Origin of the sequence: Streptomyces sp. NPDC051315 (assembly GCF_044455165.1) — a bacterium.
GTDB lineage: Bacteria > Actinomycetota > Actinomycetes > Streptomycetales > Streptomycetaceae > Streptomyces.
In genome coordinates this window covers 168828-283618 of record NZ_JBITEN010000006.1, presented here as the reverse complement: position 1 = coordinate 283618, position 114791 = coordinate 168828, and the positions used below count along the sequence as shown (strand labels likewise).

At 73.3% G+C, this 114791-nt stretch carries 96 protein-coding genes, 1 tRNA gene and 1 pseudogene (1 of these 98 only partly in view); 49 read left to right on the top strand and 49 right to left on the bottom strand.

Translation table 11 applies throughout. The features are described 5' to 3' along the window. The 4 genes from ACIBBD_RS14700 to ACIBBD_RS14685 form a co-directional block, all read right to left on the bottom strand. A protein-coding gene (locus tag ACIBBD_RS14700) for an FAD-dependent monooxygenase (protein WP_399419739.1) crosses the window boundary here: on the bottom strand, positions 1-181 show its start. It extends 1058 nt beyond the left edge of the window; 181 of the gene's 1239 nt are visible here — the first part of the coding sequence; it begins with the start codon at positions 179-181; the stop codon falls past the left edge of the window. Then, positions 178-432 carry a hypothetical protein gene (locus ACIBBD_RS14695; protein ID WP_399419738.1) on the bottom strand — a complete coding sequence of 85 codons (255 nt, stop codon included), beginning with the start codon at positions 430-432 and terminating at the stop codon, positions 178-180. The genes ACIBBD_RS14700 and ACIBBD_RS14695 overlap by 4 nt, the downstream gene beginning before the upstream one ends. Next, positions 429-1049: a VOC family protein gene (locus tag ACIBBD_RS14690; protein ID WP_399419737.1), complete on the bottom strand. Its 621-nt coding sequence runs from the start codon at positions 1047-1049 to the stop codon at positions 429-431. The genes ACIBBD_RS14695 and ACIBBD_RS14690 overlap by 4 nt, the downstream gene beginning before the upstream one ends. A 71-nt stretch (positions 1050-1120) precedes the next feature. After that, positions 1121-2530, bottom strand: a complete 1410-nt coding sequence (locus ACIBBD_RS14685; protein ID WP_399419736.1) for an MFS transporter — start codon at positions 2528-2530, stop codon at positions 1121-1123. Between the two features lie 169 nt (positions 2531-2699). On the opposite strand from ACIBBD_RS14685, the gene ACIBBD_RS14680 reads away from it, so the two are divergent. After that, positions 2700-3584: a LysR family transcriptional regulator gene (locus ACIBBD_RS14680; RefSeq protein ID WP_399419735.1), complete on the top strand. Its 885-nt coding sequence runs from the start codon at positions 2700-2702 to the stop codon at positions 3582-3584. Between the two features lie 8 nt (positions 3585-3592). Here the strand turns inward: ACIBBD_RS14680 and ACIBBD_RS14675 are convergent, their stop codons facing one another. Next, the gene (locus ACIBBD_RS14675) at positions 3593-5404 is read right to left on the bottom strand and encodes an AMP-binding protein (protein ID WP_399419734.1); all 1812 of its coding nucleotides are present in this window, start codon (positions 5402-5404) and stop codon (positions 3593-3595) included. A 672-nt stretch (positions 5405-6076) separates the two neighbouring features. Here ACIBBD_RS14675 and ACIBBD_RS14670 point away from each other — a divergent pair. The 6 genes from ACIBBD_RS14670 to ACIBBD_RS14645 all read left to right on the top strand — a co-directional run bounded on the left by ACIBBD_RS14670 (position 6077) and on the right by ACIBBD_RS14645 (position 11632). Then, entirely contained in the window at positions 6077-6793 is a 717-nt protein-coding gene (locus tag ACIBBD_RS14670; protein WP_399419733.1) for a hypothetical protein, read from the top strand. 65 nt (positions 6794-6858) lie between these two features. Next, entirely contained in the window at positions 6859-7551 is a 693-nt protein-coding gene (locus ACIBBD_RS14665) for an O-methyltransferase (RefSeq protein ID WP_399419732.1), read from the top strand. A gap of 100 nt (positions 7552-7651) precedes the next feature. After that, positions 7652-8926 carry a 3-deoxy-7-phosphoheptulonate synthase gene (locus tag ACIBBD_RS14660; RefSeq protein WP_399419731.1) on the top strand — a complete coding sequence of 425 codons (1275 nt, stop codon included), beginning with the start codon at positions 7652-7654 and terminating at the stop codon, positions 8924-8926. Between the two features lie 154 nt (positions 8927-9080). Then, entirely contained in the window at positions 9081-9413 is a 333-nt protein-coding gene (locus tag ACIBBD_RS14655) for an antibiotic biosynthesis monooxygenase family protein (protein WP_399419730.1), read from the top strand. Positions 9414-9501: 88 nt separating this feature from the next. Beyond that, positions 9502-10665: a methionine adenosyltransferase gene (metK, locus tag ACIBBD_RS14650; RefSeq protein WP_399419729.1), complete on the top strand. Its 1164-nt coding sequence runs from the start codon at positions 9502-9504 to the stop codon at positions 10663-10665. A gap of 1 nt (position 10666) precedes the next feature. Further along, complete coding sequence (locus tag ACIBBD_RS14645; protein WP_399419728.1) at positions 10667-11632, top strand: carbohydrate kinase family protein; 966 nt, start codon at positions 10667-10669, stop codon at positions 11630-11632. Here the strand turns inward: ACIBBD_RS14645 and ACIBBD_RS14640 are convergent. Then, positions 11613-12041 (bottom strand): DUF6299 family protein, encoded by a 429-nt coding sequence (locus ACIBBD_RS14640; protein WP_399419819.1) that lies wholly within the window; start codon positions 12039-12041, stop codon positions 11613-11615. The two genes, ACIBBD_RS14645 and ACIBBD_RS14640, sit on opposite strands and share 20 nt — an antisense overlap. Positions 12042-12276: 235 nt before the next feature. On the opposite strand from ACIBBD_RS14640, the gene ACIBBD_RS14635 reads away from it, so the two are divergent. Beyond that, on the top strand, positions 12277-12465 hold the full coding sequence (locus ACIBBD_RS14635) for a DUF5999 family protein (protein ID WP_399419727.1): 189 nt from the start codon (positions 12277-12279) through the stop codon (positions 12463-12465). Here the strand turns inward: ACIBBD_RS14635 and ACIBBD_RS14630 are convergent, their stop codons facing one another. Together ACIBBD_RS14630 and ACIBBD_RS14625 are read right to left on the bottom strand one after the other, a co-directional pair. Continuing rightward, complete coding sequence (locus ACIBBD_RS14630; protein ID WP_399419726.1) at positions 12466-12867, bottom strand: RidA family protein; 402 nt, start codon at positions 12865-12867, stop codon at positions 12466-12468. It abuts the gene before it with no gap. Then, positions 12864-13994 carry an acyl-CoA dehydrogenase family protein gene (locus ACIBBD_RS14625; RefSeq protein ID WP_399419725.1) on the bottom strand — a complete coding sequence of 377 codons (1131 nt, stop codon included), beginning with the start codon at positions 13992-13994 and terminating at the stop codon, positions 12864-12866. The genes ACIBBD_RS14630 and ACIBBD_RS14625 overlap by 4 nt, the downstream gene beginning before the upstream one ends. A gap of 171 nt (positions 13995-14165) precedes the next feature. Between ACIBBD_RS14625 and ACIBBD_RS14620 the strand changes: the two genes are divergently transcribed. Both ACIBBD_RS14620 and ACIBBD_RS14615 read left to right on the top strand, forming a co-directional pair. Next, entirely contained in the window at positions 14166-15782 is a 1617-nt protein-coding gene (locus tag ACIBBD_RS14620) for an AMP-binding protein (RefSeq protein WP_399419724.1), read from the top strand. A gap of 15 nt (positions 15783-15797) precedes the next feature. Next, positions 15798-16607: pseudogene (locus ACIBBD_RS14615) on the top strand (PaaX family transcriptional regulator C-terminal domain-containing protein); the annotation flags it as partial. On the opposite strand, the gene ACIBBD_RS14610 reads toward ACIBBD_RS14615, so the two are convergent. Together ACIBBD_RS14610 and ACIBBD_RS14605 are read right to left on the bottom strand one after the other, a co-directional pair. Continuing rightward, positions 16500-18992: a bifunctional salicylyl-CoA 5-hydroxylase/oxidoreductase gene (locus ACIBBD_RS14610; protein ID WP_399419723.1), complete on the bottom strand. Its 2493-nt coding sequence runs from the start codon at positions 18990-18992 to the stop codon at positions 16500-16502. The pseudogene ACIBBD_RS14615 and the gene ACIBBD_RS14610 sit on opposite strands and share 108 nt — an antisense overlap. Before the next feature lie 2 nt (positions 18993-18994). Beyond that, positions 18995-19822 (bottom strand): enoyl-CoA hydratase family protein, encoded by an 828-nt coding sequence (locus ACIBBD_RS14605; protein WP_399419722.1) that lies wholly within the window; start codon positions 19820-19822, stop codon positions 18995-18997. A 315-nt stretch (positions 19823-20137) separates the two neighbouring features. Between ACIBBD_RS14605 and ACIBBD_RS14600 the strand changes: the two genes are divergently transcribed. After that, on the top strand, positions 20138-20596 hold the full coding sequence (locus ACIBBD_RS14600; protein ID WP_399419721.1) for an ATP-binding protein: 459 nt from the start codon (positions 20138-20140) through the stop codon (positions 20594-20596). Here the strand turns inward: ACIBBD_RS14600 and ACIBBD_RS14595 are convergent. The 3 genes from ACIBBD_RS14595 to ACIBBD_RS14585 form a co-directional block, all read right to left on the bottom strand. Next, on the bottom strand, positions 20550-21983 hold the full coding sequence (locus tag ACIBBD_RS14595) for an amino acid permease (protein ID WP_399419720.1): 1434 nt from the start codon (positions 21981-21983) through the stop codon (positions 20550-20552). The genes ACIBBD_RS14600 and ACIBBD_RS14595 overlap by 47 nt on opposite strands. A gap of 120 nt (positions 21984-22103) precedes the next feature. Further along, a complete protein-coding gene (argF, locus tag ACIBBD_RS14590) occupies positions 22104-23111 on the bottom strand; it encodes an ornithine carbamoyltransferase (RefSeq protein WP_399419719.1) in 1008 nt (335 codons plus the stop codon). 167 nt (positions 23112-23278) lie between these two features. Then, complete coding sequence (locus tag ACIBBD_RS14585) at positions 23279-24502, bottom strand: arginine deiminase (RefSeq protein ID WP_399419718.1); 1224 nt, start codon at positions 24500-24502, stop codon at positions 23279-23281. A gap of 137 nt (positions 24503-24639) precedes the next feature. Between ACIBBD_RS14585 and ACIBBD_RS14580 the strand changes: the two genes are divergently transcribed. The 12 genes from ACIBBD_RS14580 (at position 24640) to ACIBBD_RS14525 (ending at position 42654) form a co-directional block, all read left to right on the top strand. Beyond that, entirely contained in the window at positions 24640-25809 is a 1170-nt protein-coding gene (locus ACIBBD_RS14580) for an SPFH domain-containing protein (protein WP_399419717.1), read from the top strand. Then, a complete protein-coding gene (locus tag ACIBBD_RS14575) occupies positions 25806-26720 on the top strand; it encodes a hypothetical protein (protein ID WP_399419716.1) in 915 nt (304 codons plus the stop codon). Before ACIBBD_RS14580 ends, ACIBBD_RS14575 begins: the two co-directional genes overlap by 4 nt. A gap of 799 nt (positions 26721-27519) precedes the next feature. Next, positions 27520-28731, top strand: a complete 1212-nt coding sequence (locus ACIBBD_RS14570; protein WP_399419715.1) for an ROK family transcriptional regulator — start codon at positions 27520-27522, stop codon at positions 28729-28731. Between the two features lie 244 nt (positions 28732-28975). Then, a complete protein-coding gene (locus ACIBBD_RS14565) occupies positions 28976-30241 on the top strand; it encodes a 6-phospho-beta-glucosidase (RefSeq protein WP_399419714.1) in 1266 nt (421 codons plus the stop codon). Continuing rightward, positions 30232-31203 carry an N-acetylglucosamine kinase gene (locus tag ACIBBD_RS14560; protein ID WP_399419713.1) on the top strand — a complete coding sequence of 324 codons (972 nt, stop codon included), beginning with the start codon at positions 30232-30234 and terminating at the stop codon, positions 31201-31203. The genes ACIBBD_RS14565 and ACIBBD_RS14560 overlap by 10 nt, the downstream gene beginning before the upstream one ends. 185 nt (positions 31204-31388) lie before the next feature. Next, positions 31389-32744, top strand: coding sequence for a hypothetical protein (locus ACIBBD_RS14555; protein WP_399419712.1), 1356 nt, complete (start codon positions 31389-31391; stop codon positions 32742-32744). A gap of 32 nt (positions 32745-32776) precedes the next feature. Continuing rightward, the gene (locus ACIBBD_RS14550; protein ID WP_399419711.1) at positions 32777-33805 is read left to right on the top strand and encodes a glutamate ABC transporter substrate-binding protein; all 1029 of its coding nucleotides are present in this window, start codon (positions 32777-32779) and stop codon (positions 33803-33805) included. Positions 33806-33865: 60 nt separating this feature from the next. Next, a complete protein-coding gene (locus ACIBBD_RS14545) occupies positions 33866-35191 on the top strand; it encodes a hypothetical protein (RefSeq protein WP_399419710.1) in 1326 nt (441 codons plus the stop codon). Further along, on the top strand, positions 35188-37710 hold the full coding sequence (locus ACIBBD_RS14540) for a tetratricopeptide repeat protein (RefSeq protein WP_399419709.1): 2523 nt from the start codon (positions 35188-35190) through the stop codon (positions 37708-37710). Before ACIBBD_RS14545 ends, ACIBBD_RS14540 begins: the two co-directional genes overlap by 4 nt. Before the next feature lie 534 nt (positions 37711-38244). Beyond that, a complete protein-coding gene (locus ACIBBD_RS14535) occupies positions 38245-39534 on the top strand; it encodes a PP2C family protein-serine/threonine phosphatase (protein WP_399419818.1) in 1290 nt (429 codons plus the stop codon). Between the two features lie 129 nt (positions 39535-39663). Further along, positions 39664-41010: a VWA domain-containing protein gene (locus ACIBBD_RS14530; protein WP_399419708.1), complete on the top strand. Its 1347-nt coding sequence runs from the start codon at positions 39664-39666 to the stop codon at positions 41008-41010. Between the two features lie 48 nt (positions 41011-41058). Then, positions 41059-42654 (top strand): FHA domain-containing protein, encoded by a 1596-nt coding sequence (locus tag ACIBBD_RS14525; RefSeq protein WP_399419707.1) that lies wholly within the window; start codon positions 41059-41061, stop codon positions 42652-42654. 93 nt (positions 42655-42747) lie between these two features. Here the strand turns inward: ACIBBD_RS14525 and ACIBBD_RS14520 are convergent, their stop codons facing one another. Continuing rightward, on the bottom strand, positions 42748-43737 hold the full coding sequence (locus ACIBBD_RS14520) for a methyltransferase domain-containing protein (protein ID WP_399419706.1): 990 nt from the start codon (positions 43735-43737) through the stop codon (positions 42748-42750). A 132-nt stretch (positions 43738-43869) separates the two neighbouring features. Here ACIBBD_RS14520 and ACIBBD_RS14515 point away from each other — a divergent pair, with 132 nt between their 5' ends. Beyond that, positions 43870-44283 (top strand): globin, encoded by a 414-nt coding sequence (locus ACIBBD_RS14515; protein WP_399419705.1) that lies wholly within the window; start codon positions 43870-43872, stop codon positions 44281-44283. Between the two features lie 210 nt (positions 44284-44493). On the opposite strand, the gene ACIBBD_RS14510 is transcribed toward ACIBBD_RS14515, so the two are convergent. The 6 genes from ACIBBD_RS14510 to ACIBBD_RS14485 all read right to left on the bottom strand — a co-directional run bounded on the left by ACIBBD_RS14510 (position 44494) and on the right by ACIBBD_RS14485 (position 53104). Continuing rightward, entirely contained in the window at positions 44494-45174 is a 681-nt protein-coding gene (locus ACIBBD_RS14510) for a hypothetical protein (protein WP_399419704.1), read from the bottom strand. Continuing rightward, positions 45171-45581 (bottom strand): acyl-CoA thioesterase, encoded by a 411-nt coding sequence (locus ACIBBD_RS14505; RefSeq protein WP_399419703.1) that lies wholly within the window; start codon positions 45579-45581, stop codon positions 45171-45173. The genes ACIBBD_RS14510 and ACIBBD_RS14505 overlap by 4 nt, the downstream gene beginning before the upstream one ends. A gap of 2 nt (positions 45582-45583) precedes the next feature. Next, positions 45584-47248, bottom strand: a complete 1665-nt coding sequence (gene ettA / locus ACIBBD_RS14500) for an energy-dependent translational throttle protein EttA (RefSeq protein WP_399419702.1) — start codon at positions 47246-47248, stop codon at positions 45584-45586. 561 nt (positions 47249-47809) lie between these two features. Next, complete coding sequence (locus ACIBBD_RS14495) at positions 47810-48676, bottom strand: GNAT family N-acetyltransferase (protein WP_399419701.1); 867 nt, start codon at positions 48674-48676, stop codon at positions 47810-47812. 364 nt (positions 48677-49040) lie between these two features. Next, positions 49041-51080: a HEAT repeat domain-containing protein gene (locus ACIBBD_RS14490; RefSeq protein ID WP_399419700.1), complete on the bottom strand. Its 2040-nt coding sequence runs from the start codon at positions 51078-51080 to the stop codon at positions 49041-49043. 125 nt (positions 51081-51205) lie between these two features. Beyond that, positions 51206-53104 (bottom strand): NACHT domain-containing protein, encoded by a 1899-nt coding sequence (locus ACIBBD_RS14485; protein WP_399419699.1) that lies wholly within the window; start codon positions 53102-53104, stop codon positions 51206-51208. A 171-nt stretch (positions 53105-53275) separates the two neighbouring features. Here ACIBBD_RS14485 and ACIBBD_RS14480 point away from each other — a divergent pair, with 171 nt between their 5' ends. Next, positions 53276-53479, top strand: a complete 204-nt coding sequence (locus tag ACIBBD_RS14480) for a hypothetical protein (RefSeq protein WP_399419698.1) — start codon at positions 53276-53278, stop codon at positions 53477-53479. 225 nt (positions 53480-53704) lie between these two features. Here ACIBBD_RS14480 and ACIBBD_RS14475 read toward each other — a convergent pair whose 3' ends face one another. The 4 genes from ACIBBD_RS14475 to ACIBBD_RS14460 all read right to left on the bottom strand — a co-directional run bounded on the left by ACIBBD_RS14475 (position 53705) and on the right by ACIBBD_RS14460 (position 60146). Next, positions 53705-55114, bottom strand: a complete 1410-nt coding sequence (locus ACIBBD_RS14475) for a TQXA domain-containing protein (RefSeq protein ID WP_399419697.1) — start codon at positions 55112-55114, stop codon at positions 53705-53707. A gap of 259 nt (positions 55115-55373) precedes the next feature. Next, the gene (locus tag ACIBBD_RS14470; RefSeq protein WP_399419696.1) at positions 55374-55847 is read right to left on the bottom strand and encodes a single-stranded DNA-binding protein; all 474 of its coding nucleotides are present in this window, start codon (positions 55845-55847) and stop codon (positions 55374-55376) included. Between the two features lie 318 nt (positions 55848-56165). After that, positions 56166-58535, bottom strand: coding sequence for a GTP-binding protein (locus tag ACIBBD_RS14465; protein ID WP_399419695.1), 2370 nt, complete (start codon positions 58533-58535; stop codon positions 56166-56168). Between the two features lie 3 nt (positions 58536-58538). Beyond that, a complete protein-coding gene (locus ACIBBD_RS14460; protein ID WP_399419694.1) occupies positions 58539-60146 on the bottom strand; it encodes a dynamin family protein in 1608 nt (535 codons plus the stop codon). 320 nt (positions 60147-60466) lie between these two features. On the opposite strand from ACIBBD_RS14460, the gene ACIBBD_RS14455 reads away from it, so the two are divergent. Further along, a tRNA-Arg gene (locus ACIBBD_RS14455) sits at positions 60467-60542 on the top strand. Between the two features lie 28 nt (positions 60543-60570). On the opposite strand, the gene ACIBBD_RS14450 is transcribed toward ACIBBD_RS14455, so the two are convergent. Further along, positions 60571-61317: a 4'-phosphopantetheinyl transferase family protein gene (locus tag ACIBBD_RS14450; RefSeq protein ID WP_399419693.1), complete on the bottom strand. Its 747-nt coding sequence runs from the start codon at positions 61315-61317 to the stop codon at positions 60571-60573. Positions 61318-61474: 157 nt separating this feature from the next. Between ACIBBD_RS14450 and ACIBBD_RS14445 the strand changes: the two genes are divergently transcribed. After that, positions 61475-62299 (top strand): alpha/beta fold hydrolase, encoded by an 825-nt coding sequence (locus tag ACIBBD_RS14445; RefSeq protein ID WP_399419692.1) that lies wholly within the window; start codon positions 61475-61477, stop codon positions 62297-62299. 110 nt (positions 62300-62409) lie between these two features. Here the strand turns inward: ACIBBD_RS14445 and ACIBBD_RS14440 are convergent, their stop codons facing one another. Beyond that, positions 62410-62790, bottom strand: a complete 381-nt coding sequence (locus ACIBBD_RS14440) for an S-adenosylmethionine decarboxylase family protein (RefSeq protein WP_189942042.1) — start codon at positions 62788-62790, stop codon at positions 62410-62412. Between the two features lie 595 nt (positions 62791-63385). Between ACIBBD_RS14440 and ACIBBD_RS14435 the strand changes: the two genes are divergently transcribed. From ACIBBD_RS14435 to ACIBBD_RS14420, 4 genes are all read left to right on the top strand, one after another. Beyond that, complete coding sequence (locus ACIBBD_RS14435) at positions 63386-65197, top strand: bis-aminopropyl spermidine synthase family protein (protein WP_399419691.1); 1812 nt, start codon at positions 63386-63388, stop codon at positions 65195-65197. Next, positions 65194-66399: an HAD-IIIC family phosphatase gene (locus ACIBBD_RS14430; RefSeq protein WP_399419690.1), complete on the top strand. Its 1206-nt coding sequence runs from the start codon at positions 65194-65196 to the stop codon at positions 66397-66399. Before ACIBBD_RS14435 ends, ACIBBD_RS14430 begins: the two co-directional genes overlap by 4 nt. Continuing rightward, positions 66396-66701, top strand: a complete 306-nt coding sequence (locus ACIBBD_RS14425) for an acyl carrier protein (protein ID WP_399419689.1) — start codon at positions 66396-66398, stop codon at positions 66699-66701. Before ACIBBD_RS14430 ends, ACIBBD_RS14425 begins: the two co-directional genes overlap by 4 nt. 137 nt (positions 66702-66838) lie before the next feature. Then, the gene (locus tag ACIBBD_RS14420) at positions 66839-67189 is read left to right on the top strand and encodes a chaplin family protein (protein ID WP_399419688.1); all 351 of its coding nucleotides are present in this window, start codon (positions 66839-66841) and stop codon (positions 67187-67189) included. A gap of 85 nt (positions 67190-67274) precedes the next feature. On the opposite strand, the gene ACIBBD_RS14415 is transcribed toward ACIBBD_RS14420, so the two are convergent. From ACIBBD_RS14415 to ACIBBD_RS14380, 8 genes are all read right to left on the bottom strand, one after another. After that, complete coding sequence (locus ACIBBD_RS14415; RefSeq protein WP_399419687.1) at positions 67275-68141, bottom strand: tyrosinase family protein; 867 nt, start codon at positions 68139-68141, stop codon at positions 67275-67277. Next, on the bottom strand, positions 68125-68619 hold the full coding sequence (locus tag ACIBBD_RS14410) for a tyrosinase family oxidase copper chaperone (protein WP_399419686.1): 495 nt from the start codon (positions 68617-68619) through the stop codon (positions 68125-68127). Before ACIBBD_RS14410 ends, ACIBBD_RS14415 begins: the two co-directional genes overlap by 17 nt. Positions 68620-68733: 114 nt before the next feature. Beyond that, positions 68734-69252 (bottom strand): hypothetical protein, encoded by a 519-nt coding sequence (locus ACIBBD_RS14405; protein WP_399419685.1) that lies wholly within the window; start codon positions 69250-69252, stop codon positions 68734-68736. Between the two features lie 131 nt (positions 69253-69383). Beyond that, a complete protein-coding gene (locus ACIBBD_RS14400) occupies positions 69384-69968 on the bottom strand; it encodes a vitamin K epoxide reductase family protein (RefSeq protein WP_399419684.1) in 585 nt (194 codons plus the stop codon). After that, on the bottom strand, positions 69968-70468 hold the full coding sequence (locus ACIBBD_RS14395; protein ID WP_399419683.1) for a DUF5949 family protein: 501 nt from the start codon (positions 70466-70468) through the stop codon (positions 69968-69970). The genes ACIBBD_RS14400 and ACIBBD_RS14395 overlap by 1 nt, the downstream gene beginning before the upstream one ends. A 178-nt stretch (positions 70469-70646) precedes the next feature. Beyond that, positions 70647-70937 (bottom strand): hypothetical protein, encoded by a 291-nt coding sequence (locus tag ACIBBD_RS14390; RefSeq protein WP_399419682.1) that lies wholly within the window; start codon positions 70935-70937, stop codon positions 70647-70649. A 155-nt stretch (positions 70938-71092) separates the two neighbouring features. After that, positions 71093-71896 carry a hypothetical protein gene (locus tag ACIBBD_RS14385; protein WP_399419681.1) on the bottom strand — a complete coding sequence of 268 codons (804 nt, stop codon included), beginning with the start codon at positions 71894-71896 and terminating at the stop codon, positions 71093-71095. A gap of 247 nt (positions 71897-72143) precedes the next feature. Further along, complete coding sequence (locus tag ACIBBD_RS14380; protein ID WP_399419680.1) at positions 72144-72383, bottom strand: chaplin; 240 nt, start codon at positions 72381-72383, stop codon at positions 72144-72146. A gap of 555 nt (positions 72384-72938) precedes the next feature. Between ACIBBD_RS14380 and ACIBBD_RS14375 the strand changes: the two genes are divergently transcribed. Genes ACIBBD_RS14375 through ACIBBD_RS14340 form a run of 8 tightly spaced genes read left to right on the top strand, consistent with a single transcriptional unit; the run spans position 72939 to position 82230 of the window. After that, positions 72939-74126, top strand: coding sequence for a glycosyltransferase (locus ACIBBD_RS14375; RefSeq protein WP_399419679.1), 1188 nt, complete (start codon positions 72939-72941; stop codon positions 74124-74126). After that, the gene (locus ACIBBD_RS14370; protein ID WP_399419678.1) at positions 74123-75547 is read left to right on the top strand and encodes an exopolysaccharide biosynthesis polyprenyl glycosylphosphotransferase; all 1425 of its coding nucleotides are present in this window, start codon (positions 74123-74125) and stop codon (positions 75545-75547) included. Before ACIBBD_RS14375 ends, ACIBBD_RS14370 begins: the two co-directional genes overlap by 4 nt. 8 nt (positions 75548-75555) lie before the next feature. Beyond that, positions 75556-76869 (top strand): O-antigen ligase family protein, encoded by a 1314-nt coding sequence (locus tag ACIBBD_RS14365; protein WP_399419677.1) that lies wholly within the window; start codon positions 75556-75558, stop codon positions 76867-76869. Further along, entirely contained in the window at positions 76866-78551 is a 1686-nt protein-coding gene (gene murJ, locus ACIBBD_RS14360) for a murein biosynthesis integral membrane protein MurJ (RefSeq protein ID WP_399419676.1), read from the top strand. The genes ACIBBD_RS14365 and murJ overlap by 4 nt, the downstream gene beginning before the upstream one ends. Next, positions 78535-79275 carry a polysaccharide deacetylase family protein gene (locus tag ACIBBD_RS14355; protein ID WP_399419675.1) on the top strand — a complete coding sequence of 247 codons (741 nt, stop codon included), beginning with the start codon at positions 78535-78537 and terminating at the stop codon, positions 79273-79275. The genes murJ and ACIBBD_RS14355 overlap by 17 nt, the downstream gene beginning before the upstream one ends. Then, positions 79272-80438, top strand: a complete 1167-nt coding sequence (locus tag ACIBBD_RS14350) for a glycosyltransferase (protein WP_399419674.1) — start codon at positions 79272-79274, stop codon at positions 80436-80438. Before ACIBBD_RS14355 ends, ACIBBD_RS14350 begins: the two co-directional genes overlap by 4 nt. Then, positions 80435-81091 (top strand): lipopolysaccharide biosynthesis protein, encoded by a 657-nt coding sequence (locus ACIBBD_RS14345; RefSeq protein WP_399419673.1) that lies wholly within the window; start codon positions 80435-80437, stop codon positions 81089-81091. Before ACIBBD_RS14350 ends, ACIBBD_RS14345 begins: the two co-directional genes overlap by 4 nt. Further along, on the top strand, positions 81088-82230 hold the full coding sequence (locus ACIBBD_RS14340) for a GNAT family N-acetyltransferase (RefSeq protein ID WP_399419672.1): 1143 nt from the start codon (positions 81088-81090) through the stop codon (positions 82228-82230). The genes ACIBBD_RS14345 and ACIBBD_RS14340 overlap by 4 nt, the downstream gene beginning before the upstream one ends. 40 nt (positions 82231-82270) lie before the next feature. Here ACIBBD_RS14340 and ACIBBD_RS14335 read toward each other — a convergent pair whose 3' ends face one another. Continuing rightward, complete coding sequence (locus ACIBBD_RS14335) at positions 82271-83851, bottom strand: glycoside hydrolase family 26 protein (protein ID WP_399419671.1); 1581 nt, start codon at positions 83849-83851, stop codon at positions 82271-82273. Positions 83852-84142: 291 nt separating this feature from the next. Here ACIBBD_RS14335 and ACIBBD_RS14330 point away from each other — a divergent pair, with 291 nt between their 5' ends. Continuing rightward, the gene (locus ACIBBD_RS14330) at positions 84143-85453 is read left to right on the top strand and encodes an ATP-grasp domain-containing protein (protein WP_399419670.1); all 1311 of its coding nucleotides are present in this window, start codon (positions 84143-84145) and stop codon (positions 85451-85453) included. A 341-nt stretch (positions 85454-85794) separates the two neighbouring features. On the opposite strand, the gene ACIBBD_RS14325 is transcribed toward ACIBBD_RS14330, so the two are convergent. Together ACIBBD_RS14325 and ACIBBD_RS14320 are read right to left on the bottom strand one after the other, a co-directional pair. Next, complete coding sequence (locus ACIBBD_RS14325; protein ID WP_399419669.1) at positions 85795-86778, bottom strand: chaplin family protein; 984 nt, start codon at positions 86776-86778, stop codon at positions 85795-85797. Positions 86779-86885: 107 nt separating this feature from the next. After that, positions 86886-86987 carry a chaplin family protein gene (locus ACIBBD_RS14320; RefSeq protein WP_399419817.1) on the bottom strand — a complete coding sequence of 34 codons (102 nt, stop codon included), beginning with the start codon at positions 86985-86987 and terminating at the stop codon, positions 86886-86888. Positions 86988-87563: 576 nt separating this feature from the next. On the opposite strand from ACIBBD_RS14320, the gene ACIBBD_RS14315 reads away from it, so the two are divergent. From ACIBBD_RS14315 to ACIBBD_RS14305, 3 genes are all read left to right on the top strand, one after another. After that, positions 87564-87965 carry a rodlin gene (locus tag ACIBBD_RS14315; protein WP_399419668.1) on the top strand — a complete coding sequence of 134 codons (402 nt, stop codon included), beginning with the start codon at positions 87564-87566 and terminating at the stop codon, positions 87963-87965. 112 nt (positions 87966-88077) lie between these two features. Next, on the top strand, positions 88078-89106 hold the full coding sequence (locus tag ACIBBD_RS14310; RefSeq protein ID WP_399419816.1) for an LCP family protein: 1029 nt from the start codon (positions 88078-88080) through the stop codon (positions 89104-89106). A 127-nt stretch (positions 89107-89233) separates the two neighbouring features. Continuing rightward, positions 89234-89641 (top strand): rodlin, encoded by a 408-nt coding sequence (locus ACIBBD_RS14305; RefSeq protein ID WP_399419667.1) that lies wholly within the window; start codon positions 89234-89236, stop codon positions 89639-89641. 63 nt (positions 89642-89704) lie between these two features. Here ACIBBD_RS14305 and ACIBBD_RS14300 read toward each other — a convergent pair whose 3' ends face one another. The 5 genes from ACIBBD_RS14300 to ACIBBD_RS14280 form a co-directional block, all read right to left on the bottom strand. Next, complete coding sequence (locus tag ACIBBD_RS14300) at positions 89705-91627, bottom strand: AMP-dependent synthetase/ligase (protein ID WP_399419666.1); 1923 nt, start codon at positions 91625-91627, stop codon at positions 89705-89707. A gap of 99 nt (positions 91628-91726) precedes the next feature. Continuing rightward, positions 91727-93274 (bottom strand): von Willebrand factor type A domain-containing protein, encoded by a 1548-nt coding sequence (locus ACIBBD_RS14295; RefSeq protein ID WP_399419665.1) that lies wholly within the window; start codon positions 93272-93274, stop codon positions 91727-91729. A gap of 147 nt (positions 93275-93421) precedes the next feature. Then, positions 93422-94312 carry an ABC transporter permease gene (locus ACIBBD_RS14290; protein ID WP_399419664.1) on the bottom strand — a complete coding sequence of 297 codons (891 nt, stop codon included), beginning with the start codon at positions 94310-94312 and terminating at the stop codon, positions 93422-93424. After that, a complete protein-coding gene (locus ACIBBD_RS14285) occupies positions 94309-96945 on the bottom strand; it encodes an alpha/beta fold hydrolase (RefSeq protein WP_399419663.1) in 2637 nt (878 codons plus the stop codon). Before ACIBBD_RS14285 ends, ACIBBD_RS14290 begins: the two co-directional genes overlap by 4 nt. A 109-nt stretch (positions 96946-97054) precedes the next feature. Then, positions 97055-98452: an APC family permease gene (locus ACIBBD_RS14280; protein WP_399419662.1), complete on the bottom strand. Its 1398-nt coding sequence runs from the start codon at positions 98450-98452 to the stop codon at positions 97055-97057. Positions 98453-98788: 336 nt separating this feature from the next. Here ACIBBD_RS14280 and ACIBBD_RS14275 point away from each other — a divergent pair, with 336 nt between their 5' ends. Continuing rightward, positions 98789-99634, top strand: a complete 846-nt coding sequence (locus tag ACIBBD_RS14275; protein ID WP_399419661.1) for a hypothetical protein — start codon at positions 98789-98791, stop codon at positions 99632-99634. 54 nt (positions 99635-99688) lie between these two features. On the opposite strand, the gene mmsA is transcribed toward ACIBBD_RS14275, so the two are convergent. The 5 genes from mmsA to iolC are packed head-to-tail and all read right to left on the bottom strand — an operon-like array spanning position 99689 to position 105746. Then, positions 99689-101191 (bottom strand): CoA-acylating methylmalonate-semialdehyde dehydrogenase, encoded by a 1503-nt coding sequence (gene mmsA, locus ACIBBD_RS14270; RefSeq protein WP_399419660.1) that lies wholly within the window; start codon positions 101189-101191, stop codon positions 99689-99691. Between the two features lie 14 nt (positions 101192-101205). After that, complete coding sequence (gene iolD / locus ACIBBD_RS14265; protein ID WP_399419659.1) at positions 101206-103089, bottom strand: 3D-(3,5/4)-trihydroxycyclohexane-1,2-dione acylhydrolase (decyclizing); 1884 nt, start codon at positions 103087-103089, stop codon at positions 101206-101208. After that, the gene (gene iolB, locus ACIBBD_RS14260) at positions 103086-103910 is read right to left on the bottom strand and encodes a 5-deoxy-glucuronate isomerase (protein ID WP_399419658.1); all 825 of its coding nucleotides are present in this window, start codon (positions 103908-103910) and stop codon (positions 103086-103088) included. The genes iolD and iolB overlap by 4 nt, the downstream gene beginning before the upstream one ends. A 7-nt stretch (positions 103911-103917) precedes the next feature. Continuing rightward, positions 103918-104799: a deoxyribose-phosphate aldolase gene (locus ACIBBD_RS14255; RefSeq protein ID WP_399419657.1), complete on the bottom strand. Its 882-nt coding sequence runs from the start codon at positions 104797-104799 to the stop codon at positions 103918-103920. Beyond that, entirely contained in the window at positions 104796-105746 is a 951-nt protein-coding gene (gene iolC, locus ACIBBD_RS14250; RefSeq protein WP_399419656.1) for a 5-dehydro-2-deoxygluconokinase, read from the bottom strand. Before iolC ends, ACIBBD_RS14255 begins: the two co-directional genes overlap by 4 nt. Before the next feature lie 163 nt (positions 105747-105909). Between iolC and ACIBBD_RS14245 the strand changes: the two genes are divergently transcribed. Both ACIBBD_RS14245 and ACIBBD_RS14240 read left to right on the top strand, forming a co-directional pair. Continuing rightward, positions 105910-106836 (top strand): sugar phosphate isomerase/epimerase family protein, encoded by a 927-nt coding sequence (locus tag ACIBBD_RS14245; RefSeq protein WP_399419655.1) that lies wholly within the window; start codon positions 105910-105912, stop codon positions 106834-106836. 562 nt (positions 106837-107398) lie between these two features. Beyond that, positions 107399-107599: a helix-turn-helix transcriptional regulator gene (locus ACIBBD_RS14240; protein ID WP_399419654.1), complete on the top strand. Its 201-nt coding sequence runs from the start codon at positions 107399-107401 to the stop codon at positions 107597-107599. 15 nt (positions 107600-107614) lie between these two features. On the opposite strand, the gene ACIBBD_RS14235 is transcribed toward ACIBBD_RS14240, so the two are convergent. Together ACIBBD_RS14235 and ACIBBD_RS14230 are read right to left on the bottom strand one after the other, a co-directional pair. Further along, complete coding sequence (locus ACIBBD_RS14235) at positions 107615-108658, bottom strand: zinc-dependent alcohol dehydrogenase family protein (RefSeq protein WP_399419653.1); 1044 nt, start codon at positions 108656-108658, stop codon at positions 107615-107617. Positions 108659-108771: 113 nt separating this feature from the next. After that, positions 108772-111078, bottom strand: a complete 2307-nt coding sequence (locus ACIBBD_RS14230; RefSeq protein WP_399419652.1) for an MMPL family transporter — start codon at positions 111076-111078, stop codon at positions 108772-108774. Positions 111079-111252: 174 nt separating this feature from the next. Between ACIBBD_RS14230 and ACIBBD_RS14225 the strand changes: the two genes are divergently transcribed. The 3 genes from ACIBBD_RS14225 to ACIBBD_RS14215 all read left to right on the top strand — a co-directional run bounded on the left by ACIBBD_RS14225 (position 111253) and on the right by ACIBBD_RS14215 (position 114560). Next, a complete protein-coding gene (locus ACIBBD_RS14225) occupies positions 111253-111924 on the top strand; it encodes a TetR family transcriptional regulator (RefSeq protein ID WP_399419651.1) in 672 nt (223 codons plus the stop codon). Positions 111925-111995: 71 nt separating this feature from the next. Beyond that, positions 111996-112235 (top strand): heavy-metal-associated domain-containing protein, encoded by a 240-nt coding sequence (locus tag ACIBBD_RS14220; protein ID WP_399419650.1) that lies wholly within the window; start codon positions 111996-111998, stop codon positions 112233-112235. An 81-nt stretch (positions 112236-112316) separates the two neighbouring features. Next, on the top strand, positions 112317-114560 hold the full coding sequence (locus ACIBBD_RS14215; protein ID WP_399419649.1) for a heavy metal translocating P-type ATPase: 2244 nt from the start codon (positions 112317-112319) through the stop codon (positions 114558-114560). The last annotated feature ends 231 nt before the right edge of the window (positions 114561-114791 follow it).

Sequence of the window (114791 nt, the reverse complement as noted above, 5' to 3'; positions counted from 1 at the left end):
CGCCGTGCAGGTAGGCGGCGCGGCTGCCGGGCCGTACCGAGTCCTCCGTACGGCGTTCCAGGACGACCGCGGGCAGGCCGGCCGCGCGCAGGGCCAGGGCGGCGCTCAGGCCGGCCGGGCCGGCGCCCGCCACCAGGACCGGGTGGCGGGACGTCGTACCGGGACGGGGCTGTGCGCTCATGCCGCCTCCTTGGCGAGGTGGAGCGTGTCGGAGGTGAAGGAGACGATGCGGCCGTCGAGGCCGCCGGTGAGGGCGGCGTGCCAGAGCGCCGTACGGATCACGTCGGGGTCGCGGCGCAGCACGATCTCGTCTTCGCCGGTGCTGAGTTCGACGTAGTCGCCGGTGTGCCGGACGGCCATGCCGGCGGCCTGTGCGGTGTGGACCACGGGTTCGAACTCCGGCACGTCGAGGACGTACAGGGTCAGGCTCACCCCTCCACCTCCGTGTCCTTGCGGACGATTTCCTTCCGGATGAGTTCCGCCTTGCGCTGCCACAGCGCCTCGACCGTGGGCCGCGGGGACTCCGCCACGTCGGCGAGGGCGCGGACCGTCAGTTCCGCGTCCCGGGCGTCGATGCCGGACATCTCGCGCAGCGGGCGGGTGATCTCCAGCTGGATGCCGTTGGGGTCGTCGAAGTAGATCGACTCGATGAGCTCGTGGGCCAGGGGGCGGGTGACGCGCACGCCGTGCGCCTTGAGGCGGTCGCGCCAGGCGTGCAGTTCCTCCTCGGTGTCGACGTGGAAGGCGAGGTGCCGGGAGCGGTGCATGAGGTCGCTGGGGGCGTCCTCCTCCGGCAGGCCGAAGTAGTAGAAGAACGCGATGCGGTTGCCCGCGCCCATGTCGAAGAAGAAGTGGACGAAGTCCGGGTAGTCCTCGGTGACCCAGCCGGTCGCGGTGATCGCGTGCAGCAGGGGCATGCCGAGGGCCTGGGTGTAGAACTCGACGGTCGCGCGCGGCTTCCAGGTGACGAAGGCCAGGTGGTCGACCCCGTCGACGCGCAGGCCGGGCAGGCCGGCCCGGGGACGGGCGGACGGTGATGCGGTTGCCAATGCTCCTCCTGGGATGGGGAACTCCACGGGCAGGACGGCGGGGCGCCGCACGTCGACGGGGTCGGCGGGGGTCAGTTCGGGGAACGCCCCCGCAGCCCCGTGCCGGCGATCAGCGCTCCGAGCAGCAGGGTCACGCCGCCGACGACCAGCGCCCAGCGGGTGCCGTCGGCGTTGGTCGCGGACAGGTTGAGGATCACGCCGAGGACGGCGACACCGAGGGAGGCGCCGACCTGGCGGGCGGAGTTGAGCGCGCCGGCGCCGATGCCGGCCAGCTCGGTCGGAACGGAGCTCGCCATGCCGGCGACCAGCGCGGGCAGGGCGAAGGAGACACCGAAGCCGAAGGCCAGCAGACCGACCACGGTGGCCGTCAGCGCGAGCGCGGAGTCGTCGGTGAACGGCGCCTGGAGCAGCGCGCCGAGCCCCATGAGGACGAAACCGGTGGTCGCGGGGCGGCGCGGGCCGATCCGGCCGACCAGGCGGCCGGTGTAGATGGGGTTGAAGGCGGTGGGCAGGGTCAGCGGCAGGAACGCCAGGCCGGCGCTGAAGGAGGAGTAGCCGCGGCTCTCCTGGAAGTACAGCGACAGCACGAACAGCAGGCCGGACAGGCCGAAGTTGGCGAGCAGGCCGGCGCCGAGCGCGGCGGAGAAGCCCCGGCTGCGGAACATGCGCAGCGGCAGCATCGCCGCGTCCCCGGCCTTCGACTCGGCGACGAGGAACACGACGGCCGCGACCGCCGTCACCACGAAGGCGCCCACCACCAGTCCCCCGCCCCAGCCCTTGTCCGGGCCCTCGATCAGCGCGTAGACCAGGGCGCCCAGCGCGATCACGGCGCTGAGCTGGCCGGTGACGTCGAGGCCGCTGCGCTGCTTGCGGGCGGTCTCGGGGGCCATCCGCACGGTGATGACGAGACTGACCAGCGCCAGCGGGACGTTGATGAGGAAGATGGCGCGCCAGCCGACGCTGTCGGTGAGGGCGCCGCCGACCAGGGGTCCGGCCGCGAGCGCCGCACCGGTGATCGCCGCCCAGTTGCCGACGGCGCGGGCGCGGTCGGCGGGATCGGTGTAGGCGTTGGTGATCACGGCGAGGGAGGCGGGCAGCAGCAGCGCGCCGGCCACGCCGAGCGCGAGGCGCAGCACGACCAGGGCCTCCAGGGTCGTCGCGGCGGCCGAGACGCCGGACAGCACGCCGAAGGTCACCAGGCCCCAGAGGAAGATCCGGCGGCCGCCGTAGCGGTCGGACAGCCAGCCGGCGGTGAGCAGCAGGGCGGCGAAGGTGATGGTGTAGCCGTTGGTGACCCACTGCAGACCACTGAGCCCGACGCCGAGGTCACTGGAGATGGCGGGCAGCGCCACCGAGACGATCGTCATGTCCAGCAGGACCATGAAGTAGCCGAGCGAGAGGCCGATCAGCAAGGTCCGGGAGGGCTTGTCGGTTCGTGCCGGTGCGACGGAAGCCCGTTGCGGTTCCGCCTGCGTCGACATGTTTTCTCCTTCGTTTCAGTTTCGCGAATTCGCCGCTACGAGCGGGGTAGTTGGGAGCGGCACGAACCATTCAAGCGGACCGGAAAGGCGAATTGCCGCTGGTGACGGCGGGAATGCCCTATGGGTAACATCGGCTCAGCCGATCGTTCAGCAAGGGGGCCACGGAGTCGTGGAGTTACGGCATCTTCGGACGTTCGAGACGGTCGCCAGGACGCTCAGCGTCACGCAGGCGGCGAAGGAGTTGCACTACGCGCAGTCCAGCGTCAGCGACCAGATCCAGGCGCTGGAGCGCGACCTGGGCGTGGAGTTGCTGGACCGCTCGCAGCGGCGGGTACGGCTGACGCCGCAGGGGGTGGCGCTGGCGGAGTACACCGAGCGCATCCTCAAGCTGCTGGAGGAGGCGCGCTGGGCGGTCTCCCGGCCCGGCTCGGAGGTCGCGGTCGGCGCGCTGGAGACGGTCGGGCTGAACCTGCTGCCCGGGGTGCTCTCGCGCTACCGGTCGCTGTATCCGGAGGCGCGGGTGCGGGTGGCCCAGGACAACCGGGGGGCGCTGTACGGGGCGGTGCGCCGGGGTGACCTGGACGTGTGCCTGACCTTCGGCGAACCACCGCGGGACGCCGGCCTGCGGGCCGAGACGCTGGCGGAGGAGCCGCTGGTGGTCATCGCCCCGCCGGAGCACCCGCTGGCCGCACGCGGCCGGGCCGGTCTCGCGGAGCTGTCCGCGGAACCGTTCCTCGCCACCGAACGCGGCTGCGGGTTCCGGGAGATGTACGACGGTGTCTTCGCGGGCCCCGCCGGGTCCGCCGCGAAGGAGCCGGTCGCGGAGGTGTCCAGCATCGGCACGCTCGGGGCGTGCGTGGCGGCCGGCATGGGTCTGGCGCTGCTGCCGTCCCTCGCGGTGCGCGCCCAGGCCGAGCGGGGCGAGGTCGCGGTCGTCCGGGTCGACGACGCCGACCTCAGCACGCCGGTCACGATGACGTGGCTGGACCGCAACTCCTCCAACCCCAACCTGGTGGGGCTGCAGACGGTGCTGCGCAAGCAGCTCGGGGGCTGAGCCGGCGGTCATCGCGCGGGCTCCCCCACCGGCTCGGTCGGGCGGCGGTCCGGCCGAGGGGCGAGCGGGGGCAGCGCGATCGCCCTCAGCCGGGCGCGGGCGATCTTGCCGGTGACGGTGGTCGGCAGCCGGTCCACGAGCACGAGCTGCTCGGGCAGCTTGTACGTGGCGAGTCCCTTGCGGGACAGGTGCACGGTCACCTCGTCCAGGGTCAGGCGGGCGCCCTCGCGCAGGGCGGCGAGCAGGCAGCCGCGCTGACCGAGCCGGGGGTCGGGCCGGCCCACCACGGCGTGCTGCGCCAGCTGCGGCAGGTCGTTGAGGAGTTCCTCGACCTCCAGCGCGCTGAACTTCAGGCCGCCGCGGTTGATCAGCTCGTCGGCGCGGCCCCGGTAGACGACGGCCCCGTCCGCGTCCAGCGCGGCCAGGTCACCGGAGCGCAGCCAGCCGTCGGGGGTGAGCGCCGCGGCGGTCTGTTCGGGGGCCCGGTAGTAGGCGGTGAACATGTAGGGGCTGCGGTACTGGAGTTCGCCGGTCTCACCGGGGGCGGCGGGGTCGCCGTCCCGGTTCAGCACCCGGACCTCGGCACCGGACGCCGGCCGGCCGATGGTGAACGCGGCCTCGGGCGGGTCGTCGGGCCGGGTGTAGGTACCGGCGCCGACCTCCGTCATCCCCCACTGCACGACGAGCCGCGCGCCCAGCGTCCGCCGTACTCCGTCGGCGAGTTCACGGGGCACGGGCGCGCCGCCGGTGCGGACCTCCCGCAGGGCGGGGCGGGGCCGCTCCCGGACGTCACTGTCCTCGCCGTCCGCCCACAGGGCGAGCAGGTCGCGCAGTTGCGCGGGCACCGCGAAGGCGGCGGTGGCCCCGGCGGCGGCCAGTGTCCCGGCGAACCGCCGCGGCTCCCACCCGTCGAAGAGTCCGACGGCTCCCCCCGTCACCAGCGCGAGATGCACCGACAGCAGTCCGAAGGCGTGGCTGAGGGGACTCGCGGAGACGATCGTGTCCCCCGCCCCGAGCCCGCCGTCCCGTGCGACGGCCGCCGCGTTGCCGAGCAGCCCGCCATGGCTGTGCACGCACAGTTTCGGCCGCTGCGAGGTGGTCCCGGAGGACGCGAGCAGCACCAGAGGGGCACGGGGGTCCGCGGGCGGGGCCGGCAACTCCCCGCCCGGCTCCTCGTCGAACAGCTCGCGCAGATCGGGCAGCCCGGCGGTGGGGGTACGGGGCGTGCCGGTGGGGGCGGGCGCGAGCAGCGCGGTGGAGACGTACGGGGGCGGGGCGTCGGCGGTGGGCGCCGAGGTGGGGGTGCCGGCGATCGGCGCGGAGGCGAGGGTGCCTGTGGCGGGCGCCGAGGTGGGGGTGCCCGCAGCGGGGGTGCCCGTCGTGCTCAGCCACACGTGCCGTAGGGAAGGGCACCGCTCCCGCACCGTGAGGACCTCCCCCACGCGGTCGTGGCCGCGGCTGACGGCGCGGGCCGCCAGGCCGATGGCGCCGGACTGGTCGATCAGGGCCTGGGCCTCGCGGGTGCCGTAGGCGGAGTGCAGGGGGAGCAGGAGGACGCCGAGGCGGGCGGTGGCCGCGTGGAGCACCACCAGCTCCCAGGAGTTGGGCAGTTGCGCCGCCAGGACGTCCCCGGCCCGGAACCCGCGCCGCCACAGGGCGCCGGCGGTCCGTTCGGCCTGGTGCAGGCAGTCCTGCCAGGTCCGCCATCGGCCGCCGTCCCACAGGGCGGGCGTGGTGCGGCGGGCGGCGGCGCGTTCCAGTGCTTCGGGGAACGTGAGGAACGCCGGCGGGGATTCCGTGGAGTGTGCGGGAGCGTTCACGAGGAAACCTCCGTTTACGGCAGAGCGAAACGGTCACTGCCTTGCGACACCGGATTCTGTGCGGCCCCGGAATGGATCGTCCAGCGAACGCCGATAAGGAATCGTGATCCCGCTCCCGACGGCCGGCGCCGATAACGAATCCCTATGCAGGCCGTTCCGGAGGGGCGCGGGTGCGACTTTTCCGGCACCCCGCCTCCGCTGTTCGGTCCCCCCGATGGGTCTCATCGGCACCACCGAATTGCAACCTGGTCGCGCGATGCCCTTCCGTACGGGAAATCAGCCCCGGCAACCGGTAAGGAATATCAATAGAGAAATCCCGGACTCCGTTTCCACAAAGGCGTCGAGCGGAGGCTCCGGCACTGATCGGCTGCTCCGATGACGGTCATCGAGAAGGTCGAACGCACACCGTTTCCCCTGTTCAGCGGCGTCCAACGGATGGCCGCACGCCGTTTTGCGGCCATCCGCCGCCGCATCTCAGCAAATCGCTCTTGCCCGATCGTCGAAGACCGACACAGAATTCCGTCGGCCCTGATGCAGGAGGTGTCAATGGCCTTCGTTCATTCCTCTGGCGAAACCCAGGAAAAAACGCTGCCGTCCGACGTATCGGCCGACGGATCTCCCGATTTTTCGGCCGACGCGTTAACCGGGGGCGGCGTATTCTCCGACACCGATGTGCGCCGGCTGGACGAGACGATCCGGGAGGCCCGCTTCGCGTCCGAGGCCCCGGTCTCCTCGCTGCTCTCGCCGGTCACCCCCCACGGCACGGCGGTCTCCCTCGCGGAACGGGACTGCCTGTTCGACCACTGCGCTGTCCTGCTCTTCCCCACCACGCTCGAGGCCGGCCTGCACGAGCTGGAGCGGGCCGGCCTGGCGCCCCTGCCGGCGGTGCCGAGCACCGTGGTCCGGGGCCGGCTGAGCGCCCGCCACGGGCTCGACCCGGTCCGGTGCGAGGTCCACATCACGCGCCTGCGTCTGGATCTGCCGGACGGGCGCCGCCACCCCGCGGTCGAGGTCTTCCTCTTCCCGCGCGACAGCCACGCGTTCGACGCGCGGATCGAGGAGTCGGAGGCCGCGCACGGCTTCGAGAACCACACCGCGTTCGTCGTCCGCCGACCGACCGGCCCACTGCTGCGCCGGCTCGTCACCGCCTGGCACACCGAGGCCGGACTGCTGTGGGAGGGCGGCGGTCACAACCCGCGCGAGGGCGGCCCGGACGGCTCGACGGTCCTGTACTTCGTGCGGGACGCCGCGCGACCCGCGCACCGGCGCCGGTTCGAACTGCACTGCTCCGGCGACCTGCGCGCCGTCACCGCCGCCCTCCCCCGCCAGGACGACGCCGTACGCCGCGCCTACGCCGCCTGGCCGGCCGTCACCCGCACCACCGCCTGAGACCGGCGCGCGCCGCGCCCCGAAGAAAGCGCGCATCCGTCCCTACGACCACCGGGAGCAACCCCGTGCTGCGGAACGAAACGCTCAGGAACATCCCGCTCACCCCCGACCTCCACGACTACCTGCTCACCGTCGGCAGGATGACCCCCGACCCGCTCCTGGTGGAGCTGGCGGAGCGGACCCGGACGGCCGTTCCCGACCAGGCGCACATGGTAGTCGCCCCCGAGGAGGGCGCGCTGCTGACCTTCCTGGTGCGGCTGCTCGGCGCCCGCCGCGTCGTCGAGGTGGGCACCTTCACCGGTTCCTCCTCCCTGTGCCTGGCCCGCGGACTGGCCCCGGGCGGCTCGCTCGTCACCTGTGACGTCTCCGCCGAATGGACCTCGCTGGCACAGGAGTTCTGGGCCCGCGGCGGCGTCGACGACCGTATCGAGCTGCGGCTCGGCCCGGCCACCGAGACACTGCGCGCCCTGCCCGCCGAACCGCACCTGGACCTCGCCTTCATCGACGCGGACAAGCCCGGCTACATCGACTACTGGGAGGAGCTGGTCCCGCGCATGAAGCCGGGCGCGCTCCTGCTGGTCGACAACACGCTCTTCAGCGGCGAGGTGATCGACGACTTCCCCGGCGAGAAGGCCGCCGCCGTCCGCAAGTTCAACGAGCACGCGCGCCGGGACGAGCGGGTCCAGCTCGTGATGCTGCCGCTCGCGGACGGTCTGACGATGGCGCGGCGGCTGCCCGCCGGAGAGTCGCCGTTCTGATGACGCCCGCCCGGCACGGCGGCCCCAGGGCGGCCCGCAGGACACGCCCCGGGCCGCCGCGCCCGCCCCACGAACCGCGCCGACCGGCAGGAGGATCACCGTGACCGGGCCGACCCGCCCCGGATATCCGCTGCACACCCTCACCGCGGAGCACCCGCTCGACGGCCTCGACGGTCTCGACGGCTTCGACGAGGACTTCCCGCGCGACCTCGGCACCGCCGAACAGCAGCCGCAGTGGGACGATCCCGTCCAGGTGGCGGCCGCCCGCGCCGAACTGGCGCGGCTGCCGGGCCTGGTCGGCTGGGAGGAGGTCCGCCTGCTGCGGACCCTGCTCGCCGAGGCCGCGGCCGGCCACTGTCTGGTGATCCAGGCCGGCGACTGCGCCGAGGACCCCGCGGAGTGCGCCCCCTCGGCGGTGCTGCGCAAGGCCGGACTGCTGGACGCGCTGGCCGGGGTGATGGTCGCGGGCACCGGCCTGCCCGTGGTGCGCATCGGCCGGATCGCCGGCCAGTTCGCCAAGCCGCGCAGTGCCCCCATGGAAACCGTCGACGGCGTCGAACTGCCGGTGTACCGGGGCCACCTGGTCAACGGGCCCGACCCCACCCCGGCCGCCCGCCGCCCCGATCCCCGGCGGATGCTGGAGTGCTACTACGCCGCCCACCGCGCCGTCACGTACCTGCGGCAGCGCACCAGCGACTGGGCGCTGCCGACGGGCGCGCCGGTGTGGACCAGCCACGAGGCGCTCGTCTTCGACTACGAACTGCCGTTGCTGCGGCGGACCGCGGGCGGGGACATCCTGCTGGCCTCCACGCATCTGCCGTGGATCGGTGAGCGCACCCGGCAGCCGGACGGGCCGCACGTCATGATGCTGGCGCGGGTGACCAACCCGGTGGCCTGCAAGGTCGGTCCGACGACCCGGCCGCAGGAGCTGCTCGCCCTGTGCGCCCGGCTGGACCCGGCGCGCGAACCGGGCCGGCTCACGCTGATCGCCCGGATGGGCGCGGGGGCCGTCGGTGACGCGCTGGCGCCGCTGGTCGCCGCCGTGCGCGACGCCGGCCATCCGGTGGCGTGGCTGTGCGACCCGATGCACGGCAACACCGTCAAGTCGCCGTCGGGCGTGAAGGTCCGCTCGGTGCGCACGGTGGTCGAGGAGGTGCGCACCTTCCTGGAGGTGGTCGCGAACGCCGGCGGCACGCCCGCGGGACTGCACCTGGAGACCACGCCGTACGACGTCGCCGAGTGCGTCTGGGGGGACCCGGCGGAACTCGACGCCGCACCGCAGCGGACCGCCGGCCCCGTGTCCCACTGCGACCCCCGCCTCAACCCCGCCCAGGCGGTGGAGGTGGCCCGCGCGTGGACGACCCCCCGTCCGTGAGGCCCCTCGAGCCCGCTTCGAGAGCCCACCGACCGGCACCGCCGTGAGTCCGGACCACACCCGTGGACCGGTTCGCACCCCGCACGTCCGGACCACAGCCCCGCAGGTCCGGAACCACCCCCGTAAGAACGCCCAGTGGAAAGGGAACGACACCATGTCCGAGACCGTCATCCGCACCGACGACGGAACCTTCGCGATGATCAACGTCTTCGAGGTCGAGCCGGAGAAGCAGACGGAGCTGGCCGAGGTGCTCAGCGAGGGCGCCGAGAAGTTCATCCGGCACCGTCCCGGCTGCATCTCGGTGAACATCCTGACCAGCCTCGACGGCAAGCGGCTCGTCTACTACGCGCAGTGGGAGAGCAAGCGCGACATCAAGGCGACCATGGCCGACCCGGACGTCCAGGTCTACCGCGACCGCGCCGCCGCCCTGGCCAAGCCGGACCCGCACGCCTACACGGTCTTCTCGGTCCACCACCCCGAGAGCTGACGCCCGCCCGCTCACGAGTCCCACGGCACCGCACCGCAGCCCCGCGGTGCGGTGCCGCCCCTCCCGCCGGTAAGGAGACGTCCGCCTCATGTCCCGTCGCCTGTTCACCTCGGAGTCCGTGACCGAGGGTCACCCCGACAAGATCGCCGACCAGATCAGCGACACGATCCTCGACGCGCTGCTGAGCGAGGACCCGGCGTCGCGGGTCGCCGTCGAGACGCTGATCACGACCGGCCTGGTGCACGTGGCCGGCGAGGTCACCACCACGGCGTACGCGCCGATCGCGCGGCTGGTGCGCGAGAAGATCCTGGAGATCGGCTACGACTCCTCCAAGAAGGGCTTCGACGGCGCCTCCTGCGGTGTCTCGGTGTCGATCGGCGCGCAGTCCCCCGACATCGCGCAGGGCGTGGACACCGGCGGCGCCGGCGACCAGGGCCTGATGTTCGGCTACGCGACCGACGAGACGCCCGAGCTGATGCCGCTGCCGATCCGACTGGCCCACCGTCTCTCGCAGCGTCTGACGGCCGTCCGCAAGAACGGCACGGTCCCCTATCTGCGCCCCGACGGCAAGACCCAGGTCACCATCGAGTACGACGGTGAGCGTGCCGCCCGCCTGGACACGGTCGTCGTCTCCTCCCAGCACGCCTCCGACATCGACCTGGATTCCCTGCTGACCCCGGACATCCGCGACCACGTCGTCGAGCCCGAGCTGAACGCGCTCGTTCAGGAGGGCATCAAACTCGACGTCGAGGGCTACCGCCTGCTGGTGAACCCCACGGGCCGGTTCGAGATCGGCGGCCCGATGGGCGACGCGGGCCTGACCGGCCGGAAGATCATCATCGACACGTACGGCGGCATGGCCCGGCACGGCGGAGGCGCCTTCTCCGGCAAGGACCCGTCGAAGGTGGACCGCTCGGCGGCGTACGCGATGCGGTGGGTGGCGAAGAACGTGGTGGCGGCGGGCCTGGCGGCCCGGTGCGAGGTGCAGGTCGCGTACGCGATCGGCAGGGCCGAGCCGGTCGGCCTGTTCGTGGAGACCTTCGGCACGGAGACGGTGCCGGCCGACCGCATCCAGGCGGCCATCACCGGCGTCTTCGACCTGCGGCCGGCGGCCATCATCCGCGACCTGGACCTGCTCCGTCCGATCTACGCGCGGACCGCCGCGTACGGCCACTTCGGCCGTGAGCTGCCCGAGTTCACCTGGGAGCGCACGGACCGGGTGGCGGCGCTGCGGGCGGCGGCAGGGGTGTGACATGCGGATAGCGGTCACGGGCTCGATCGCCACCGACCACCTGATGACGTTCCCGGCCCGGATCACCGACCAGTTGCTGGCCGACCGCCTCGACCGGGTCTCCCTGTCGTTCCTCGTGGACAGCCTGGAGGTGCGGGAGGGCGGGGTCGCCGCCAACATCGCGTACGGGCTGGCCCGCCTCGGGCACCGCCCGCTGCTGGTGGGGGCGGTGGGCGCCGACTTCCACGCGTACGGTGCGCGGCTGGCCGGCCTGGGGGTGGACACCGGCGCCGTGCGGGTCTCCACGACCCGCCACACCGCCCGCTTCCTGTGCACCACCGACCCGGACGGCAACCAGCTCGCCTCGTTCTACCCGGGGGCGATGAGCGAGGCGTCCGGCATCGACCTCGGAGGGGTCCTCGACGGGGGTGTCGACCTGGTGCTGATCGGCGCCGACGACCCGGCGGCGATGGTGCGGCACACCCGGACCTGCCGGGCCCGCGGGGTGCGTTTCCTGGCCGACCCGTCCCAGCAGCTGGCCCGGCTGGACGGGGCCGAGATCCGTGAACTCGTCGAGGGCGCGGACCACCTGTTCACCAACGAGTACGAGCACGGCCTGCTGCTGGAGAAGACGGGCTGGTCCCGCGCCGACGTCCTGGCGAGGGTCGGCACCTGGGTGACGACGCTCGGCGAGAAGGGCAGCCGGATCGAGCGGGCGGGCGAGCCGCCGGTGGACGTGGCGGCGGCCGCGGCGACCGTCGTCGCCGACCCGACCGGGGTCGGCGACGCGTTCCGCGCGGGGTACCTCTCGTGTCTGGCGGCGGGCGGGGACGCGGTGCGCTGCGCGCGGACGGGCTCGGTCCTGGCGACGCTCGCCCTGGCCGCAATCGGCACCCAGTCCTACGACGTCACCGCGGACGACCTGCCCGCCCTGCTCGCGGCGGCCTACCCGCCGCCGGTCCGGCCGCTCAGCCCTCGACCAGCGTGATCTCCTGCCGCTGTGCCGCGTGGAAGCGGGGCAGCGGCAGGCCGCCCTGCGGCCGGAGCTCCATCACCATGGCCTCGATGTGGGCCGGACCGGGCTCGAGGGCGTCCGACGAGACCCTGCCGGTGTTCTCCCAGCGGTGTTCGGCACCGTCGCACACCGCCCGGGTGCCGCCGATGCCGTGCCGCACGCTCGAGGACTTCTGGGCGACGGAGGAGCTGACGAAGACGGGACCCGTGCTGTCGACGCAGCGGTAGGTGCCGGAGAGGGTGACGGTGCCGTCCGCGGCGATGCGGCCGGTCGGGTCGACGGTGACCGTCTCGGCCGGGTCGGAGGTGGCGGTCGCCGCCGGGGCGGCCAGCAGGAGCAGGGCCGCCCCGGCAGCGGCGGTCAGGACGGGGCGCAACGACAACGGCATGGAAGGACCTCCTGTGATGGGGACCTCCACAGGTACCGGTCGAGCGCGCCCGCGCCGGTGACCGTCACCCCTTCGGTGGCGAGTCCGCGCCGTGCGTCGGCGAACGGTCGTGGGGTTGTCCTGGTGCTGTCACGGTCCGCTCCGTCCTCTGGTGACGGCCGTGTGGCGGGCGCATGGTCGAAGCACGGGGCCCGCCGCGGGGCCAGCCCCACCGACGTGGAGGTGCGCCATGTGTAACCACCGGTCCCCCAGCGCTTTCGCCGACGCCGCGCACGTCGTCGCCGCCCACCCCGAGCAGGGCTGGAGCCTGTTGTGCGACGGCACGATCGTCTTCGACGACTCCGGCGAGCTGCTGCCCGACGGCCGGGTCGTGGCCCCGCACCGGGTGAGCACCGGGCAGCTGGCCGTCGCCGCCTGATCAGTCCCCCAGGACGGCGAAGCCGTCGAGTTCGACGAGGGCCCGCTCGTCCCACAGCCGTACGATCCCGACGACCGCCATCGCCGGGTAGTCCCGGCCCGCCGACTCCCGCCACACCCGGCCCAGTTCGGCGGCACAGGCCCGGTAGGCGGCGACGTCCGTGACGTACACCGTGACGCGCGCCAGGTCCGAGGGCGTGCCGCCGGCCGCCCGGAGCGCGGCCAGCAGATTGCCCAGCGCCCGCCCGAACTGCTCCGGCAGCGTCTCGCCCACCACCTTCCCGTCGCCGTCGAGCGCGGTCTGCCCGGCCAGGAACACCAGCCGGGAGCCGGTGGCGACGACCGCGTGGGAGAAGCCGGCCGGCGGGGACAGCCCGGGCGGGTTCACGCGTTCGGCGGTCACCGTCCGGCCTCCGCGTTCGCGTACAACTCCTTGGCGATGATCGCGCGTTGCACCTCGCTCGCCCCCTCGTAGATGCGTGGTGCCCGGACTTCGCGGTAGAGGTGCTCCAGCAGGTGGCCGCGCCGCAGCGCCCGCGCTCCGTGCAGCTGGACGGCCGTGTCGACGACGTACTGCGCGGTCTCGGTGGCGAGCAGCTTGGCCATGGCGGCCCGGCGGGGCACGTCCGGGGCGCCGGTGTCGTACGCCGTCGCCGCCGCGTAGACCATCAGGCGGGCCGCCTCGGTGCGCAGGGCCATCTCGGCGACCTGGTGGGCGACCGTCTGGAGATCCCTCAGCTTGCCGCCGAAGGCGTCCCGTCCGGCGGTGTGGGCGACGGTGGCGTCGAGGGCGGCCTGGGCCATGCCGACGGCGAAGGCGCCGACGCTGGGCCGGAAGAGGGTGAGGGTGCCCAGGGCGACCCGGAAGCCGCGGTCCGGCTCGCCGAGCACGTCGTCCGCGGTGACCGGGACGGCGTCGAAGCGGAGGGTTCCGACGGGGTGCGGGGAGAGCAGGTCGAGGGCGGAGCCGGTGAGGCCGGGGCGGTCGGCGGGGACCAGGAAGGCGGTGACGCCCCGGGCGCCGGCGCCCTCGGTGGTGCGGGCGAAGACGGTGTAGACGTCGGCCTCGGGGGCGTTGGAGATCCAGCACTTCTCGCCGGTCAGGCGCCAGCCGTGCGGTCCGTCCGGCTCGGCGGCCAGGGACAGTGCCGCGGCGTCCGAACCGGCGCCCGGCTCGCTGAGCGCGAAAGCGGCCACCGCGCTGCCGTCGGTGACGCGGGGCAGCCAGCGGTCCCGCTGGGCGGCGGTCCCGTGGACGTGGACCGGATGCGCGCCCAGCCCCTGCAGGGCGAGCGCGGTCTCCGCCTCGGTGCAGGCGTACGCCAGCGACTCGCGCATCAGGCAGAGGCCGACGGCGCCGGAGGTGAACAGGCGGGCCAGCAGCCCCAGGTGGCCGAGTTCGGCGACGAGCGGACGGTTGACGCGGCCCGGCTCGCCCTTGTCCGCGAGGGGGCGCAGCCGGTCGGCGGCCAGGGCGCGCAGGTCGGCACACCAGGCGGTCTGCTCCGGTTCGAGTGAGAATGCGGGCATCGCCGGGCCCCTTCCTCCGAGGGCCCCACCGGGCCCTCCCGCTGCCTCCCCCGACGGTATCGCGAACCGTTGACTGTCGTCACCAACGCGATACGCTCGGTGCGCGAGCCCACCACGACGCCCGTCACGGCGCCCGTCCCGGCGCCCACCAAGGCAAGGGGGCGACCCGCCATGACCGTCTCGGCCCATGTCGACACCTTCGCGCGCGACCACCTCCCGCCACCCGGTCAGTGGCCCGATCTCCGCTTCGACCTGCCGGAGCTGCGCTACCCCGAACGGCTGAACTGCGCCGCCGAACTCCTCACCGGCCCCGACCCGGACCGTCCCGTCTTCCACACCCCCACCGGCCCCGCCTGGACGTACGGCGAGCTGCGCGCCCGCGTCGACCGGCTGGCGCACCTGCTCACCGGCGACCTCGGGATCGTCCCGGGCAACCGGGTGCTGCTGCGCGGGCCGACCACGCCGTGGCTGGCGGCCTGCTGGCTGGCGGTGCTGAAGGCGGGCGCCATCGCCGTCACCGTGCTGGCCCAGCAGCGGCCGCACGAGCTGCGCACGATGTGCGAGATCGCCCGGGTGCGGCACGCCCTGTGCGACATCCGGACGGTCGACGACCTCGCCAAGGCCGAGGTGCCCGGCCTGCGCATCGCCACGTACGGCGGTGACGCCCCCGGCGACCTGCTGCGCCGGCCGGCGCCGGACACGCCGTACCGGGCCGTGGACACCGCCGCCGACGACGTGGCACTGATCGCCTTCACCTCCGGCACCACCGGACGGCCGAAGGGGTGCCTGCACTTCCACCGGGACGTGCTCGCCGTGGCCGACACCTTTTCCCGGCATGTGCTCGGGCCACGGCAGGACGACGTGTTCGCCGGCAGTCCTCCGCTCGGTTTCACCTTCGGCCTCGGTGGCCTGCTCGTCTTCCCGATGCGGGCCGGCGCGAGCGCGCTGCTGCTGGAACAGGCGGGCCCCAGACAGCTGTTGCCCGCCATCGCCGGGCACCGGGTGTCCGTGCTGTTCACCGCGCCGACCGCCTACCGGGCGATGCTCGACGACCTCGACGGCCACGACCTGTCGTCGCTGCGCCGGTGCGTCTCCGCCGGTGAGAACCTGCCCGCGGCCACCTGGCGGGCCTGGCACGAGCGGACCGGGCTGCGCCTGATCAACGGCATCGGCGCCACCGAGCTGCTGCACATCTTCATCTCCGCCGCCGACGAGCGGATCCGGCCCGGCACCACGGGCGTCCCCGTCCCGGGCTGGGACGCGCGCGTGCAGGACGAGCACGGTGAACCCGTCCCCGACGGCCGGCCCGGACTGCTCGCCGTGCGCGGCCCGGTCGGCTGCCGCTACCTCGCCGACCCGCGTCAACGCGCGTACGTGCGGCACGGGTGGAACCTCACCGGCGACACCTACGTCCGCGAGCCCGACGGCTACTTCCGGTACGTGGCCCGCGCCGACGACATGATCGTCTCGGCCGGGTACAACATCGCGGGCCCCGAGGTCGAGGAGGCCCTGCTGCGGCATCCGGACGTCGTCGAGGCCGCCGTCGTCGGGCGCCCCGACGAGGCGCGCGGGCAGGTCGTGGTGGCGTTCGCCGTGCTGCGCGCGGAGGCGCGGCGGGACGCGGAGGCGCTGCGCGCCTTCGTCAGGGCCGAGTTGGCGCCGTACAAGTGTCCGCGCGAGATCGTCTTCCTGGACGCCCTGCCGCGCACCGCGACCGGCAAACTCCAGCGGTTCCGGCTGCGCACCGGCGGTGAGGCCGACAGTGACACCGATGGTGACCAGCAGTGATGCCGACGACCTAAGATGATCAACGTGTCCGACCAGCCAGCACCTCGGTCTCTCATCGTCACGCTCTACGGCGCGTACGGCCGCTTCGCGCCGGGCCCGGTGCCCGTCGCCGAGTTGATCAGACTGCTCGCCGCGGTCGGCGTCGACGCGCCCTCCGTACGCTCCTCGGTGTCCCGGCTGAAACGGCGCGGACTGCTCCTGCCGGCCCGCACGGCCCAGGGCGCCGCGGGCTACGAACTGTCGTCGCAGGCACGGCAGCTGCTCGAGGACGGCGACCGGCGGATCTACGCCGCCGCGCCGCCCGAGGACGAGAGCTGGGTGCTGGCGGTCTTCTCCGTGCCGGAGTCGGAGCGGCAGAAGCGGCACGTGCTGCGCTCCCGGCTGGCCGCGCTGGGCTTCGGCACCGCCGCCCCCGGCGTGTGGATCGCGCCCGCCCGGCTGTACGAGGAGACCCGCAACTCCCTGCGACGGCTGGGCCTGGACCCCTACGTCGACTTCTTCCGCGGCGAGCACCTCGGTTTCGCGCCGACCGCCGAGTCCGTCGCCCGCTGGTGGGACCTGGCGGCCATCGCCAAGCAGCACGAGGCGTTCCTCGACCGCCACGAGGGCGTCCTGCGCGCCTGGGAGCGGCGCACGGACACCCCCGAGGAGGAGGCCTACCGCGACTACCTCCTCGCCCTGGACTCCTGGCGCCATCTCCCCTACGCCGACCCCGGTCTACCTGCCCGGCTGCTCCCCGCCGCCTGGCCGGGGGCGCGCTCGGCGGCCGTCTTCCGGGGGCTGCACGAGCGGCTGCGGGACGCCGGGGCGGAGTTCGCCGGGGTACCCGCGACCGACTGACCCGCGTCGCTTCCCGAGGGTGAGACGGGGTCTGGGCGCGTCGGTGCGTCCGGTGCGCGGCGGCCGGCTGCCCGCCCGGTACGGATCCGGCCAGACGACGCCCGGGCCGTCGTAGCCCTGTTCGGCGGCGGCGTGCAGCGTCCAGTGCGGGTCGTACAGGTGCGGGCGGCCCAGGGCGCACAGGTCCGCGCGTCCGGCCAGGATCAGCGAGTTGACGTCGTCCCAGGAGGAGATCGCGCCGACCGCGATCACCGGCACGCCCACCGCGTTGCGGATCCGGTCGGCGAACGGTGTCTGGTACGACCGCCCGAACTCCGGTGTCTCCTCGGCGACGACCTGCCCGGTGGACACGTCGATCGCGTCGGCGCCGTGCGCGGCGAACGCCCGGGCGATCTCGACGGCGTCCTCGGCCGTGGTCCCGCCCACGGCCCAGTCGGTGGCGGAGATCCGGACCGTCATGGGCCGTTCCTCCGGCCACACCGCCCGGACGGCGTCGAACACCTCGAGCGGGAAGCGCAGCCGCCGCTCGAGCGAACCACCGTAGGCGTCCGTACGGCGGTTGGTCAGGGGGGACAGGAAGCCGGACAGCAGGTAGCCGTGTGCGCAGTGCAGTTCGAGCAGATCGAAGCCGGCCCGCGCGGCCCGCGCTGCGGCGGCCGTGAACTGCTCCCGCACGTCCGTCAGTCGGGCCCGGCTCAGCTCCCGCGGCAGCCGGCCTCCCGGCTTGTACGGCAGTGCGGAGGCGGCCACCAGGGGCCAGTTGCCGTCGGGCAGCGGTTCGTCCATGCCCTCCCACATCAGCCGGGTCGAGCCCTTGCGTCCGGAGTGCCCGAGCTGGACGCCGATCGCGGTGCCCGGCGCCCGGGTGTGCACGAACCCGGTGATCCGCCGCCACGCCTCGGCCTGCCTGCCGGTGTAGAGGCCGGTGCAGCCGGGTGTGATGCGCCCCTCGGGGGACACGCACACCATCTCCGTCATCACCAGTCCGGCTCCGCCGAGGGCGCGGGCCCCCAGGTGGACGAGGTGGAAGTCGCCGGGGAGGCCGTCGGTCGCCGAGTACATGTCCATCGGGGAGACGACGACCCGGTTGCGCAGGGTCAGACCGCGCAGCCGGAAGGGGGTGAACATCGGGGGCGTGCCGGGCGGGCAGCCGAACTCGCGCTCCACGGCCTCGGTGAAGTGCGCGTCGCGCAGGCGCAGGTTGTCGTGGGTGACGCGGCGGCTGCGGGTGAGCAGGTTGAAGGCGAACCTGCGGGGTGGCTGCCCGGCGTACAGGGCGAGGTTCTCGAACCACTCCAGGCTGGCGCGGGCGGCGCGCTGGGTGGAGGCCACGACGGGCCGGCGCTCCTCCTCGTAGGCGCTCAACGCCCTCTCCAGGGTGGGCTGTTCGTCCAGACAGGCGGCCAGGGCGAGGGCGTCCTCGACGGCGAGCTTGGTGCCGGAGCCGATGGAGAAGTGGGCGGTGTGGGCGGCGTCGCCCAGCAGGACGACGTTGCCGTGCGACCAGCGCTCGTTGACCACCGTGCGGAAGGTGGTCCAGGCGGACCTGCGGGACCGCAGCGGCCGTCCGCCGAGCGCGTCGGCGAAGATCTTGGCGCAGCGGTCGACCGACTCCTGTTCTCCCAGCTCGTCGAAGCCGGCGGCGCTCCACACCTCCTCGCGCATCTCGACGATCACCGTGGAGGCGTCGGCCGCGTAGGGGTAGCCGTGCAGCTGCATCACGCCGTGCTCGGTCTCGGCGGTCTCGAAGCGGAAGGCGTCGAAGGCGAAGTCGGCGGCCAGCCAGATGTAGCGGCAGCGGTGGCTGACGACACGGGGGCGGAACACGTGCGAGTAGGCCTCGCGGGTGGTGCTGTGCACGCCGTCGGCGGCGATGACGAGGTCGTAGGCCTCGGCCAGCCGCCCCGGGTACGGCGCCTCCGTGTGGAAGCGCAGGTCGACGCCGAGGGTGCGGCAGCGGTCGTGCAGGATCTCCAGGAGGCGGTGCCTGCCGAGGGCGGCGAAGCCGTGGCCCCCGGCGGTGTGGCGGGTGTTCCGGTGGACGACGTCTATGTCGTCCCAGCGGACGAAGTCCCGTCGCAGGGCCTCGTACACCGCCGGGTCGGCGTGCTCGATCCCGCCCAGGGTCTCGTCGGAGAGGACGACACCGAAGCCGAAGGTGTCGTCGGGGGCGTTGCGTTCCCAGAGGGTGACCTCGCGGTCGGGGCCGAGGCGTTTCAGCAGGGCCGCGGCGTAGAGGCCCCCGGGGCCTCCGCCGATGACCGCCACGCGCAGGGGGTGGCCTCTCCCCTCGTGCGGCCGCGGGTCGTGGGTGGCTGGTCGCGCGGTCGCCCGCGCCCCTCCGGCCGGCATCCCCGCGTGGGCTGCCATGGTTACCGCCCCCGCCACTTCGGTGCCCGTTTCCCGGTGAACGCCGCGTGGAACTCCGCGTAGTCCTCGCCGTTCATCAGGAGGGCCTGGGTGGCCGCGTCCAGTTCGACCGCCGCCGCCAGCGGCATGTCCAGTTCGGCGGTGAGCAGGGCCTTGGTCTGGGCGTACGCCAGGGCCGGACCGTCGGCGAGGCGGCGGGCGAGCCGGTGTGCGGCCTCGTCCGCCCGGCCGTCCTCGGCCAGCTCGCTGATCAGGCCGATCCGCTCGGCCTCCGGTGCCCGGACCGGCTCCCCCAGCATGAGCAGACGGGTCGCGTGGCCGAGGCCCACGACCCTCGGGAGCAGATAGGCCGCTCCCATGTCGCCGCCGGAGAGGCCGACGCGGGTGAAGAGGAACGCGAAGCGGGCGGTGGGGTCGGCGACGCGGAAGTCCGCGGCCAGGGCGAGGACGGCGCCGGCGCCCGCGGCCACCCCGTGCACCGCCGCGATCACCGGGAACGGGCACTCCCGTAGGGCCCGGACGACCTGCCCGGTCATCCGGTTGAAGTCGAGGAGCTGGGCGGTGTCCAGGGCGAGGGTGGCGCCGATGATCTCCTCGACGTCCCCGCCGGAGCAGAAACCGCGTCCCTCGCCGGCCAGCACCAGGGCGCGCACCGAGCGCTCCCTGGACAGTTCGGCGAGCAGGTCGCGCAGGTCGGCGTAGGCGCCGAAGGTGAGCGCGTTGAGTTTCGCGGGGCGGGCGAGGGTGACGGTGGCGACGCCGTCGGCGTGGGTGACGCGGAGGTGGTGCCAGTCGGAGGTGCGGGCGGCGGAGCCGGTGAAGGGACTCATGAGGGCGGCCTCCTCGACGAGCGGTTCCCCCAAATTATCACTCTTATCTGACTGTCGTCAGGAGTGCGCGATAAACGGTGCGGGTAGGTGACGGGGGTGTACCGCGTGACCGGGTCGCGTCACATGCGTCACCGGTCGTCGATGACGCGGTAACAACGGGATCAGGGGGGCGAGCGGGCCCGTTGAGCCGGGTAAGCCGCCGGTGCGGGGCCGGAGGTCCCGACGGCGACCGCCCCGCGCCCCTGCCGGAGGCCGCCGTACCATTCCTGGAGTTGAAAGCAGGACGGCCTGATGTCGAGTACAGGAACCTGCGCCATGAACGGACTCGCCTTGCACGAACGCCCTGCCTCATCCGCCTCCTGGCGCGTCGCGCTGCCGCACTCAGCCGCGGCCGTGCCGGTGGCCCGCGCACTGGTCCGTACGGCACTGGCCGAGCTGGAGCACGGGGCGGACAGCGACACGGCGGAGCTGCTCACCGCCGAGCTGGTGGCGAACGCCGTGGAGCACACCGCGGGGGACGCTCCGATAGAGCTGGTCGTGCAGCTGCTGCCGACCGGCTGCCAGGTCGAGGTGCACGATCCCGACCCGGCGCCGCCCGGCGACCTGACCCGTCCGTCCGGCGGGGAGCCCGACCCCTGGCAGGAGCACGGGCGTGGCCTGCTGCTGATCCGCGCCCTCAGCTCGTCCTGCGGTCACCGCCCCACCGAGAAGGGCAAGGCGGTGTGGTTCAGACTGGCTGCGGTTCCGCCACAGTGGCGTCCGCGTCCCGCGTGAGCCGCGGCAGCCGGGAGTTCCGGCGCCCGTAGAGGGCGTACAGCGCGAGACCGGCCGCGAGGAACAGGGCGAACTGCAGCCAGGTCGTCCAGCCCGTCTCGTACATCAGGTACAGGCAGCAGCCGACGCCGAGCAGGGGCAGCAGGGGGACGAGCGGGACGCGGAAGGTGCGGGCCAGGCCCGGTTCACGGCGGCGCAGGGCGATCACCGCGATGTTGACGACGGCCATGACGGCGAGGGTGCCGATGGTGCACAGGTTCATCACGGCGTCCAGGGAGGCGAAGGCCGCCGGGAGCGCGAAGACGCCCGCGACGATCAGGGTGCCGGCCACGGGCGTGGCGGTGCGGGGCGAGACCTTCTCGAAGACGCGCGGGACGAGTCCGTCACGGGCCATGGACAGCAGGATGCGGGTCTGGCCGTACATCACCGCGAGGACGACGGAGGCGATGGCGACGACCGCGCCGAAGGCGACGATCCCGCCGCCGACGGAGGAGCCGGTGACCTGGTTGACCACGTACGACAGGGCGGCGGGGCGGCCGGCGACCTCGTCGCCGCCGACGGCGCCGATCGCGGCGAGCGCGACCGCGCAGTACAGCAGGGTGACCACGCCCATGCAGACGAGGATCGCGACGGGCACGTCCCGGCGGGGGTTCCTGGCCTCCTCACCGGCCGTGGTGATCGCGTCGAAGCCGATGTAGGAGAAGAAGGCGGCGGTGGTGCCGGCGCCGATGCCGCCGAGGCCGGCCGGGGTGAAGGGCGTGAGGTTGCCGTCCCGGAAGGCGCTGAAGCCGATCGCGCAGAAGGCGACGAGGATCGCGAGCTTGAGCACGGCCATGGCGGCGGTCGCCCGGGCGCTCTCGCGCACTCCGCGGACGAGGAGGACGGCGGCCATGGCGATGACGAGGACGGCCGGGAGGTTGACCACTCCGCCGTCGCCGGGGCCGTTGGAGAGGGCCGCGGGCAGCTGCCCGCCGGTGAGGCTCTCCAGGAGTTCGTTGACGTACTGGCTCCAGCCGACGGCGACGGCGCTCACCGACACGCCGTACTCGAGCAGCAGGCACCAGCCGACCAGGAAGGCGGTGGTCTCGCCCAGGCTCGCGTAGGCGAAGGAGTACGAGGAGCCGGAGACCGGGATGGCGCCGGCCAGCTCGGCGAACGCGAACGCGGTGAACACGCAGGTGATCGCGGCGAGGACGAAGGAGACGACGACGGCCGGGCCGGCCTGCGCGACCGAGTCGGACAGACCGACGAAGATGCCGGTGCCGACGATCGCGCCGACGCCGAAGCAGACCAGCTGGAAGAGGCCCATCGTGCGGCGCAGGCCGTGGCCTTCGCGGTCGGCGCCGGACTCGGCCACGAGGAGGGCCGGGGACTTGATGCGGGGCATACGGGTGGTGCTCGTTTCTGGTGGTGCGGGTGCGACGGGGTGGGTCGCGGCGACGCGGGTCACGTCGCGCGGCGGCCGCGGAAGGGGTGGCTCCGGGCCGCCGGACAGGATAAGCGCTGTTCAGGCGAGGGTGGCGACCAGCACGGCCTTGATGGTGTGCAGGCGGTTCTCGGCCTCGTCGAAGACGACCGAGTGGGCCGACTCGAAGACCTCGTCCGTCACCTCGAGGGAGTCCAGGCCGTGGGTCTCGTGAATCTCACGGCCGACCTTGGTGCCCAGGTCGTGGAAGGCCGGCAGGCAGTGCAGGAACTTCACGTCCGGGTTGCCGGTGGCGCGCAGGACGTCCATGGTCACGGCGTACGGGGCGAGGGCGGTGATCCGCTCGTCCCAGACCTCCTTGGGCTCGCCCATGGACACCCACACGTCGGTCGCGACGAAGTCGGCGCCGCGCACGCCCTCCTCCAGCGACTCGGTGAGGGTGACGCGGGCCCCGCTGGTCTCGGCGAGCTCCCGGGCGCGGTCGACGACCTCCTGGGCCGGCCAGTACGTCTTGGGGGCGACGATGCGCACGTCCATGCCGAGCAGGGCGCCGGTGACCAGGTAGGAGTTGCCCATGTTGAAGCGGGCGTCGCCGAGGTAGGCGAAGGCCATCTCCTCCAGGGGCTTGCTGCTGTGCTCGGTCATCGTGAGCACGTCGGCGAGCATCTGGGTGGGGTGCCAGTCGTCGGTGAGGCCGTTGTAGACGGGCACGCCGGCGAAGGCGGCCAGCTCCTCGACCTTCTGCTGGCTGTCCCCGCGGTACTCGATCCCGTCGTACATCCGGCCGAGCACCCGCGCGGTGTCCTTCACGGACTCCTTGTGGCCGATCTGCGAGCCGGACGGGTCGAGATAGGTGGTCGAGGCGCCCTGGTCGGCGGCGGCGACCTCGAACGCGCAGCGGGTGCGCGTCGAGGTCTTCTCGAAGATCAGCGCGATGTTCCTGCCGCTGAGGTACCGCGTCTCGGTCCCGGCCTTCTTGGCGGCCTTGAGTTCGGCGGCCAGCTCGATCAGGCCGCGGAACTCCTGCTGGGTGAAGTCCAGCTCCTTGAGGAAGTGGCGGCCGGCGAGGGCGGTCGGGACTGTCGCCATGGGGCGCTCCTGAGATGCGGTGAGGACATGCAGTGACAGGGAACCTTGGAAGTCTATACGACATTCGGCATTTCTATGCAGCCCCCGCCCCCCTGAGGCACCCGTCCGGCGCGCTGTCGCGGTGGGCGACCCTCCGGCGCTGTCTTGGTGGGCGACCGTCCGGCGCGCTATACGGCCACCCGTTCGACGGGGCAGCTCATGCAGCGCGGCCCGCCCCTCCCCCGGCCCAGCTCGCTGCCGGGGATCTCGATCACCTCGATGCCCTGCTTGCGCAGGTGGGTGTTGGTGGTGGCGTTGCGTTCGTAGGCGATGACGACGCCCGGCTCGACGGCGAGCACGTTGCAGCCGTCGTCCCACTGCTCGCGCTCGGCCGCGTGCACGTCCTGGGTGGCGGTGAGGACGCGGACCTCACTGAGGCCGAGGGCGGCGGCGATCGCGCGGTGCATGTGCTCCGGCGGATGGTCGGTGACCTTCAGCTCCTTCTCGCCCACCCCCGGCTCGATGGTGTACGAGCGGAGCATGCCGAGGCCCGCGTACTGGGTGAAGGTGTCGCCGTCGACCATCGTCATCACGGTGTCCAGGTGCATGAAGGCGCGCCGCTTCGGCATGTCGAGGGCGACGATCGTCTCGGCCGAGCCGGCGGCGAACAGCTTGTGGGCGAGCAGTTCGACCGCCTGGGGCGTGGTGCGCTCGCTCATGCCGATGAGGACCGCGCCGTTGCCGATCACCAGGACGTCCCCGCCCTCGATGGTGGAGGGGTAGTCGGCCTGCCCCTCGGACCAGACGTGGAACGTTTCCGCACGGAAGAGCGGGTGGTAGCGGTAGATCGCCTCGAAGTGCACGGTCTCGCGCTGCCGGGCCGGCCAGCGCATCGCGTTGATGGAGACGCCGTCGTAGATCCAGGCCGAGGTGTCGCGGGTGAAGAGGTGGTTGGGGAGCGGGCCGAGGAGGAAGTCGTCGAGTTCCATGACGTGGAAGCGGACCGAGGTCGGCTCCGGATGCGCCTCCAGGAACTCCCGTTTGGTGATGCCGCCGACGAGGAGCTCCGCGAGTTCCGGTGCGGGCAGGTTCTCGAAGGCGGCGCGGAGGTGGTCGGTGGCGAGCACCCCGTACTCCTTCTCGTCGAAGACCCGGTCCAGGACGAGTGATCTGGCCGCCGGGATCTCCAGGGCCTCGGTGAGCAGGTCGCCGAAGAGGTGGACGGCGACGCCGCGGTCGCGGAGCACGTCCGCGAAACCGTCGTGCTCGGCGCGCGCCCGGCGCACCCACAGCACGTCGTCGAAGAGGAGGGCCGTCTTGTTGCTGGGGGTGAGCCTTTTGAGCTCGAGATCCGGCCGGTGCAGGATGACGCGGCGCAGCCGCCCGGCCTCGGAGTCGACATGGAATCCCATGCCTCCATCCTGACCATCGACGACCGCCTTCACCCCCTGCCCGACCGATTCCGCCCACCTTGTTTTCGTCCCCTTGACGACAAGCCCGCCTTCCACTTATCGTCTCAATGACGAGAATTAGGAACGAGGGGGACCTCATGGCCGACATCACCAGGCGTCTGGGCCTGCGCCATCTGCGGGGCGCCCCGACGGCGCACATCCGGCACCACCGCTCCGGCAAGCTGGCGCACGACGGGCCGGGGCTCAGCTTCTGGTTCCGCTCGCTGACCGCCGCGCTCTCCGAAGTGCCGGTCGACGACCGCGAGTTGGCGATGACCTTCCACGCCCGTACGGCGGACTTCCAGGACGTGGCGGTGCAGGCGACGGTCACCTACCGCATCAGCGACCCGGCCCTGGCCGCCGCCCGCCTCGACTTCTCCATCGACCCCGACACCGGGGCCTGGCGGGGCGCGCCCCTGGAACAGCTCGGCACCCTGCTGACGGAGACGGCGCAGCAGCACGCGCTGGACGTGCTCGCCCGTACGCCGCTGTCGGCGGCGCTCGTCGACGGGGTGACGGCGGTCCGCGAGCGGGTGGCGGCGGGGCTGGCGGCGGAGCCGCGACTGCCGGCCACGGGGATCGAGGTGGTCGCCGTACGGGTCGTCGCGCTGCGGCCGGAGCCCGAGGTGGAGCGGGCGCTGCGCACCCCGGCCCGCGAGCAGATCCAGCAGGAGGCCGACCGGGCGACGTACGAGCGGCGGGCGGTGGCCGTCGAGCGGGAGCGGACGATCGCCGAGAACGAACTGGCCAGCAGAATCGAACTCGCCCGGCGCGAGGAACGGCTGGTCGAGCAGCGCGGGACGAACACCCGGCGTGAGGCGGAGGAGAGCGCGGCGGCGGACAAGGTACGGGCGGAGGCCGAGGCGTCCCGCACGGTCCGGCTGGCCCAGGCCGAGGCGGCCCGGTCCGTGCAGCTGGCGCAGGCGGAGGCCACGCGCGCGGTGAAGCTGGCGGAGGCCGAGGCGGACCGGCAGGTCCGGCTGGCCGAGTCCGAGGCGCGGCGCACCGAGCGGCTGGCGGAGGCGGAGTCGGCGCGCACGGTCCGACTCGCCCGCGCGGAGGCGGAGGCGGCGCGCGAGGTGGGCGAGGCACGGGCCCAGGCGCAGGCGGCCTGGCTGCGGGTGCACGCGGACGTCGATGTCGCGACCCTGCACGCCCTCACCGGCACGCGGCTCGCGGAGAACCTGCCGCACATCGACAGCGTGACCATCTCGCCGGACGTGCTGACCGGGCTGCTGGCCAGGCTCGGCGCCGGGCACCGGGAGTGAGCCTCGCCCCGCGGGCCGTGCTGGTGCGGCGCACCACCGAGTACGAGGAGTTGGTGGCCCGGCACGGCACGCACGGCCAGGCCGCCTTCTTCCTCGCCTCGCGGGGCCGGGACATCGAGGAGGTCGCCGAACGGCACCGCCGCACGCGACGGGCGCTGGCCGAGGTGACCGCGGCGATCCCCCTCACCTGGCGCCGGACCTCGGTGGAACGCTCCGACCTGGACCGGTTCCTGTTCGCGCCCGAGGACGTGGTGATCGTGGTCGGGCAGGACGGGCTGGTGGCGAACGTCGCCAAGTACCTGGCGGGACAGCCGGTGGTGGGCGTCGACACGGACCCCGGACGCAATCCGGGCGTCCTGGTCCGCCACCGGCCGGGGGATGCCGCCGCGCTCCTGCCCTCGGTGCTCGCGGCCGGCACGGGCGTGGACGAGCTGACCATGGTGGAGGCCGTCGCCGACGACACCCAGCGGCTGGTGGCCCTCAACGAGATCTACCTCGGCGCGGCCGGTCACCAGACCGCCCGGTACCGCCTGGGCCTCGAGGACGACGGGGGTGTCGTCGAGGCCCAGGCCTCCTCCGGGGTGCTCGTCGGCACGGGGACGGGGGCGACCGGGTGGATCCGGTCGGTGTGGCAGGAGCGGGGCGGAATCCGGGGCGGGGGCGGTCTGCGGCTGCCGGGACCGTCGGAGCGGCGGCTGCTGTGGTTCGTGCGGGAGGCGTGGCCGTCCCCGGCAACGGGGACCTCGCTGGTGGCGGGGGAGCTGGCGGCCGGGGGGCGGCTGACGCTCACCGTCGAGTCGGAGCGGCTCATCGCCTTCGGCGACGGGATCGAGAGCGACGCGGTGGAGCTGACGTGGGGGCAGACGGTGCGGGTGGGGGTGTGCGGGGAGCGGCTGCGGCTGGTGGGCTGAGTGCCGCCGTGCAGGTGGGCCTGAGTGCGCCGAGCAGGTGGGCTGAGTGCGGCCGTGCAGGTGGGCTGAGTGCGCCTGTGAGTGCGGTCGGCCGGCGGCGGCTTCGGGAGGTGGGTGGGGGTTGTGCCGACGAGGGCCGCGGGCCGGGGCGTGCCTGCGCCGACGCGGCGGGCACCGGTGGCCTGGGCAGTCGCGGGGGCGTGGGGAGTCGCGGGGGCTGCGGAGCGCGGGGAGCGGGCTGCGCCTGGTGGGAGTGAGCTCGCGTGAGCGGCAACAGCGGGGAGCCGGGGGGTGGGGCCGGGTGGCGCGCCCGCGCAGCGCTCCGCTCGTGCGGGCCGGGGCGTGGCGGCTGGGGGGGTGTCGGGGCGCGGGCTTGCGCGGGAGGCGGGGGGGGGGGGGGGGGGGGGGGGGGGGGGGGGGGGGGGGGGGGCGCGGGGGGCCCCGCCCCCCCGCCCCCCCCCCCCCCCCCCCCCGCCCCCCCCGCCCCCCCCCCCCGCCCCCCCCCGCCCCCCCCCCCCCCCCCCCCCCCCCCCCCCCCCCCCCCCCCCCCCCCCCCCCCCCCCCCCCCCCCCCCCCCCCACTGCCGTACTCCTCCTCGCGGATCGGTCACGACGCGCGGGACGTGAGCCCGCTCCGGGCCCCGCGGGGCCCCACGCAGCGGCCCCGCCGAGCCTTGACTGCCTCCCGCGGTGGGTCTAGGTTCCCTCCAGCAGACAGGAAACCTTCCTAACAGTGGCTCCGGACGGAGTCCCCGCCGACGCCGCTGAGGAGCCGGGCAGCCGAAAGGCAGGTGTGCACCGTGACAGGAACCGCCGGTACGCCGGGCACCCCGCGCGTCCTGCGCGCCATGAACGACCGCGCCGCCCTGGACCTCCTGCTGGCGCACGGCCCCCTGTCCCGCACCCGGATCGGCAGGCTCACCGGCCTGTCCAAGCCGACCGCCTCCCAGCTCCTGGCCCGCCTGGAGGCGGCCGGACTGGTTCTGGCTACCGGCACCACCGAGGGCCGCCCCGGCCCCAACGCCCAGCTGTACGAGGTGAACCCGGCCGCCGCCCACGCCGCCGGCCTCGACGTCACCCCCGAACGCGTCCTCGCCGCCGTCGCCGACGTCACCGGCCGGACGGTGGGCACGCACGAGGTGCCCACACCCGGCAGGAAGGGCGCCGGGGCCGTCGTACGGCAGGTCACCGAGGCGCTCGACGGCGCGGTGAAGGCGGCGGGCCTGACCCGGGACGACGTGCGGCGGCTGGTCGTCGCCACGCCGGGCGCCTTCGACCCCACCACCGGCCGGCTGCGCTACGCCTCCCACCTCCCCGGCTGGCACTCCCCCACGCTGCTCGACGACCTCGCCGCAGCGCTGCCGATGCCGGTCGAGTACGACAACGACGTCAACCTGGTCGCCGTCGCGGAACAGCGGCTCGGCGCGGCCCGCGGGCACGACGACTTCGTGCTGCTGTGGAACGAGGGCGGTCTCGGCGCCGCCCTCGTCCTCGGCGGCCGGCTGCACCGCGGCTGGACCGGAGGCGCCGGAGAGGTGGGTTTCCTGCCGGTTCCGGGCGCACCCCTCGTCCGGCAGGTGACCAAGGCCAACAGGGGCGGCTACCAGGAACTGGCCGGCTCCCAGGCCATCCCGCGGCTGGCCCGGGAGCTGGGCATGACCGACATCCCCTCGGGTCCGTACGCCGAGGTCGCCGCCGCGCTCGTCCGGCGGGCCGCCACCGAGGACACCGTCCTGCACGGGCTGCTGCTGCGCACCTACGCGACCCGGCTCGCGACCGGTCTCGCCTCCCTCGTCTCCGTCCTCGACCCCGAACTCGTCGTCCTCAGCGGCGCCTGCCTGACCGCCGGCGGCGAGGTGCTGCGCGCCCTCGTCCAGGCCGAGCTGGAGGAACTGGCCGCCTCCCGGCCGAAGCTCGTCGTCGGCGACGTCACCGAACACCCCGTGCTGCGCGGCGCGCTGGAGAGCGCGCTGGCCGCCACCCGCGACGAGGTCTTCGACACCTCGCGCTGACCCACCCCCGCGACTCCCCCACTCCTCACGTCATCACCCCCTCCGCCCGCCCCCCCCTCTTCCCCCCCCTCACCGCCTGTTCCACCCCGCGGTCCCCCCTCCTCGCCTCACCACCTCACCGCCCTGCCCCGTCCCCGGGAGGCCCGTCATGCCCATACGTACACGGTGATCCTCGTGTTCCTCCTCCCCCAGAAGGCGTTCGTCGAGGGCCCCACCCCGACCGGAGCGAAGGGTTGAACTCCCCATGAAACTCACCGTGGTCGGCGCAGGCTCGACCTACACGCCCGAACTCGTCGACGGCTTCGCGCGCCTGCGGGACACGCTCCCCGTGGAGGAGCTGGTCCTCGTCGACCCGGCGGCCGGACGCCTGGAGCTGGTCGGCGGCCTGGCCCGGCGCATCCTCGCCCGGCAGGGCCACCCCGGCCGTGTCGTCACCACCTCCGACCTGGACGCGGGCGCCGACGGCGCCGACGCGGTCCTGCTGCAACTGCGCGTCGGCGGCCAGGCGGCCCGCGAGCAGGACGAGACCTGGCCCCTGGAGTGCGGCTGCGTCGGCCAGGAGACCACCGGCGCGGGCGGCCTGGCCAAGGCGCTGCGCACCGTCCCGGTGGTCCTGGACATCGCCGAACGGGTCCGCCGGACCAACCCCCGCGCCTGGATCATCGACTTCACCAACCCGGTCGGCGTCGTCACCCGCGCCCTGCTCCGGGCCGGCCACAAGGCGGTCGGGCTGTGCAACGTGGCGATCGGCTTCCAGCGCAGGTTCGCCGGAGCGCTCGGCGTCTCCCCGTCCGCAATCCACCTCGACCACCTGGGCCTCAACCACCTCACCTGGGAGACGGGGGTGCGCCTGGGCGGCCCCGAGGGCGAGGACGTCCTGCCGAAGCTGCTCTCCGACCACGGCGACACGATCGCCTCCGACCTCCACCTGCCCCGCGCCCTCCTGGACCGCCTGTCCGTAATCCCGTCCTATTACCTGCGCTACTACTACGCGCACGACGAGGTCGTACGGGAGCTGCGCACGCAGCCGTCCCGGGCGGCGCGGGTCGCGCGGATGGAGCGGGAACTGCTGCGGATGTACGGCGACCCGGCCCTGGACGAGAAGCCCGCGCTGCTGGCCCAGCGGGGCGGCGCCTACTACTCGGAGGCGGCGGTGGACCTGGCGGCGGCGCTGCTGACCGGGTCCGGCAGCCCCTACCAGGTGGTGAACACCCTCAACCGGGGCACACTGCCCTTCCTCCCGGACGACGCGGTGATCGAGGTCCAGGCGGCGGTGGACCCGCGGGGTGCCACCCCGCTGCCGGTCGCTCCCCCGGATCCGCTGTTCGCGGGCCTGATGGCGCACGTGACGGCCTACGAGGACCTGGCGCTGGAGGCGGCCCTGCGCGGCGGCCGCGACCGCGTCTTCCGGGCCCTGCTCGCCCACCCCCTGGTCGGCCAGTACGCGTACGCCGACACCCTCACCGACCGGCTGATCGCACACAACCGGGAGCACCTCGCGTGGGCCTGACCGCGAGCGTCCTCGCCATCGACGCGGGCAACAGCAAGACCGACGTCGCGGTGGTGGCGGCCGACGGGGAGGTCCTCGCCACGGCCCGCGGCGGCGGCTTCCGCCCGCCCACGGTGGGCGTCGGCCCGGCGCTGGACGCCCTCGCCGGCACGGTCACGCGCGCGTACGCGTCCGCCGGCGTCACCTCGGCGGCCCATGTCTCGGCCTGCCTGGCCAACGCCGACCTGCCGGTCGAGGAGGAACGGCTGACGGCTGCCCTGCGCGCACGCGCGTGGGGCTCGTCCGTCGAGGTCCGCAACGACACCTTCGCGATCCTGCGGGCGGGCGTGGCCGCGCCCCGGGGCGTGGCCGTCGTCTGCGGCGCCGGCATCAACTGCGTCGGCATGCGCCCCGACGGCCGCACCGCCCGCTTCCCCGCCCTCGGCCGCGTCTCCGGCGACTGGGGCGGCGGCTGGGGCCTGGCGGAGGAGGCCCTGTGGCACGCGGCCAGGGCGGAGGACGGCCGGGGCGGCCCGACGGCACTGGCCCACACCCTGCCGGCCCGCTTCGGACTGCCGTCCATGTACGCCCTGATCGAGGCCCTCCACCTCGGACACCTCCCCCCGGCCCGCCGCCACGAGCTGCCCCCCGTCCTCTTCGCCACGGCCGCCGACGGCGACCCGGTGGCCCGCACGATCGTCGACCGCCTGGCGGAGGAGGTGGTGACCATGGCGACGGTCGCCCTGACCCGCCTGGACCTGCTGGAGGAGGAGACGCCGGTGCTGCTGGGCGGGGGTGTCCTGACGGCGGGGCATGCACAACTGGACGACAGCGTGCGGGACTTGCTGGCATCGCGCGCCCCGAAGGCGGTGGCGCGGGTGGTACGGGAGAGGCCGGTACTGGGGGCGGCGCTGCTGGGGCTGGACCGGGTGGGGGCCGACCCCGCAGCGCAGGACAAGGTACGGGCGTACTTCGCGGGTTGACCGCGCGTGCCCCCGCGCGGGCCCGCGGCTCGCGAGGCCGTCACACGGAACCGAACACACACCCGCGGCGTACTCATAGGCAGGGGCGACTGCGATCTGATCAAGATCCAGTGAAGCCCGGTGCGCGGAACCGCCCCCAGCGGCGATACTTGCGCCGACAGATGACCATGGGGGAGGTCAGACACGTGGCACACCCGGCACCGACCAGCACCGCACCGCCGCCCGGCCGCCGGACGGCCTTCGCCGAGGGCGTCGACCAGGTGCGGGCCGCCGCCACCACCGAGCCGGGCCGCCTCCGGATCATCGGCGCCCTCCTCGCCCTCCTCGTCGTCGGCTTCGGCGCCGTCACGGCCTGGCAGACGGCCGACCGGGCGGCCGCCGCCGACGACGTACTCCACAAGAGCCAGCCGCTGAGCACGGCCGCCGCCGACATCTACCGCTCCCTCGCCGACGCCAACACCGCGGCGTCCAGCGGCTTCCTGGCGGGCGGCCAGGAGACGGCCGAGTCCCGCGAGCGCTATGAGGACGGCATCGACACGGCCGCCGCCAAACTCGTCACCGCGGCCAACAACTCCGACCCCGGCTCCCCCTCCGCGGCGGCCATCACGAAGCTGAACAAGCTGCTGCCGGAGTACAAGGGCCTGGTCGAGCGCGCTCGTACGTACAACCGGCAGGGCTTCCCGGTCGGCGGCGCCTACCTGCGGTACGCCAACCAGAAGATGCAGCAGGAGATGCTCCCGGCGGCCGAGGACCTCTACAAGAAGGAGAACCAGCGCCTGCGGGACGACTACGCGGACGCCACGCCCTACCCGTGGGCGGCGATCGCGCTGGGCGTCCTCGCGCTGGCCGCGCTCGCCTGGGCCCAGCACCGCACCTACCGCCGTACGCACCGTGTGCTCAACCACGGCCTGGTCGCGGCCACCGCGGCCGCCACCGTCGTCCTCCTCTGGCTCGTCATCGGCCACAGCGTGGCCCGGGCGAGCCTGTTCGAGTCCTACGACCACGGCGTCCGCTCGCTGAACGTCCTGCACGACGCCCGCATCGCCTCCCTCAAGGCCCGCGGCAACGAGAACCTCACCCTGGTGGCCCGCGGCGCCGAGACCGTGAAGGTCGGCGCCGAGACGGTCGACGCGTACGACCACGACTTCTCCGCGGACATGGGCGCCCTCGCCAAGGGCCTCTCCGAGGCGCGGCGGCTCGCCGACGACACCGCGGGCGGCCGGCCCCTCCAGCAGGCCGAGAGCAACATGGCGGAGTGGAAGAAGCGCCACACCGCGGCCCGCGCCCAGGACGACAACGGCAACTACGAGCAGGCGCTGGCCCTGGTGATCGGCGGCGAGGGCGCGACGGGCGAGTGCTTCGACAGCGTGGACGACAACCTGGCGAGCGCGCTGACGCACGAGCAGAACGAGTTCAGGAAGGCGGCCGGCGACGGTCTGGACGCGATGGGCGGCCTGCCGCTGGGCGCGGCCGTCCTCGCCGTCCTGGGCGCGGCCGGCGCGGTCCTCGGCATCGGCCGCAGGCTGTCGGAGTACCGGTGAAAGGGGGCGTACCGGTGGGAAGGGGTGTGACGATGCTCGCGCGACGGATACGGGCCGGCCTGAAGGGCTGGGGCGGAGTCGGTGCCATGGCCGTCGTCTGCGCCCTCGCGCTGGCCTTCGCACTGCTGCTGCCGTGGACCCAGTCCCAGGGCGACGGCAGCACCGGCGTCGGCGGCCCGGGAGTCGCCGACGGCACACCGGCGGCCGACTCCACGTGCGAGGCCCCCGAGAAGCAGACGCTGTCGCCGTCGGCCGCGGACGGTCCGACGATCGCCGCGATCAAGGCCCGGCAGGGCGAGAAGCGCAAGCTGATCGTCGGCGTCGACCAGAACAGCTACCGCTGGGGCTACCGCGACCCCAACACCACCGGCGCCGCCCTGGAGGGCTTCGACATCGACCTGGTGCGCCGGATCGCCCAGGACATCCTCGGCGACCCCGACGCGGTGCAGTTCAAGGCGATCCCGACCAACCAGCGCATCCCGGCGATCCAGGAGGGCCGGGTCGACATGGTCGTGCGCACGATGACGATCACCTGCGACCGCATCAAGGACGTCGCCTTCTCCGCCCCGTACTTCAGGACGGGTCAGACGGTCCTCGCGCCCAAGTCCTCGACGATCACCGGCTACAACGGCACGCTGGCCAAGAAGAAGGTCTGCACGGCGACCGGTTCGACGGCCAACACCCAGCTGACCGGCGACCGCGAGAGCGGCAGGCTGCCCGCCACCACCGACATCTCCGCCACGGTGCCCAACCAGCTGGACTGCCTGGTGCGGTTGCAGCTCGGCGAGGCCGACGCGGTCGTCACCGACGGCGCGCTGGCGGCGAGCCAGGCCGCCCAGGATCCCACGGTGGAGCTCAAGGGCAGCCCGTTCACGACCGAGTACTACGGAGTGGCGATGAAGAAGGACGCCGACGATCTGGTACGCCGGGTCAACCAGATCCTGGTGCAGTACCGGGCCGACGGCTGGCAGGCGTCGTACGACAGGTGGCTGTCGGCGACACTGGGTGAGAACGCGGCGACCTCGACACCGCCCGCGCCGCAGTACCTGCGCACGAGGTGACGGACCGACGGACAGACGGCGGACCGCGCGAGAGACCGACACAGCAGCGAGAGGTGATCGATGGGCGTCACGGGACCCCCCGGGCCGGTAATGGACCGGGACGAGGTGGACCGTGCGCTGGCGCGGCTCGGCCAGGAACACGAGGCGATCGAGACCTCGCTGCTGGCCCTCCAGGACCACGCGGGCCGCAGGCTCCTCGAGGGTGCCGACCTCACCGGCGTCACCAGGGAACGCTGGGCGGACACGGAGGCGTCGATCACGCTGCTGTGGGCGTATTTCGACGCCTACACGGACGCGTTGCGCTCGGCCCGGGGGATCCGCTCGCGGCGCCGCTGGTCCAGCCGTGAGGACCTGGTGGAGCTGACGGAACTGCTGCGCGGCGAGTCCGTCACGGTCGCCGGTTCGGCGCTCGCGGGCGCGCCCGCGCCGCACGGCTCGGGCCGGCTCAGCCAGAGCCTCTCGCTCACCGGGCTGGTCGACCGGATGAACGAGCTGTACGCCTCGTCGCTGGACATGGTCGTCGCCGCCGACGCGGTGTGGTCGGCGCTGCCCGCCCGGATCGATTTACTCGCCGCGGAACTCCAGCGCACCCGGCAGCTCGCGCACTCCGTCGGCGTACGCCCGGGTGAGCACCCGGCGGGCGATGACCTGGAGCGCATCACGCGCACCCTGACCCGGCTGCGCGAGCAGGTGGTGTCCGACCCGCTGGCGTTCTGGGTGCCCGCGCAGGGCAGTTCGGCGCCGGGCGGCGGCCGCCCCGACACCACGGTCTACGACCGTGAGGCGCGCGCCCTGGAGGAGGTGCGCCGCGAGATCGACGCGGTCCTGACGGTCCGCCAGGACGCCGAGAAGCGCCTGGTGAGACTGCGGGACGTGCTCAGCCGCGCGGACCGCACGCTCGCCGAGGCGAGGACGGCGCGCGGCGAGGTGCTCGCGAAGATCGCGGCGACGGAGGTGCCGGTCGTCAGCGGCCCGCCCACCGCGCTCCAGGAGCAGCTGGCGACGGCCGCCGAGTACCGCCGGCAGGCCCAGTGGCACCGGCTGTCCCCGCTGCTGGAGTCCCTGGAGCAGAAGGCGGAGGACGAACTGCTGCGCGCCCGCGAGTCCTTGACCGCGGTCACCGCGCCGCTGGCGGTCCGCGCCGAGCTGCGCGGCCGCCTCGACGCCTACAAGGCGAAGGTCGCCCGGCACGGCCTCGCGGAGGACCCGCTGCTCGTCGAGCGGTACGACGCGGCCCGTCGCATGCTGTGGAGCGCGCCCTGCGACCTGCGCGTCGCCGAACAGGCCGTCCTGCGCTACCAGCAGGCGGCCGCCGAACTGCTCACCGCGCCACGGGTGTCGGAGCAGGGCGGTCCTCAGGACCACAGGGGGGAGTCGAGGTCATGAGTCAGGCAGGGCAGCCGTGCCAGCGGCCGGGCTGTGACGGGTCGTACGAGGACGTGGGCGGTGGTGAGCTGTACTGCGACACCTGTGGCCTGGCCCCGGTCGTCGCGGCTGGGGGTCCCTCCTCTGGGGGAGGGCTGGTCGGCTCGCTCCCCACCGGGGTGACCGGTGGCGGCAGGGGCTCGGCGGGCAGCGGCGGTTCACGTCCCAGCGGGCGCAGCGCCCGCAGCTCGCGCACGTCCTCGCAGTCGTCGAAGTCGCGCCGCTCGGTGTCGGGACGCCTCTCCCGCTCGCTGTCGGGCACGTCGACGGGCCGCTCGGTGTCGGTGCGCAGCTCCGGCTCGACGGCCGGCTCCTCCGGGCGCGCCCGGCTGGGCGTGGGTCTGGTCACGGTGCCGCAGGTACCGAAGCCCGACCCGCGCGCGATGGTCCTCGACAACCCCGAGGTGCCCGAGCGCAAGCGGTTCTGCTCGCGCTCCGACTGCGGTGCGCCGGTGGGCCGTTCCCGTGGTGACCGGCCGGGGCGCACGGAGGGTTTCTGCACCAAGTGCGGCCACCCGTACTCCTTCGTCCCCAAGCTGAAGACCGGCGACGTCGTCCACGGCCAGTACGAGGTCGCGGGCTGTCTGGCGCACGGCGGACTCGGCTGGATCTACCTGGCCGTGGACCGCGCGGTCTCCGACCGCTGGGTGGTCCTCAAGGGCCTCCTCGACACCGGCGACCAGGACGCGATGGCCGCGGCCATCTCCGAACGGCGTTTCCTCGCCGAGATCGAGCACGCCAACATCGTGCGGATCTACAACTTCGTCGAACACCTCGACCAGCGCACCGGCTCGCTCGACGGCTACATCGTCATGGAGTACGTCGGCGGCAAGTCCCTGAAGGAGATCGCCAACGCCCGCCGCACGCCCGAGGGCAAGCGGGACCCGCTGCCGGTGGAGCAGGCGTGCGCGTACGGCATCGAGGCCCTGGAGGCGCTCGGTCATCTGCACAGCCGCAACCTGCTGTACTGCGACTTCAAGGTCGACAACGCGATCCAGACCGAGGACCAGCTCAAGCTGATCGACATGGGCGCGGTGCGCCGGATGGACGACGACGAGTCGGCCATCTACGGCACGGTCGGCTACCAGGCGCCGGAGGTCGCGGAGGTCGGCCCGTCGGTGGCCAGCGACCTCTACACGGTCGGCCGCACCCTCGCCGTCCTCACCTTCGACTTCCAGGGCTACACCACCGCTTACGTCGATTCGCTGCCCGACCCGGACACCATCGAGGTCTTCCGCCGGTACGAGTCCTTCTACCGGCTCCTGGTCCGCGCCACCGACCCCGACCCGGCCCGCCGGTTCGCCTCCGCGCAGGAGATGGCGGAGCAGCTGACGGGCGTGCTGCGCGAGGTCGTCTCGCTGCAGAGCGGACGGGCGCGGCCCGCGCTGTCGACGCTGTTCGGGCCCGAGGTGAAGGTCACCGACACGGAGTTGTTCCCCCGGCTGGACGGGGAGGTGTCGCGGCTGGGAGCACGGCCGGTCAGGGCGCCCCGGGCGACGGCCGGCGCGGGTGTCCCCACGCCGGCCGTCGCCACCGCCGGGCTGGTCAGGCCCGTCAACGCCCCCGCCGCCGCCCTCGCGCTGCCCGTTCCGCACGTCGACCCGGGCGATCCCAACGCCGGTTTCCTGGCGGGCCTGTTGGCGTCCGCGCCGACCGAGCTGATCACCGCGCTCGCGGCCGCGCCCGCGCCCTCGGTCGAGACCCGGCTGCGGCAGGTGCGCGCCTGGCTGGAGCACGGCGACTCCGACGCCGCCCTCATGTCCCTGACCAAGCTGGAGGGCGAACGGCCCGACGACTGGCGGGTCGTGTGGTACCGGGGCGTGGCCGCGCTGGTGACCGGCGACGAGGAGGGCGCCGCGCTCGCCTTCGACGCGATCTACGACGCCTTCCCGGGTGAGCCCGCGCCCAAGCTGGCGCTCGGCCTGTGCGCGGAGGTGCTGGGCCAGTTGGACAACGCGGCCGAGTACTACCGGCTGGTGTGGTCGACCGACCCGAGCTATGTCAGCGCCGCATTCGGTCTGGCCCGCGTCCAGTTCGCGGCCGGCGACCGCAGAAGCGCCGTACGGACGCTGGAGTCGGTGCCGGAGTCGTCCATCCACTACACCGGCGCCCGGGTCGCGGCCGTCCGCGCCCGGCTCCGGCAGCGGACGGCGGCCGCCTCCGACGTACCCTTCCTGGAGGACCTCACCGCGGCCGCGGCGCAGGTCGAGGCCCTGGACGCGTACGGGCTGGACGCGACGCGACGCGAGCAACTGTCCGCGGAGGTCCTCGGCAGCGCCCTGGACTGGATACTCTCCGGTGGCCACGGCGTCGTCCCCGGCACCCGGCGGGTGCTGCTCGGCAGCGACCTGGACGAGCGGGGGCTCCGCTTCGGACTGGAGCGTTCGTACCGCACGCTGGCCCGGCTGGCGACCGGCGGTGAGGAGAGGATCGACCTGGTGGAACGTGCCAATCGTTACCGCCCCCGGACGTGGGTGTAGTTGATGTCCCAGATGCCCCGGCAGGCCGCCCTGCCGACGTGTCCGAGCTGCGCGGAGCCGCTCGACGCGGGTGACCGTTTCTGCGGAGCGTGCGGATACGACCTGTCCGCCGTCCCGCCCCACCCGCACGACCACCCGACCCTCACGATGAACGGCTCGGGCCCGACACCGGGCCCGCAGACCCGGGGTGCGCCCCCGTGGGGCCAGCACATCAGCACCGCACCGCCTCCGGGGGTGGGCATGAGCGGCGCCGTCCCGCCCGGCGCGGGCATGAGCGGCGCCACGGCGCCCGGCCCGGGCTTCGGCGGCACGCCGGCTCCGGGCGTGAGCGGTGGCCCCACGGCCGGCGCGGGCTTCGGCGGCACGCCGGTTCCGGGCGCGGGCCCGGGCGGCGCTGTCGCGCCCGGCGCGGGCATGAGCGGTGCTCCCGCACCCGGCGCGGGCTTCGGTGGTACGCCGTCAGCCGGAGCGGGCGTAAGCGGTGGCCCCGCGCCGGCCCCGGGTTTCGGCGGCACGCCGACTGCGGGTGCCGGCATGAGCGGCGCCCTCACGCCCGGTCCGGGACTCGGCGGTACGCCGTCCCCGGCGCCCGGCGGGAGCGGTGTGCCTCTTCCCCCTGCTGCTCCGCCGGTGCCGCCCGCGGCGGCGGCCCATGTTCCGCCGGGTGGCGGTTCCGTACCGCCGGGTGGTGAGCCCGTACCTCCGGGCGGTCCCGTGTCCCCCGGCGCGCCCGGGGCTCCCGTGCCTCCTGGTGGTGGGCCTGTGCCCCCCGGTACCCCGGCCGTTCCCCCTTCCCCCGCACCCCCCGCCCCCGGCGTTCGTTTCGACCGGCCGGCGGAGCCCGAGGAGTATCCGTTGCAGGCGCCCGACCCCCGGGTGGCCGCCGAGGCCGCCGCGGTATCCGAGAGCGGCAAGGTGTGCGTGGCCTGCCGCGCGGGCCGGGTCGACGACGACGGTTACTGCGAGAACTGCGGGCACGCCCAGCCCCGCGAACGCGACCACATGGAGCAGGAGTCGGGCCCCGTCGCCGCCGTCAGCGACCGCGGCCTGCGCCACCACCGCAACGAGGACGCCTTCGGCATCGGCCACACCGCGCTGCCCGACGGCTCGCCCGCGCTCGTGGCGATCGTCTGCGACGGCGTCTCCTCCGCGACCCGGCCGGACGACGCCTCGCTCGCCGCGTCCCGGGCGGCGAGCCGGTCGCTGCTGACGGCCCTGCCGCAGGGCACGCACCCGCAGCAGGCCATGCACGACGCGATCGTCGCCGCCTCGCACGCGGTGAACGCCCTCGCCGAGGAGCCGGCCACGGCCCGCGAACACGCCCCGCACCAGAACGCCCCCGCCTGCACCCTCGTCGGCGCGGTCGTCACCGCCGGCCTGCTGGTCGTCGGCTGGGTCGGCGACAGCCGCGTCTACTGGGTCCCGGCGGACCGCAGCTCACCCCCGGCCCGGCTCACCGAGGACGACTCCTGGGCCGCCCAGATGGTCGCCGCGGGCCTGATGAGCGAGGCGGAGGCCTACGCCGACGACCGCGCCCACGCGATCACCGGCTGGCTCGGCGCCGACGCCTACGAACTGGAGCCGCACACCACCTCCTTCAAGCCGGACCGCCCCGGCGCGGTGGTCGTGTGCACCGACGGCCTGTGGAACTACGCCGAGGGGGCCGAGGAGATGGCCGAGGCACTCCCCCTCGACGCCGCCGTACGCCCCCTGCACGGCGCCCGGGTGCTCGTCGGGCACGCCCTGGACGGCGGCGGGCACGACAACGTAACAGTGGCGGTCCTGCCGTTCCCCGCCCCCGCGCAGGGGGCAGGATCGGCCTGAGGCCGCGCGCAGCGCCTCGCACGCTTCGCACACGTCGTGCACGGGGAAGCAGCGGCGGACCGGAGGGGACCGGTCCGCCCACCGTCATCACCCCACGACCGTGGGGTTCCTAGGGGGATGTGAGTAGGCATGGCCAATTTCTCGAAGTCGAACGTGCCGCAGTTCTCGGTGGACGTCTACCAGAACGAGTACCTGCCGGAAGGCGGCCGCGAGGTCAACGCGATCGTGACGGTCACCGCCACCGGGGGCGGCACCGTCGGCAGCGCCGTCGCGGCACCGCACCTCTACTCGCCGGGCCAGGGCCCGTCCGCCGCCGTTGCGATCATGGTCGACTGCTCGGGTTCGATGGACTACCCGCCCACCAAGATGCGCAACGCGCGGGACGCCACGGCCGCCGCCATCGACACCCTGCGCGACGGCGTGCACTTCGCGGTGATCGGCGGCACGCACGTGGCCAAGGAGGTCTACCCGGGCGGCGGGCGCCTCGCGGTCGCCGACGCCACCACCCGCGAGCAGGCCAAGCAGGCGCTGCGCCGGCTCAGCGCGGGCGGCGGCACGGCGATCGGGACCTGGCTGCGCCTGGCCGACCGGCTGCTGGCCACCGCCGACGTCGCCATCCGGCACGGCATCCTGCTCACCGACGGCCGCAACGAGCACGAGTCGCCGCAGGACCTCAAGGCCTCCCTGGACTCCTGCGCCGGCCGTTTCACCTGTGACGCCCGCGGCGTGGGCACCGACTGGGAAGTGAAAGAAGTCACAGGGATAGCCTCCGCCCTGCTCGGCACCGCCGACATCGTCGCCGACCCGGCCGGCCTCGCCGCCGACTTCACGCAGATGATGGAGACGGCGATGGGCAAGGAGGTCGCGGACGTCGCCCTCCGGCTGTGGACCCCGGTGGGCACCAGCATCAAGTTCGTCAAGCAAGTCGCTCCGACCGTCGAGGAGTTGACCGAGCGGCGCACCGAGTCCGGGCCGCGTTCCGGGGACTACCCGACCGGCTCCTGGGGCGACGAGTCCCGCGACTACCACGTGTGCGTGGAGGTCCCGGCCGCCCACATCGGGCAGGAGATGCTGGCCGCCCGGGTCTCGCTGGTGATCCCGGAGCCCGGGGGCACGGTCCAGAACCTGGGCGCCCAGGGGCTGATACGGGCCGTGTGGACCGACGACATGGCCGCCTCCACCTCGCTCAATCCTCAGGTCGCGCACTACACAGGGCAGGCCGAACTGGCCCAGGTCATCCAACAAGGCCTCGATCTCCGCAAAGCGGGCGATATGGATGGAGCAACGGCCAAACTGGGCCGGGCCGTGCAGCTCGCGAGCGCCTCGGGAAACGCGGATACTGCGAAACTGCTTGCGAAGGTGGTGGACGTGGTCGATGCCACGACAGGTACTGTGCGATTGAAGGCCAAGGTCGCGGAGGCGGACGAGATGACCCTCGAGACCCGGTCCACAAAGACTGTTCGTGTAAAGAAGTGACCTAGTAGGACCCTAGTAGGACACCGAAGGAAAGGGGGACGCGCCGACATGCCGACCTGCCCGAACGGACACCAGTCGGGTTCCGACGACTGGTGCGAGGTCTGCGGTCACCGCATGGCCGGTGCCGTACCGCCGCCCCCTCCCCCGCCGCCGACGGCCGGCGGCGGGTACGGCTTCCCGCCGCCCCCGCCCGGCCCGGGCGGCCGTCCCGACGGCCGTCATCCGTCCGCGGCACCGAACGCCGAGCCCGAGCTGTGCCCGCAGTGCCGTACGCCCCGTGAGGGCGGTGCGCCGTTCTGCGAGGAGTGCCGGTGGAACTTCCTGACCAACACGGCGACCTCGTACACCCCGGCCGCCCCGCGCCCGGTGCCCCCGGGGCCCGGTGGTCCCGGCGCGGGTCCGGGGGGTCCCGGTGGTCCGGGTGCGGGTTCCGGTGGTCCGGGTGGCCCCGGTGCGCGGTTCCAGCCGCCCCCGTCGTTCGGCGGCAGCGACTCCTTCGACTACCAGAGCTCCCGTCCCTCCCAGGTGAACCGCCCGGCCGAGCCCATCCCGCCGGGCCCGCCCTTCGGCGGTGATCCGTCGCGGCCTTCGGGTCCGGGCGGCGCGCAGCAGCCGTTCGGGCGTGAGCCGGGCGGTCCGGGCGGTGGCCAGCCGTTCGGGCGTGAGCCCTCGGGGCCGGGTGGTCCTGGCGGTCCCGGCGCCGGCCCGTCCGGTGGTGCCTTCGGGCGTGAGCCGTCGGGTGCGCCCGGCGACCCCTTCGGGCGGGGCCCGTCCTCCGGCCCGTCCGGGGACCCCTTCCGGCGTGAGCCGTCCGGTCAGCCCGCCCCGCCCTTCGGGCACGAGCCCTCCGGTCCCGGCGGCCGGCCTCCCGGCCGGCCGGGCGCCGGTCCCTCGGGGCACGGCGGCCCGGGTGGTCCCGGTGGCCCCTCCGGTTTCGGCGCCGACCCCTCGCGTCCGGTCCCGCCGCCCGGCGGCACGGCGCCCGGCGCCCCGCAGGCCTTCCAGCCGTCCGGTCCGCCCGCCCCGCCCCGCTACCCGCAGGAGACCGGCCGCCCCCAGCCGGGCGGTCCCCCCGGCGGCTTCGGGGGCGACGACGACTGGGTGATCTCCCCGCCGTCGCACAACGCCCCCGGTGGGCCCGGCGGTCCCGGCGGCGGCCAGGGCGGCGGTTACGGCCATCCGCAGACCGGTGCCACCCAGGCGCCGCCCCCGCCCGGCCCGGCATTCCCGCAGCAGCCGGCGACCTGGACGGCGACGATCGGCCCGGACCGCGAGTACTTCATGGCGATGATGCAGCGCTCCGGTCCCGAGGCCGCGGGCCTGAACCTGCCCGCGTACTCGCCGGAGCAGCAGCGCACGCTGACCGGCAACCAGATCACCATCGGCCGCCGCCGCCACTCCACCGGCGAGACCCCCGACATCGACCTGTCGGTGCCGCCGGAGGACCCGGGCGTCTCGCACCAGCACGCCGTGCTGGTGCAGCAACCGGACGGCAGCTGGGCGGTCGTCGACCAGAACTCGACGAACGGCACGACGGTCAACGGCTCGGACGAACCGATCCAGCCCTTCGTGCCGGTCCCGCTGCGGGACGGCGACCGGGTCCACGTCGGCGCGTGGACGACGATCACGATCCGACGGGGCTGATTCCGGCGCCGTCGATCGCCATCAGGATCGGCGTCCGGACGATCGGTGGCGGCAGGACCATCGGAGTCACGGCGATCGGCGTCAGGAGGGGTGTCACGGGAGGGGCCAGGCGTACGGCCCCTCCGGCTCGTCCAGCCACGCCCACGCGTGCTCGCCGCCGACGGTGATGCCGTACCGCTCCCGTCCGGGCCGGCCCTCGCGCTCCCACAGGGCGTGCGCCTCCTGTGGCTCGAGGATCCCGCGGGTCAGGGCGAGCAGGAAACGGAACAGGTCGCTTCCCCTGGCCTCCTGCGGCACTCCGCCCAGCGCCACCGGCTCCGGCTCGTGCCGCTCCGCCCCGCGCAGCGGCACGAAGAACGCCGCGGTCTCCAGGAAGTTCCCCTCGGCGTGCCCGGCGTCGCGTACCGTCAGCGCGGCCAGGCCGGTGGCCAGCGGCGTCAGGATGCGCCCGCCCAGGCGGCACTGGGCGAGCCAGGCACGCGGGACGGACGCGAGCTGGCAGGTCGCGATGATCCGGTCGAAGGGCGCGCGCTCCGGCACCCCGCGCGCCCCGTCCCCGGTGACGACGGCGGGGTGGTACCCGGCGTCGGCGAGATGCCGTCGGGCCGCCTCGGTGATCTCCGGATCGAGGTCCACGGTGGTGACCTGCTCGTCGCCCAGCCGGTACGACAGCAGCGCCGCGTTGTAGCCGGTGCCGGCGCCGATCTCCAGGACCCGGTCGCCCTGCCGCACCCGCAGTTCGGCCAGCATCAGCGCCATCAGCGAGGGCTGGCTGCTGGAGGAGAGCAGTTCACCGTCGCGCAGCCGCGTCGCCAGCGGGGCGTCCTCGTACGCACCGCTCACCCAGCGCTCCCGCACGAGCGGGTCGGCGCTCTCCCCCCAGAGCCGCTCGTAGCCGCCGGCTCCGCTCACGTAGTAGTACGGCACGAAGAGGTGGCGCGGTACGGCGGCGAAGGCCTCCTTCCACGCCGGATCGGCGGCGAACGCCCCGCTCTCCCCGATCTCCCGCACCAGCGCCGCCCTCGCCGAGGCGGCGAGTTCCGCGAGGTCCTTGTCGTCCCGGTCGAGCTCGTGCGTGCCCATGTCTCCACTGTGCTGCGGGTCACCTCGGGAGGCGAGCGCCGCGGCTCATCCGGGGAAACCCGGGCCGGGCAGGGCCCCGGGAGCGGACCGGAGGTCCTAAGCCCGGAGTCCTCGGTCCTGCCGTCTGAGAGCATGGGGGACGTGAAAGAGATTCGGCGCGGCACGCTTCAGGAGCAGACCTTCTACGAGCAGGTCGGCGGGGAGGAGACCTTCCGCCGGCTGGTCCACCGTTTCTACGAGGGAGTCGCCGAGGACCCCATCCTGCGGCCCATGTATCCCGAGGAGGACCTGGGCCCGGCGGAGGAGCGCCTGGTCCTCTTCCTGATCCAGTACTGGGGCGGCCCCACCACGTACAGCGAGAACCGCGGCCATCCCCGGCTGCGGATGCGGCACGCCCCCTTCGTCGTGGACCGCGCGGCGCACGACGCCTGGCTGAGGCACATGCGGGCCGCGGTCGACGAGCTCGGCCTCTCGCAAGAGCACGAGCAGACGCTGTGGCACTACCTGACGTACGCGGCGGCCTCGATGGTGAACACCCCGGACTGACCGGGAGCGGGGCGTGACCCACCGCGGCGGCGGAGGCGCGGGACCGGCCTCGCGGGGGCGGAGACACGGGGCCGGGCCGCCGGGGCGGAGACGCGGGGCCGGCCGCGTGAGAAGGGGACACGGGACCGACCGCGGGCGACGCCCCCCCACACACGGGACCGACCACCGGGGGCGGAGACACGGGGCCGGCCGCCGAGGCCGGGCGCGTGCTCAGTGCACGCTGAGGCCGAGACCCCCGAGCCCCGACCGCCGCACGGCGATCGACCCGTACGGCGTCCGCAGCCGCAGCCACGCCCCGGAGGCGAACAGCCCGGCGTCCTGCGGCGCGGTGGCGGTGGGGCGCAGGAAGCCCAGCGACTGGGCCGCGTGCACGGCCCGCACCGGCAGGCCGGTGTCCCCGACCGTCCGGGACCAGATCTCGCGACCGATCCCGTCGAGTGCGGCCCGCGTACGCCGCTCGGGCGCCAGCTCCTCGGTACGGCGCCGGAACTCGGCGACCGCCGCACCCACCATCGCGCGCAGCGCGTCCGGCGCGGGCAGCCCCGCCTCCGGACGCCAGCCGCCGCGCGGCGGCAGCACCCCGGCCCACGGGGGCCCGGTCACCGCGGCGGGGACGGCGGCCGTCGCCGCCGCCTCGTCCACGTGTTCCAGCAGTTCACCGGCGGACACGGTCACGTCCAGCGTGACGTCGAGTCCGTCCTCGTAGGGCTTGGCCAGCCGGACCGCCCGGATGGCCAGGACCTCGAAGGACGGCGGCCGTCCGAAGACGGCCAGCGCGGTGCCGGCCGCCTGCAGCCGGACCGCGGCTCCACGGTCGTAGTGGAGCAGCCGGGAGAGGAAGGCCGAGAAGTCCGCCGCCTCCCCCTCGTCGGCGAGGTGGAGCACCGTCATGCGGCGACGGCCTCCTTGTCGTCGTCCCGGTACTCCTCGAGGAACTCGCGCTCCTCGTCGGTGATCCGGCGCGGTCGCTGCGCCTCGAAGTCGAACGGCACGATCACCGTCGACGCGCGGACGTAGACCTGGTCGCCGTCCTTCACCTCGTAGGCGATGGTGAAGGACGCGGCCCTGACCTCGGTGACCCACAGCTCGATGTCCACGGGCGTGTGCCGGTGGACGAGCTGCCGCTTGTAGTCGATCTCGTGGCGCGCCACCACGGACCCCTGCTTGAAGTCCTTCTCCGGGCGGAACAGGAAGTCGATGCGCGCTTCCTCCAGGTAGCGGAGGAAGACCACGTTGTTGACGTGGCCGTACGCGTCCATGTCCGCCCAGCGCAGCGGGCAGCGGTAGATGTGCCGCAAGATCAGCCCCGGGTCAGCTTCTTGTAGGTGGCACGGTGCGGACGCGCGGCGTCCGCACCCAGCCGCTCGATCTTGTTCTTCTCGTACGACTCGAAGTTGCCCTCGAACCAGAACCACTTGGACTCGCCCTCGTAGGCGAGGATGTGCGTGGCCACGCGGTCGAGGAACCACCGGTCGTGGGAGACGACGACGGCGCAGCCGGGGAACTCGAGCAGCGCGTTCTCCAGGCTGCTGAGCGTCTCGACGTCGAGGTCGTTGGTCGGCTCGTCGAGGAGCAGCAGGTTGCCGCCCTGCTTGAGGGTGAGGGCGAGGTTCAGCCGGTTGCGCTCACCGCCGGAGAGGATGCCGGCCGGCTTCTGCTGGTCGGGACCCTTGAAGCCGAAGGCGGAGACGTAGGCGCGCGAGGGCATCTCGACCTGGCCGACGTTGATGTAGTCCAGCTCGTCGCTGACCACGGCCCACAGGGTCTTCTTGGGGTCGATGTTCTCGCGACTCTGGTCGACGTAGGAGATCTTCACGGTGTCGCCGACCTTGATGGACCCGGAGTCCGGCTCCTCCAGCCCCTGGATCATCTTGAACAGGGTGGTCTTGCCGGCGCCGTTCGGGCCGATGACGCCGACGATGCCGTTGCGCGGCAGCGTGAAGGAGAGGTCGTCGATGAGGACCTTCTCGCCGAACGCCTTGCTCAGGTTGTTGACCTCGACGACCACGTTGCCCAGACGCGGGCCCGGCGGGATCTGGATCTCCTCGAAGTCCAGCTTGCGCATCTTGTCGGCCTCGGCGGCCATCTCCTCGTAGCGCGCCAGGCGCGCCTTGGACTTGGCCTGCCGCCCCTTGGCGTTGGAGCGCACCCACTCCAGCTCGTCCTTGAGCCGCTTCTGCCGCTTGGCGTCCTTCTGGCCCTCGACCTTGAGGCGGGCGGCCTTGGTCTCGAGGTACTTGGAGTAGTTGCCCTCGTAGCCGTGGAGGCGGCCGCGGTCGACCTCGCAGATCCAGCCTGCGACGTTGTCGAGGAAGTACCGGTCGTGGGTGACGGCCACGACGGTGCCCGCGTACTTGGCGAGGTGCTGCTCCAGCCAGTTCACGGACTCGGCGTCGAGGTGGTTGGTGGGCTCGTCGAGGAGCAGCAGGTCGGGCGCCTCCAGCAGCAGCTTGCAGAGCGCGACGCGGCGCTTCTCACCACCGGAGAGGTTGGTGACGGGCCAGTCGCCGGGCGGGCAGCCCAGGGCGTCCATGGCCTGCTCCAGCTGGGCGTCGAGGTCCCAGGCGTTCGCGTGGTCGAGCTCCTCCTGGAGCTTGCCCATCTCGTCGAGCAGCGCGTCCGAGTAGTCGGTCGCCATGAGCTCGGCGATCTCGTTGAACCGGTCGAGCTTGCCCTTGATCTCGGCGACACCCTCCTGGACGTTCTCCAGGACGGTCTTCTCCTCGTTCAGCGGGGGCTCCTGCAGCAGGATGCCGACGCTGTAACCCGGAGACAGGTAGGCGTCACCGTTCGACGGCTGCTCGAGCCCCGCCATGATCTTCAGAACGGTCGACTTACCGGCACCGTTCGGGCCGACGACGCCGATCTTCGCACCCGGAAGGAAGTTCAGGGTGACGTCGTCGAGGATCACCTTGTCGCCGTGCGCTTTGCGCGCCTTGCGCATGGTGTAAATGAACTCAGCCAAGAGAAACCGTCCGGCAGCTTGAAATCTGGCAGTGGGCAGATACACCCCATCTTGCCGGACGGCTACCCCTGGGGGGAAACCCGTATGGCCGGGCGGCTCTGACCTGGGGTTTCGGCGCAGGCGGTCGCGGCTCGCCCGTCACCGTCGGTCGCTGCCGAGTGGCCCCCGGCGACCCCCGAGGCGTCTGGTGCGCGCGGCCTCATACGACCGAGCCATTGCCTCTTGGTACTGCTGTACGGTCGGGCGATCCGTTCCGAAGTTGTGCACCAGCCGGTCGGAGGAGGGCGGGCGAAGCGTGAAGCAGTCCGCTTCCCTCGGCCTTCGGCCGGGACGCATACCTAGGCCGGCCCGAGCACATCCGCGCCGGCAACCGTCGGCTCGAAGACGCCGTTGCGTCGGCTCGAAGACGCCGTTGCGTCGGCTCGATGCCGCCGCCTGGTCTTCGACACGGTCTCGCCGGTCTTCGATGCGGCCGTGGACGATCGCCTGCCGGCCCGGATCGGTCGGCTGTCGGTCACCGCGGGGGCAGGTGGGCTGCGTCCGGTGCGGGCCGGGTCCGGCTCAGTAGAGGATCGAGGGCAGGTACGCGCCGTCGGGCTCGTTGTAGAGGCCGACGGTCATCAGGCTCAGCAGTTGCATCACGGTGAGGCCGCTCGCCAGGCACCAGCGCAGCAGGGGTCCGTTGCTCGCGGGCACGAGGATGCCGGGGCCGCCGAAGGCGGGCGCCGAGGCGATCAGGGCTCGGAGGTCCGGGGTGGTCTCGGCCACGGCGTGGGCGAGGAACGCCAGGTCCGTGGCGTAACCGGTCACGCGCCCCTCGCTCTCGACGACCCGGGCCGTGCCCTGCTTGACTGCGTCGGCGACCTCGCCGCCACGGTCGACGCCGTGGACCCGCCGGCACAGGTCGTTGCAGGCGTGGAGGTCCGCGTCGGTGGCTTCCCGGACGGCGTGTCCGGGCATCTCGCGCAGGATCGCCGGCCCCTGCATGCAGGCCACCGTCTCCCGGAACGCGAATCCCAGGCCGGCGTACAGCGAGAACGATCTGTTGTGATATCCGCTCTGGAGCAGCCGGATCCCGGGCACCCCGCGCCCTCTGGCCCGGTCCATCACGTCGTGCATCAGCCGGCGGCCCACACCCCGGTTCTGGACGGTCGGATCGACCGTGACGGGCCCGACCCCCACGACCGGGGAGCGTTCGTCCAGGAAGTTGCTCCCCACGATCCGCCCGTCGAGTTCGGCGACGACGCTGTAGAACCCGGGGTTGGTCAGCTCCGTCTCGATCAGCGCGACGCCCACCTCGGGACTGGGGACGTCGGGCGGGAAACCGTGCTCACGGGCGATTGCCGTGAACGCCTCGAAACAAATCCTGCCGCACTCCGCGGCATCGTCGGCAGTGCCAGGGCGCAGGACGACATCCACGAGCCCCATCTCCTTCGGTGCGCCGCACACGCAGCAGAACGGCCCCTCCCCTTCATGTTCCGCCCGCGCCGGCAGGGCCACACTCCCAGGACTGAGTCCCGGCCGGGGCTCCTAGGCCCTGTCGTCACATTCCCGTCGTCGCCCGAAGGGCGGCCCTGCGGCGTCAGGTGCGTGCTCTCGGTGTGCCGGGCCCTGACCCTCGTACTGGATGTACTCGGGTCTGGGCCCGGTGCGGCGAGAGTGCGTGCATGGCGTCGCGGGGCAGACGGGAATGTGACGACAGGGCCTAGGGCCGCGGTGGCGCCCGGCGTGCTCGTCCCTCGGCACTCAGCGGAGAGCGGGCGTCTCCCCCTCCTGCGGCCGGTTCGTCCGATCACCCGGGGGACGGGAGATCTGCCCCCTCCACGAGAGCGAGCACGCACGCCGCGTCGTGTTTGACGGGCAGGCTCGAGTCCTCCGCGGGGCGGTCGGCGTCGCTGTGAGCCATGTCGCGGATCAGCGCCCGGACATCCGCGTCCTCGTACCAGTACTCGGCGAGTACCTGCATCGCCGTCTGCCGCACGACCTCGGCGTCATCGGCGCGCGCCCGGTCGAGGAACAGGGCCCGCACGTCCTCGTCCCCCGGCCAGTACGTGTCCAGGGTGCGCAGCGCCTCGTGCCGGGCGAAGGGATCGTCGTCGGTGCGGGCCCGTTCGAGGATCAGGGCTCGCACGTCACCCACGTGCGACCAGTGTTCGGCGAGTACGTGCAGTCCCGTCTGCCGAACGTGCGGGTCGTCGTCGGTGCGGACCCGGTCGACCAGCAGCTCGCGCACGTCGCCGTCCTCCGCCCAGTGTCTGGCAAGACCTCGCAGCGCCGATCGGCGCACCCTTCCGTCGTCGTCGGTACGGACCAGGTGGACGAGCAGCCTGCGCACCTCATCGTCCGCCGGCCGGTGGTCGGCGAGTAGTTGCAGCGCCGACCGCCGAACGTAGCCGTCGCCGTCGGTGCGAGCCCGGTCGAACAGCAACGCCCGCACCTCACCGTCCACCGGCCCGTGATCGGCGAGCACCTGAAGCGCCGTCTGTCGAACATCCTCGTGGCCGTCGGTGCGCGCCCGGTCGAACAGCAACGCCCGCACCTCACCGTCCTCCGGCCGGTGTTCGGCAAGTGAATGCAGCGCTGTCCGCCGAAGGTAGGCGTCGCCGTCGGTGCGCGCCCGGTCGAACAGCAACGCCCGCACCTCACCGTCCCCCGGCCGGCGCTCGGCGAGCACCTGAAGCGCCGTCTGTCGAACATCCTCGTCGGCGTCGGTGCGAGCCCGGTCGAACAGCAACGCCCGCACCTCACCGTCCCCCGGCCGGCGCTCGGCGAGCACCTGAAGCGCCGCCTCTCGCACATCCTCGTCGGCGTCGGTGCGCGCCAGATCGAGAAGCAGCGCCCGCACCTCACCGTCCACCGGCCCATGCTCGGCGAGCGCGCGCAGGGCCTTCTCCCGCACATCCTCGGCACCGTCGGTGCGAGCCCGGTCGAAGAGCAACGCCCGCACCTCACCCTCACCCGCCCAGTGCCGCACGAGTGCTCCCAACGCCTCGCAGCGCACGTTCTCATCGCGTTCGGTGCGCGCCAGGTCGAAGAGCAACCCCCGCACCTCACCGTCCTCCGGCCCGTGATCGGCGAGCACCTGAAGCGCCGTCCGGCGCACCCCTCGGTCGGCGTCGGTACGCGCCACGTCGAACAGCAGCGCCCGCACCTCACCGTCCTCCGACCCGTGATCGGCGAGCGCACGCAGGGCCGTCTCCCGCACATCCTCGTCGGCGTCGGTGCGCGCCAGATCGAAGAGCAACCCCCGCACCTCACCGTCCACCGGCCAGTCCTCGGCGATCACCTGAAGCGCCGTCTCCCGCACGTCCTCGTCGGCGTCGGTGCGCGCCAGGTCGAAGAGCAACGCCCGCACCTCACCGTCCTCCGGCCCGTGATCGGCGAGCACCTGAAGCGCCGTCCGGCGCACCCCTCGGTCGGCGTCGGTGCGCGCCCGGTCGAACAGCAGCGCCCGCACCTCACCGTCCTCCGGCCCGTGATCGGCGAGCGCACGCAGGGCCGTCTCCCGCACATCCTCGTCGGCGTCGGTGCGCGCCAGATCGAAGAGCAACGCCCGCACCTCACCGTCCACCGGCCAGTCCTCGACGAGAGCCTCGAGGAAGACGTCCCGGTCGTAGTCGCTGAACGCATGGCGTACGAACCGGACCAGTTCGCCGAGGGACGGGTGCAGAGTGCACACGATGCGAGGGGTTTCGGCGCTGGGGGAGAATTGTCCGCGCGTACGGAACCAGGCGAGGAAAGCTTCACGGCCCACCCAGTAAGGGCCGAAAGAAGCCAGAGCGGGAAGCACCGCGTCCGCACCGAAGGAACCGCTGTCGAGCAGCCTGGTCATGGCCCGGACGGCCCGCACGCTCTGGTCGTTCAGCAGTCCGATCTTGGGAACCTCCGCGAGGACCCGAAGGGCGAGGATCAGCAGGGAGGCGTCGTCACGATTGCTCCGGACGTCGTGGAGTGTGATCAGGCAGTCGATGGCGGCTGCCGCGTCGGACGGCTCCAGCTGAGTGATGAGCAGCAGGAGGACCTCGTGCCAGGCAGGGTCGTCGGCGTGGGGAACGAGGACGTCGTCCAGGAGTTCCTCAGGCGTCCACGTCCGGGCGCGGGTGTAGCGATGGTAGATGTCGGCGGCAGCCGGTGTTCGAGGAAGGCGCGGTGGACGAAGCCGTAGACCTCGCTGCCGTAGCGGGCGAGGATGAAGTTGCGCTCCCGTAACTGGGAGACGAGGGCGCGGGCACCGATGGTGGCCGGGGCCGGCGGCAGCCCGTAGTCCTGAAGGTGGGTGCGGAGCAGATCTTCGAGGTCCCGGCCGTGGATGTGGTTGCCGGCGATCCCGGATGTGCCGGCCTGCATGGCGTGGGCCAGCATCATCAGCACTTCGCCGCGGTCGAGGACGTCCAGGACGTCTTTGATGGCCGGCGGCAGGTCGATCTCCAGGTGCTTGGCCTGCTGGTCCCATTGGGCGGTGAGGACCGTCACGGCCTGTCGGTACACACCGAGGCGGTCTTTGGGCAGCGGCTGGCGGCGGCCCACGATGGCCAGGATGGTGAGCAGCAGCGGGTTGCCCGCCAGCTCCCGGATCGGGCGGGAATCACGCACGGCGTCCTGCAGACGGCGAGCCAGCCGAGCCGCCTGTTCGGTGTCGCCGACACAGGACAGGGTGTACCAGCGGTCGGTGAAGGCGGCGATCTGCTCCCCGTCGAGATCCTGCAGCATGTAGTGGGTGAAGCCGGCACTGTCGAAGACGTGGCGCTTGTAGCCGATCACTCGTGACGTGACCACGATGCGTGCCGAGGGCCAACGGGCGGCGAAGGCCGCGATCTGCTCCGACGCGAGCTGGCGGATCTTCGGGTCGAACACCTCGTCGAGACCATCGAAGATCACCAGAGCCCGTCCCGTGCGCAGCAGGTGCCGCAGTACGGTCGGCGGCACGCAGAGACCGAGTTGGTCCTGGCGGTGGGCGAGGAAGTCCTCGTAGGTCTGTCGGCACCACTGGGGCTCGGCGTACTGCCTCAGTTCGACGATGATGCCCACCCGGTCGGCCAGCGCACCGAGATCGGCGCTCCCGGGCTGACGGCCGGCCAGGGTGAGTGCCAGGTACCTGGCCAGGGTGGACTTGCCGGCGCCGGGATCGCCCAGCAGGACGGCCTTGCGGGCGTCTTCCTCACCCAACACCTGCAGGACGCGACGGACCGGGCGCTGGTCGTAGGCGTCCTGCAACTGCTTGAGCGCGTCCAGCGCGCCGCGTGGCAGATGGTCGGGATCGGGCAGCTCGCCCGACTCCACGAGCCGTCGGACCAGTTCGCGCGGCAACTCCACGGGCGGTGGGTCGGCACGCACCCCGGGCTCGACGAAGACCTCGCGGAGCCGGATGGCGGGATGGCGGCCCTGATCGTCGAGCGGCAGCAGGACCTCGAGGTCGAGGTGCCCCCAGGTCTCGCGGACCCGCTCGGCGTAGGCGGTGACAGCAGCCCTGACTTCCTGCCGGGTGGGCTCCTTGCCGTCGGTCGGCGTGGCCTCGGCCTCCAACATCCTTACCAGCGCCGTGTGTTCGGCCTTCCACGTCGTCAGGTCGAAGAGACGGTCGGGGGCCGGAGCGCCGGTGTGACGCGCGTGCTGTCGGCACGCCTGGACGTAGGCGGCGAGGACGTCCCAGTCGGGGGCCTTCACCGCACGGCCCGCCAGCAGACGGGTCACCGTGTTCGCGGTCAACGCCCTCGCGCCCGCGGTTCTCGCCGCCGACCGCGTGGACGCCGCCACGATGTCCGCGTTCTTCGCCCCCGCCGCGTCCCGCAGTTCCCGTAGGCGGTTCGCGAACTTCTCACGTGCCGACTCGTCCGTCTTTCCGCCGTCGTTCGCCATCGACCGCCCCGTGGTCCCGTGTCCGATCGTCCCAGCAGTGCGCTCCAGGCTAGGCGGTGACCTGCGGTGACGGCAGGCGAACTCCCGATTCCTCCCGCATCCGCGTCCGCCGGACAGAGTTCAGCGCACGCTGTGCGGCATCACCTCACCGCGTCTCCCCGGGAGTTCACCGTGACCACCACGCTCACCACCGTCCTGACCGCCCTCGGTCCGTTCGGGACCCTTGCCCTGGCCGTTTTCCTGCTGTTGTTCGCGGGCGTCGTGCTGCCGGCTGTCTGGTCCCGTCACGCCTACCGCCGTACCGCGGCCCAGCAGACCCTGGCCACTCTCATCGACGTCCTCTTCCGCGCGCTGCGCCGCCTGTGGCCCCGCTGAGCGGCCCTCCGCGCTCTCCCTGCCGCACCGGTGTGACGGGGTCGCGGCGACCCTCGCGGCCGACGAAGGTGTCAGAGCCCTCGTACCCGACCAGGTGCGAGGGCTCACGCACGTGAGGGCCCATGCGCGAGGTGCCCTCCTGCTCCGGGGCCTACCCGGGGGGCGGACGGCCGGCACGGCGTGCGGGCGAGGGGAGCCGGCCGGGATCCGCAGCCACCTGGTCGACTACCCCCGCGCCCCCTCCTCCTTCCGCCCCACCAGCAGCAGTACCGCTCCGCCGATCACCACCAGGCCGATCGCCGTGCCGGCGATGAGGGGGGTGGCGTGGGAGCTGCCCGTCTGGGCGAGGTTGGTGGTGGGGGCGGTGCCGCCGACCGTGGCGGGGCTCGGCTCGGCGAGGGTCTGGGTGGTGACGCCGGTCTCGGCGGCCTGGGTCTTGCAGTCGAGGACGCCGGTGAAGCGGTTCCCGATGGTCTGGGGGCCGTCGATCGTGAAGTCGTAGGCCTGGTCTTCCTGGAGGGGGATCGTCACCGTCCGGGAGGCGCCGGCCGGGATGGTGTGCCGGGTGCCCATGAGGTCGAAGGTGAAGGCCGCGTCACCCTGGTTGGCCGCGGTGATGTCGACACCGCTCCTGGCGCAGTTCTTCGCCGCGGACAGTGCCGGGACGGCTCCCGTCGCGGCCCAGGTCGCGGTCGCCGTCGCGGACACGGTCGACTCGCTGGAGCCGGCCAGGATCTGCGTCTGGCTGCGGCTGACGGAGGTGAAGGCGCGGCCGACGGGGACGGTGGTCGAGGCCTGGACGGTCAGTTCGGCCGATCCGGGGGCGGCGTCGGCGGGCACGTCGAAGAAGAGCCGACTGCCGTCCGTCGCGGAGGTGACGTCCTTGCCGTCCTGGCCGACGATCCGCACCCCGCTGATGGCGGCGTCCAGCGGGGGCGCGACGGAGACCGCGCTCGCGTCGGTGCGGACCGTCACCGGGCCGAGCAGTTCGCCGGGGCGGCCGGAGACCGCCGACCCGTCGAGGGTGAGTGAGGGCTGGGGCTCGGCCACGCTCCGCGCGGCCTTCTGGAGGTAGTCGGCGAGCTGCTCGGCCTGCGGGTCGACGGCGTCGACGTCCGCGCCGTCGGAGTAGCGCCAGATGGCCACCTGGGTGCCGGCCGCCGCGTCCTGCTCGGTGAGGCCGCCGTCGACACCGGCCTTCTTCGCCAGGCTGGCGAGATCGTTGACCTGCGGGTAGGAGTTCTGCAGAATCCAACGGATCCTGCCCGCGTCCTTGTTGACGCCCAGTGAGGTGCCGCTCCACGGGGTCTCGTGGTACTGGGCTTCCTTCTGCGTGGGGTTGTACAGGTCGACGCAGTAGGTCTGCAGGGTGCCGCCGCCCTCGACGGACATCTCGAACAGGCCCGCCGAGACCTGCTGGTCCCCGCTGTCGTCGTGGATGACGGCGGTGCCGTACGTCTTGAGGCCGCCTATGGTCGCCGTCGCTCCGCCCTGGTTCTGTGTCGTCCCGTCGGCGACGGCCGTGCCCGCGGTGGCGACGACCGTGGCGGCGACGAGTCCGGACACCAGCGTCCCGGCGGCGAGGCGCACGGCCCCTCGCCCGCGCGTGAACGGCGCGGAGAACGAAGAAATCACGTAATTCCCCTTCGAGCAGGACCCGTTGACGTGGGGGGTACGGTCCCACCAGCAGAATCAGAAGCCTCGAGAGCCACGTCCGGCATCCTAGAGACGCGACGCACCACGCTTCCCGGTCAGGTCTTCGGAGCGGCGATCCGAATCGGAATCGTTATCCCCAAGATCGTTCGCGGACCTGGCTTATCGACAAATCCACCGGGTCGTCCGGGACGGATCCGCCGATAAGCCGTGATCCTCCCGGATCAGGCGCTTTCCGGCATCACGTCACCGCCGCCGGCTCGCGTCGCGGTGAGGAGCCGTGCGGCACGGTATCCCCGGCCGGTGTCTCCCAGTCGGGCTCGGACTGCGGCGGCGCGCCGGCCGCCGTCGGCTCGGTGCGGGCCGTGCGGCGGAAGGCCGACGTGCCCCGCGCGAGGTCGTGGCCGATCGCCACGGCGTCGATGTCGGCCGACGTCCGGTTCTGTCCCTCCCGCACCTCGGTGCGCACCTTCAGCCGGCCCTGCACCATCACCGGGTCGCCCACGTTCAGCGACGCGACCGCGTTCGCCGCGAGCTGGCGGTTGGCCCACACCGTGAAGAAGTTGGTGTGCCCGTCGGTCCAGGTGTTCTTCTCGCGGTCCCAGTAGCGCGAGGTCACCGCCAGCCGGAACCTCACCGACGCGCCCCCCGGCAGCTCCCGGTACACCGGCTGCGTCGCCACGTTCCCCACCGCGCACACCATCGTCTCGTTCATCGTCGCGAACCCCTCCCTCGCCCGGACCCGCTCGCCGGGCGGATACGCGTACGGGCCCGTCCCGTACGGCTGCGTCTGACACGACGGCCGCCGCGTGCGCCGCGATCGCCGTGCCGTCAGACTGCCGCCGTCGGGCCGGGCCCGCCGAGCGCTGTGGATCACTCCGAACCTGTGGACAACTCCCTCACCCACACGGGCGATCCGCGTCGCACCAACCGCGGACCACCTCCCCTCATGCCGCCCCGGCACCTCCCCTCATACCGTCCCCGGCACACCCCCTCGCCCCCCGCACCCCTTCGTCCCGCCCGGCACCTCACCTCACCTCGCCGCAGCCCCCACCCCCGTCACCCGCCCGTACTGCTCCCGGACCTCCCGGTACCGCAGCAGCTCGGCGGCCAGCGGATCCAGGACTCTCGCCCGGCCGCAGCCGGCCGCGGCCTCCCGCAGGCGCCGTTCCGCGTCCTGGCCGTATCTGCGCGCCGGGCCGCGGGCCGCCATCCGGCAGCTCCACTCGACGAGCGGCCCGCCGAGGATGCCGGCCACCATCAGCAGCACCGGGACGCCCAGGTTCGGTGACATGACCCCGGCGATCTGGCCGACCAGCCACAGCCCGCCGACGACCTGAAGGAGCGTCATCGCCGCCTGTGCCAGCACGGCCACCGGCCACCAGCCCGGCCGCGGCGGCCGTCCCGGCGGCAGCCCGGCCCGTACGGCCAGCTCGTCCAGCGCCTCGGGCAGCCCCTGGGCACCGCGTACGGCCGCCTCGCGCACCGCCTGGGCCCACGGCGCCGGCAGCCCCGACGAGGCCCGTTCGGACACCGTCCGCACCGCCTGTTCGACGCGCTGGCGTGCCGTGACCTCCTCGTCGGTCTGCGCACGCACCGGGAGGGAACCGGTGGGCGAGTCGCTGCGGTCCTGGCACCACCGCCACAGCCGCAGCCACGGCGTCCCGCACGCGCGGTTGGCGTTGCGCAGCCAGGCCCGTTCGGCGGCCTCGCCCGCGGCGGTGGCGCCCACCGCGTCCGCCAGCCGGGCGGCGAACTCGTCCCGTGCCTCCTCGCTCAGGCCCGTCCGCCGGCCCGTGGCGTAGACGGGCCGCAGCCGCCACGCCGCGGCGTCCACGTCGGCCGAGATGCGCCGCGCCGGCGCGCCGCGTTCCGCGACGAACTGGCTGAGCAGCTCACGCAGTTCCCCGACGCCGTCCCCGGTGAGCGCGGACAGCGCGAGCACGGTCGCGCCGGGCTCGCCGTACTCGCCGAGGGCGATGCCGTCCTCGTCGAGCAGCCGCCGCAGGTCGTCGAGGACCATCTCGGCGGCCTCGCGGGGCAGGCGGTCGACCTGGTTGAGGACGACGAACATGATCTCCGCGTGGCCGGCCATGGGCCGCAGATAGCGCTCGTGGAGGACGGCGTCGGCGTACTTCTCGGGGTCGACGACCCAGATGACGGCGTCGACGAGCGCCAGGACGCGGTCGACCTGTTCGCGGTGCTGCACGGCCGCCGAGTCGTGGTCGGGCAGGTCGATCAGGACGAGGCCGTCCAGCTGGGCCTCCGCCTCCGCGCTCTGCACCGGGCGCCGGCGCAGCCGGCCCGGGATGCCGAGCCGGTCGATGAGGCCCGAGGCGCCGTCGCTCCAACTGCACGCGATGGGCGCGGCGGTCGTCGGCCGTCGTACGCCCGTCTCCGAGATCGTCACTCCGGCGAGCGTGTTGAACAGCTGGGACTTGCCGCTGCCGGTGGCGCCCGCGATGGCGACGACGGTGTGCTGCCCGGAGAGCTTGCGCCGCGCCGACGCCTCGTCCAGGACCCGGCCGGCCTCGGCGAGGGTCTTGCTGTCGAGCCGGGTGCGGGAGAGCCCCACGAGTTCGCGCAGCGCGTCGAGACGGGAGCGCAGGGGGCCGTCGTAGGCGAGCGGGGCCGCGGTCTGCGGTCCGCCGGCACGGATCTCCGCGGCGGCGGCCTGCTCGGCGGCGTCGGTCTCGTTCACCCGGCGCGCGATGAGGCCGTCGTCCCAGGCTTCGGCGGAGTCCGGTCTTCCCGCGGGGGCATGGTCACCGCCGTCCCGTCCCCCTGGGCGCCGCTCCTCCTCGCTCACGCGCGCGTGCGGCTCCTCCGCATCCCGGCGCGCGCGACGCCCGCCGACCCACCCGCGCACCGGGCCGTCCTTCGCCCACGCCCGAGCGCGGGCATCGGCCTGCCGGGCGCGTGCGCGATCGCCGCCCTCCTCGGTCCGCGCACGCTCGTCGCCCTCCTCCGTCCGCCCGCGCACGTCGCCGTTCTCCCCACGCGTGGGGTCGTCGCCGTGGTGCACGCGCGCGTGGTCGTCGCCCGACGGGACGGGCGCCGAGGCGCCGGCTTGCGCGACCGGCGCGTGCCCACCCTCACCACGGCCCTCATCACACTGGTCACCCTGATCTCGCCGGTCACGCTGGTCCCGCGGGCCCCCTGGGCCACACGCCTGCCCCTCCCGTTCCCCCTCCGCGGTCCGCCCCCTGTCCGCGTCCTCCTGAGGCGACGCCCCCTCCTCCCTCCCCGTCCCGGCCACCCCCGGGGAGTGTCCGTCGGAGGCGCGCTCACCGGTGGGGCCGTTCTCCTCCCCGTCCGCTGCGGGTTCGGCCCCCCGGGTGGAGGCCGGGTCACCGGTGTGATCGGCGTTCTCCGTGTGGTCCTGGTTCGTGACGGCGGTCACCGGTCACCTCTCCTTCTGCAGTACGGACAGCGCGGCGATGAGCTCGGCCTGGGGCTCGGCGTGGACGTCGAGTTCGTCGAGCGGGGCGAGACGGCGCTCGCGTTCGTTGTGCATCACCCGGTCCAGGTGCTCGGCGAGCAGCCGTCCACCCCGGTCGCGCAGCCGCAGCGCGCCGTGGGCGCCGAGCCGTTCGGCGAGCCCCTCGCCCGCCGAACGCGCCCTGCGGCCGCCCAGCAGGACGGTGGCGACGAGGGCGGCGACCAGTGCGGGGTCGGGCACGGCCCCGCGTTCCAGCTCGCGCACCTCCTCCTCGGCGTACTCCTCCAGCTCGCGCCGCCAGCGCCGTACGGCCATGCCGATGCGGTGTTCGGCGGTCTCCACGGAGGGGTCGCGGTCCAGGAGGGCCGGGGTGGCCGCGGCCGGTTCGCGGCGCCAGGCCTCGTCGATGCGCTCGTCGGCCGCGGTGACCGCGCACAGCAGGAGCGCGGCCAGGCTCTCCACGAGGGCGTCGAGGAGTTCGCTCGCGGTGCAGTCCAGCGGGAAGGCACGCCAGCGTTTCAGGGCGTCCCCGGCGAGCACGGCCCCGCTGTGCAGGCGCCCCCGCACGCGCGTGTACTCGCTGTCGTACGCCAGGTCGACGGCCGAGGTGAGCCGCAGTGCGGCCGCGTACTGCGCGGCGGCTGCACCGGCCAGTTCGGGCATGCGGGACTTGAGGGAGTCAAGGACACCGTGCGCGGTACGGGCCATCGCGTGGTGGCGGGCGGCGGGGTCCTGGGCGCGGTGGAGCAGCCAGGTCCGCAGCGGCGCCACGGCGGTCGCCGGCAGCAGCCCTCCGCCCCAGGCGGACTCGGGCAGTTCGGGCACGGTGAAGCGCGGCACCTCGCCCAGTCCCGCCTTGGTGAGCAGGGCGCCGTACTGCCGGGACACCTCGGCGACGACCTGGTGGGGCACGCGGTCGAGGACGGTCACGAGGGTGGCGTCGTACTCCTTGGCGGTGCGCAGCAGGTGCCAGGGGACGGCGTCGGCGTACCGCGCGGCCGTGGTGACCATCACCCAGATGTCGGCGGCGCAGATGAGTTCGGCGGCGAGGACGCGGTTGTCGGCGACGAGGGAGTCGACGTCGGGCGCGTCGAGGAGCGCGAGACCGGGCGGGAGGGTCTCGGCGGTCTCGATGCGCAGGACCCGTCTGCCGTCCTCGCCGGGCAGCAACAGTTCGTCCGTGGGCTCCTGGTGGGGCACCCACACGCGCGTGAGGTCGGGCAGCACCCGCATGCCACTGAACCAGTGATGGTCCTCCGGATGGCACACCAGCACCGGGGTCCGTGTCGTCGGCCGCAGCACACCCGCCTCGCTGACCCGCCGCCCCACGAGGGAGTTGACGAGCGTCGACTTGCCGGCGCCGGTGGACCCGCCCACGACGGCCAGCAGGGGCGCTTCGGGCTGCCGCAGCCGGGGCACCAAGTAGTCGTCGAGCTGGGCGAGCAGTTCGTCGCGGTTGGCACGCGCGCGTGGAGCCCCCGCCAGGGGCAGCGGGAAGCGTGCGGCGGCGACACGGTCGCGCAGGGCGGAGAGTGCGTCGAGCAGCTGAGGCCGTACGTCCAAGGTCACCACATGCGAAGAATGCCCAATTTCAGGGGATTTATGAAGCATATAGGCATGCCTGCGCGCCGATAGGACACAAGGGACGGAAGGGACGAGTGGGACATGGGCACAGCCCAGGCATAACGAGTGCACAACACCCGGGGCTCAAGACGCCAAAAGCGATGCACGATTCGCACCTGCCTGCGATTATCAGGACCGCTTCACTGAACCTCCACATCGAGCCACGGAGGCGAAGCACTCAGGACAAGGAACCGGGAGCCCTATCCTTGTCCCCGGCAACGTCACGGATCAGCCCACACCCGGGCACCAGGTACGAGGCCACCACACCGGCCCCCGTAGCTCAGTGGATAGAGCAGGCGCCTTCTAAGCGCTTGGCCGCAGGTTCGAGTCCTGCCGGGGGCGCCACGACCCACTCCCACTCGTACGGCCGCCGTCACCCTCCCCCGCCGTACGCGGCCACCGCGGGCGACGCGTCCCGCCGGTCGACCCGCACGGCACCCGTCCCCACCAGCGCGACCGACGCCGGATGGACCCCGTCGACAGTCATGTCCGCCAGGCCGACGAGGGGCCGCGGACCGAGCCGTTCCGGCCAGCCGAGGACGGCCGGCGGTGCGTCCGGAGCGGACACCACGAGCCCGCGCGGCGACACGCGCAGGCCTACGCCAAGCGCCTTCAGCACGGCCTCCTTCCGCGTCCACGTCCGCAGGAAGGCCGCTTGCCGCCCGGCGGCCGGGCGCGCGTACAGAGCAGCCCGTTCCGTGTCGCTCAGGGCGCTCGGCGCCGCCGTGTCGACGTCGAGACCGACGGTGTACTCCTCGACGTCGAGACCCACCGCCGCGCCACGGCAGACGGCGACCCCGACCACCGCACCGCTGTGCGTGACGGAGAAGTCCACGTCGGCGTACTCGGACGCCGGCGGCACCGCCAGCTCCGCCTTGCCGTGGGGGCCGCCGCAGCGGGGGCAGACGCGGCGGAGCGGGACGTCGGCGGGAGGCAGGCCGAGCAGTTCGCCCAGGGCGATGCGGCTGAGCGCGCAACCGACCAGAAACCGACCCCGGTTGGCGGCGTCGGTGGTGGCGTCGTACCGGGCACGCTCCACCGGATCGAGCAGCGCGAGCAGCCCCGCGTGCCCGTCACCCAGGCGCGCCCACCACACCTGCACCGCCGCCGGTCCCGTCACCTGCCCTCACCTGATCCGATGATCGCCGACGACCCACGGCCGACGCTCACGCCCTACACTCCTGCTCGCCCGCACGACGACCGCCGACCCGACGACCGCCGACCCGACGACCGCCTTCACGACGACCGACCGTACGACGACGAAGGAAAGCAGCCGGATGCGCCTGCACACACAGGAGTGGGGAACGGGTGAGCGTCTCGCCGTCCTCGTTCACGGCATCATGGCCGACCATCGCACCTGGCACGAACTGGTGCCGGTCCTGACGAGCCAGGGGTACCGCGTCGTCGCCGTGGACCTGCGCGGCCACGGGGCCAGCGCCCGCGGCGCGTACGCGCCGCAGCTCTTCGCCGAGGACCTGCTGGAGACGCTCCCGCGCGGTCCGGAACTGGCGCTGGGCCATTCGCTGGGCGCGCTGGCCCTGGCCCTCGCGGTCGAGGAGCTGGCGCCGGAACGCGCGGTCTACTCGGAACCGGCCTGGCGGCTGTCCGGGTCCTACGGCACGCTGGACCCGGCCGCCTTCACGCTCTTCAAGCGCTCCCGCCGGCTCCTCACCAGCTTCTCCCGTCCGGGAGCGAACGACCGCGCCGCGAACGACCCGGGCGCGAACGACCCGGGCACCAACGACCGCGCCACGAACGGCGGAAACACGAACGGCGGAAGCACGAACGCCAAAAGCGTGTACGCCGGGAAAGCGAGCGATCACAGCACCGGGCGCATCGTGCTGGAACAGCAGGCTCTCGACTCCTGGGACGAGACCACCGCTCTCGCCCTCTCCTCCTACCGGCTCGTCGACCACACGCCGGAAAAGGCGTTGGTGCGGTCCCTGGTCCAGGTGTCGGACCCGAGCATGCTCGTCAGCGCGGAGATGAGGGCGGACCTGGTGCGACGCGGCTTCGAGGTGCGTACGGTGCCGCGCGCGCCGCACGCCATCCACCGGGACCGTTTCGACGCGTTCGTCGAGTCCCTGTCGGGGTGGCTGTGACGAAGCGGCGAAACACCGACGCGCGCTTCGGTGAAGCGCGCGTCGGTGAACCGCTCTGTGAACCGCTCGGTGAACCGCGCCTCGGAGAACCGTGCGCGGTGATTCGTCCGTCAGTGAACCGCGCGCAGCATGCGCGTCACGTTGATTTTCGTCGGCGACAGCCCGAGCTCCACGCTCTGCATCATCCGCTCGCCGTTCAGCCGGCCGTACGCGAGCAGGTCGACGTTGGCGAGGCTGAATTCCGGCCAGGTGTGAATGCTCAGATGCGAGGCGGAAAGGAGCAGAATGGCGGTGACGGCACCATTGGGGAAAACGTGCGAGGCCTCACCGAGAACCTGGGCGTTCCCCTTTTCGGCGGCCGTGCGCAGCACCTGGAGGAGGCGCTGTTCGTCGGTCAGGATGCTGTGATCGCTTACCCACACGTCGACGGCGTAGGAGCACAAATCGTCGACGTTTATGCCCTCGGTGGCGAGGCTGGCGGAGTTGGTCATGGGGAACCGGGGGTCGCGAACCGCTGCCCCCGTCTCCTTTCACATAGATCTGCGCTGGTCCGCGCGGCCGAAGCGGAAGGTGGCGAGGCCGATAACCGGCGCTCGGTCGTGCCCAGCGTAGCATCCGGGCCGCTCCACGGCCCGCGCGCGCACGGCGTCCCACCCCGCGTCAAGCGGGGCGGCACCAGCCCCTTCCCCGCCCTCCGGCCCGACCGGAAACACCCCGCCGGACATCCCCGGAAGGCGCCTTCCGGACATCCCGGCAGGTTTCCGTGGGACACCCCGTGAACGCGCCGTCGGGCATCCCGTCGACGTGCCGTCGGAGATCCCGTGGACTCGCCGTCGGGCAATGCGGAGACATAGCGAAGGCATTCCGGAGGCATTGTGCGGGACATCCCGTAATGATATCGACCGAAATCAGGTTGAAGTTTTCCACCATTCCCCCTTTCCACTCCCGAATTCCCCACCCGGGCACCGGTCGGGGTCGACACCCCACCAGCCCGTATACTCGATAGTCCTGGATTCCATACAGCCCGCCCGGAGCAGCATTGTGAAAAACGCGCCTCGACACCGCCGGAGTACCACCCCCGATCACGTGCTCACGGAAGTCGCGGACGCCGTCCGGCTCCAGGAGGGCCCGCCGGGAGTGCGGTCCGTCCTTCGCGCCCTGCGCCGCCTGGCTCCCGCCTCCACGAAGGACATCAGCCGTGCCACCGGCCTGCCCGTCCCGATCGTGGCCGCCGTGGGGAACGAGCTGCGCCGCCGTGACCTGCTCACCAAGGAGCGCCCCTCCCGGCTGACCCCGGCCGGTCTCGACCTCGTGGGCCGGCTCGGCATGGACCTCACCCTCGACGCCACCTGCACCACCTGCGACGGCCGTGAGCTGGTCATCCCCGCCGTCCTGGACGAGGCCGTGGAGCGGCTGCGCGCCGTCATGGAGACGGGCCCCGCCGCCGACATGGCGATCGACCAGTCCCACTGCACGCCCGAGACCAAGGTGCGCCGGGTCCTGGCACTGCTCGCGGCGGGCGCGCTGCCGGGCGGTTCGCTGCTGCTGATCGGTGACGACGACCTGGTCTCCCTGGCCGTCGCCGTCGTGGGTGACGTCCTCGGCTCGCCGATCGTCGAGCGGGTGACCGTCGTCGACATCTCCCCCGAGATCCTCGCCTACGTCAAGAAGGTGTCGGCGGGCCTCGGCACCCGGATCGAGACGGTCGAGCACGACCTGCGCCAGCCGCTCCCCGCCGAGCTGCACAACGGCTTCGACGTCGCGATGACGGACCCGCCGTACACCCCGGAGGGCGCCCGGCTGTTCCTGTCGCGCGCCGTGGAGGGCCTGCGGCCCGGCCCCGCGCACAGCGTCTTCTTCTCCTTCGGCGGCAAGAGCCCCGACGAGATGCTGGAGGTCCAGCGCGAGATCATGGCCCTCGGCCTGGTCACCAACGGCTACATCCGCAACTTCAACGAGTACGAGGGCAGCGGCATCCTCGGCGGGGTCGGCTTCTTCCAGCACCTCCTCACCACCAGCTCGACCTCCTCCCGGCAGGGCGACTACAGCGGCCCCCTCTATACCGGCGACAAGCGCACCCGGCAGCGGGAGTACGAGTGCGTGGCCTGCGGCACCCAAGTGCGCGTCGGCCCCGGCGCCCGCTGGACCTCGGTCGCCGCCCTGCGCGCCGACGGCTGCCCCGCCTGCGGCAAGGGCCCCTTCCGCCCGGGCCGCCTGGTCGCGGCGGAGGAGCCCCCGGCACCCCAGGCCCCGGTCCCGTCCACACCGGCGCCGGCACCCGCCTCCGCAACGGCACCGGCACCCGCAGCGGCACCCGCGCCCGCCTCCACCCCCGCGGCACCAGCAGCGGCCCCCCGGCAGGCCCAACAACCCGGCTGGCACCCCCCGGCCCCCGACGACCGTGCGGCCCTGGAGAAGCGGGCGGAGCCCTACGTCACCCGTCAGGCCGACGAACGCGACCTGCCGGCCATCGGCGAGTTCGAGGCCGAGATCGCCCGCGTCTCCTTCGGCGAGGACGCCGTCGACGACCCCGCCCGCCACGCGTCCCGGGTGGGCCGTGCCATGGAAAAGTCGAGGGAGGGCATGATCGTCGCCCACCGTCCGGGTGAGGAGGCGACGGCCGGCTGGCTCTGGGTGAGCATCAACCAGAACCAGATGACGGGCGACCGCTACGCCAACTTCCGCTCCCTCGCCGTCGCCGAGCTGGACAACCGCAGTGACGTGGCCGAACTGCTGCTCACCGCGGGCCTGGAGTTCTGCGTGGCGAACGGCATCACGGAGGTGGTCGGCCGCGTCCACGTCGGCAACGTCCCGATGCGCACGGTGTACCGCAAGTTCGGCTTCGACCCCGCCACCCTGACGATGAAGCTGCGCCTCCCGGAGGAGGACACCCGATGACCGGAGCCACCGGAGCCACCGGAGCCACGGAAGCCACCGGAGCCGCCGTGGCCACCGGCGCCTCCGGCGCGACCGCAACGCCCGGCCACGACCCCGACCGGATCAAGTGCGTCGTCTGGGACCTGGACGGCACGCTGTGGGACGAGATCGCGGTGGAGTCGCCCACCGACGAGCTGCCCGTACCCCGTCCCGAGATGCTGGCCGCGATCGACGCCCTGGCGGCCCGCGGGGTGCTCAGCAGCCTCGCGAGCCGCAGCGCGCCCGCGGTGCTGGAGCGGCTGAACGCCGTACCGGAGCTGCGGGAGCGCTTCCTCGCGCCGCAGGTGTCCTGGCAGGACAAGAGCGAGTCCCTGCGCAGGATCGCCAAGGATCTCGGGATCGCCGTGGAAGCGCTGGTCCTGGTCGACGACTCGCCGTACGAGCGCGCGGAGGTGGAGGCCCTGCTGCCGGGCGTGCGCACGCTCGATCCGCTGGAGGTGCCCGCGCTGCTGGCGGCGTTCGAGGGCCGGGAGGTCACCCCGGAGTCACGGGAGCGGGTGCGCCGCTACCGCACCGAGGAGACCCGCCGGGCCGAGGGGGAGCGCTTCCAGGGCACCCGGGAGGAGTTCCTGCGCTGGTGCGAGATGCGGCTCACCGTCGGCGCGGCCGGACCGCGGGAGGTCCCCCGCGCCCTGGAGCTGGCCGCCCGTACCCACCGTCTGAACTCCTCCGGCCTGAGCCCGGAGCGGCTGCGGGCGCTGGCCGCCTCGGACGGGTACGAGCTGTACACCGCGGCGATGGCCGACCGCTTCGGGGAGTACGGGATCATCGGGGCCGCGCTGGTCGACCGGAGCACGCCGGGCACCTGGTCGGTTCCGCTGCTTGCGCTCTCCTGCCGGGTCGCCGGCCGGGGCGCCGCCGCGGCCTTCCTGTTCTGGCTGATGGAGCAGGCCCGCGCGGCGGACGCCGAGGAGTTCAGGGTGACCCTGCGCCCCACCGACGCCAACCTGGAGATGCGGATCCTGCTCCGCCAGGCGGGCATGCGCCGCACCGAAGCCCCCGAGGCAACCCGGACCACGCAAGCCCACGGAGCCACGCGAGCCGCCCCGGCCGCGGAAGCCACCCCGGCGGAGTCCGCCGTTCTGGCGCGGAGCCTCCAGGGCGACCTCCCAACACCCCCCGCCTGGCTGCACGTCTCCACCCGAAAGGACGCCGAAGCGTGACGGACTCCCCCGCCTCCCCGCCCGCCCCCGCACCCGCAGAACGGGCGACGGTGGAGCGGGAACTCCGCTCGATGATCGCCGAGGCCGCCCGTCTGGACGCCGCCGTGGTCGCGGAGCTCCCCGCCGACACCGACCTGTTCGGCCCTGAGATCGGCCTCAGCTCCCTCGCCGGGGTGACCCTGCTGGGCGCGATCGACCGGCGGTACGGCGTCGACGTGGCCGCCCTGGACCTGAGCCTGGACAGCCTCCAGTCCGTCGCCACGCTCACCGACTTCGTCTCGGCCCACCTGGGAGCCCGCTGACCAGCGACGCAACTCGCCCGTGTCGAAAGGGGTGATATGCACGGTGTCGCCGTGACCTGCCCGGTGGCGTGACGTTGAACGGGGAGTGCGGCGGCGCGTCCTGCTGTCGCGCGAACCGAGTCACTAAGGAGTACGTGATGTCTCGCATCGCGAAGGCAGCCTCTGTCGCCCTCGGTACGGGCGCCATGGTGGTCAGCGGAGCCGGCCTGGCCATGGCCGACGCGGGTGCCAACGGCGCGGCCATCGGCTCGCCGGGTTTCCTGTCCGGCAACGTCGTGCAGGCGCCGGTCCACATCCCGGTCAACATCTGCGGCAACACCGTGAACGGGGCCGGCTTCCTGAACCCGGCCTTCGGCAACACCTGCATCAACAACGGTGGTGACGAGAAGGGCAAGGACGGCCAGGACGGCAAGAACGGGGAAGACGGCAAGGACGGCGAGGACGGCAAGAACGGCGGCCACTCGGGCGACGACGGCTACGGCGGCTGAGCTTCCGTACCGAACCCCCTGTGGCAGGGCCCCGGCACCTCGAGCGCCGGGGCTCTCCCCATGTGCGGCCCCGCCCCGGTGCGGCTCAGGCGTACCGGTAGATCCGTCCGACGTCCTCCAACTGGTCCGGCGTCACGTCCCACGGCGGCAGCTTCTCGTGCCGGGCGACGACCCGGCGGTACTGCGAGCTGCCCGGTCCCGGCGGCTCGGCGGGCAGGTAGCGGTGGTCGCGGTGGCGCCGCTGCCAGCGCGTCCACAGCAGGTCGATGAAGGCGTGGTGCAGCCAGAAGACCGGGTCGTTGACGGAGGCGCCGCCGACCATGACCCCGCCGACCCACCGGTGCACCCGGTTGTGGTTGCGCCACGCGGCGCTGCCCCGGCCGCTCCCCCACCCCTCCAGCCTGTTGCGGAAGCCCTTCGCCGACGTGGAGTTCCAGGGCGGGACGTCGTAGACCGGGTCCTTCAGCGCCCCCTCCACGTCGCTCCTGGTGGGCAGCTCGATCGGGTCGCGGGCGCGGCCGAGGTCCCGGGTCAGGAACTCCCCGTCGGTCACGCCTGCCTTGAGGGTCCAGTTCCCGGTGGCGTAGGCGAACGGCCCGGTCGTCACCTGGCGGTCGGAGGGCCGCCCGTTGCCACCGAGGAGGTCCTTCGTCCAGGGCGCGGAGGTGGCGGTGCGGTCCCGGGTCCAGTCCCAGTACGGCAGCGTCACCGAGGGGTCGACCCGGCGCAGCGCCTCCTCCAGGTCCAGCAGGAACCTGCGGTGCCAGGGCAGGAACGAGGGCGCCATGTGGGCCGTCCGCAGGCCGCCCTCGCCGTCGGAGACGTAGTACTCGATGTGGATGCGTACGAACTCGTCGTACTCGCCCCGCCGTTTCACCTCCAGCAGCGCCTTGACGAACCGGCGACGCTCGGCGCCGGTGAGCGTGCTGACGTCCTTACGGGTGTAGACCACGGTGTCCCCCCACGTGCGCGTCCCCCGTGTGCCCGTGCCCTCCGTGCGGGTGACCGCCCGTGGAACCGGTGTCGCGCGGCAGCTCGCCCGGGCCCAGCTCGTCGACGGCGGCGCGGGCCGCCTCGAGCGGGGTGTCGTACGAGCGGTAGTGGTCGATCATGCTCAGCCAGGTGCCGTCGGCGCGGCGCATGAGGTGCAGCGGGCGGCCGTCGACCGTGACCTGCCAGCGGTCGGTTTCGGCCGCGCGCACGGCCGGGAGGAGGACGCCGCGGAGGCGCCGGCCGCGGTAGGTCTCGTCGAAGGCGGTGTCCGCCGGGCCGTCCTGGCGGCGCGTGGGCCGGGAGGCGGCGACGACCGGGGCGAGCGCCAGCGCGGCGGCCGCCCCGAGCAGCCCGCGCAGGACGTCGCGCCGGATTCTGCGTCTCGGTGCGGCCTCCGGTACCGCGCTCACGGCTGTTGCGTCGACGCTGACGACCATGGTGTGCTCCTCGTCCGGTTCGGTTCTCCACAGCGGTAACCGGCCGACGGCCTCCCTGGTCACGAAAGGCGACAGGCCCGGACCGCCGTCCGGGCCTGTGGTCGTGGGCTCGCGCTACCGTCCCTGGCCCAGCCCGAGGGTCGCGCCCGGTACCGCATGGTGGATGGAGGTGACCACGCCGGCCCGCGGCGGCTTCGGGTGGGGCAGGCCGAAGTCGTCGGCGTCGGGCGGGGTGAGCGGGGCGTCTAGGGCCAGGCCGGGGCCGAGGGTGCGCAGGTCGGAGGCCGGGGCGTCGAGGTCGACGCGGTCGAGGTCGTCGCCGAGGACCTCCGGCAGCGGCGCGCGCAGGTCCGCGCCGGGCAGCCCCGCGCTGACCGGGAGCTGCGGGACGACCCGCTCCGGGAGGAGCCGGCCCTCGACGTACCGCGGGCCGTCGGGCACGCCCGGCGTCGGCAGGGGGATCTCGCCGCCGACCTCGGGCAGTTCGACGGCGAGGGACTTCTCGACGCCGTCCAGCGGTACGGGGACGGGGACCGTGCCGGTCGCGGAGGCGGGGGTCGCGGCGGCGGCGCCGGCGGCGGCCGCCACGCACGTGAGCCAGGCGGCGAGGGTCCCTCGGGTGATCGGCTTCATCTCGGGTACGGGCCCTTTCGGAGTGCGGAGAGGGGCGATGCGTGCGTACCGAGTAACGAGCCGGGAAACGCCATCAGACCGCGTCGGTGTCCAATTCGCCCGGGTGCAGCAGTCGTACGACGGTCGCATGGTCAGCCTGTCCAGAAATCCCACCAACGGGTGAGGATCAGCATGCCGACCACTCCGAGGTGCAGCACGGGCAGCACCCAGGTGAACTCGGCGAACAGCACCCGCAGTGCGGGCGGTGCCGGCAGGAAGCGGTGGCGTACGACGAAGGAGACGACGTACCAGAACAGGGGGATCGTGGCGATCCAGGCCAGGCAGCACCACAGGCACAGCGCGTTGATCCGGTAGAGCGACTCGAACTGCAGCCAGGACACGAACGCCACACCGAAGAGGCATCCGGCCGCGAAGGTGAGCCAGTACCAGCGGGGGAAGGCCGCTCCGGCCAGCAGACTCACGCCGACGCAGACGACGATGCCGTAGGCCACCAGGCCCAGCATCGGGTTGGGGAACCCGAACGCCGAAGCCTGGGCGCTCTCCATGACGCTGCCGCAGGTCAGCACCGGGTTCAGGCTGCATCCCGGGGTGAAGTCCGGGTCCTGGAGCAGCTTGGACCTGTCGAGGGTGATGACCCAGGAGGCCAGCAGTCCGGCCGCCCCCGTCAGGACGAGCAGCAGGGCGAACCCGCGGCCGGCGCCCGCGGCAGGCGCCATCAGCCGCGCAGGCGGCGCGCGGGCAGGACGACGTGCGCGGCGGCCGTGAGCGTCTCTTCGGCGCCCGCGAACGCGGCCAGCGCCTCGGGCTCGACGGGCTTGCCGGGGGCGGCCTCGGGCCACGCGCGGGTGGTGAAGACGAGGTAGGCGTAGCCGCGCTCCCGGGCGGCGGCGATCCACTCGGCCGGCGGCACGCACTGAGCACTGAGCCCCGCCAGGGTCAGGACGGCCTGGCCGGCCTCGACGAGGAGGGTGACCGGCAGGTTCGGCCGCTCGGTGCCGTCGACCAGGTCGCCGCCGACGGGCAGGCCGTTGGCGGTCAGCAGGCGCTCGACGGCGGCGGCCGAGGCCTCGGGGCCGTCCGCGGCGTCGCCGAGGGAGTAGGCGAGGAGGTAGGGCATGTCGCTGCCGTCGGGGGCCTCGCCGCTCCACGGCATCACGACGAGGGTGCCCAGGTCGGCCATGCTGAAGGGGCGGGTTGCGCTTGAGGTTGAGGTCACCGCGCGACCTTATCCGCGTGCCCGGGGCCGTCCGGCCGGCTCCTCACCCGGGCGGAGGACGCCACGCCGGTGCTCCACACGAACGAGGGACGCGCCCGGTGACGCCGCCTCGAACAGCGCCGAGGGCCGGTCCCGTGCGGTACGGGGCCGGCCCTCCGGGAAGCGTCCGAACGGGGCGTCAGCCCCGCAGGGGCAGCCCGCCGAGGAGCGGGGCGTGGGCCTCGTTGAGAGTGCCGGTCGCTTCCTTGACGGTGCTGAGCACGGAGTCCTTGTTCTCGGTGTCGAGCGCGTTCGACTGGTGCTGGAGCGGCATCACGTCGAGGGCGTAGCCGCCCTTGGCGAGCGTGTTCACGGCGCCGTTGAGGCTGGTGGGCGTGAGGTCGGCGGTGCTCTGGGCGAACGCGGGTGCGGCGGCACCGGCGATCACCACGGATCCGGCAACGACAGCGGCAGCCTTCAGGGACTTCATCGGGTTCCTTTCCCGGGGGATCTCTGACGCCGTGCCTAACGATCCCCGTCGGATGCGGAAACCCCGTGGCGGGAAATTCCCGCACCCCGGCGCGGCCCGTCCGAAGGGGAAGGCCGAGCGCGCCGGGCGGGGGCGGAAGGGCCCGGGCGTCCGCGTCAGGAGGCGGGCAGCAGTGCGCCGCTCGGCAGCTCCGGGGTGGTCGCGAGGGCGGGCGTGGCCGGCCAGGTGGTCAGCGCGGCGAGCAGGTCGTCCACCGCGGTGTCGACGGCCGTGATCGCCAGGGAGAAGGTGCCTTCCTCGTCGGAGGTGACGGCCTCCTGCAACTGGTGGACCGCGTCTTTGAGGGCGGCGAGCGCGTCGTCGAGGTCGACGGCGGAGGACCGGACCCGGGTGTCGTCGCCGCTCCTCGTCGGGGAGGGCGGCGTACCGGCGGGGAGGGTCGCGGTGCCGGCCGTGTCCGTCGCCGTCGTCGCCGTGCCGGTCGTGGCGGTGTCCGCCACCGCGTCGCTCGTGGCCGTGCCCGTCGCCGTCGTCGCGGTCGTGCCCGTCGAGGTCGTGACGGTGTTCGTCGCGCTCGTGCCCGGCGACGAGGTCGTGACGGTGTTGGTCACGGCCGTGCCCGACGAGGTCGCGGAGGCCGAGCACACGATCTTGGCGACGGCCGCCGCGACGGCGTCGCCGACCTGCTTCGCCTGGTCGGCGCCCAGTGGGCCGTTGTCCGCCTGCACCGCGGTGTCGAGGAGATCGGCGACGGGGGCGAGTACCGCCCCCAGGCCGCCCAGGCCCTCCAGCTGCGTGAGGAGCGCGTCCGCGCCGGGGACGGGCGCTCGGGGCGCCGCACGCGTGCGCTCACCGACGGCGTCGCCGTCGGCCGCGAGGGCGGTGGGAGCGGCGATGCCGAGGACGAGGGTGGCGCAGAGCGCGGTGGAAGCGGTACGCCGGACGGGCAGGCCACGCATGAGGGGGTTCCTTTCGCAGTGCGTCGGGTCGCAGCACCACCGTGGAAGCGCACCTCACCAGGCGCAACCGAGAGACCGCGAGGCGTGACGCCCCCACCTGGCCCATCGTCACGGGTGAGAGCCCTGCCGAGCCCTCGTCGGCCGGGCGGGCGCCCCTCCCCCCATCCGTGACGACGCGACGGCCGCCCTCCCGGCGGGAGGGCGGCCGTTCGACGGCGTCCGCGTCGCGACCTCGGTCGAGGTGGCGTCAGTCGTTGACGCAGGTGTTGCCGAAGGCCGGGTTCAGCAGGCCGCCCACGTTCACGGTGTTGCCACAGGCGTTGACCGGGGCGTGGACGGGAGCCTGGACGACGTTGCCCGACAGCACGCCCGGGGAGTGCTTGGCGATACCGTTCGCGCCGCTGTCGGCGGCGGCGACGCCGGAAGCGCCGGCGACAGCGGCGGCGGCGACAGAGGTCAGGGCAAGGCCCTTCGCGATACGCGACATGGAGAGGTGCTCCTCGAAGTTCTGACACACAACACCCGGGCGGGGATGCCCGGCGCTGTGTCAACGCGTCACGCGGCGCGGGGGTGTGCCGCCAATGGGGTGACGCGCCGATGGGCCAGGCGAACGATTTCTTCCCTTTCATCCGGATGGTCGCGTTTTGCTCCGCCACGGCCGCGACGGCTGTTCCGGGTCACGGGCGACAGCGGCCGTTCGGGTGATTCGCTCACGCTCTCGACCGGCCCCCGACCGGCCCCGGGCCGTCCGCACCCGCACCGGGGGTGTCCCTCCGGCGGGTGACGCGGAGAACTCCACGATCAGCGAGCCGGGGCGGCTCCGGAGGCGCGCGTTCCGGCGTGCGCGCGGGCAGTCGGCCATCACCGCTCCGTGTTCGATCTCGGCACGGGTTTGCGGTCGGGCGGTGACCAGCGGGGGTTCCGGCTCGTTTCCCAGCGGGACGCGGCGTGGGCCGGCGCGCTCTTCGTCGCCGTCGACTCACCGAAGCAGTAGGCGCGTTCCCGCCCGTCCGAGTGACACCGTGAGCGAGGAAAACGCGCGATGCACCAGCCAGAACCCGACGTCGGAACCCGGGTCCTGCACCTCAGCCAGCCCGTGGACGGCGGGGTCGCCCGCGTGGTGACCGACCTGGCGCGGGCCCAGCTCGCCGCCGGGCTGCACGTCACCGTGGCCTGCCCCGACAGCGCACTCGCCGGGGACCTGCGGTCCCTGGGCGCGGACGTGAGGCGGTGGGAGGCGGCGCGGGCGCCGGGGCCCTCGCTCCCGGGCGAGGTGCGGCGGCTGGCACGGGTGCTCGCGGAGGCGCGGCCCGACCTGGTGCACGCGCACAGCGCGAAGGCCGGGCTGGCCGGGCGGCTCGCCGTGCGGGGACGGATCCCGACCGTCTTCCAGCCCCACGCCTGGTCCTTCGAGGCGGTCGGCGGGTCCACCGCCGCCCTGGCCCTCACCTGGGAGCGGTTCGGGGCGCGTTGGGCCGACCGGCTGGTGTGCGTGAGCGAGGCGGAGCGCTCGACCGGGGTGCGCGCCGGGATCGACGGGCGGTGGAGCGTCATCCCCAACGGAATCGATCCCGAGCGCTTCCGCCCGGCCCCCGCCGACAGCGTGCGCGCCACGCTCCTGCCGGACGCCGATCCGGCCGCCCCGCTGGTGGTGTGCGTGGGGCGGCTGTGCCGGCAGAAGGGTCAGGACGTGCTGCTGCGGGCCTGGGCAGCCGTCGCGGGCCGGGTGCCCGGCGCGCGGCTGGCGCTCGTCGGGGACGGCCCCGACCACGCGCGGCTGCGGGCCCGCGCCCCGCGGTCCGTGGTGTTCGCGGGGGCCGTCGACGATGTCGTCCCCTGGTACCAGGCCGCCGATCTGGTGGTGCTGCCCTCGCGCTGGGAGGGCATGGCCCTGGCCCCCCTGGAGGCGCTGGCCTGTGGGCGGCCCGTGGTGGTGACCGACGTGGACGGCGCCCGGGAGAGCCTGCCGGCCCCGCTCGCGTCCCGCTGCCTGGTGCCCCCGGAGGACCCGGCGGCCCTGGCGGCGGCCGTCGCCGGTCTGCTGCTCGACCCGGCGCTGCGCGCGTCGCTCGGCCCTCAGGGGCGCCGTCACGTCCTGTCCACGCACGACGTGCGGCGTACGGCCGAGGCGGTCGCGGGCGTGTACCGCGACCTGCTCGGCGCTCAGCCGCACGCGGCCGGAGCGAAGGCATCCGTCGTGCCCACCGAGAGGGAGTCCATCCACTCGTGACTGCGGAAAGCACCGTCCCCTCCCCCGGCACTCAGCCCGGGTTCTCACCGGTCTCGGTGATGCCGCGGCGCGAGAGCGGAGCGGGATTCCTGTTCCCGGCCCGGCGGCCCCCGGCGCGGCTCGCCTCGCCGCTTCCCCTGCTGTTCGCCGACGGTCTCGCCGCCCTCGCGGGCGCGCCGGCACTCACCGGGGCGCAGCACCTCCCGCTGCTGGTGGCCCTGCTGGTGGCGGCGACCTTACTGCTGCACCCGCGCCGCTCACTGCCGGTGCACGGGGTGCTGGACGAACTGCCCGTCGTCTGCGGCCGGATCGCGGTGGCCTGGCTGACCCTGGGGGCGCTCGCCGCGGCGTACGCGCCGACGCACGCGCTCTCGGCGCGCACGCTGCTCCTCGGGTTCGCGGCGCAGACCGCGGCGTGCTGCTCCGGTCGCGCGGCCGTCCACCTGCGGCGGCGCCGGGCACTGCTGCGCCGCCCGCGCGCCGCGCTCGTCTTCGGCCCGGCGGCCACCGCACAGCGGGTGGCCGCCGCCGTCCTGCGCCACCCCCGGTACGGGGTGCGGCCGGTGGGTGTGGTCGCCGAGCGCCCCGACCATCTGGCCGCGCCCGACGGGCTGCCCGTGCTCACCACGGGCGAGGAGGTGCAGCGCGCGCTCATCCAGAACGGCGTCCGGGACGTCCTGTGCGTCCACCCCTCGGTGCGCACCGTGCAGGGGCCGCTGCTGCGGGCGCTCGCGGAGTCGGGGTGCACGGTGTGGGAGGTCGACGCCGACAGCCCGTCGTACGCGAGCCCTGAGCAGCTCGCCGGGTTCTCCTGCCGGCGGCTGGACTGGGGGCCGCGGCGCCGGGGCAGCCTCGCCAAACGGCTGTTGGACATCACGGTCTCCGGCACGCTGCTGCTGCTGCTCAGCCCGTTGCTGCTGGTGTGCGCGGCGGTGCTGCGGCTGACCAGCGGGCCGGGAGTGGTGTTCCGGCAGGAGCGCATCGGCAAGGACGGGCGGCCGTTCACGCTGCTGAAGTTCCGCACCCACCGCCCGGTCGACGCGCACGAGTCCGCGACCCGGTGGAGCGTGGCCGGCGAGCAGCAGATGAGCCGCTTCTGCCGTTTCCTGCGCCAGACCTCACTGGACGAGCTGCTCCAGTTGTGGAACGTCCTGTGCGGCGACATGAGCCTCGTCGGGCCCCGGCCGGAGCGCCCGTACTTCGTCAGCCAGTTCAGCCAGACCTATCCCGGCTACGCGGCCCGCCACCGGATGCGGACCGGGATCACCGGCCTCGCCCAGGTGCACGGGCTGCGCGGTGACACCTCGATCGAGGACCGGGCCCGCTTCGACAACGCGTACATCGACAACTGGTCGTTGTGGCAGGACGTCTGCATCCTGCTGCGCACCGCGGCCGCCCTCGTGCGACCGACCGGGAGCTGAACCGTCCGATGAGCCTCGCCCTGCCCCTGCCCCGCGCCCGGACGCTGTCACCGGTGCTGCCCGTCGTCGCCGTGGTCGCCCTGCTCGCGCTGCCGGTCTCCCCCGGTGGCGAGGGCGGCGCCGGCCCGGCCGACGCGCTCTCCGCGCTGGTGGTCCTGTACTGCGCGGTCCGGCTGCTGCGGCAGCGGCGGCGCCCCCTGTCCCGTACGGCCGCCGTGATCCTCGGGCTGCCCGTCGCGGGACTCGCGCTCGCGGCGATGAGCGCGTCCTCGCCGGGCGCCGGGATCACCGGCCTGGGCCGTTACCTCCAGGTCTTCGTCCTGGTCCCGGCGGCGGTGCTGCTGTTGATCCGGGACCGGTCCGACCTGCGGCTGCTGGCCTGGTCCTTCGTGGGGCTCGCGGGGTGGCAGGGCGCGGTCGGCGTCCACCAGTACGTCACCGGGACCGGCGCCTCCTACCAGGGCGAGACGATCCGGGCGGTCGGCACCTTCGGACCGCAGGACGTGATGGGCATGGCGACGGTCGTGTCCCTCGGCCTGGTCTGCGCGGTGGGGCTGGCGCTCGGCCGGACCTCCCTGCGGCAGCGGGCGATCGCCACCGCCTGCGCCCTCGCCCTGCTGCTGCCGCTCGCGCTGTCCTTCAGCCGGGGGGCGTGGATCGCGACCGTGGTGACCTGCTCGGCTCAGCTCGCGCTGGCCGGGATGCGACGGGCGCTGAGGGTGGGCGCGGTCGTGGCCGCCGTCGGGGTGATCCTGGTGGGCGGCTTCGGGGTGGGCACGGCGATGCTCCAGGAACGCATCAGCAGCATCACGCGGGTCACGGACGCCCCCGACCAGTCGGTCACCGACCGGTACACGATGTGGGCGGCAGCGGTCGGCATGTGGCGCGAACAGCCGCTCACGGGCGTGGGGCTGAAGGGCTTCCCCGAGCACCGGGACACGCACGCCTCGCTGGCGCTGTCCGCGGGCAGCGACACCGACGGCGCCGGCGCCGGGTTCCGCAGGCAGCCGCTGCTGTCCCCGCACAACATGTACCTGCTGATCCTGGGCGAACAGGGCCTCGTCGGACTGCTCGCGCTGGTGGGCAGCTGGCTGGCGCTGCTGGTGTGCGCGCTGCGGGGGCTGGTGCGGGTGCGCGCGGCACGCGGGGCCGGCCTCGACTGCGCCCTCGTCGCCTGCGGTCTTCTGGTCTGGCAGCTCACCGACTTCCTGTACGCCGACATCGGCGGGCCGTCGACCGTGCTGACCGCCGTGTGCCTGGGGCTCGCGGCCTGGTGGGCGCTGGTCGGGGGCGGCGGGCGCGAGGAGGCGCTCGCGCGATGACGGTGACGCCTTCCCGGACCCCTCGCGGGGACGGCGCCGCGGACGCCGGCACCGGCTCGGGTGCGGTGGTCCCGTCGGCGCGGTCCGCCGCCCGGTCCGAGGGGGCCCCCGAACTTCCCGCGGCCTCCCGGCGGTTCCTCGCCAAGGCCGCCCTCGTCACCGCCGTCCTGTCGGTCGCCGGGTCCCTGCTCGGGCTGGTGCGCGACCAGGCGCTGGCCCGGCTGTTCGGGGCGGGCAGCGACACCGACGCCTTCCTCGTGGCGTGGACCGTGCCCGAGTTCGCGGCCACGCTGCTCATCGAGGACGGACTGGCGTTCGCGCTGATCCCGGCGTTCAGCGTGGCCCTGGCCCGGCGCTCCCAGGGCGCCCCCGGCGACCCGGTCCGCGCCCTGGTCGCCGGGACGCTCCCGCGTCTGTCGCTGGCGTTCGTCGCGGTCGGCGTCCTCGTCGTGGTGCTCGCCCGCCCCCTGGTGGAGGTGCTGGCCCCCGGCCTGCCCGACCCCCGGCTCGCCGTCGACTGCACCCGGCTCACCGCGACCTGCGTGGTGAGCTTCGGACTCGCCGGGTACTGCAGCGCGGCCCTGCGCGCGCACCGGCGGTTCGTGGCGCCCGCGGCGATCTACGTGGCGTACAACGTCGGCATCGTCACCGGGATGTTCGTCCTCGCCGGGCGCTGGGGGGTGCGGTCGGCGGCGGCCGGGGTCGCGGTCGGCGGGTGTCTGATGGTCGTCGTACAGCTGCCGGCGCTGTGGCGGCAGCTGAGGAGGCGTGCGGCCCAGGTGCATGCCGTGGACGCCGAGGAGCCGCGGCCGCTCGGGGCCGCCGTCGTCGCGACCGTACTCCTGTTCGCGCTGTGCCGGCAGTCGCAGGTCCTCGTCGAGCGGTTCCTGGCCTCGCGGTTGCCGTCCGGGGCGATCTCGCATCTGAACTACGCGCAGAAGGTCGCGCAGATGCCGATGATCCTCTCGCTGATGCTGTGCACGGTGACGTTCCCGGTGGTGGCGCGGGCGCTCGCCGAGGGCGACACCGAGCGGGCCCGCGGCCGGGTGGAGCGCGATGTGGCGCTGGCCGCGTGCGTGGTGCTGCTGGGGACCGCCACCGTCGTGGCGTGCGCGCCGCAGATCATCGAACTGCTCTTCCAGCGGGGGGCGTTCACCGCGCGGGACACGGCGGCGACGGCGGGCGTGATGCGGGTGTACGCGCTCGGGCTGCTCGGTCAGACCCTGGTCGGCGCCCTGGTCCGCTCGTATTTCTCGGGGGCCCGCCCCTCCTGGTACCCGTTCGGCGCGATGGCCGTCGGGATCGTCGTCACCTCCTGGCTGGGCACGCTGGCCGTCGGCCCCTGGGGCGTGTACGGGATCGCCGCCGCCAACGCGGCCGGCATCACCGTCACCGCGCTGGTGCTGCTGGCGGGCATGGGCCCGCGCAGTGTGCCGATCCGCGTCCGGCCCGTGCTGCTCGAACTGAGCAGGCCGCTGCGGGCGGCCCTGGCCGCGACGCTCGCCGGGACCCTGGTGGCGAGCCGGTTCGCCGGCCCGGTGCCCGGTCTGGCCGCCGGCGCGCTCACCGTGACCGCCGTCTTCGTCCTGCTCGGCTGGGCCCTGGACGCCCAGGGCATCGTCACCGCACTCCGATCCGTACGTTCCGCGACCCGAAGGCTGCCGTATGTCCGTTCCCGTTGAGGCCGCACCCGGCCCCGTCCCCTGGGTGGCGATGTACCACTCCGTGGGCGACTGCTCCGACGACCCGTACCGCATCACGGTCACTCCCGAGCGGCTGGAACGACAGCTGGCCTGGCTCTCGCGGCGGGGCCTGCGGGGCGTCTCCGTGGCCGAACTGCTCGCCGCCCGCGCCCGGGGCGAGGGCCGGGACCTGGTCGGCCTCACCTTCGACGACGGCTACGCCGACTTCCTCACCGGCGCCCTGCCCGTGCTGCGCCGGCACGGCTGTACGGCCACCCTGTTCGTGCTGCCCGGCCGGCTCGGCGGCGACAACGCCTGGGACCCGCTGGGCCCGCGCAAGCCGCTGCTGACCGCCGACGGCATCCGGCAGGCTGCCGCCGAGGGCGTCGAGATCGGTTCGCACGGCATGACCCACGTCGACCTGACCCGGGCCGACGACCTCACCCTGAAGACGGAGACCGTCGACAGCCGGGCCGCGCTGGAGAAGCTGCTCGGTTCCGAGCCCGCCGGGTTCTGCTACCCGTACGGGACGCTCGACCAGCGGGCCGTGGACGCCGTACGGGAGGCCGGGTACGCGTACGCCTGTGCGATCGACCCGGGCCCGCTGAACGGCCCGCACGCCCTTCCGCGCGTCCACGTCGGACAGAACGACACCTCCGTCCGGCTGTTCCTGAAGTACCGGCTGCACCGGCTGCGCCGACGGCCCGTGGAGGGGCTGCGGTGAGGGCGCTGCACATCATCACGGGGCTCGGTGTGGGCGGCGCCGAACAGCAGTTGCGGCTGTTGCTGCGGCATCTGCCGGTCGACTGCGACGTCGTGACGCTGACCAACCCGGGGGCGGTGGCCGACGGGCTGGCCGCGGACGGGGTGCGTGTCGTCCACCTCGGCATGGCCGGCAACCGCGACCTGGCCGCCCTGCCCCGCCTGGTCCGCGTCATCCGCTCGGGCGGCTACGACCTCGTCCACACCCATCTCTACCGCGCCTGCGTCTACGGGCGCCTCGCCGCACGGCTCGCGGGGGTGCGCGCGATCGTCGCCACCGAGCACTCCCTCGGCGACTCGCAGCTGGAGGGCCGCCGGCTCACCGCGGGCGTCCGCGCGCTGTACCTCGCCAGCGAGCGCCTGGGCCGCGCCACGGTCGCCGTCTCCCCCACGGTCGCCGACCGGCTCAGGCGCTGGGGCGTCCCGGCGCCCCGCATCGAGGTCGTCCCCAACGGCATCGACCTGGCCCGCTTCCGCTTCGACCCGGGCCGCCGCCACCGCACCCGCCGGCACCTCGGCGTGCCGGACCACGCCCACGTCATCGGCGGTGTCGGCCGCCTCCACCCGGGCAAACGCTTCGACGTCCTGATCCGCGCCCTCGCCGAACTCCCCGGCGACTCCTGGCTGCTGCTGGTCGGCGGCGGCCCGGAGGAGAGCGCGCTGCGCCGCACCGCGCACGAGGCCGGGGTCGCCGGCCGCGTCCTGTTCGCCGGCGAGCGCCCCTACGTGCCCGACGGCGGCCCCGGCCCCGACCTGCCCTCCCTCACCTCGGCGATGGACGTGCTCGCCTCCCCGTCCCCGCAGGAGGCGTTCGGGCTGGCGGTCGTGGAGGCGCTCGCCGCGGGCCTGCCCGTGGTGTACGCCTCCTGCCCCGCGATCGAGGACCTCCCCGCGCGCGCCGCGCCCGGCGCGCGGCGCGTGACCGGGGGTCCCGAGGAGTTCGCGCGGGCGCTGGCCGAGACCCGCGCGCGGGGCACGCGCCCGCGCGCCGCCCCCGAGGCCGCCCACCACTACGACATCGCCCGCAGTGCCGCCCAGCTCCTGGACGTGTACGCGGCCACCGTGTCCCACCAGCCCCTGTCGGCCCCGCCGTCCCCGTCACCTCAGGGAGTCACTTCGTCATGACCGAGAACCGTGCCCGGTCGCACCGCCCGTCCGGCCCCCTGCACCGCACCAGGGCGCTCCCGCCGTGGTCCCTGCTCGCCGCGGGCGCCCTAACCGGCGGCCTCCTCGGCGGGGCGTACGGCATCCTGAAGCCGCCCGTGTACTCGGCCACGGCCTACGTCGTCGCCGTCCCGGCCGAGAAGTCCGACCCGGCGTCCGCGCTGGGCTTCGCGCAGGCCTACGGCCGGGTCGCCACGCAGCTCGCGGTGCTCGGGGACGCGCAGGTGCGGGCGGACGTGCCGGTGCGGACACTGCAGAGCAGCGTGCGGACGGCCACCTCGCCGGACGCGCCGATGGTCGCGATCACGGCGACGTCCTCGCGCGCCGACACGGCCGCCGACATGGCCGACGCGGTCGCCCGCGCACTGACCCGGCACGCCGAGGACTCCCGGGCCGCCACCAACGTCGAGCTCCAGCAGTTCGCCCGCGCGGTCGAGCCGGCCGAGCCCTCGTCGGCGTCGCCCGCGGTGACCGGGCTGGTCGGGGCGAGCGCGGGCGGGCTGCTCGGCGGACTGGTGCTGCTGGTGCGGCCGAAGGGGAGCCGGGAGGAGTCCGGCCGTACGGCCGCCGTGCCGGGCCCGGCCCTCGCCGCGGACGTCCGCGGAGCGCTGTGAAACCGGCGTACACCACGGAACTCGTCACCGCCGAGCGGGACTTCGCCGCCCTGGCGCCCGCCTGGGGGCGGTTGTACCGGCGGTGCGCGGCGGCCACCCCGTTCCAGAACCACGCCTGGCTGCACTCGTGGTGGCTGTCGTACGGCGGGCGCGGCCGGCTGCGGCTGCTGCTGGTGCGCGCCGGCACCGACCTGGTCGCCGTCGCGCCGCTGATGGCCGTACGCCGTCCGCTGCCCGCCCTGGTGCCGCTCGGCGGTGCGATCTCCGACTACGGGGACGTGCTGGTCGACGACGAGCACGGGGAGGCGGCCGTCGCCGCGCTCACCGAGGGCCTCGCGGCGGCCGCCCGCACGGCGCTGATCGACTTCCGCGAGGTCCGGCCGGGCGGCGCGATGGAGCAGGTGTACGAACGCTGGCACGGGCCGCGGCGGCGGGTGAACGACTCGGTGTGCCTGGAGCTGCCCGCGGTGCCCATGGACGAGCTGGTGGCCCGGCTGCCGTCGGCGAAGGCGCAGCGGGTGCGGGCCAAGCTGCGCAAGCTGACCGCGCTCGGTGTCGAACGCCAGGTGGTCCACGCCGACGAGGTGGACGGCGCCCTGCGGCGGCTGCTCGAACTGCACCGGCTCCAGTGGCAGGGGCGGAAGGTGACCGGCGAGCACCTGCGGTCACGCTTCTGCGAACACCTGGTGCGCTCGGTCGGGCCGATGGTGCGCTCCGGGGACGCGGTGGTCACCGAGTTCCGGCTCGACGACGACGTGGTGGCCGTCGACCTCACCCTGCTGTCGCGCCGCCTGGCGGGCGGCTATCTGTACGGCGCCCATCCGCGGCTGCGCGAGCGCAAGGCGGATGTGGCGGTGATGCTGCTCGACGCGTGCTGCGAGCACAACCGCGGCGGCGGGCGCGGCACGCTGAGCCTGCTGCGCGGCAACGAGCCGTACAAGCATCACTGGCGTCCCGAACCGGTCGTCAACCAGCGGCTGCTGCTCGCCCGGCGGCCCACCGCCCCGCTGATGTCGGCCGTCATGTGCGACGTGGCCGCGCGGCGGCGGGGCAGGGAGCTGCTGCGCCGCTGGGAGGAGAGCCGGCGGCGCGCCGGGCGTGAGGGGCCTGAGGGGCGTGACGGTGGCGGCGGGGCCTGACGCGGGCCTGCCGCCACCGCGGGCGTACCGGACCGCCGGGTCACCGTTGGGGCGACCACCGGTCCAGGCGGACGCAGATCCTGCGGCCGAGCCAGTGCTCGATCCAGCCGAGGTCCAGCGGCGGGCAGCTCGCCGGGGGCCGGGAGGCCGGTGGGGTGGTGGGCTCCTTCGGGGGATGCGGTGGGGTGGGTGGGGTGGGCGCGGCCGTCGTGGGTGCCGGTGTCGTCGGCGTGGGTGTCGTCGGCCCGGTCACCGGCCCGTCGGGGCGGCCGGAGAGCACCGCGCGGTAGACCTCCGACGCCTTCGGATTGTGCGAGCACTGCCACACGCCGTGCGGGCAGTAGTCGGTCAGCGTGTTGTACAGCGGCTGGTGCTCGTCCATCCAGGCGAGCATCCGCCGCATGTACGCGGGGTTGTCTCCGTTGCGGAACAGACCCCATTCCGGGTAGGAGATGGGTTTGCCGTGGCTTTTCGCGAAGTCCACGTGGTCCTGGAGCCCGTACGGCTCTCTCACCTGTTCGTCGAACGAGAGACCGGCCGGCTGGTCGTAGGAATCCATTCCGACGATGTCGACCGTGTCGTCCCCCGGATAGCAATGGGTCCACGGAACGGCGTCCCGGCCGCGGTTCGGCGTGAAGTCGAAGGTGAATCCCTGCCCCGGCACCGCACGCATGGCGCTGACGATCCGGTTCCAGTACGTCTTCCAGGCCTCCGGGTCGGGCCCGCAGCGATGGGTGTACGTGGTGCCGTTCATCTCCCAGCCGAGCACGATCACGGTGTCCGGCACCCGCAGACCGACCAGCCGCTCGGCCAGCGCGCTGAAGTGGTGACCGAACTGTCCGGCCGCACCCTGCCGCAGCAACTTGCGCACCTCGTGGTCCGGGACGCCCTCCTCGTTGCGTTCCAGCATGGGGACGTTGAGGACGAGCATCCGGTCGTCCTTCTCCTTGCGCCAGTCGGCCCACACGTCGAGGAACCCGACCCGGCCCTCGATGTTGCTCCACCGGTCGCCCGGCAGGTAGGTGTGGCCGACCCGCAGTTCGGCGCCGCCCAGCCACTCGCTGAGCAGGGCCATCCCGGCCACGCCCCGGGCACCGTAGTCGAGGTAGGCGCCGAAGGCGGGGCGCGCCCCGGGGGACGGCGTGCCGACTGCCGGGTCGGGGGGCGGGACCGTACTCGGTTCCGGCACGGCCGGGACGGTCGGCGCGCCGGCCGGGGCGGTCGGCGCGGGCGCCGGGGCGGAGGGTGTGGCGACTGCAGGGGCGGGGGGCGGGGCCGTACTCGGTTCCGGCACGGCCGGGACGGTCGGCACGGCGGCCGGGACGGTCTCCGCGGGCGCCGGGGCGGAGGGTGTGGCGACTGCAGGGGCGGGGGGCGGGACCGTACTCGGTTCCGGCACGGCCGGGACGGTCGGCACGGCGGCCGGGACGGTCGGCACGGGCGCCGGGGCAGACGGTGTGCCGACTGCCGGGGCGGTCGGCGTGGGAGCGGGAGGCTCGGCGACCACCGCGCCCGCGCCCGCGGCGAATCCGGGGCCGGACACGAGCGCCGCCGACACCGCGACCGTCGCCGCGACGACGGCCAGCCGTCGGGACCGGGCGCGTCGTTGCCGTGGGCCCATGCCTGCTCCTTTCTCCACTCTTCCTCCGCCCTTCTTGCTGCTGGATTCCGTGTTCGTTTCTGTGTTCGTTTCCCCGCTTGCTCCTTGTCCGTTTTTCAGTTCGCTTCTCCGCTCGCCCCGTTGCGCGCCCTGCCGCTCGGCCCACCTCTGGTTCCGTCGCTCGTTCCGCCGCCTTTCTCCACTGACACTCAGTCATATGAAAGTCACACGAAAAGGAATCACGCCACCGCCGTTACGGCTTTCGAGTGCCCTGATCGCCCGCACCGGTGAACCGACCCGAAGGAAAATCCCGTGTCGCTGCTCGACACCCGCGTCCCCGCCGTACTGCTGCGGATCGACCGGAATCCCTTTCACCACGGAACGCTCGGTGCCGTGCGCTCACTCGGCAGAGCCGGCGTCGACGTCCATGTGATCGCCGACGTGACGGGAAGTCCCGTGCGCACCTCCCGTTTCGTGGGGCGGCTGCACTCCCCACCGCCGTCCGGCGCCGCCCCCGCCGACATCGCCGCCGTGCTGCTGCGGGTGGCCGCCCGCATCGAACGGCCCGCCGTGCTGATCCCCATGGACGACGCGGGCGCGGTCGCGGTCGGTCGGCTCCGCGCGGAACTGGCGCCCGCCTACCTGCTACCGCAGCAGCCCGGAACTCTGCCCGAACAGGTCGCCGACAAGGCCGAGTTGGCCGGGATGTGCGCGGCGGCGGACGTACCGCACCCGCGCACAGTGGTCCCGGAGAGCACCACGCAGGCCTCCGACGCCGCCTGGCGGCTCGGCCTGCCGGTGGTGGCGAAGTGGAGCCGGCCCTGGCTGCTGCCGCCCGGGGCGGGGCTGCGCAGCACGGTCGTGGTGCGCTCCCCGCAGGAGGCCCGGGACCTGTACCAGCGCTCCGAGGAGGCGGGCAGCCGGCTGCTGCTCCAGGAGTTCCTGCCGCCGGGCCCCGGCCGCGACTGGTTCTTCCACGGGTACGCCGACCGCTCGGGCGCGGTGCGCGGCGGAGGCTCCGGGCGCAAGCTGTGCTCCTGGCCGCGCGGGGCGGGTCTGACGGCGGTGGGCGAGTGGTCCCCGAACCCGCGGGTGCGGGAGCTGTCCGAGCGGCTCACCGCCGAACTGGGTTACCGCGGCATCTTCGACCTCGACTTCCGCCGCTGCGGCACCACCGGCCGCTACCACCTGCTCGACTTCAACCCGCGCCCCGGCGCCCAGTTCCGCCTCTTCAGCGACACCGCCGGGCTGGACGTCGTACGCGCCCAGCACCTGGATCTGACCCACCGTCCGCTTCCGGAGGGGGATCCGCGCCCCGGGCGGGCCTTCGTGGTGGAGAACTACGCGCCCCTGGCCGCCCTGCGCCCGGCCCCGCGCGGCCGCGAACTCGCCTGGCACGCGGGGGACGACGGCGTTCCCGGCCGGGTGATGTGGGGCCTGTGGTCCGCCCACGTCACCCGCCGGCTGCTGGGACGCTTGCGCCGCCCCCGCCCGTCGGGCACCCCCGCCGAGACCGCGCGCGTGGTCCGTCAGGCGTTCCCGCCGCCGTCGTCCCCGCCCGGCCTGCCCGGTGCGCCGGACGTGACCGACGCGACCGGCGGCGAGAAGGCGTGCGGGCGCTGAGGTACGCCCTGCCGGTGGCCGGCCCGGACCGGTACGGCCGGTCCCTCTCCTCCCGTGGAGACGGCGGTGGAGGTGCGGGCGGGTCAGCAGGTGCCGACGGCCCGGCCGGTGCCGGGCTGGGTGCGGCTGGAGGTGCCGGGTGCGGGTTCGTCGAGACCGGGCACCCCATCGCCGCAGTGCTCGCACCCGGCCTGTTCCTGACCCGCCTGCGCGGGGTACGGCGCCGGCTGCCCGCGGGGACGCCGGTCGGCGGGGGGTCCCGGAGACCGGGAGCGGCGGGGCGCGGTGCGGGCGTGCGGGAGGGGCGGGTGCCGGACGCGGCGCGTCCGGCACCCGTGCGTTCACCGACGGGACGCGGCTCGGCCTCGCCGGTACAGCAGGGCGCCGGCGGTGATCAGCGCGGCGCTGACGCCCGAGGCGGCCATCAGACCCTCCTCGCTGCCGGTGTGGGGCAGCTCGGGCGGCTTGCCGCCGGTGTGGGACGGCGTGGTGTGGTCCCCGCCGTTGTGGGGCGGGGTCGTGTGGTCGCCGCCGCTCGGGGGCTTGGTGTTGTCACCCCCGCCCCCAGGCGTCGTGTTGTCGCCACCGCCCCCAGGCGTCGTGTTGTCGCCACCGCCCCCAGGCGTCGTGTTGTCGCCACCGCCCGGAGGCGTCGTGTTGTCGCCACCGCCCGGAGGCGTCGTGTTGTCGCCACCGCCCGGAGGCGTCGTGTTGTCACCGCCACCCGGAGGCGTCGTGTTGTCACCGCCACCCGGAGGCGGGTTCGTGTGCCCGCCTCCGTCCGGAGGCGGCGTGGACCCGTAACCCGAGTCGTCGTCGCCGTGGCCCGAATCGCTCGAATCCCCGTGGCCGGAGTCGCCGTGGCCCGAGTCGCTGGAATCGCCGTGGCCGGAGTCGCCGTAGCCCGAATCGCTCGAATCCCCGTGCCCGGAATCGCCGTAGCCCGAATCGCTCGAATCGCCGTGCCCGGAATCGCCGTAGCCCGAATCACTGGAATCCCCGTGCCCGGAATCGCCGTAGTCCGAGTCGCCATCGGCGTCGCGGTGGGGTGCGCCGGGCCGGCCGCGGTCCTTGGAGGCGTCGGAGGTGTTGGCGCAGTTGTTGCCGAAGGCCGCATTGAGCGCGGCGGCGACGTCGACGGAGTTGCCGCAGACGTTCAACGGGATGTCGACGGGGACCTGGATGTCGTTGCCCGAGGCGACGCCGGGCGAGTTCCTCGCGGTTCCGTCCGCGTGCGTGTCGGCGAGTGCGGTACCGCCGCACAGGGACAGAATGCTCGTCGCGGCTGCCGCCGCGACCATTCCCTTGCTCAGGGTCTGTCGCAATCTCGTGGTCTTCCTGCTTGAAGAAGTGGGAAAAGCCGGCCTGGAACGTGGAGCGGTTCTCCCAAGGCCGGCCAGAAACCCGGCTCTACGGCCGGTGTGACACACCGTCAGTCGTTGATGCAGACGTTGCCGCCCGCCGGGTTCAGCGCGGCGATGCCGTTGACCGTGTTGCCGCGCACGTCGATCGGGATGTGGAGGGGAGCCTGGATTGCGTTGTCGGAGAGGGCACCCGGCGAACCGATGACGGCACCGTTGGCACCGGCGAGGCAAGGACCGGACCCGCGACCACAGCAGCGGTCTCCTTCATGACGTTCCCTTCTCCGCGGCCACGCCCCGATGACGGTCGGAACCGGCGAGCTCAGTCGGAACGGCTCGCACCACGACCTGCGGGCTGCAAACGAGAGGTATACGGCGGAAGAAACTCATGAACGCGCGCCGCCGGGGAATTCACTCGAACGCCTTCACAGAACCGACACATCGGCCCCGTGGGCACAGGTCATCAGGGAAAGAACGCTTCGCCTGCGAAAAAGGAGAAGAAATGAAAAGACCGTCGGCGGCCGGTGGTCTTCTCTCCCTGTCCCGGCTGCGGCGTCAGGACCGTGTGCCCGCCCCCGGCTCAACCCGGTGTACGGGGGGTGGTGGCGACGCTTCACCCGATAGAAGTCAGGCCGTCACGACCGCTGCTCCACTGTCGGCCATCGGAGTGAACGGGGACAACCAAACGCCGCCGGAGGAGTTGACCAGAGCGCTCCGATGGACGGGGTTTCTCGAGAAGGGAATAGCACGTGATCAAGAAGGTACTGGCCACCGCCGCGGTCGCCGCTTCCGTCGTCGGCGCCGCCGCTGCCCCCGCGCTCGCCATCGGCAACGACAGCGGCACCACCTCCGCCAGCGGCAACGGCGCGCGCCAGGAGTTCGGCAACTCCGCCACCTACGGCGACATGAGCCCGCAGATGGCGCTCATCCAGGGCTCCTTCAACAAGCCCTGCCTCGGTCTGCCGGCCAAGGTCAACGCCGGTTCGATCGTCGGCGCCGTCCCCATCACGGTCCAGGACATCAATGTCCTGTCCTCCCCGCAGAACCAGCAGTGCGTCGAGAACAGCACCCAGGCCAAGGGCGACGAGCCGCTGTCGCACATCCTCGACGACATCTCGGTGCTCGCCGGCAACGGCTCCGTCAACCCCTGAGACGGGACGAGGTGAACGGGTTCACTTGCTGAGCCCAGGGGTGGTTTCTCCACCCCGCCAGCGGGCCGCCGGACCACCGGCGGCCCGCTGTTCTAGCGTGCGGCCCGTGACGATGAAGAGATACCGCCGGCTTCGCCGTCCGGCGATGGCGTCGGTCGTCCTGGCGACCATGGGCGCCCTGCTCGGCAGCGGCACCGCGCTGCCCGGCCGGCAGGACGCCCCGCGCGCGATGAACATCCTGGTGATGGGGACCGACGGGCGGGACACCATCACCGACGCGGAGCGGCGCGCGTTCCACGCGGGTGGACGGGCGTGCGGCTGCACCGACGTCCTGATGCTGGTCCACCTCTCCGCCCGCCGGGACCGCGTCAGTGTGATCGGGCTGCCCCGGGACTCCTACGCGCGGATCCCCGCGCACCGCGACCAGGCCGGCGGGCGGGAGCGGCCGGCCCATCCGGCGAAGATCAACGCCGCGTTCCGGGAGGGCGGCCCGGAGCTCGCCGTACGGACCGTCGAGTCGATGACCGGGGTCTCGGTCGACCGCCATCTCCAGGTCGACTTCCGCCGCTTCATGGACACCGTCGACGAGGTCGGCGGCGTCGAGGTGTGCACACCGCGGCGGTTGCGGGACTCCGCGACCGGGATCGACCTCGCGCCCGGCACGCACCGGCTGGGCGGCGGGCGGGCGTTGCAGTACGTCCGCGCGCGGCATGCCGACGGCAGCGCCGACCTCGGGCGGATCCGGCGTCAGCAGCGGTTCCTCGTACAGGCGTTGCGGCAGGTGCGGGTGAGCGGGGTGCTGTCCGAACCGGCGCGGACGGCACGCATGGTGCGCACGCTGCTGGGATCGGGGCCGCAGGGCTTCGGTTTCGTCGACCTGGCGCGGCTGGCGGCCGCGTTGCACCGGCTGCCCGCGTCGGCAACGGAGTTCACCACCGTGCCGATCGGCAGGCTCGCCCCGGCCGAGGCGGGCGTCGGCTCGGCACTGATGTGGGACCGGGAGAAGGCGGACGCGCTGTTCGCGCGCATCCGCGCGGACCGGCCGCTGGTGGAGAAGGGGACGCACCCCAGGCCGAAGGAACCGCCGAGCATCGTCGGCTCCCCCGCGCCCGTTCGCGGGAGCGCCTACGCGTGCTCGTGAGGGGCGTGCGGTCGTCCCGCCGGCGCGTTGGGCCAATCGGGGCACAGTCCGCAACCCCGCAGGGCGTGGGGCGTTGACGATCATGCAGCTCCTCCCCCGGAGTTCGCGCTTCTCGAAGGGAATGAACATGAAGAAGCTGTGGGCAACCGCGGCTGTCGCCGCCTCCCTGGCCGGTGTGACGTTCGCGTCCACGTCGCAGGCCCTGGCCATCGGTGACGACAGCGGCACCACCTCCGCCAGCGGCAACGGTGCCTCGTCGGAGTTCGGCAACTCGGCCACGTTCGGCAAGCAGAGCCCGCAGCTCACGCTGGTCCAGGGCTCGCTGAACAAGCCGTGCGTCGGTGCGCCGGCCACGGTCAACGCCGGTTCGCTCGTGGGCATCGTGCCGGTCACGGTCCAGGAGAACAACCTCCTGTCGTCCCCGCAGTACCAGCAGTGCGTCGAGAACAGCACCCAGGCCAAGGGCGACGAGCCGCTGTCTCACATCCTCGACGACATCTCGCTGCTGTCCGGCAACGGATCGGTCAGCCGCTGAGCTTCGGCCCCAGGCCGCCGACGGCGGGTCACCGGTTCCTCCGGTGACCCGCCGTTGTGCTGCTCACCGGCGGTACAGCTCCTCGATCTGCTCGCGGTAGCGGGCCGTCGCCTCGTGCCGCTTGACCTTCAGGGAAGGGGTGAGCAGACCGTTCTCCTCGGTGAAGTCGCCCTCGACCAGGGTGAAGGCGCGGATCGACTCGGCCCGGGAGACTGCCTCGTTGGCGTAGTCGACGGCCCGCTGGACGTCCTCACGCAGACGGGGGTCACGGATCACCTCGGCGAGCGGGGTGTCGGCGGGGAGCTTGCGTACGGCGAGCCAGTGGGCGATCGCGTCGGGGTCGAGGGTGATCAGGGCGCCGACGAAGGGGCGGTTGTCGCCGACGACCAGGCACTGGCCGACCGGTGCGCGGCTGCGCAGGCGGTCCTCGAGGACGGCCGGGGAGACGTTCTTGCCGCCGGAGGTGACGATGAGGTCCTTCTTGCGGCCGGTGATGGTGAGGTAGCCGTCCTCGTCGAGGGAGCCGAGGTCGCCGGTGGCGAACCAGTCGCCGGTGAGGACCGCGTCCGTGGCGGCCGGGTTGTTCCAGTAGGCGCCGAAGACGGTGCCGCCCCTGACGAGGATCTCGCCGTCGTCGGCGATGCGGACGGTGGTGCCGGGGACCGGCTGGCCGACCGTGCCGGGGCGGGGTTTCAGCGGCGGGACGATGGTGGCGGCGGCGGTGGTCTCGGTGAGGCCGTAGCCCTCGTAGACGATGATGCCGGCCGCGTAGAAGAAGAGGTTGAGGCTGCGGTCCAGGGGTGAGCCACCGCTGATGGCGTAGCGCATGCGGCCGCCGAGTTCCTTGCGGATACGGCGGTAGACCAGCAGGTCGTACAGGGCCCAGGCGGCGTAGAGGCCGGGGGTGGGGCCCTTGCCGGTGCCGAGGAACGCGCGCAGGTGCGCCTCCCCGAAGCGGACGGCGACGCGTTCGGCGCGGTCGAAGGAGGCGGCGCGGCCCATCTTCTCGGCGGTGGCGCGGCCGGTGTCGTGGATGCGCTCGAAGAGGTAGGGGACGCCGACGAGGAAGGTCGGGCGGAAGCGCTTGAGGGCGGGGCGGAGTTCGTCGGGTTTGACGCTCGGGAAGTGGCCGGTCTCGATGCGGGCCATCAGACAGGCGATCTGGAGGGTGCGGCCCATGATGTGGGCGAGGGGGAGGAAGAGGAGGGTGGAGGCGGTCTGGCCGGTGACCTCCTTGAAGATCGGGTGGAGGAGTTCGAGGAGGTTGGCGGCCTCGGCGTGCAGGTTGGCGTGGGTGAGGACGCAGCCCTTGGGCCTGCCGGTGGTGCCGGAGGTGTAGCAGAGGGTGGCGGTGGTGTCGGGGGTGAGGGAGGTGCGGCGTTTGGTGACCTCCTCGTCGGGGAGGTCGCGGCCGAGGGTGGTGAGGTCGGCGAGCCCCTGTGCGTCCAGTTCCCAGACGCGGGGCCGGTCCTGGTGGGGGGCCGTGCCCGTGGTGACCGTGGCGGTGTTCCCGGAGGTCTCGGTGATGACGAAGCGGGCGCCGGAGTCGCGGACGATCCACTCCACCTGGTCGGCGGAGGAGGTGGGGTAGACGGGGACGGTCTGGCCGCCGGCCGCCCAGATCGCGAAGTCCAGGACCGTCCACTCGTAGCGGGTGCGGGACATCACCACGACGCGGCCGCCCGGTTCGAGGCCGGCGGTGATCAACCCCTTGGCGACGGCGGTGACGTCGCGGGCGAAGGCGGCCGCCGTCACCGGCCGCCAGCCGCCGTCCGGGGCCGGGCGGCGCAGGGTGACGGCGTCGGGGGCCTCGGCCGCGTGGGTGAAGGGGAGGTCGGCGATGCTGCCGGTGACGAGGGGCGGGGCCAGGGGGGCGGAGCGGGCCTCGCGTATGGTGCCGGACTCGTCCCTGATGACGTCCACCGTGGTGCGGGCGGCGAGGTCGGTGCGGCGTTTCGCCCGTTTCAGGTCCTTGCGCATGCCCATGACGGCTCCCGGTGATCAGTGCGGCTGGCAGGGGGTGAAGGGCAACTTACTCACAAGTAAGGAATGGTCAATAGGGCGGGCCGCGAGAGTGCCGATGTCCTACCGGCTGCCGCCCCGGCGGGCCATGCCGATCGTCTCGGCGAGCTCCCGCACCTGCGGGTCCTCGGTCCGCCGCGCCAAGGCCCGCGCCGTTTCCTGAAGTTGGGTGAGGGTGGGGGCGTCCGGCAGGGGGCTCCACTCGCCGGCTCCCCGGCGCAGGGCGTCGGCGAAGTAGGCGGCGGTGGCGGTGACCTGGAAGCGTGCGGAGGCGTCGGTGAGGGCGTCGTGGAGGGCGTCGGTCGCCAGGCGGCCCGAGGCCTCGTGCGGGGCGCGGGTGGTGGGGTCGAGCCAGCGGACGGTGGCCGTGGCGAGGTGGCCCTCGGCGCCGGGCCTGGTGCGGACGGCGTAGAGGGCGGTGACCGTGTGGCCGGGGCCGGCCTCGCCGCCGTCGACCCGGTCGTCGCGGAAGTCGTCGTCGGCGACCCGGCGGTTGTCGTAGCCGATCAGGCGGTACTCGGCGACCGTCCCGGGGTCGAAGGCGACCTGGGCCTTGGCGTCGCGGGCGGTGAGGTCGATGTGCCGCGGGAGGTCCTCGCAGAAGACCTTCTCGGCGTCCTCGTCGTCCGACACGTACGTGGTGTGGCCGTCGCCCCGGTCGGCGAGGCGTTCCATCAGCGCGTCGCCGTAGTCGCTGCCGACGCCGACACCGAAGAGGGTGATGCCGTGCTCGCGGCGGGCCGTGGAGACGCGTTCCAGGATCGAGTCCGCGTCGGTGTCACCGGTGTTGGCGAGGGCGTCGGAGACGAGGACGACACGGTTGGTGGCGCCCTCGCGCAGGCCCTCGACGGCGGTGGCGTAGCCGGTCTCGACGCCGGCGCCGAGGTTGGTGGAGGCGGTGGGCTCCAGGCTGTCGATGGCGTGGTGGACGCGGTCGCGGTGGTCGCCGAGCCGGGTCGCCGGCAGGACGGTCTCGGCCTCGTCGGCGAAGGTGACGAGGGCGACCGAGTCGTCGTCGCGCAGGCGGTCCGTCATGGCGGCGAGGGACCGCCGGGCGAGGTCGAGGCGGCCGGGTTCGGCCATCGAGCCGGAGACGTCGATGACGAAGGTGAGCGCGGCGGGCGGGCGCCGGGCCGTCTCCCCGGGGGTGCGGGTGGCGAGGCCCACGCGCAGGAGGGACCAGTCGTCCTCGCCGGTGCGGGCGCCGTCGACGGTGACCGTGAAGCCGTCGCCGTGGGGGCGTTCGTAGTCCTGGCGGAAGCTGTTGACGAACTCCTCCGGGCGGATCGTCGACGGCTCGGGGATCCGGCCGTCGACGAGGGCGCGGCGGGCGTAGCCGTAGGAGGCGGTGTCGACGTCGAGGGCGAAGGTGGAGAGGTGGTCCTGCGCCGGCGTCCGCCCGCGGTCCGCGGGGGCGCCGGCCTCGGGGCCGCCGGCGCCGTCGGCCGGGGCCGGGAAGCCGCCGTGTTCGGCGCGGTCCGCGCTCGTGCCGTGCGGTCCGCCGCCGGCGCCGCAGCCGGTCAGCAGCATCAGCGCGGCGGTGGCTGTGGCGGTGGCGGTGCGGACGATCAGTCGTCGTGTGCGGTGGGTCCGGGTCCGGTGGGTTTCCATCTGGCGTGCCCCCTGTGTCGTCCGTCGGCGTCCATGGACGTGACGGTGACGGCACAGGGGGCGCGAACGTGCGGCACGCGAGGTTGCGGATGGGTTTCGATGAGGGCGGGGGCGATCGCCGGGACCGGTGGGAGATCCTCCGGTGACCTAGGACACCACGTCCTTGCGGGCGAAACCGCGGAAGGCCAGGGCGAACAGTACGAGCGCGTACGTGACGGAGACGGCCGTGCCCTGGATCATGCCCGCCCACTCGGGGGTGGGCTGGACGGCGTCGGCCCAGGCGAACTGCCAGTGCGCGGGCAGGAAGTGGCGCCAGTCGCCGAGGGCCGTGACCGCGTCGAGGACGTTGCCGACGATGGTCAGGCCGACCGCGCCGCCCACCGCGCCCAGCGGGGCGTCCGTCTTCGTCGACAGCCAGAACGCGAGCCCCGCGGTGACCAGTTGGGAGACGAAGACGTACGCCACCACGACCACGAGGCGTTGCGCCGCCGTGCCCGAGTCGAGCGCGCCGCCCGTGGGCAGTTGGAGCGGTCCCCAGCCGTAGGCGGCGGTGCCGACGGCGAGGGCGACGACGGGCAGCAGGACCATCGCGGCCAGGCTGAGGCCGAGTCCGACGACGAGCTTGGACCACAGCAGCCGGGCGCGTGGGACGGGCGCGGCGAGGAGGTAGCGCAGGGAGGACCAGCTCGCCTCGGACGCCACCGTGTCGCCGCAGAACAGGGCCACGGGGATGACCAGCAGGAAGCCCGCGGAGACGAACAGGTTCACCGCCGCGAAGTTGGCGCCGGACGCGGTGGCCGTGTCCATCAGGTTGATGCGGTTGCCACCGTCGTCGCCCCCGCCCGGCTCGCCGCCGATCGCGAAGGCGACGACCAGGACGAACGGCAGGGCGGCGAGGATGCCGCCCATGACCAGGGTGCGGCGGCGCTTGAGCTGGCGGACCAGCTCGACGCGCAACGGCAGGGTGCGGGACGCCCGGTAGCCGGAGGCGGTCTCGACGGGCGCGCTGTGCTCGGTCCGTCCGGTGAGCGTGCTCATGCGGAGCCTCCGATCAGGGTGAGGAAGGCGTCTTCCAGGCGGCGGTGCGGGCCCACCGACCGGACGGGCACGTCGAGCCGTACGAGATCGGCGACCAGGCGCTGGGCGGTGCCCCCCGGTTCGAGCCCGACCAGGAGCCCGTCGTCGGTGCGGACGACGGAGGCGACGCCGGGCAGCTCGGCCACCTTCTCGGCGACCGGCTCCTCCACGGGCGTGGCGGTGCCGACGAGGAGGGTGTCGCCGGAGCCGACGATCTCGGCGACCGGGCCGGCCTGCACCAGCCGGCCGCGGTCCATGACCACGAGGTGGGTGCAGGACTGCTCGACCTCCGCCAGCAGGTGGCTGGAGACGATCACCGTGCGGCCGGCGGCCGCGTACCGGATCATCACCTCCCGCATCTCACGGATCTGGGGCGGGTCGAGGCCGTTGGTCGGCTCGTCCAGGATGAGCAGGTCCGGCAGGCCGAGCATGGCCTGGGCGATGGCCAGGCGCTGGCGCATGCCCTGCGAGTAGGTGCGCACCGCGCGGGCGAGGGCGTCGCCGAGGCCGGCGATCTCCAGCGCCTCCTCGAGGTGGGCGTCCTCGGGCGGGCGGCCGGTGGCCTGCCAGTACAGCTCCAGGTTCTCCCGGCCGGAGAGGTGCGGCAGGAAGCCGGCGCCCTCGACGAAGGCGCCGACCCGGGAGAGGACGGCGGCGCCCGGGCGGATGGCGTGCCCGAAGACGCGGATCTCGCCCTCGTCGGGCGTGATCAGGCCCATCAGCATGCGCAGGGTCGTCGTCTTGCCCGCCCCGTTGGGGCCGAGGAGGCCCAGCACCTGGCCCTTCTCCACGCGGAAGGAGAGCTCCTTGACGGCGTACCGGTCGGTGGACCCGGCGTACCGCTTGCTCAGGCCGGTGATCTGCAGCGGGACGTCGGCCAGGGCCGGGTCGGGGGCGGGCGTGGCGGCGCGGCGGCGGCCGGTGGCCAGCAGGACCAGGGCGATCAGCGCGCCGGTGAGGGGCAGCCACCACACCCAGGACGGCAGCGGCGCGGCCGCGGTGGTCACGCCGGGGGCGGTGGGCACCGTCAGGTCGCCCTTCAGGGAGACGGTGTACGTCGCCGCGGCGGCCGGGGAGGCGTAGCCGAGGTCGGTGGAGGCGAGGACCAGCCGCAGGCGGTGGCCCTTGTCGACCTCGTGGTCGATCGCCGGGAGCGTGATCGTCACGTCCTTGCCGGCCTTGGCGCCCTCGACGCGGACCGGGGCGACGAGCTGGGAGGGCAGCACCTGCTGGGTGCCGTCCGGGCCGACGTCGTAGACCTTGGCGAAGAGGACGGCGTCGTCGCTCGTCGACGTCACGTGGACGGTGGCGGTCGGGGAGCCGGTGATCCGCAGGTCGTCCGTGACCGGCGCCGACTGGAACGCGGCGAACTGGCCGGGGAAGTCGAGGGAGACGCCGATGCCGAGGGAGGACAGCTGGGCGAGGCCGCCGGCGCCGCCGAGGCCGGGCAGGGCGGAGACGGCGGGCGGGGTGGCGCCGGGCGGGTTGGTGACGGACTGCTCGCGGCCGGTGAGGGCGATCGTGCGGTCGCCGCTGTCCAGGCCGGGGTAGGTGTCGTCGACGGCGCCGCGCAGCTGGGCGGCGCCGTCGGTGGAGTCGACGCCTCCGGTGCGGGTGACCCGGAAGGCCGGGCCGGTGTCGGCGGCCTTGTCCTCCTTGAGGTAGCGGTCGAACCAGGAGGTCACGCGGGCCCGGACGCGGCCGGTCTCCATGTCGCCGCCGTCGTGGCCGCCCGCGATCCAGTCCACCTCGACGGGCGCGCCGTTGGCGCGGATGGCCTTCTCGGCCGCGTCGGACTGGGCGAGGGTGAACAGGGAGTCGCTCTGGCCCTGGACGAGCAGGGTGGGCACCTTGATGCGGTCGGCGACGGCGGACGGCGAGCGCTGCTCGAGCAGCTCGCGGGCGGCGGCGTCGGGGGTGCCGGACTCGGCGACCCGCTCGTACATCGCGCACAACGTGGGCTCGAACTTCGCGCAGCCGCCGCCGGTGTTGAAGAAGATGCCGGTCCACAGCTTCTTGAAGACGCCGTCGGGGAAGAGGGCGTCCGCGAGGTTCCAGTAGGTGATCGCCGGGGCGATGGCGTCGACCCGGTCGTCGTGGCCCGCGCCGAGCAGGGAGATCGCGCCGCCGTAGGAGGCGCCGGCCATGCCCACGCGCGGGTCGCCCGCCTTGTCCAGCTGGACCTGGGGCTGCTGCGCGAGCCAGTCGACCAGCCGGGAGACGTCGGCGACCTCGCCCTTCGGGTCGTTGATCCCGATCTTCCCGGTCGACCTGCCGAAGCCGCGCGCCGACCAGGTCAGCACCGCGTACCCGTCGCGGGCGAGATCCTCGGCCTGCTGCCGGAGGTCGTCCTTGGAGCCGCCGAAGCCGTGGCCCAGGAGGACCGCGGGGCGGCGGCCGTCCGGGCCCGAGGTGAAGTACGAGGTGTCCAGGCGCACCCCGTTCACGGCCATGACCCGGTCGGCGCGGTGCACCGGGGGCGGGTCGTCGGACGCGACGGCCGTCCATGTCCCCGCGCCGGCGAGCACGGCGACGGCGGCCACGGCGGCCATGATCCGTCGCGGCCGCCGCAGTCCGGGCAGTCGAAGATCCATGCGTCAACGGTACGGGGTCAACCTGTCGTCAAGATGTCGACCGGAGACCGAGGTGGGTGACCTCCCCGGGGCGTACGGGGCCGTGGTCGCGTACCGCGGGCGCGGTGCGTCAGGCCCGCGCGTCCTCCGGGATCGACACCAGCCAGCGGGTGTCGCGGCGGGGCCGGAGGTAGAGGAGCCAGTAGAGGGTGGCGGCCGCGGTGATGCCGCCGGTCCACAGCAGGTAGGCGGTCTCCTGCTGGGTGAGGATGTAGGCGAGGACCGCGATCAGCAGGACGGGGAACACGGGCCACAGCGGCATGCGCCAGGCGGGGGCGTGGCGGTGGGCGCCGCGGCGGGAGAGCAGGGCGGCGACCGCGACGAGCAGGTACATGCCGGTCACGGAGACGCCGGTGACGCCGTACAGGGTGTCGAGGTCGACGAAGCACAGGACCGCGCCGGGGACGCCGACGGCGAGGGTGGCGACCCAGGGGGAGCCGAACCGGCCGAGCTTGGCGAAGACCCCGTTGACCGGCTCGGGCCAGGCCTTGTCGCGGGCCGAGGCGAACAGGACGCGGGAGTTCTGGATGACCATGACGATGCCGGCGTTGATGATCGCGAGGGCCACGCAGAGGCTGACGAAGGTGCCGACGGCGGTGTCGGACCAGGCGATGACCATGGCGCTGATGTCGCCCCCGGTGAGTTCGGCCAGGTCGGAGGCGCCGAGGGTGATCGCGACGACCGGGACCAGGATGATCACGGCGGAGATGGCGAGGGTGGCGAGGACCGTGCGGGCGACGTTGCGGCGGGGGTTCTCCAGCTCCTCGGAGAGGTAGACGGCGGTGGAGAAGCCCTGGGTGACGAAGAGGGCGATGGCGAGGCCGGAGACGATCAGCAGGGCGGTGACGGTGTCCGTGTGGCCGTCGGCGCCGGCGACCTCCATCGACAGCAGGCTGGCCGGGCCGCGTTCGGCGTGGGCGAAGCCGAGGACCGCGACGACGGCCGCCGCGATGACCTCCAGGACCAGGAAGACGCCGGTGATCCAGGCGTTGGCCCGCAGGTCGAGCAGGCCGGCGAGGGTGGCCAGCAGCATGACGCCGGCGCCGGCGATCGACGGGTCGAGGTGGACGACCGGGGCCAGGTAGTCGGCCGTGCCCATCGCGATCACCGGCGGCACGATCATCACGACCAGGAGCGAGAGGACGAAGACCAGCCAGCCCGCGAGACGTCCGGCCATCGTCGACACCATGGCGTACTCACCGCCCGCGCTGGGGATGAGGGTGCCCAGCTCGGAGTAGCAGAACGCCACGGCGATACAGAGCAGCGAGCCGATCGCGATGGTGAGGGCGGTCGCGGTGCCCAGCGAGCCGAACAGGTCGGGGACCACGACGAAGAGCGTGGAGGCGGGGGTCACGCACGAGATGGTGAGGAGGGTGCCGCCGACGACACCGATGGAGCGCTTCAGCTTCTGGGGGCTGTCGGGCGCCTGGGGGAGGGCGGTCTCGACAGGGCGGAGCGTGTCGGTCATGCGGCGGTTTCCGATCGACTCGTGCGGCAGAGGGTGGGGTCGGGAGCGCTATCGCCTCCGGCGGTTCGCTGTACGGTCTCGTCGTCCGCTCCCGGCGCTGCATGGAACCCCGACGAAAAGCAGCACGTCAATAGGTGTCTCACTGCGGATTCCGTAGATAAGAGCGGCTCCGGATGCTGTTTACGGCAGTTTTCCGCAGTCGCGTCAGCTTCGTTGAGGCGTGCGGGAACCGCAGGGCGCGCACCGGAAAAACGTGCGGCCGTTCGCCATACGGACGTGTCAGTGCGGGTCGTTAGAGTCGGGGCACAGACGGTTCACAGCAAGGGGTGGGGACGGATGAAGCTGAGGTACACCGCTGCCTGGGTGGGGTGCACGGCGGCGGCGATGCTCGCGGTGTCGGCGTGCGGCGGGGAGCGGGTGACGGACACCGCGAAGAAGGCCGCCGACGCGGTCGACCAGACCGACACGATCATGGCGGCGCTGGCGCGCGCGACCGACCGCACCGAGCAGGTGGGGTCGGCCGAGGTGCGGATGTCCACCGACCTGGGCACGGGCACCCCCATCGCCATGAACGGCACGTACTCCTGGGGCGACGGGCTCGCCTACGACGTCCAGATGGACACCGAGGCGTCACAGATGCAGACGCTGCAGGACGACCCGACGCTCCGCGCGCTGTTCGTGGACGGCGCCTACTACTACGACGTCGATCCGCAGCCCTCCGGCCCGCTCGCCGGCAAGGAGTGGATGAGGATCGACGGGTCCGCCGTGTTCGGCGAGGCGGGCTCGAAGGCCCTCAGCAACAGCAACAGCAGCCCGTCGGCGTCCATGAAGGCGCTGAAGTACGCCCACGACGTCGAGAATCTCGGCACCGAGACGGTGAACGGGAAGCGCACCACCCACTACCGGGCCGTGCTCGACCAGGCCGACTTGGGCGCGTACGAGGACGCCCTCGGCGCCGGCAACCTGATGGGCTCGGTGACCGGCGGCGTGGACGAGATCGCCATGGACGTCTGGGTCGGTGACCGCGATCTGCCGGTCCGCCTCGTCCAGGAGATGGGCGCCATGAAGGTCACCATCGACTTCGAGAAGTTCGGCGGCACCACCGAGGTGAAGGCTCCGCCGGCCGCGCAGACCGGCGACCTCACCGAGGCGGTCAAGGAGCAGGCCGGCGCCACCCGGTGACACGCCGGTGCCCTGCCTCCCCCAGGGGCGGCAGGGCACCGTACGGCCTGTGGCTCAGTGGTTGCGCGGGAAGCCCAGGTCCACGCCCGCCGGGGCCTCGGACGGGTCCGGCCAGCGGGTGGTGACGACCTTGCCGCGGGTGTAGAAGTGCGTGCCGTCGTTGCCGTAGATGTGGTGGTCGCCGAAGAGGGAGTCCTTCCAGCCGCCGAAGCTGTGGTAGCCGACGGGGACCGGGATCGGGACGTTGACGCCGACCATGCCGGCCTCGACCTCCAGCTGGAAGCGGCGGGCGGCGCCACCGTCCCGGGTGAAGATCGCGGTGCCGTTGCCGAAGGGCGAGCGGTTGATGAGGGCCACGCCCTCCTCGTAGGTGTCCACGCGCAGGACGCACAGGACCGGGCCGAAGATCTCGTCCTGGTAGGCCTTCGCCGACGTGGGCACCTTGTCGAGGAGCGAGATGCCGATCCAGTGGCCGTCCTCGAAGCCCTCGACCGTGTAGCCGGTGCCGTCCAGGACGACCTCGGCGCCCTCGGCGGCCGCGCCCTCGACATAGGACGCCACCTTGTCGCGGTGGACCTTGGTGATCAGCGGGCCCATCTCGGAGGCGGGGTCGTTGCCGGGGCCGATCTTGATCTTCTCGGCGCGCTCGCGGATCCTGTCGACCAGCTCGTCGCCGATGGAGCCGACGGCGACGACCGCCGAGATCGCCATGCAGCGCTCGCCCGCCGAGCCGTAGGCGGCGGACACGGCGGCGTCCGCGGCCGCGTCCAGGTCCGCGTCGGGCAGGACCAGCATGTGGTTCTTGGCGCCGCCCAGGGCCTGCACCCGCTTGCCGTTCGCGGAGGCGGTGGTGTGGATGTACCGGGCGATCGGGGTCGAGCCGACGAAGGAGACGGCCTTGACGTCCGGGTGCTCCAGGAGCCGGTCGACGGCCACCTTGTCGCCGTGGACGACGTTGAAGACGCCGTCCGGCAGACCGGCCTCCGCCAGCAGCTCGGCGATCCTGACCGAGGCCGACGGGTCCTTCTCGGACGGCTTCAGCACGAAGGTGTTGCCGCACGCGATGGCGATCGGGAACATCCACATCGGCACCATCGCCGGGAAGTTGAACGGCGTGATGCCCGCGACGACGCCCAGCGGCTGGCGGATCGACGACACGTCCACACGGCTCGCGACCTGCGTCGACAGCTCGCCCTTCAGCTGCACGTTGATGCCGCACGCCAGATCGACGATCTCCAGGCCGCGGGCCACCTCACCGAGCGCGTCACTGTGCACCTTGCCGTGCTCGGCGGTGATCAGCTCGGCGATCTCGTCGCGGTGGGCGTCCAGCAGCGCGCGGAACCGGAACAGGATCGAGGTGCGCTGGGCCAGCGAGGACTGGCCCCAGGTCGCGTAGGCGTCCTGGGCGGCGGCGACCGCGGCGTCGACCTCGTCGACCGTGGCGAACGCGACCTTCGTGGTGACCGCGCCGGTCGCCGGGTCGGTGACCGGCCCGTACGTACCCGACGCGCCTTCGACGGTCTTGCCGCCGATCCAGTGGTTGACGATCTTCGTCATGACCGAGTGCTCCTTCACAGATGGCGGCGTCGGGTGGAGACGTGCCGTTCGTACAGCTCACGGGCCTTGACCGCCGACGGTCGGGTCGCGGTCTCGGCCACGGGTACATCCCACCAGGCCTGCGCCGGAGGCGGGCCCGACACTGTGTCTGCCGTTTGGGTCTCGACGTAGACACATGTGGGAGTGTCGGCGGCCCGCGCCTCGGCGAGGGCCGCGCGCAGGTCCCGGACGGTCTTCGCGCGCAGCACGCGCATGCCGAGGCTCGCCGCGTTGGCGGCCAGGTCGACGGGGAGCGGGGCGCCGGTGAACGTGCCGTCGTCGGCCCGGTAGCGGTAGGCGGTGCCGTACCGCTCACCGCCGGTCTCCTCCGACAGCCCGCCGATCGACGCGTACCCGTGGTTCTGCACCAGCAGGATCTTGATCGCAACGCCCTCCTGCACGGCGGTCACGATCTCCGTGGGCATCATCAGGTACGTGCCGTCGCCGACCAGCGCCCACACCGGCCGGTCGGGCGCCGCCAGTTTCACGCCGAGCGCGGCCGGGATCTCGTAGCCCATGCAGGAGTAGCCGTACTCCAGGTGGTACTGGTCCCGGGAGCGCGCCCGCCACAGCTTGTGCAGGTCGCCGGGGAGCGAGCCGGCCGCGTTGATGATCACGTCCGTCTCGTCGACGATCGCGTCCAGCGCGCCCAGCACCTGCGGCTGGGTGGGGCGTACGTCGGGCTCCTCGGCCTCGTAGCAGGCGTCGACGCGCTGCTCCCAGCGCTCCTTGTCCTCGCTGTACTCGGTGACGTAGGCGTCCGCGACCCGGTACTCGTGCATGCCCAGGGACTGGGTCAGCTCCGTCAGCGCGATGCGGGCGTCCGCGACGAGCGGGAGACCGGCGAGCTTGTGTCCGTCGTAGGCGGCGATGTTGAGGTTGAGGAAGCGGACACCGTCACCGGCGAACAGGGTGTGGGAGGCGGTGGTGAAGTCCGTGTACCTGGTCCCCACGCCGATCACCAGGTCGGCGGTGCGGGCCAGTTCGTCGGCCGTCGCGGTGCCGGTGTGGCCGACACCGCCGACGTCCTGGGGGTGGTCGTAGCGCAGGGAGCCCTTGCCGGCCTGGGTGGAGGCGACCGGGATGCCGGTGGCCTCGGCGAACTCGGCGAGGGCCTCCTCGGCGCGGCTGTGGTGGACACCGCCGCCGGCGACGACCAGCGGGCGGCGGGCCGCCCGGATCGCGTGGACCGCCTCGGCGAGTTCGGTCGCGTCGGGGGCCGGGCGGCGTACGACCCAGGTGCGCTCGGCGAAGAACGCGTCGGGCCAGTCGTGGGCCTCGGCCTGGACGTCCTGGGGCAGGGCGAGGGTGACCGCGCCCGTCTCCACCGGGTCCGTCAGCACGCGCATCGCCTGGAGGGCGGCCGGGATCAGGGCCTCCGGGCGGGTGACCCGGTCGAAGTACTTCGAGACCGGGCGCAGGCAGTCGTTGACGGACACGTCACCCGCGTACGGGACCTCCAGTTGCTGCAGGACCGGGTCCGCCGGGCGGGTGGCGAAGATGTCACCGGGCAGGAGGAGTACCGGGAGGTGGTTGATGGTGGCGAGGGCCGCGCCGGTGACCAGGTTCGTCGCGCCGGGGCCGATCGACGTCGTCACCGCGTGGGTGGACAGACGGTTCGACTGGCGGGCGTAGCCGACGGCCGCGTGGACCATCGACTGCTCGTTGCGGCCCTGGTGGTACGGCATGACGTCGGCGTACTCGACGAGCGCCTGGCCGAGGCCGGCGACGTTGCCGTGGCCGAAGATGCCCCAGGTCGCGCCGATCAGACGCTGCCGTACGCCGTCTCGCTCGGTGTACTGGGCGGCGAGGAAGCGGACCAGCGCCTGTGCGACCGTCAGCCTCGTCGTTGAGGTCATCGGTACCCCTCCGTGTGCTCTGGGTGGAAGCAGATCCGCCATTCCCGTGTCTGTCCCGGACCGGCCATGACGTTCAGGTAGTACATGGCGTGGCCGGGCTGGGCGATCGACGGGCCGTGCCAGCCGTCGGGGACGAGCACGGCGTCGCCGGAACGGACCTCGGCGAGGACGTCGGATCCGCCCTCACGCGAGGGGGATACGCGCTGGTACCCGAAACCGTTCGGTCCGTCGATCTCGAAGTAGTAGATCTCCTCCAGCTCCGACTCCTCGCCGGGCCGGTGCTCGTCGTGCTTGTGCGGCGGGTACGAGGACCAGTTGCCGCCGGGGGTGATCACCTCGACGGCGATCAGCTTGTCGCAGTCGAAGGCGTCGGCGGAGGCGAAGTTGCGGACCAGGCGGGCGCAGGTGCCGCTGCCGCGTTCCTCGACGGGGACCTCCGGCGCGGGGCCGTAGCGGGCGGGGAGTCGTCGCTCGCACTTCGCTCCTGCCAGGGCGAAGCGGCCTCCCGCGCCGGAGGCGATCTGTGCCCGGGCGTCCCGGGGAACGTACGCGAAGTCGGTGACCGACGCGAAAACGCTCTCCCTGCCCAGGAGTTGGAACTCTTCATCCGCTGTTTGCACGGTACATCCGCCTTCCAGCGGAAGCACGATCCACTCGCTGTCGCCGGTGGTGAAGGTGTGCGTGTCACCGGGCGCCAGTTCGACGATCCGCAGACTGCTGTGGGCCCAGCCGGCCCGCTCGGGATCGATGTCGAGGACGTAGGTCCCGTCGGCGGTCGCCCCCTTGGGGACGTACAGGTCGTGGTGCGGCTTGTTCGTCATGCCACCCTCACAGCAGTCCTACGGCGGTGTCCACGGCGGCGGCCACGTCCCCGTCCGCCGGGTACAGCAGCGAACGGCCGACCACCAGTCCGCGCACGGTGGGCAGGTGCAGCGCGCCGCGCCACTTCTCGTACGCCCCGTCCTGGTCGTCGCCGACCTCCCCGCCGAGCAGCACGGCGGGGAGCGTGGAGGTCTCCATGACCTGCGCCATGTCGTCGGGGTCGGCGGTGACCGGCACCTTCAGCCAGGTGTAGGCCGAGCTGCCGCCCAGGCCGGAGGCGATGGCGATGGACTTGGTGACGGCCTCGGCGGACAGGTCGTTGACGACCTTTCCCCCGTCGGCGCGGCGGGAGATGAACGGCTCGACGAAGACGGGGAGCCGGCGCGCGGCCATGTCGTCGATCGCGCGGGCGGTGGACTCCAGCGTGTTGAGGGAGCCCGGGTCGTCGTAGTCGATCCGCAGGAGCAGTTTGCCCGCGTCGAAGCCGAGGCGCTCGATGTCCTGGGCGCGGTGGCCGGTGAAGCGGTCGTCGAGTTCGAAGCTGGCGCCCTGGAGGCCGCCGCGGTTCATCGAGCCCATGACGACCTTGTGGTCGAGGGCGCCGAGGAGGAGCAGGTCGTCGAGGATGTCGGCGGTGGCGAGGACCCCGTCGACGCCGGGCCGGGACAGCGCGAGGCAGAGGCGTTCCAGCAGGTCGGCGCGGTTGGCCATGGCCAGGGCGCGGCCGCCGACGCCGAGCGCGCCCCGGGCCGGGTGGTCGGCGGCGACGATCATCAGCCGGCCGCTCGCGCCCAGCAGGGGCCGACGGGCGCGGCGGGCGGCGGCCTCGGCGACGGCCTCGGGGTGGTGGGTGCGGGTGTGCACGAGCTCCGCGATGTCGACGGTCACCGGACGGCTCCTGCCGTGAGCGCCGCCTCGACCTCGTCCGGTGTCGGCATGGCCGAGGAGCACTCCAGGCGGGAGGCGACGATGGCGCCGGCGGCGTTGGCGTGGCGCATGATCCGCTCCAGGTCCCAGCCCGCGAGCAGGCCGTGGCAGAGGGAGCCGCCGAAGGCGTCCCCGGCGCCGAGGCCGTTGAGGACGTTCACCGGCAGCGGGGGGACCTCGGCCGACTCGCCGTCCGCGCGCACGGCCAGCACTCCCTCGGGGCCCTGCTTGACGACGGCGAGTTCGACTCCGGCGTCGAGGAGGGCGCGGGCGGCGGCGTGCGGTTCGCGCACCCCGGTGGCGACCTCCACCTCGTCGAGGTTGCCCACCGCGACGGTGGTGTGCTTCAGCGCCTCGGCGTAGAAGGGGCGGGCCGCGTCCGGGTCGGTCCAGAACATGGGGCGCCAGTCGAGGTCGAAGACGGTGGTGCCGGCCTTGGCGCGGTGGGCGAGGGCCGCCAGGGTCGCCGTACGGCTCGGCTCCTCGCTCAGGCCGGTGCCGGTGACCCAGAAGACGCGGGTGTCGCGGATGGCGTCGAGGTCCAGTTCGTGGGCGTCGATCTCCAGGTCCGGCGCCTTGGGCTGCCGGTAGAAGTACAGCGGGAAGTCGTCCGGGGGGAAGACCTCGCAGAAGGTGACGGGGGTCGGCAGACCGGGGACCGGGGTGACCCAGCGGTCGTCGACGCCGAAGCCGCGCAGGGCCTCGTGCAGGTAGGTGCCGAAGGGGTCGTCACCGGTGCGGGTGATCACGGCGGTGTGCCGGCCGAGACGGGCCGCGGCGACGGCGACGTTGCTCGCGGAGCCTCCCAGGAACTTCCCGAAGGACGTGACCTGCGGGAGCGGCACGCCCGTCTGCAGCGGATAGAGGTCCACCCCGATCCGCCCCATGGTGATCAGGTCGTACGCCATCGCGTTCCCTTCGTGTCGGCCCGTCCCGTGAACGGCCCCGTGGACGTCCCCGTATCGGCTCTCCACGGCTTTGTAGTCCCGTGCGGTGGACCCTGTCAATGTTTTGTCCAGACATTCGGACCAGCGCTTGACACCCTTCGGGGCAGGCCCCACGCTGACGGCCATGACGTCGTTGTCACCTCAGTCCTCAGATTCCGGTGCCTCCCGCATCCGGATCGGCTCGGCCCCCGACAGCTGGGGCGTCTGGTTCCCGGACGACCCGCGGCAGGTGCCGTGGCAGCGCTTCCTCGACGAGGTCGCGCTCTCCGGCTACGAGTGGATCGAGCTCGGCCCCTACGGATACCTGCCGACCGACCCGGCCGTCCTCACCGAGGAGACGGCGAAACGTGGCCTGAAAGTGTCGGCGGGCACGGTCTTCACCGGGCTGCACCACGGCGAGGCGGTCTGGGAGAAGACCTGGGCACACGTCGCGGACAACGCGGCGCTGGCCCAGGCGATGGGCGCCCGCCACCTGGTGGTCATCCCGTCCTTCTGGCGGGACGACAAGACCGGTGAAGTGCTGGAGCCCGACACGCTCACGCCCGAGCAGTGGCGCAACCTCACCTCGCTCACCGAGCGGCTGGGGCGGGAGGTGCGCGAGCGGTACGGCCTTCAGATCGTCGTCCACCCGCACGCCGACACCCACATCGACAGTGAGGAGAACGTGACCCGCTTCCTGGACGGCACGGACTCCGACCTGGTGTCACTGTGCCTGGACACCGGGCACTACGCGTACTGCGGCGGCGACAGCGTCAAGCTGATCGAGACGTACGGGGAGCGGATCGGATACCTGCACCTGAAGCAGGTGGACCCGGAGATCCTCGCGGACGTGCGGGCGAACGGCACCCCGTTCGGGCCGGCGGTCGCCCGGGGCGTGATGTGCGAGCCGCCGTCCGGGGTGCCGGCGCTGGGGCCCGTCCTGGAGGCCGCGCGGAAGCTGGACGTCGACCTGTTCGCGATCGTGGAGCAGGACATGTACCCGTGCGAGCCGGACAAGCCGCTGCCGATCGCCCGGCGGACCCGGGCGTTCCTGCGGTCCTGCGGGGCGTAGCCCTCCGGGGGCGGGCCCGGCGCCAGCCCTCCGGGGGCGGGCCCGGCGCCAGCCCTCCGGGGGTGGGGCCCAGCGCCAGTCCTCCGGGGTGGGCCCGGCGCCTTGACGGGGTGCCTTGCCGGGGTGCCTTGACGGGGTGCCTTGCCGGGGCCCCTTGCCCGGGCGCCGGGTGCGGTGAGTCCGGCGGGTGCGGACCGGACGGGCTGGCCGCGCAGTTCCCCGCGCCCCTTTCGGTCCGTCACGTCACCTCCGTCGCCAAGCCTCCCCCGCATCAGCCGTTGTCACGGCATTCCAACGGGCAGCCAAGGCGGCGCGACGGTGGTTCCGGCGGTTGCGGGGCGGGGTGGCTGGTCGCTGAGTCCCCGCGCGCCCCTTTCGGTCCGTCACGTCACCTCTGTCACAAAGGTCTCACCGGCATCACCGTTGTCACGGTACGCCCACGGACGACCACGGCGGGTCACCTTGTGGCCCCGGGCGGGCACAGCCCTGGTGATCATCAGCGCAGCGCGGGAATCCCCCGGGTGGCCTTCCGGCCGCCGCCCGCGCGCGGGGAGGTGGCCTCATGACCGACCGACGGCTCTGGTCCTACAAGGAGATCGCGTCGCACATCAGGGTGCAGCCGGACACCGTGCGCTCCTACCGCAAGCACGGACTGCTGCCGCCACCCGACCACGTGGAGAACGGCAGGGCCTACTGGTACGCCGAGACCGTCCACGCGTGGGTCGCCTCCCGGCCGGGCAACCGGGCGCGCCGACGCGGCTGACGACCGCCCCGGCGGTCAGGCCCACGGCTCGATGACCGTCACCCCCGCCCCCGGCGCGGTCCCCATCGCCGCCAGCGCGTCCGGTACGGCGTCGAGCGTGATCGTCGACGTCACCAGCAGGTCGGGGCGGAGCACGCCCGCCCTGACCAGCTCCAGCATCCCGGGGTAGGTGTGGGCGGCCATGCCGTGGCTGCCGAGAAGTTCGAGTTCCAGGGCGATGGCACGGGCCAGCGGGACCGGGGTCGTGCCGTCCGCCGAGGGCAGCAGGCCGACCTGGACGTGCCGGCCTCGGCGGCGCAGGCCGTTCACCGAGGCGGCGCTGGTGGCGGGCGAGCCGAGGGCGTCGAGGGAGAGGTGGGCGCCGCCGCCGGTCAGGTCGCGGACCGCCGCGGCCGTGTCGGGCGTGTTCCGGGCGTCCACGCACTGCGCCGCGCCGAAGCTGCGCGCCAGCTCCAGGGCGCGCGGCGACACGTCCACGGCGACGACCCGCGCTCCCGAGGCGGCCGCGATCATGACCGCCGACAGGCCGACCCCGCCGCAGCCGTGCACCGCCACCCACTCCCCCGCCGCGACCCGGCCCTGCTGCACGACCGCCCGGAACGCGGTGGCGAACCGGCAGCCGAGGGAGGCGGCGGTGGCGCAGGAGAGGTCGTCGGGGAGCGCGATCAGGTTCACGTCGGCGTGGTCGAGCGCCACGTACCGGGCGAAGGAGCCCCAGTGGGTGAAGCCGGGCTGGGTCTGGCGCTCGCACACCTGGTGGTCGCCGGCCGCGCAGGACGGACAGCTGCCGCAGCCGCACACGAAGGGCACGGTCACCCGGTCGCCCGGCTTCCAGCGGGTGACCCGGCCACCCGTCTCCTCCACGACTCCGGCGAGTTCATGGCCGGGGACGTGCGGCAGGGTGATGTCCGGGTCGTGGCCCATCCAGCCGTGCCAGTCGCTGCGGCACAGGCCGGTGGCCTCGACGCGCACCACGACCCCGTGCTCCGCGGGCCGCGGGTCCGCCACCTCCCGCACCTCGGCCGGCTCCCCGTACCGCTCGAACACCACAGCCCGCATGTGCCTTCGCCCTCGCCTTCGCCCACCGGAGATCGCAGTCGGTCATCGGAGATCGGCAGCCGGTCATCCGAGATCGCGGATGCCACGGCGGTCACCGAGGACCACCGCGAACGCTAGCTCCGCGCCCCGACCGTGTCGCGCTCGCGGTGCGACTCGGCGGCCGGGGCCGGCTCTCCCTCGCTGAGGCCGAAGCGGGCGTGGAACCTGCGCAGGGGCGCCGGTGCCCACCAGGTGGCCTTCCCGGTGAGCCGCATGATCGCCGGGACCAGCAGGCTGCGGACCACCATCGCGTCCATCAGGACCGCCAGCGCGATCCCCAGGCCGAGCATCTTGGTGTTGGTGACGCGGGAGGTGCCGATCGCGACCATCACCACGGCCAGGATGACGGCCGCCGCGGTGATCAGACCGCCCGTGCGCTGCAGGCCGAGGCGGACCGCCCGTTCGTGGCCGCCGTCCCCCACCGCCTCGAGGGCGTGGGAGGTGCCCCCGCGGTCGTACTCCTCCTTGATGCGGGAGAGCAGGAACACGCCGTAGTCCATGGAGAGGCCGAAGGCCACGCAGAACATCAGGACCGGCAGGGTCGTCTCGATGGAGCCGGTGCTGGTGAAGCCGAGCGGGCCGGAGAGGTGGCCGTCCTGGAAGACCCAGACGATTGCGCCGAACATCGCCGTCAGGCTGAGCGCGTTGAGCAGCACCGCCTGGACCGGTATCAGCACGCTCCCGGTCAGGAGGAAGACCAGGAACAGAGTGACGATCGCGACGAAGGCCGCCGCCCAGGGGAGTTGTTCGGCTATCGCGTGCTTGGAGTCGACCAGGACGGCCGCCGCACCGGTCACCTTGGTGTCGAAGGGGGCCTCGGTGGCACGCAGGTCGCCGACCAGTCGCTGGGCGGCGTCGTCGACGGGTTCGCCCTCGGGCAGCACCGTGAAGTACGCGGAGTCGCCGTTGACCAGCGGGCCGTCGACCCGGACCACATGGGGCAGGGCGGCGACGCGCTCCTTGTAGGCGGCGTACTGCTCCGGGGTCGCCCTTCCCTCGGCGAGGACCTCCAGGCCGCCGCCGGGACTGCCCGGGAAGCCGTCCCTGATGTGCTGCTGCACGACGTGGGACTCCGCCGACGAGGGCAGTTGACGGTCGTCGGCGGTGCCGAACCTGACGCCCAGGAAGGGCAGTCCGAGGAGGACGAGAACGGCCGTCGTCGCGAGGGCGAAGAAGGGCGCCCGGCGCATCACCAGGGTCGCGGTGCGTGCCCAGGCGGTGCCCGCCTCCCGGTCGGAGGCCGTCCCGCGCTGCCCCTCGTCCTCGCCGGAGTCCGTCCCGCCGGAGACGGCCTCAACGGGCTGCCTCGCGGGCCGGGCCCTGCGGAGCAGGCGGCGCAGGTCGAGGGAGTCGACCCGGTGGCCGAGCAGGAGCAGGGCCGCCGGGAGCAGGATGAGCGCGGCCGCGGCGGCCAGCAGGACGACCGCCGTCCCGGCGTAGGCGAAGGACCGCAGGAAGTACTGGGGGAAGAGGAGCATCGCCGCCAGGGACACCGCCACCGTGAGCGCGGAGAACAGGACCGTACGGCCCGCCGTGCGCAGGGTGGTGGCGATGGCGGTCGGCGGCTCGGCTCCGCCGGCGAGTTCCTCGCGGAAGCGGCGGACGATGAACAGGGCGTAGTCGATGGCCAGGCCGAGGCCGAGGGCCGTGGTGAGGTTCATCGCGAAGAGGGAGACGTCGGTGAACCGCGCGAGGCCGCTGAGGACCGCGTTCGTGCCCAGGATCGCGACGATGCCGATACCGAGCGGCAGCAGGGCCGCGACCGCGCTGCCGAAGACCATCACCAGCAGCACCAGTGTGACCGGCAGCGCGATGATCTCCGCGCGGGTGAGGTCCTCCTGGATGATGGTCTGCATCTCGTGCCGCACGGCGACGATGCCTCCGACCTTGACCTCCACCGGGCCGTGGGTGCCCCGGTAGGAGGGGGCGATGCGGTCGAGGGTCTCGCCCATCGTCGTCTCGTCGCCCGTGACGCGGGCGGCTATCAGTGCCTCGTGGCCGTCCTCCGCGCGCAGGGCGGGCGCCTTGGACTGCCAGTAGGACCCGACGCCGACGACGCCCTTCTCGCCGGCCAGACGCTCGGCGAGGCGGGAGGCCTCGGCGGCGACCGCGGGGTCGTCGACCGAGGCGCGGCCGGAGTCGACGAGCAGCAGCAGGTTCGGCTGGGAGTCGGGGAACTCACGCTCCAGGGCCTTGGTCGCGTAGGTGGACTGGGCGTCCGGGTCCTCCCAGCCGCCGCTGCCCAGCCGGTCGGCGACCCCGCTGCCGGCCAGCACCGCGAGCACGGTGAGCACCAGGGCCGCGAGCAGCGACAGCCGGGGGCGGGCGGTGACGAAGCGGGTCCAGCCGCGGACGCGCGGCGGGCTGTGGACTTCGGTCATGGTGCGGTGTCCCCTTCACCTGTTTCGCCGTGACCCGTGCCGTCGTGAACAGGCAGCATGGGTGTGTCCTTGCCATAGACTGGCAAACACGAGACATCGCTCGCGTTTCACTGATCAAGAATGCGAGCGACCTCTCGCGTTTGTCAATCGCGTCCGGAGAACTGGGGATAACGCGTGCCCGAGACCGTCGATCAACAGGAGAGGGAACAGCCGCGCCGCCGCCAGGCCCGCGGCGAGCGCCGTATCGCGCAACTCCTCGAAGCCGCCGCGTCCGTGTTCTGCGCCACCGGCTACACCGCCGCCAGCACGAACGCCATCGCCCGCGAGGCCGGCGTCTCCCCCGGCACGCTCTACCAGTTCTTCCCGAACAAGGAAGCGATCGCGATCGAGCTGGGCGCCCGCCTCATGCGCGAGATGCGCGCGACCTACGGCGAGGCGCTCGCCCCCGTCGACGCCGCGACCCCGCTGGAGGAGGCGGTCGGCGCCGCCGTCGACCGGTTCATCGCCTTCAACTGCGACCACCCGGTGTTCTTCGCCCTGATGCACGGCCCCGACATCCCCGGCCGCATCAGCGACGAGCACGACGCGCTGCACGCGACGCTGCTCACCCGGATCGAGGGCCTGCTCTCCTCCTTCCTGCCCGACGCGCCGGCCGCCGACCTCACCCGCACCGCGCACATGTGCCTCGGCATGTACAAGGCCGGCCTGGAACTGGTCCTCGCCCACGAGGGCACCGAGCGCGACGCGTACGTCCAGGAGCTGAAGAACGCCCTCGTCCGCTATCTGGAGCCGCTGGTGGGCGGACGCCCCGGCCGGGGCGAGGATGCTTGGAGAAATACCCCCTAGGGGTATAATCTGGAGGAGTGGAGGCCCCTCGCGGACCCCCAGTCCCACACGCCTCGACGAGGAGAAACGACATGACCGCCCACACCGAAACCCACGGCTCCGTCACCACCGTCTACAAGGTGAGCGGCATGAGCTGTGGCCACTGCGAGGGTGCCGTCTCCGGCGAGATCTCCGAGCTGCCCGGCGTCAGCTCGGTGAAGGCCGTCGCCGCCACCGGCGAGGTCACCGTCGTCTCCGCCGCGGCCCTCGACGAGGAGGCCGTGCGCGCCGCCGTCGACGAGGCCGGCTTCGAACTGGTCGGCCGCGCCTGAGCCCCCGCCCCTCGGCACCGGGCCGCACCGACCGGGTGACACTGGTCGGGTGCGGCCCGTTCCGCTCCCTGGAGTACGGACATGCCCAGCACCACCGCCACGGCGCCGACAACCGCCGACACCACCCGGACCGTCGAGGTCGAGCTGCTCATCGGCGGCATGACCTGCGCGTCCTGCGCGGCCCGCGTGGAGAAGAAGCTCAACCGCATGGAGGGCGTCACCGCCACCGTCAACTACGCGACGGAGAAGGCGCGGATCAGCTGTCCGGCGGGGACCGAGGTCGCCGACCTGATCGCGACCGTCGTGAAGACCGGCTACACCGCCGAGGAGCCCGCGCCCCCGGCGCGGGAGGAGCCGGCGCCGGCCGAGGCCGACCCCGAACTGTCGGCGCTCCGGCACCGCTTGTTCGTCTCCGTCCTGCTCGCCGCGCCCGTCGTGCTGCTCGCGATGGTCCCGGCCCTGCAGTTCGACAACTGGCAGTGGCTGTCGCTGACCCTCTCCGCGCCCGTCGTCGTCTGGGGCGCGCTGCCCTTCCACCGGTCGGCCTGGACGAACCTGCGGCACGGCGCCTCGACCATGGACACCCTCGTCTCGGTCGGCACGCTCGCCGCGTTCGGCTGGTCGCTGTGGGCGCTCTTCTTCGGTGACGCGGGCATGCCCGGCATGCGGCACCCCTTCGAGCTGACGGTCTCACGCACGCACGGCTCCTCCACCATCTACCTGGAGGTCGCCGCCGGGGTCACCGCCTTCATCCTGCTCGGCCGCTACCTGGAGGCCCGTTCCAAGCGGCGCGCGGGTGCCGCGCTGCGGGCGCTGATGGAGCTCGGCGCGAAGGAGGTGGCCGTCCTGCGGGACGGCCGTGAGGTGCGGATCCCGGTCGACCGGCTGGCGGTCGGCGACCGGTTCGTCGTACGACCCGGGGAGAAGATCGCCACCGACGGGACCGTCGTCGAGGGCACCTCCGCCGTGGACGTCTCGATGCTGACCGGCGAGTCGGTGCCGGTGGACGTCGGCCCGGGCGACTCCGTCACGGGCGCCACCGTGAACGCCGGCGGCCGGCTCGTCGTCCAGGCCACCCGGATCGGCGCGGACACCCGGCTCGCCCGCATGGCCAAGCTGGTGGAGGACGCGCAGAACGGCAAGGCCGAGGTGCAGCGGCTCGCCGACCGGGTCGCCGGGATCTTCGTACCCGTCGTGCTGCTGATCGCGTCCGCGACCTTCGGCGCCTGGCTAGGGCTCACCGGTGACACCGTCGCCGCGTTCACGGCGGCCGTCGCGGTGCTGATCATCGCCTGCCCGTGCGCCCTCGGCCTGGCCACCCCGACCGCGCTGCTGGTCGGCACCGGCCGGGGCGCACAGCTCGGCATCCTCATCAAGGGCCCCGAGGTGCTGGAGAGCACCCGCCGCGTCGACACCGTCGTCCTGGACAAGACCGGCACGGTCACCACCGGCCGCATGACCCTCCAGGACGTGTACGCCACCGAGGGCACCGACGAGAAACGGCTGCTGCGGCTCGCGGGCGCCCTGGAGCACGCCTCCGAGCACCCGGTCGCCCGCGCGGTGGCCGCCGGCGCCGAGGAGCGGACCGGGGAGCTGCCCGTGGCCGAGCACTTCGAGAACGTGCCCGGGCGGGGCGTGCGCGGACGCGTGGAGGGGCGGGACGTGGCCGTCGGGCGGCTCTACGACGTCCTGCCCGAGGACATCGCGCGCGCCAAGGACGAGGCCGAGCGGGGCGGCCGTACGGCTGTCGTGGTCGGGTGGGACGGGGAGGCGCGCGGGGTGCTGGCCGTCGCCGACACGGTCAAGGAAACCAGCGCCGAGGCGGTACGGCAGCTGCGTGCGCTGGGCCTCGCCCCGGTGCTGCTGACCGGGGACAACCGGGCGGTGGCCGAGGCGGTGGCGGCGCAGGTCGGCATCGACGAGGTGGTGGCCGAGGTGCTGCCCGAGGACAAGGTCGGCGTGGTCAGGCGCCTCCAGGGTGAGGGCCGGGTCGTCGCGATGGTCGGCGACGGTGTCAACGACGCGGCGGCGCTCGCCACCGCCGACCTGGGCCTGGCGATGGGGACCGGGACCGACGCGGCGATCGAGGCGGGCGATCTGACGCTGGTGCGCGGGGATCTGCGGGTCGCCGCGGACGCCATCCGGCTGTCCCGGCGGACCCTGGCCACGATCAAGGGCAACCTCGTGTGGGCCTTCGGGTACAACGTGGCGGCACTGCCGCTGGCCGCCGCGGGACTGCTGAACCCGATGCTGGCGGGGGCGGCGATGGCCTTCTCGTCGGTCTTCGTGGTGACGAACAGTTTGCGGTTGCGGACGTTCCGCTGACCCGGAGTGAGGACCGCGAAGTTACCGACGGTTAGGCGACGTCGAAACAACGACCCCCCCTGGAGTCCGGCGCGCGCCTCACATAAGCTCTTCACAAGGCTCGCGCATCATCCTTACGCTTGGGCCTCGATCGCTGTATCCGGGCACTTGCGTATCTAACGGGACATATGCAAGAGACACAGATCACAGTGATGTGAACGTAACCATCGAAGGGGTTCGACGGTCTAAGTT

Coding starts and splice junctions, on each gene's coding strand:
- ACIBBD_RS14685 (WP_399419736.1), bottom strand. CDS start 2,530: ATGTCGACGCAGGCGGAACCGCAACGGGCTTCCGTCGCACCGGCACGA.
- ACIBBD_RS14655 (WP_399419730.1), top strand. CDS start 9,081: ATGTCCGAGACCGTCATCCGCACCGACGACGGAACCTTCGCGATGATC.
- metK (WP_399419729.1), top strand. CDS start 9,502: ATGTCCCGTCGCCTGTTCACCTCGGAGTCCGTGACCGAGGGTCACCCC.
- ACIBBD_RS14645 (WP_399419728.1), top strand. CDS start 10,667: ATGCGGATAGCGGTCACGGGCTCGATCGCCACCGACCACCTGATGACG.
- ACIBBD_RS14635 (WP_399419727.1), top strand. CDS start 12,277: ATGTGTAACCACCGGTCCCCCAGCGCTTTCGCCGACGCCGCGCACGTC.
- ACIBBD_RS14625 (WP_399419725.1), bottom strand. CDS start 13,994: ATGCCCGCATTCTCACTCGAACCGGAGCAGACCGCCTGGTGTGCCGAC.
- ACIBBD_RS14620 (WP_399419724.1), top strand. CDS start 14,166: ATGACCGTCTCGGCCCATGTCGACACCTTCGCGCGCGACCACCTCCCG.
- ACIBBD_RS14610 (WP_399419723.1), bottom strand. CDS start 18,992: ATGGCAGCCCACGCGGGGATGCCGGCCGGAGGGGCGCGGGCGACCGCG.
- ACIBBD_RS14605 (WP_399419722.1), bottom strand. CDS start 19,822: ATGAGTCCCTTCACCGGCTCCGCCGCCCGCACCTCCGACTGGCACCAC.
- ACIBBD_RS14600 (WP_399419721.1), top strand. CDS start 20,138: ATGAACGGACTCGCCTTGCACGAACGCCCTGCCTCATCCGCCTCCTGG.
- ACIBBD_RS14595 (WP_399419720.1), bottom strand. CDS start 21,983: ATGCCCCGCATCAAGTCCCCGGCCCTCCTCGTGGCCGAGTCCGGCGCC.
- argF (WP_399419719.1), bottom strand. CDS start 23,111: ATGGCGACAGTCCCGACCGCCCTCGCCGGCCGCCACTTCCTCAAGGAG.
- ACIBBD_RS14585 (WP_399419718.1), bottom strand. CDS start 24,502: ATGGGATTCCATGTCGACTCCGAGGCCGGGCGGCTGCGCCGCGTCATC.
- ACIBBD_RS14580 (WP_399419717.1), top strand. CDS start 24,640: ATGGCCGACATCACCAGGCGTCTGGGCCTGCGCCATCTGCGGGGCGCC.
- ACIBBD_RS14565 (WP_399419714.1), top strand. CDS start 28,976: ATGAAACTCACCGTGGTCGGCGCAGGCTCGACCTACACGCCCGAACTC.
- ACIBBD_RS14550 (WP_399419711.1), top strand. CDS start 32,777: ATGCTCGCGCGACGGATACGGGCCGGCCTGAAGGGCTGGGGCGGAGTC.
- ACIBBD_RS14545 (WP_399419710.1), top strand. CDS start 33,866: ATGGGCGTCACGGGACCCCCCGGGCCGGTAATGGACCGGGACGAGGTG.
- ACIBBD_RS14540 (WP_399419709.1), top strand. CDS start 35,188: ATGAGTCAGGCAGGGCAGCCGTGCCAGCGGCCGGGCTGTGACGGGTCG.
- ACIBBD_RS14535 (WP_399419818.1), top strand. CDS start 38,245: ATGAGCGGCGCCCTCACGCCCGGTCCGGGACTCGGCGGTACGCCGTCC.
- ACIBBD_RS14530 (WP_399419708.1), top strand. CDS start 39,664: ATGGCCAATTTCTCGAAGTCGAACGTGCCGCAGTTCTCGGTGGACGTC.
- ACIBBD_RS14525 (WP_399419707.1), top strand. CDS start 41,059: ATGCCGACCTGCCCGAACGGACACCAGTCGGGTTCCGACGACTGGTGC.
- ACIBBD_RS14520 (WP_399419706.1), bottom strand. CDS start 43,737: ATGGGCACGCACGAGCTCGACCGGGACGACAAGGACCTCGCGGAACTC.
- ACIBBD_RS14515 (WP_399419705.1), top strand. CDS start 43,870: ATGGGGGACGTGAAAGAGATTCGGCGCGGCACGCTTCAGGAGCAGACC.
- ACIBBD_RS14510 (WP_399419704.1), bottom strand. CDS start 45,174: ATGACGGTGCTCCACCTCGCCGACGAGGGGGAGGCGGCGGACTTCTCG.
- ACIBBD_RS14495 (WP_399419701.1), bottom strand. CDS start 48,676: ATGGGGCTCGTGGATGTCGTCCTGCGCCCTGGCACTGCCGACGATGCC.
- ACIBBD_RS14490 (WP_399419700.1), bottom strand. CDS start 51,080: ATGACCAGGCTGCTCGACAGCGGTTCCTTCGGTGCGGACGCGGTGCTT.
- ACIBBD_RS14485 (WP_399419699.1), bottom strand. CDS start 53,104: ATGGCGAACGACGGCGGAAAGACGGACGAGTCGGCACGTGAGAAGTTC.
- ACIBBD_RS14470 (WP_399419696.1), bottom strand. CDS start 55,847: ATGAACGAGACGATGGTGTGCGCGGTGGGGAACGTGGCGACGCAGCCG.
- ACIBBD_RS14445 (WP_399419692.1), top strand. CDS start 61,475: ATGCGCCTGCACACACAGGAGTGGGGAACGGGTGAGCGTCTCGCCGTC.
- ACIBBD_RS14440 (WP_189942042.1), bottom strand. CDS start 62,790: ATGACCAACTCCGCCAGCCTCGCCACCGAGGGCATAAACGTCGACGAT.
- ACIBBD_RS14430 (WP_399419690.1), top strand. CDS start 65,194: ATGACCGGAGCCACCGGAGCCACCGGAGCCACGGAAGCCACCGGAGCC.
- ACIBBD_RS14420 (WP_399419688.1), top strand. CDS start 66,839: ATGTCTCGCATCGCGAAGGCAGCCTCTGTCGCCCTCGGTACGGGCGCC.
- ACIBBD_RS14410 (WP_399419686.1), bottom strand. CDS start 68,619: ATGGTCGTCAGCGTCGACGCAACAGCCGTGAGCGCGGTACCGGAGGCC.
- ACIBBD_RS14405 (WP_399419685.1), bottom strand. CDS start 69,252: ATGAAGCCGATCACCCGAGGGACCCTCGCCGCCTGGCTCACGTGCGTG.
- ACIBBD_RS14400 (WP_399419684.1), bottom strand. CDS start 69,968: ATGGCGCCTGCCGCGGGCGCCGGCCGCGGGTTCGCCCTGCTGCTCGTC.
- ACIBBD_RS14390 (WP_399419682.1), bottom strand. CDS start 70,937: ATGAAGTCCCTGAAGGCTGCCGCTGTCGTTGCCGGATCCGTGGTGATC.
- ACIBBD_RS14385 (WP_399419681.1), bottom strand. CDS start 71,896: ATGCGTGGCCTGCCCGTCCGGCGTACCGCTTCCACCGCGCTCTGCGCC.
- ACIBBD_RS14380 (WP_399419680.1), bottom strand. CDS start 72,383: ATGTCGCGTATCGCGAAGGGCCTTGCCCTGACCTCTGTCGCCGCCGCC.
- ACIBBD_RS14375 (WP_399419679.1), top strand. CDS start 72,939: ATGCACCAGCCAGAACCCGACGTCGGAACCCGGGTCCTGCACCTCAGC.
- ACIBBD_RS14365 (WP_399419677.1), top strand. CDS start 75,556: ATGAGCCTCGCCCTGCCCCTGCCCCGCGCCCGGACGCTGTCACCGGTG.
- murJ (WP_399419676.1), top strand. CDS start 76,866: ATGACGGTGACGCCTTCCCGGACCCCTCGCGGGGACGGCGCCGCGGAC.
- ACIBBD_RS14355 (WP_399419675.1), top strand. CDS start 78,535: ATGTCCGTTCCCGTTGAGGCCGCACCCGGCCCCGTCCCCTGGGTGGCG.
- ACIBBD_RS14345 (WP_399419673.1), top strand. CDS start 80,435: ATGACCGAGAACCGTGCCCGGTCGCACCGCCCGTCCGGCCCCCTGCAC.
- ACIBBD_RS14335 (WP_399419671.1), bottom strand. CDS start 83,851: ATGGGCCCACGGCAACGACGCGCCCGGTCCCGACGGCTGGCCGTCGTC.
- ACIBBD_RS14310 (WP_399419816.1), top strand. CDS start 88,078: ATGAAGAGATACCGCCGGCTTCGCCGTCCGGCGATGGCGTCGGTCGTC.
- ACIBBD_RS14305 (WP_399419667.1), top strand. CDS start 89,234: ATGAAGAAGCTGTGGGCAACCGCGGCTGTCGCCGCCTCCCTGGCCGGT.
- ACIBBD_RS14300 (WP_399419666.1), bottom strand. CDS start 91,627: ATGGGCATGCGCAAGGACCTGAAACGGGCGAAACGCCGCACCGACCTC.
- ACIBBD_RS14295 (WP_399419665.1), bottom strand. CDS start 93,274: ATGGAAACCCACCGGACCCGGACCCACCGCACACGACGACTGATCGTC.
- ACIBBD_RS14290 (WP_399419664.1), bottom strand. CDS start 94,312: ATGAGCACGCTCACCGGACGGACCGAGCACAGCGCGCCCGTCGAGACC.
- ACIBBD_RS14285 (WP_399419663.1), bottom strand. CDS start 96,945: ATGGATCTTCGACTGCCCGGACTGCGGCGGCCGCGACGGATCATGGCC.
- ACIBBD_RS14280 (WP_399419662.1), bottom strand. CDS start 98,452: ATGACCGACACGCTCCGCCCTGTCGAGACCGCCCTCCCCCAGGCGCCC.
- ACIBBD_RS14275 (WP_399419661.1), top strand. CDS start 98,789: ATGAAGCTGAGGTACACCGCTGCCTGGGTGGGGTGCACGGCGGCGGCG.
- mmsA (WP_399419660.1), bottom strand. CDS start 101,191: ATGACGAAGATCGTCAACCACTGGATCGGCGGCAAGACCGTCGAAGGC.
- iolD (WP_399419659.1), bottom strand. CDS start 103,089: ATGACCTCAACGACGAGGCTGACGGTCGCACAGGCGCTGGTCCGCTTC.
- iolB (WP_399419658.1), bottom strand. CDS start 103,910: ATGACGAACAAGCCGCACCACGACCTGTACGTCCCCAAGGGGGCGACC.
- iolC (WP_399419656.1), bottom strand. CDS start 105,746: ATGGCGTACGACCTGATCACCATGGGGCGGATCGGGGTGGACCTCTAT.
- ACIBBD_RS14245 (WP_399419655.1), top strand. CDS start 105,910: ATGACGTCGTTGTCACCTCAGTCCTCAGATTCCGGTGCCTCCCGCATC.
- ACIBBD_RS14240 (WP_399419654.1), top strand. CDS start 107,399: ATGACCGACCGACGGCTCTGGTCCTACAAGGAGATCGCGTCGCACATC.
- ACIBBD_RS14235 (WP_399419653.1), bottom strand. CDS start 108,658: ATGCGGGCTGTGGTGTTCGAGCGGTACGGGGAGCCGGCCGAGGTGCGG.
- ACIBBD_RS14230 (WP_399419652.1), bottom strand. CDS start 111,078: ATGACCGAAGTCCACAGCCCGCCGCGCGTCCGCGGCTGGACCCGCTTC.
- ACIBBD_RS14220 (WP_399419650.1), top strand. CDS start 111,996: ATGACCGCCCACACCGAAACCCACGGCTCCGTCACCACCGTCTACAAG.
- ACIBBD_RS14215 (WP_399419649.1), top strand. CDS start 112,317: ATGCCCAGCACCACCGCCACGGCGCCGACAACCGCCGACACCACCCGG.